We start from the raw sequence: 115,343 nt of genomic DNA, 5'->3' as shown, positions 1-115,343 counted from the left end.
CCATCGTGCCGCGGAGCAGCAGGTCATCGATCGGCTTGTACTCGAGCGCGAACTTGAAGTTGTTCGTGCTACCGAACGGACCCACCTTGGAGTAACGGTCGCCGATGGTCAGGTTCAGCGACTGAATGCCCGTGATACCGGCAAGGATCGGGATGAACGTTTCGGCGTAGTAGTCCTTGTTGGTATAACCGCCCTGGAAGCCCGACAGACACTGGCTACCCAGTGCACAGGTACCGGTCTTCGGATCGACGACCAGCGAGGTGTCCGGATTGGCACGGTTGTATTCCTTGCGCCACTCGTAACCCACGGCCAGCTGCACGGCACCGGCCGGCAGGCTGAACACTTCGCCGCTCAGACCAGCGTGCCAGGTCTTCTCGATCAGGTACTGGTTGCTCGACGCGGTAACCAGGGCACCCTGCGTGGCAGCCTTGTTAGCCGGCGCATTGATGTTGAACGGATTGAACTGACAGGCGGCTGCGGAGACGCTACCCGGGCAGGTCGCCGTGCCATCGGCATTCAGCACCGACGGACCGGTGTACAGCTTGGTCTGATTGACCAGGCCCGAGGTCGTGGTGGCGATGCTCTCGTGGCCATAGTTCAGGCCGACATCCCAGTTCCAGTTCTTTTCCCAAACCGTGAAGTCACCCTTGAAACCGGTGTTCACCTGGACGTCCGTGCGGCCGGTGAAGGCCTGGCGGAAGCCAGCCGAGGTCAGACGGGTACGGAACGACGAGTTGCTCGAGGTGAGCGTCGTGCCAGTCGGGTTAAACGCGTTGTTGGCATTGATCGACGCACCCGTCGAATCCGTGCCGTAGACCGCCGGCGCCAACTGGAAGTTGGACGAGGTCTTCTGGTACATGGCATCCATGTACGCGGTGACGTGATCGGTGAGGTGATAGTCACCAAAGATGAAGCCGCCCGTACGCTCCTGCGGGGTCATGATCAGGTTGACCGCAGCGTAGTTGTACTTATCGGCCTGCGTGAAGCAGTGATAGTTGGACGGGTTGAGCTGCGTGCTGTTGCCACCCGGGGTGAGCGCGACGGTGTTGGCGAACGAGCCGGTGCTGCAGTTGTTGTTCGGGAACGCCGGACCCGTGTAGTTACCCGCAAGACCCTGGAAGCCCGGCAGCACGAGGAAGGTGTGGTCCGTCGACGTAGAACCGCCGACGACTACGCCGTGCGGCGTCAGCGTCAGCGCGCTCTTGGAGACGTCGCGCTTGGCCGATTCAACACCGTCCTGCTTCTGGTAGTTGATGCCGGCCATGATGCTGCCCTTGTCGGACGTCTGGCCGAAGGTGAACGTGTAGCCGCTCTGCTCACCGTCGTTGCGGTCGGACTGACCCACATTGGCGGAGAAGGTAGCACCCTGGTAGTTCTTACGCAGGATGAAGTTCACGACGCCGCCGATAGCGTCCGAACCGTAGGTTGCCGAAGCGCCGGTCGGCAGCACTTCGATGCGCTCGATGGCCTCAACCGGGATGGCGTTCGGATCCTTGCTGAGCAGGCGCTGGCCGTCCACGAGGATCAGCGTGCGCTTCGAACCCAGACCACGCAGGTTGATGGACGACGTACCCGTGCCACCACCGTTGTTGATCTGCGGGTTCACGTTGCCGCCGGTCATGGCGGGCAACTGCTGGACGAGATCGCCGAGCGTCGCCTTGCCGGTGGCAAGGATCTGCGAACGATCAATGGTGACGACCGGGCTGGACGTCTCGACGTCTACACGGCGAATCAGCGAGCCGGTGACGGTCACGGTCTCGAGCGTCTTGCTCTTGGCCTGATCCGGCGGCGTCGCGGTGGACTGCTGCGCGTCCTGTGCGAAAGCTGTGGTGCCGTAGGCGCTCGCTGCGAGCATGCCCAGCGACAATGCCAGGCGAACCGACGTGCACAGTTTATTTTCCCCAAACTTCATGAGAACACCCTCCCGATATTTATTTATGACTGGGTTTGAAAGATTTCCCCGCCCCAAACCCGCGCCCTAGCCAACAAAGATGTAGGGGTAGACCGGCGGCCTACAGCGCAGCGCATTTATCACGCTTTACTTACAGATAGTCAATAAATTCTATACGGCAAGAAATTGCTATTCTCGAGCATTAACGTAGTTTCTTACGTATTATCTCGTTAATGAACGGCTCGTTCCCTATCTCCGGCGGTTGCTGCGATGCAGTGACGATCGTTGCTGGCCGGTGAAGCCATGGTGAAAGCGGCCTGGCCCTGGCTGGAGTGCCAAGGCCAGACCGCTGATTTGGCAAGAGTTCAATCCGCCAGGGTGTCGTCTTCAAAACGCAGGTGCTTAACGCTGCGGCCCTTGCGGCGCACAAGCTTGAGCGCTTCTATACCAATGCGTATGTGGCGTTCAACAAATTGCGTCGTCACATGCTTATCACTTAATTCCGTCTTAACGCCCTCCGGAATCATGGGCTGGTCGGACACCAGCAAGAGGGCGCCGCACGGAATCTTGTTGGCGAAGCCGGCAGCGAAGATGGTTGCCGTCTCCATATCTATAGCCATACAGCGGGTGCGGCGCAGGTAATCCTTGAATTGCTCGTCGTGTTCCCAGACCCGGCGGTTGGTGGTGTACACCGTGCCGGTCCAGTAGTCGTAGCCCAGGTCGCGAATCATGGTGGAGACACCACGCTGCAGCTCGAACGCCGGCAGTGCCGGCACTTCGGGCAACAGATAGTCGTTGGACGTGCCTTCGCCGCGGATGGCCGCTATCGGCAACACCAGGTCGCCGATGGCATTCTTCTTCTTCAAGCCACCGCACTTGCCCAGAAACAACGCAGCCTTGGGCTGGATGGCGCTGAGCAGATCCATCACGGTCGCGGCATTGGGGCTGCCCATGCCGAAGTTGATCAAGGTGATGCCGTCAGCGGTGGCATTGGGCATGGGCTTGTCGCGCCCCTGCACTTCCACACCGTGCCATTGCGCGAACAGATCAACGTAATGGCCGAAATTGGTCAGCAAAATGTGCTGACCGAACTGCTCCAGTGGCGTGCCGGTATAGCGCGGCAGCCAGTTGGAGACGATCTCCTGCTTGTCCTTCATTAAGACCCCATGAGGTCGGCACAACGGTGGTTCCGCTGCGCGTTACCGGCGACGCCACGCCGGCAAGATGCCAAATCAGTGCGCGCATTTTAGCGATTGCAGGCCATGGCCGATACCCAGACACCTGGCTTTTTCGTTCACGCCATCGTTTCGTTCCTGGGACGGGAACCAGCGCCATGGAATGCGCCGTGCCGATCGTGAGGACCGACGGCAAGCGCCCATCGCGCCTGTGCCGTGGAAAGCCGTGTCGGCCACTCCTTATATATGGACTGCTATTTGTCGTGGCATTAGTTGCACCTGTAAGTAGCCGCCTGACCATGCCTTCGAGGGCACACTGACCGGACACATGCCCAAGGGGGGCGGACTCGGCAGCCGAGGGGGTGCGTGATATGTTGACTGCGTCACTGAATTGGGAGTTACACGATGCGGATGGGACTGGCCATCGATGCGTCCTGCGATGTGTCGCAGGCGTTTTTGCAGAAACACAACGTGGCGGTCATGCCGATCACCGTCCGCATCGACGACGAAATCTTCCTGGACAACCGCAACCAGGTCGAGCTGCACCGGTTTCTTGACCGGAACCTGGGCAGCCGCAGCCACTCCGCCGAAACCATACCGTGCTCCGTCGAAGAGGTGCAGAAGCTCTTTCTCGACAAGCTGGTGCTGGAGGAGGACTGCGTGTTCTGCCTCACCATCACCGCCACTCGCAGCGGCATCAACGAGAACGTGGTCAAGGCGAGCTTCTCGGTACTGAAGAACTACCGGGGTGTACGCGAGAGGAATGGCATGAGCGGCCCGTTCCTGATGCGTGTGATCGATACGCGCAGCCTGTTTGCTGGCTCGGGCCCCGCCATCGTTGAGGCCGCCCGGCTGATCGACGCCGGTGAAGCCCCGGCGGCGATCCGCGAGCGCCTCACGTATATCGCCAACAATTCCTACGGCTACATGCTGCCGCGCGACCTCTACTATCTGCGCGCACGCGCCAAGAAGAAGGGCGACCGCAGCGTGGGCCTGGTCAGCGCCATGCTTGGCTCGGCTCTCGATATCAAGCCTTTGCTGCGAGGCTATCGCGGTGAAACCGGCCCCGTCGGCAAAGTGCGCGGCTTCGAGCATGGCGCCGAAACGCTGTTCAGCTATGTCGCCAAGCGCGTACAAGCCGGCCTGCTGGTCCCTGCCGTCTGTGTGAGCTATGGCGGCGACCTTGCCGAATTGTCCAAGCTGCCCGGCTACGACAGCCTGCGATCGGCATGCGAGGAAAGTGGTGTGGAGCTCATGGAGGCGCCCATGAGCATCACCGGCATGGTCAATGTGGGCGAAGGCGCCGTGACCCTTGGCTTCGCTGCCGAGGAACACGTTGCCGAGTTCTGAGCGGCCTGGTATTCACGGGAGGCTTCGCATGATCCGCCTGTGTTTTCTCGCCTTGCTTTGCTTCGTCATCGCACCGGCATCTGCGGGCGCGGCCTACCAGTGCACTGCAGCCAACGGCCGCGTGACCTATCAGGACAAACCCTGCCCGGCAAACCAGCACCAACAAGTGCTCCAGCTGGATGAGTCAGAGCCGGTTGCGCCAACTCCCCAGCCCCCTACCGCGGCAGCACCGGTGCCTCAACAGCCGCACCCGCCCCAGCCAGCCAGGCCAGCTGTGCCAGTGCCGGTCATGTATGCCTGCGTCCGCGCAACCGATGGCAAAACCTACCTCAGCGACAACGGCGAACCCGCGCCTTATCAGGTGCCATTCGGCATGCTTGGGGTGGGATCGCCGTCGCTGGCGCAGGCTTACGGAGCGCCTAACGGTGCCGGTGCTTCCGCGCCGGAACTCAATCGCGGCCGTGTTTCGCCAGCGCTCGTCGGCAACTACTTTGTGTGGGTGCAGGACGAATGTCACCAGCTCACGCGCAGTGAAACCTGTCATGCGCTGCGCGACGCGTACGATGACAACGCCAGCAAACTTCGGCGAGCCTTCAAGAGCGACCAGCCGCCACTGGAGCAGCGCGAACGGGAATTGCTGGCCCAAATGCAAGGTTGCTGAACCACGGGGCCATAACCAGACCCGCCCCTTCCTCAGTTCTTGGCCCCGAGGCACCATCGGTCGCTAAAACCTCCTGCCCAGCACCTGGGTTCGACTTAGCCATGCTCCTTGAGTCGATCTACCAGGGCCCCAACGGTTTCCAAATGATTGACGATGACGTCGCGACGTCGCGCAGGCGCGGCATCGGAGTCCGCCTCACCCAGAGGGAGACCGCCGAGGAGTCGCAATGAACCCAGCAGACGATGCAATAGCTCCCGCTGCTGCGGGACATCGCCGCTCTGCAACGCCCTGTCCAGCTGCTGCACGTCGGCACGACTGCTCTCGAGCAACTCGGTCAGCATGACCCGCACTTTTTCCCTGCTTCCAAACACATCCGCGAGAAAGGCAAGCAATTCGTCATCGGCGACCTTCTCAGCCTCGACCTGTCGTGCCGGGTAAGTGGCGCCGAGAAGAGACTCGATCTTGACCCTGAGATCATCCAGCTGCATGGGCTTGGCAAGAAAATCATCCATGCCCGCTTCATGGCACTGATGTACATGCTCAGGCATGGCGCTGGCCGAGATGGCAATGATGGGTAAGTGCGCGCCACCACCGTGCGCCTCCGACGCCCTGACGCGACGCGCCAGTGCGTAGCCGTCGAGGACGGGCATATGGCAGTCGGTGATCAGCAGATCATAGTGCGACGAAGCCAATGCATCCCAGGCCTTCTGGCCGTTATCGACGATGGTGTAGGCAAAGCCGAGACGATCGAGCTGCCGCTCAATCACCGCCTGATTGATCGGGTGGTCTTCGGCAACGAGTACGCGCGCGCCGCTGACGGGAGCTTTCGGCGCCAACTCGACCTTCTTCGCTTCCGTCCGGATACCCAGCGCCGTACAACAGGCGTCCACAACCGCGCGCCAAAGAAGCGGACTGCCGCACAACATGATGCTTCCATCATCGATGTACATGCCTTGGTGATCGCACACCGGTACCACACGTACGGCTGCGACCTGCGCAGGCACCAGCCCTCGCAGCGCAAGGTCAGCGTCGACCACGTAGATGTCCGCAGTGCTTCCCGCGGACTCGGCCATGTCTTCGACATCCACCTCGGTAACGTTGAAGCCCATGGCGGATATCGCATTGGACAGCTCGCGCTCAAGCATCGCATCACGCGTGCACACAAGCGCCTTCTTGCCGCTGACTTCCGGGATGGGCATAAGCTCCCGCACCGCCGGCAAGGTGACTTCGAAATTGGCCTGTGTGCCCAGCCCCACCTTGCTATTGAGCTGAATGTTGCCACCCATCATCTCGGCGAGGCGCCGACAAATGCTCAGACCGAGCCCTGTCCCACCGAAACGACGCGTGGTGGATGCTTCCGCCTGAGTGAATGGCTGGAACAAGCGGGTCAGCTGATCAATCGATATGCCGATGCCCGAGTCGGCCACGGAGATCCGCAGACGCTGCCCTTCATGGGTTTCGCCAAGCCGATCGATACGCAAGGCGACGTAGCCCTGTTGCGTGAACTTCAAAGCATTGCTGAGCAGGTTGTTGATGATCTGGCGAATACGCGTCGCATCACCCAGGTATTCCGCTGCGAGCCGCCAATCGATACTCAGATGAAGCCGGACGCCCTTGTCCCGTGCGCGCGCAGCAAAAATGCCCATCACGCTATCGCCCAATGCACGCAGGTCAAACGGCACGGGCTCCAGCTCCAGACGCTCGGCCTCAATGCGCGAGAAATCCAGGATGTCGTCCAGGATCTGCAGCAAGGATTCTGCCGAATCCTGCACCATGGCCACCATGCGCGCCTGTTCACCATCAAGTGGCATCTTGGTGAGCAGCTCGATAAGCCCGAGCACGCCAGCCATGGGCGTGCGGATCTCATGGCTCATCATGGCCAGGAATGCACCCTTGGCTCTTACTGCCGCCTCAGCCGCCGTCTTGGCATCGGCCAACGCTTGCGCTTGCACCTTCTCATCGGTGGCGTCTTTGCAATAGGCGCTCCAGGTGAGGCCACCGTCGGAGGTTGGCCGTGGCTCACCACCCAGCGCGCGGATCCAACGGGTCTTGCCGTCGATGACCATGCGAAATTCGACCGACTCCGAGACCTTCTCATCAATGCACTTTGCAATAACGGCCTGCACCGCGGGAAGATCTTCGTCGACAGCCATATCGAGCGGGCTCGCACGACCTGAAAGAATGTCTTCTCGCGGCACACCAAACAATTTGAATGCCTGCCCGCTGATGTGGTCGTAAGTTCGCGAACCATCGGGGGCAACGTGCAGCGTAAGGATGACCCCAGGCAAGCTATCGTTGATATCAATGAGCCGCCGCTCGGATGCGCGAGCGCGCGCCTCTGCATTGCGCAGGCGCCGGTAGGCAAGGCTGATGCCAGCAACCACCAAGGTGCTGATCGCCAGCCCGCCAAAGACCCATTGCCAGGGCACGCCGTATTGATATTCGGCGCGTAGCCAACGACTACGGATTGCCTGCCGCTGGTCGTCCTTGACGTTAACCAGCACCTTGTCGATCAGCGTCGCCAGCCGCGCACGATCCTGAATCACTCCAAAGGCAATGTCCTGGTCCATACCGACCGATGCAATGACGCGAAGACTGCCCGCATAACGCTCCCGGATGAGGGTATCTATGGCGGGCAAGGTGCCGACATAGGCCGCCACTTCTCCCGATTCGACTTTCTCGAGCCCGGCGTAATTGCTCTTGACGGGAACCAGCACGCTGCGGGGCAGCAGCATGCGTAGCGTGCTCACCAATCCGGCCTCGTCTCGCAAGGCCACTTTCTTACCTGCCAGATCGTCGGTACCCGCGATGATCGGACCGTTGGTCCTTGTCACGATGACTTCGGGGAAATGTTCATAAGGCCGGGTGAAGGTCATATGCGTCGAGTCAAAATCGGTGGGCATGACTGCCGCGACCAGATCGACCTCCTTTGCACCCACCTGCCGCTGCAGCTCATCCCAGTCGTGCGCTGGCACCAGCTGAATCTTCAGCCCAAGATCCTTCTTCAGTACTTTGACGTAGTCCGCCGCAATACCGTCGAGCTCACCATCCTTATTCATGAAGCTGTAGGGAAGCCGATCCGTTTCGTAGCCCAGGCGCACCGTACCCAATGTCGAAAGCCACCGTCGGTCATCCGCGGTCAATTCCCGAATGTGCGGCACGGGAGCATTGGCTTCGGGTCGAATCCACCAACGGGTGCGCAGGCTACTCAACTCATCGGGTGTTACCGTCGCCTCGGCCTTACGCAGCACTTCCGCGAGCATGGCCCGATCCTTGGGAACGGCAAGTGCCACCTGCGCGGGCGTCACGCCGGATATGGTCGACAACAGACTCAGATCATCGCTTTCGCGCTCAGACAACAGCCAGCGCGTGCGTGACGACATTCCGATATAGGCATCCGCGACGCCGGAGGCGACAAGATCAAGGGTCTGGCGCCCGTCATCACCATAAACAAACGTCGCATCGGGGAAGCGCGCCCTGAAAGCCAAGGCCACCCATCGAAAGCCACGCTCCACGGCGATACGCGCATGCGGAAGATCGTTTTCGTCGCGAATCTGCTGATCTCCCTTGCGCGCGACGAGCACGTATTCGACCGTGGTGTATGGGTGAAGATAAACGTATCGGCTACTACCATCGAAGCGTTGTGCCACCAGCAGGTCGAATGGCACCGGCTTGCTGTCGTCGCCAAAGGTGACGCCGTCCCAATCGGTGAACGGACGAAACTGCAGCCTCAGCCCAGCACGGGTGGCCAGCAACTTGGCGTACTCCACGCCCATGCCTTCCGGCGCGCCCGCGATCCACGCCTCACCGGGAAGATGATTGCCGACGTAGATGCCAACCTGCACTACAGGATGGGCAGCCACCCAGCTTTGCTCTTCCTTGCTGAGTGTTACTTGCGGTTGGAGGCCACCTTGGGCAATGCAAGGCCCTGACAGGATCAACAGCAGAACGGCCAAAAGGCCCAGAACACGTGCAAGATAGCCTTCGCCCTGCGGCACCGCACCGTGCTGACTCGAGGATGAGACCTGGGTAGTGGCATGGATGGTCATGAATGAATTCCAGAACCACGTCAAAAGTAGGAAGCAAACTCTAAGAAAGCGCCGGGTGCCTCTTCCATAAGAAACGTCTGAGTTTCTATCGTTACATCGCTTTCTACCGCCACGCGGCACGGTCAGGTCGCATCACCAAGCCCGAGGAGCGCGCCACAATTGGCGACGTCCCGACATCCCATGCTTCCAATCTATCGCGAGTCGCGTGGCCTCAAGCGACCGCTCCTTGCACCCTCGCCAGTTAAATCTCGCCAATGCGTGCGAACGAAACGTGAAGCAACGGAACTTCGCCCGTCGCTCGCCGGCTTAGAGGGACCACAGGGCTGCTCACCTATCGGGCCATGAACAACGCAGGGAAGCTACGGCGCGATTCAGACCCGTTGGCAGATCAAAAACCGTAATTGAGGAAACCGCCATCAACGGCCAGCACCTGGCCGGTGATATAGCTAGCCGCCGGCAGGCAAAGAAAGGCAATGGCAGCAGCCACCTCTTCCGGCTCGCCGATGCGGCGCAGCGGCGTGCGGTCGAGTACTTCGTCGAGATACTCGTCATTGGCCAGGGCCGGCTCCGAACGCTGCGTCCGGATGTACCACGGCGCCACCGCGTTGACCCGAATGCCATCCGCCGCCCATTCCACCGCTAGGTTGCGCGTGAGTTGGTGCAACGCAGCCTTGGCCATGCCATAGGGCGAACCGGTACGCACATGGGTCACGCCAGACACGGACCCAACGTTCACGATGGCCGCATTCGCATGCTGCACCAGCTGCGGGTGCGCCAGCCGGCACATTTCGAACGCAGAGAATAGGTTCTGCTCGAAAATCGCACGGTACTCGTCCTCGTGATAATTCAACGTCGGCGCTGGCTGGTTGCCGCCCGCGTTGTTGATCAACAGCGAGAGCGGCGCGCCGAGATCGGCAATCCAATCGAAAACCGCCAAACGATCTTCCTGGTCGCTGAGGTCGGCGCCAAACGCCAGCACATCGATGCCCGGGAAGTCGTCCAGCAACTCCACTCGCACCTGTTCAAGGTAGTCGGCGTCGCGAGCCACCAGCAGCAGATTGGAACCCAGGCCGGCCAGCTCGCGCGCTGCGGCGTAGCCTATGCCCTTGCTGGCTCCGGTGATCAATGCGGTGTGGCCTTGCAGCTGCCAGGCGTCGATGCGTGCGTTCATGTGGCGAGCTTAGAACCAGTGCGCCATTCGAGCCAAGCTTGCAAGGTACGATACTGGCGGGAACCCGGACGACACCTCACGAGGATGGCCCATGAAATGGCATGTCCTGCTGCTGTGCCTATGCACCTTGACCGCCTGCTCCGGCAAGCCACCCGCGCCGACGACGGCACCGGCGGCCGCCAGCACCGCTCGCTTGGCCACACCTTGGGACGACCTGAAGAAGGATGAACAGCGCGCCCGAGATGTGCAGAAGACGGTTGACGAGCAGGCCGAGAAGCAAAGGCAGCAGATTGACGCCGCAGAGCGTTGATGGAATAAGCCCGGGCTGGGCTGGCACTTGGCAAACGGACGTCTGAATGGGCATCTTGTCCAGCATGAATGCCTCATGCCAAGCACTGTCTGCCGCCCCTCTGCTGGAGATAGACGACGCCCGCGTGATGCGCGGCGATCGGTTGATTCTCGATCACTTCAGCCTGCGTATAAGCACGGGCGAGCACACCGCCATTCTTGGTGCGAATGGTGCGGGCAAATCGACCTTGGTGCGGCTAATTACGCGTGAGCTCTACCCGCTGGCGCGCGACGACGGTCGCGCATCCATGCATGTATTTGGCCGCGATCGCTGGCATGTCTCGGAATTACGAAGCCTGCTCGGCATCGTTTCGCCATCACTGCAGGATGACTGCACCGGCGACCCGACGCTTGAAGTCTCCGAGGCGGTGCTGTCCAGCTTCTTTGCGGCGCGGCGACTTGGCCTGGACCACCGTATCACCGCACCGATGCGGGAACGTGCTGAGGAAGCGTTGGCACACTCGGGTGCCACGCATCTGCTGGGGCGAACCATGGCAAGCCTTTCCACTGGTGAGGCTCGCCGCGTGCTGATTGCCCGCGCACTGGTCCATCGCCCACGCGCCTTGCTGCTGGACGAACCCTGTGCAGGCTTGGATATGGCGAGCCGTCGCCGTTTTCTGGAGAACCTGCGCACTCTGGCGCACAGCGGCACCACACTGCTGCTGGTGACTCACCATATCGAGGAAATACTTCCGGAGATCGACCGGGTAGTGCTGCTGCGCGAAGGTCGCTTGCTACGACACGGCGACAAGGCCGAAGTGCTTACGGGTGTGGCGTTATCCGATGCGTTCGGTATGCCAGTACGCGTTCAAGAGCATGGTGGGTACTACAGCGCTTCGATTGAGGAGTGAGTGAAGAGAAGTGAGAGAGAGCCGACCACGAGCTCTTCTCTCACCCCCCGTTTCTCACTTCTATCTCAACGCGGCGAACAGAAGCAGTACGCGTAGATGTTGGGGCGACCCGACTGTGCGCTACGCAGCAACTTCAGCTCCGGCGCCATGCTGTCGATACGCGCCACCCATGCAGGCAGACGCAAGCCATAGGCCTGGCCCAGCTGCACAATGGCGTTATCGTTGAGGCCCATCAGGAACTGTTCGAGGCCACCCAGCGGCTCTTCCACATAGCGCACGGGATAGTCCTTGGCCAGCTTCGCGCGCTTGGCGGCGTCGGCCACGGCGTCACCAAGGCCACCGACCTGATCGATCAGCCCGCGCTCGAGGGCCTGCTGCCCCGTCCACACGCGACCCTGTGCGATGGTGTCGATGGCGTCGTAGGGCTTGCCGCGCGCCTTGGCCACCTGCCCCACAAAATCGCGGTAACCCTTCTCGATCGTGGCCTGGATCACCGTGCCCACCTTGGGGTCGAGCGGCCGCGTGATGTCGTAGGCGCCGGCCAAAGGACTCGTGCTTACGCCGTCGCTCCTGACGCCCAACTTGTCCAGCGTGCCCGGCACGGTGAGCACCATGCCGAAGATACCGATGGAGCCTGTGATGGTGTTGGGTTGGGCGTAGATGCGATCGGCGTTCATCGAGATCCAGTAGCCGCCGCTAGCCGCCACATTGCCCATGGACACCACAACCGGAATACCCGCTTCGCGCGTCAGCGCGACTTCGCGACGAATCTGCTCCGCTGCGTAAACTTCACCACCCGGTGAGTTAACGCGCAGCACCAGCGCCTTGGTGCGCTTATCCACGCGGGCAGCACGGATCAGCGCTGCGGTGGATTCGCCACCCACCTCACCTTGCGGCTGCTTGCCGCCGGAAATCTCACCTTCGGCCACCACGATCGAGACACCCGGCGCCAGCGAACCGGAGTCGTCGGGCAGATTGGCGTCATAACGTTCGAACCCTACCTGGCGGAAACCCTCACCCTTCTTGCCGGCGGGCACGCCTTCCTTGCGCATCATCGCTTCCAGCTCAGCCGGCGTCGCCACGCCGTCGACAAGGTGTTGCTCCAGTGAGAGCTGACCAAGGTCACCGCGAGCGCTAGCGATCTTCTCCGGCAGCGTATTGATGTTGGTACGCAGCGTCGCCGGGTCGAGCTTGCGCAGTTTCGCTACTTCATCAATGTACGTATCCCACAGGCCACCCATCCAGAAGCTGTCGGCTTCCTTCGCCTCGGGCGAAGCATGGTCGAGGATGTAAGGCTCAGCCGCGCTCTTGAACTGACCGACGCGGAACAGGTGTACGTCCACGCCGAGCTTGTCGAGCAGATCCTTGTAGAACAGACGGTAGTTGGCGAGGCCCGTGAGCATCACCCCGCCCTGCGGATCGACCAGGATGCGATCGGCATGCGCGGCGAGGTAGTACTGCCCCTGATCCAGTTCGGGTGCCCACACAATCACCGGCTTGCCGGCCGCGCGGAAGCGATCGAGCGCCGCACCCACTTCGCGGAGGGCCGCGAAACCACCACCGTGCAACTCACCCGGCTCGAGCAGGATGCGCGTGATGCGCGTGTCCTTGGCGGCGGCATCGATGGTCGCCACCAGGTCACGCAGCTGCACTTGCTTGGGCGGGTTCCCCGCCAGCTGGGCCAGCGCACGCTGGAAGGCGTCGATGCTGTACTGCTCGACCAGATCGCCCTTGGGCTTGATCACCAGCACGCTGTCGTTCTGGATCATGCGCTGCGCACGAGCGCCCAGGTAGCCACCCAGCGCCAGCAACAGAAAGATAAGGAGGAACAGGAAGAAGATCAGGTTGATGATGACCAGCCTGACCACGTTGATGCCGCGTCCAAATGCGCAGAGAAATGCCCAGAAACCGGTGGGGCGGGGCTGCGTCATGCGAGAGTTCCTCAGATGGTCCGTGACAGCGTAGCGTTTCGCGCGGCGAACGTCATGGGGCAGAAGTGTGAGGTAAGGACGCAGGCAGTCTCATCGCGGGCCTATGGGAAAACCCTGGTCCAGGCATCGCCACGCGAGATGTGAAACCGGGGCTTGGCGGCATGCCGGCCCTGCCCCTTACTTCGGCCGCCACGACTCCCGCCAGGCCGTGCGCCAGAAGCGCGCGAACAGCAGCACTGCCGCCATGCTCAGGCCGGCGATCAGCCCCATCCACATGCCGCGTGCGCCCAGGCCATGCGGGAAGGCCAGCCACCACCCTACCGGCATGCCGACTCCCCAATACGCGAACAGCGTGATGACCATGGGAACCCGGGTGTCCTTGAGGCCGCGCAATGCGCCGTTGGAAGTGACCTGGATACCGTCAGAGAATTGAAAGAACCCCGCCAGCATCATCAGCTGTGCAGCCAGCGCGATCACCGCCGCGTCATTCGTGTAAAAGCGGGCGATCAGGTGGGGGATGCTCAGCATCACGCCGGACGAGAGGGTCTGCATGCACAGCGCCAACGCCACACCGCAGAATCCCGCGTAGCGCACGCCTCGCGCGTCGCCACGGCCCACCGCGTTGCCTACACGCACGGTGATGGCCATCGACATGCCCAGCGGAATCATGAAGGCGATGGTGGCTACGCTCAGCGCTACCTGGTGGCTCGCCACCACCGTCTCTCCCAGCGTTGCGATGACCAGCGCAACAGCGACGAACAAGCCACCTTCGGCCAGCAGGGTGACCGACATGGGGCCACCGACCTTCAGCAGCTCAAGCAACATCTTTGGCTTGGGCCACGCCATGCCTTCGCGCAGACCAAGGTCGCGGTAGGCGGGATGCTTGGCGACGTAGAGCGCGAAGCCGGCCATCTCCAGCCACAACACCGTGGCGGTAGCGATGCCGCTGCCCAGCGAACCCAACGCCGGCAGGCCGAACTTGCCGTACATGAGCACGTAACCCAGCGGCGCCAGTATGAGCAGACCGCCAAAGCTGAAATACATCGAAGGCCGTGTCATCGACAGGCCCTCGGATAAACCGCGCAGCGCGAAGTAGCTGGTCAGCGCCGGGGCGGCCCAGCTGATGGCATGCAGGAAATGCGTGACGTCGGTACGCAAGGTCGGCACCACGCCGATCCAGTCGAGCAACGGGCTGGCATGCCGTATCAGGAACCACATGACGATGCCCATGCCCCAGGCCAGCCACAGCGCCTGCACGAACACCGCGCCCACCTCGTGACGCCGGCCGGCGCCATCGAGCTGCGCCACCGATGGCGGTACCGCCATCATCATGCCGAGCCCGGCCACCAGGGCCAGCGCCCAGATACTCACCGCTGTGGTGACCGCCGCCTGCACGTGTGCGCTGAGGTGCCCAGCCAACACGGCATCGACAAAGTTCGGGCCCACTGCGGCCAACTGCGCGGCAATAAGAGGAAGAGCAAGGCGCACGACGGCGCCAACCTCGTGCGCCACCCTGGCGCGATCGGGGCGGAAATACTGCATAAATGAACTCCTATGTGCAGCATTCTAACCCAGCCGCGCCGGCACCCCTGTACCCGGCATATCACCATTCGCCGACAGCAGCTGCCGGCGTCACCTGCTTGTGCCAAGATCGCGGGCTTGCCATGAGGGTTGGACATGAAGAAGGAACTGGTGTCGTTCGAGGGCGTGCATTGCGCCAACTGCAGCACGTCGATGCAGGGAGAGTTCTGCCACGACTGCGGGCAGTCCATCCACACTGTGCTCCGCCCCATGCATCACATGATGGAAGACACGCTCGACATGGTGCTGCATGTGGACGGTCGTGTGGTCCACACGATCCCGCCGCTGTTCCTGCGCCCCGGTTTCCTCACCATGGAGTATTTCGCAGGCCGCCGCCAGCGCTACGTGGCGCCGTTCCGCCTGATGTTCGTGCTTTCGCTGCTGGCGTTCTTCATGTGCCACCTGGCAGTGAATAACATGGACATCCTGCAGATCCGCACCGAAGCCAGCGCTGGCACCGGCGACTACGCCAACGACCTCACGCCGCAGATCGTGCGCACCCATTTCGAGCAGAAGCGGCAGGACATGCTGAAGGCTGCCGGGCAAACCGCGGTGGGCACCAAAAAATTCAACAAGGTCGTGAATATTGAGCGCGACCACGCCAACCACCGCCTGATGCAACTTGGCGCCCCATCGATAGCTCCAACCGCTGACGAACTCAGCAGCTTTCAGGGGGAGTCCACCCCGGTGCACGTGAGCTGGCTCCCGGACGCTCTTAACGACAGCATCAACCGTTCCATCGCCCGGGCAGCGTCCAATGCCAGCGCGATGACGATGGGCGGCGAGCAAGGCGCCGAGGCAAAGGAACGTGTGCTGGCCTCGGTATTCCACGTGCTGCCCCAAACCATGTTTGTGCTGATGCCGCTGTTCGCCTTGCTGCTGAAGTTCACCTACCTCTTCAAGCGCCGGCTATACATGGAGCACCTCATCGTGGCGGTGCACAGCCACGCTTTTCTGTTCCTTTCGCTGCTGCTCGGCATGGTGCTGTACATGCTGCACGGCTGGGCGGCGCCCCACGTGGTCTGGCTGGCCAAATCGATCACCTTGCTGGGTTGGGCGCTGGGCATCTGGGCCCTGGCCTACCTGCTGCTGATGCAGAAGCGCGTGTATCGGCAAGGCTGGTTCATGACCACCATGAAGTACCTGTTCGTGGGCTGGGTCTACACCATCATGGCCACCTTCGCGATCACGTTTGCGGCGCTGCTGGGTCTCACCAACTGATCGACACAGCCGACACCATTTTGTGATGCAAATCACACACAAACCGCACAGCCGCGCCGTTTCGCGGCGTTCGTTCCGTGTCCCAGTTTGAGGTTTTGCACAGCGTCACCAGACTGTCAAGGCAAGTCCCATGCCTATGGCAATTGTATGAACACGAGGCGCGCAAGAAAATCAAGTCACTGATTTTCAAGTCTTTTTCTTCGTGGCTAAAACTTGAACAGCACGTACTGAACGCCGTATTCATGGGCTTTAGGGGCCTCCCTCAACCCAACATCCACAGACTTATCCACAGATGCTGTGGATAACCGCAAAAGCCCCCTGCCATTAGTCACTTAGACCCCATTCTTAGAGGTAGAGGGCAGCAAGCCTTCGCAAGCTGGCGTTGGGAGGCCATTCGCCCCGGCATGGCCACCGGCTAGCGAACTGAAACGACCCCGTTACACTGCGCGCTGAAGAGGTTAGAGCCTGTCCTCATGGTCCAACGACGCCGCGCCGGGAGCTGTTTGCTCGCAGGGCAAGGAAGAGAGAGGGAGTGTATGTCGATACACGACCGAGCGATGACGCCGCCCTGCGGGCAAACAGACCCGGCCCTTCGGGTTGTCCAGCAATGGGCGCCAGACGGCAGCCCGTGGCTTGCCCATGCAACCAGCATGGGCTACGCCACGGTCTACCCCCTGGCGCCCATTGCTGGACAACGCGGCATCGCTGGACCATGAGGACAGGCTCTTACATGCCCGCCGTCCTACGCGTCGCCCTCCCGGTGCCCCTGCCGACCCTGTTCGACTACCTGCCCCCGGCAACGGGTCAGGCGGACGTGGGCAGCCGAGTGCTGGTGCCGTTCGGCAAGGGCAAGGCCGTGGGGGTGGTGGTCGAGACCGGCGTCGACGCCGCGGTCGGCAAGGCGCGCCTCAAGCAGGTCGCGCGTGTGCTCGACGATGCTCCTTTACTGGATAGCGAACTCATGGCCACCCTGGCCCGGGCCGCCGACTACTGGCTCGGCGCACCCGGCGAGGCGTACGCCAATGCCCTGCCGCTAGCCTTGCGCGAAGACCGCCCCCTGCCCGATCTGCATGCGGAGGCCTGGACGCTTACCGCGGCCGGTCGCAGCGCGCTGGATGCCGGCAGCCGTCGCGGTGGTAGCCGTACCTTGCTGGAAGCGCTGGCTCGCGGCCCGCAGACCGCCGAGCTACTGCACGAGATGCTGCCCGGCTGGCGCGACGCGGCTCGGCGGCTCGATCAAGCGGGCCTGATTGAACGCACCCAAGCGGAAACGGTGGCTCCGCCTGCCGTCACGTCCGCCCCGTCTTTGAGCGACGAGCAGCAACAGGCGGTGGCCAGCATCGGTGAGGCGCTGGGCCGCTTCCAGCCCTTTCTGCTCGATGGCGTCACCGGCAGCGGCAAGACCGAGGTCTATCTCGCGCTCATCGAACAGGTGATAGCGCAGGGCAAGCAGGCCTTGCTGCTGGTGCCTGAAATCGGCCTGGCCCCGCAGACCGTGCGCCGCCTGCGCGACCGCCTTGGCGTCGCCGTGCAGGTGTTGCACTCCAATCTTGCTGAGGGCGATCGCGCGCGCGCATGGCTGCGCGCCCGCTCAGGCGAGGCGAAGGTGATCCTCGGCACGCGCTCCGCCATCTTCACGCCACTGCCGCATGCAGGACTGATCGTGGTCGATGAAGAACACGACAGCGCCTACAAGCAACAAGAGGGTTTCCGCTATCACGCCCGCGATCTGGCGCTGCTGCGCGCGCGTGCGTTGAATGTGCCAGTGGTACTGGGCTCTGCCACACCCTCATTGGAATCACTCGCCAACGTGCAGGCCGGTCGTTATCGCGCGCTGCATTTGCGTGCGCGACCCGGCGCCATCCGCCCGCCGCAGGTACAGATCGTAGACATGCGCGCGCAGCGGCTGGAACACGGCCTTTCGCCCACCCTGATCGCCGCTGTCGCCGATACCGTGGCACGCGGCGAACAAGCGCTGGTGTTCCGCAACCGACGCGGTTACGCCCCGGTGTTGTTGTGCTACAGCTGCGGATGGCACGCCGAATGTCCGCGCTGCGAGCATCCGATGACGCTGCATGCCGGCCGGCGCCAGCTGATCTGCCATCACTGCGATTACACCTCGCGCATTCCGCCGCAATGCCCAGCCTGCGGCGCGCCCGATCTCAAACCGCAGGGCCAGGGTACGGAACGCCTGGAAGAGGCGCTGGCTGCGCAATTCCCCGATGTGCCCGTATTGCGCATCGATCGCGAGACCACACGGCGACGCGATGCCTTCGAGCAACTACTGGAAGGTCTGCATCAGGATCGCCCGGCCATCCTCGTGGGCACGCAAATGCTGGCCAAGGGCCACGATCTGCCCAACCTCACGCTGGTCGCCATCGTCGGTGTCGACGAAGGGCTGCACAGTGTGGATTTCCGCGCCAACGAACGACTGGCCCAACTGGTGGTGCAGGTCGCGGGACGCGCGGGGCGTGCCAGCAAACCCGGGCGCGTGCTGCTGCAGACGCATCACCCCGAACACCCACTGTTGCGCCAATTGCTCGCACAGGGCTACGCCGCCGCGGCAAACACACTGCTCGACGAACGGCGCAGCGTGCAGCTACCTCCTTATGGGCATCAGGTGTTGCTGCGCGCGGATGCACACCAGCGAGAGCACGTCGACGGCTTTCTCGCCGAGGCCGCCGCGGCACTCGGCGGCGCGCCGCTGCAAATCGCCGGTCCGATGCCAGCACCCATGCCGCTGCGTGCAGGCCGCCATCGCGGTCAACTGCTGATCGAGGCTAACACCCGCAGCGCCTTGCACACCGCACTCCGACCTTGGTATCGCATGCTATCGACGCTGCCTTCAGCGCGTCGCGTGCGCTGGTCACTCGACGTCGATCCCATCGATCTCTACTGACCACGGGACGACGCAGCGAGACCTCCAATGATTTCCTACTTTGAAAAAGGCATCACATGGAAGGCAACGCATCGTCCGACCCACGTCCTCATGTCGTCATCCTCGGCGGCGGCTTCGGCGGCCTCGCGGTCGCGCGCGGGCTGGCCCACAGCCACGTCCGTATCACCCTGATCGACCGACGCAACCATCACCTGTTCCAACCACTGCTCTACCAGGTCGCCACTGCCGGCTTGTCCGCCCCATCGATTGCAGCACCGCTGCGGCAGATCCTGCGTGAGCAGACCAACGTCACCGTGCTGCTCGACGAGGCAAAGAACATCGATGTCGCGCATCGACACGTCACGCTCGCCAACGGCGACCTCACGTACGACGCCCTCATCGTCGCCACTGGCGCCACCCACGCCTACTTCGGTCACGACGACTGGGCACGCTACGCACCCGGACTCAAGACGCTGGATGATGCATTCACCATCCGTCGTCGCGTGCTGCTCGCATTCGAGCGCGCCGAGCGCGAAGACGATGCCGTGCAGCGGCAGGCCTGCCTCAATTTCGTGATCGTCGGTGGTGGCGCCACCGGCGTGGAGTTGGCCGGCACGCTGGCCGAAATTGCACGCCACACCCTGCCGCGCGAATTCCGCCGAGCTGATCCACGCAAGGCCAACGTGTTGCTGGTGGAAGCAGGGCCACGGTTGCTGCCTGCCTTCGCACCGGAGCTTTCCGACAAGGCGCGCCGTCAGCTGGAAAAACTGGGGGTTGAAGTGCGGCTAGATACCGCCGTCACTGCCATCGACAGCGATGGCGTCATGCTCGGTGACTCGCGCTACCCCGCGCGCACCGTACTCTGGGCCGCCGGCGTCGCTGCCTCGCCACTGGGCCGCGGCCTCGACGCCCCACTGGATCGCGCAGGACGCGTGCAGGTCGAGCCCGACCTGACGCTACCGGGACATCCCGAGGTGTTCGTCATTGGCGATCTCGCCAGCGTGACACAAGCCGACGGCAAGCCCGTGCCGGGTGTCGCGCCCGCCGCCAAACAGATGGGCCGCTATGTTGCCGAGACATTGAAGGCTCGTTGGCGCGGTGCCGCGCCACCACCGCCCTTCCGCTACCGCGACGACGGCACCCTGGCCACCATCGGACGCATGGCAGCTGTCGCCCAGTTTGGCCGTCTGAAACTCTCCGGCCTGCTCGCCTGGTGGGTCTGGCTCATCGCGCACATCGCCTTCCTCATCGGCTTCCGCAACCGTCTCGTGGTCATGCTGGACTGGGCCTGGGCGTACTGGACCTACGCACGCCACGCCCGCATCGTCACCGGCAGCGACGAACCCACCCGCCCTGCACCGCCCTCGCCCACCGGCCAATAGCTTAAAATCAGCCCTTTCCTTGATCGGATATGCCCGTGTCTACCCAACTTGAACTGCTGCGCCAGTACACCACCGTGGTCGCCGACACCGGCGATATCGAAGCCATCGCCCGCTGGCGTCCGGTGGATGCCACCACCAACCCGTCGCTGCTGCTCAAGGCCATCGAGAATCCGACCTTCGCGCCGGTGATCGACGAATCCGTAGCGTGGGCCAAGGGCAAGAGCAACTCGCGCGAACAGCAGCTGGTGGACGCGAGCGACCACCTCGCCGTGGCCGTCGGCCGCAAGATCGTCGAGCTGGTGCCGGGCCGCGTGTCCACCGAAGTGGACGCTCGCCTTTCATTCGACGTGGACGCTTCGATCGCCAAGGCCGAGCGCCTGGTTCAGTTGTATGACGATGCTGGGGTGACGCGTGATCGCATCCTGATCAAGCTGGCATCGACGTGGGAAGGCATTCGCGCTGCAGAACAGCTGGAGAAGCGCGGCATCAACTGCAACCTCACCTTGCTGTTCTCGTTTGAGCAGGCTGTGGCGTGCGCCGAAGCTGGCGTGTTCCTGATCTCGCCGTTCGTCGGCCGCATCATGGACTGGTACGTCGCCAACACCTCCACCAAGACCTATGCACCGGACGAAGATCCGGGCGTGCAGTCGGTGCGCCGCATCTACGCCTGGTACAAGGAACATGGTTTCCCGACCGTGGTGATGGGCGCCAGCTTCCGCAACATCGGCCAGATCCAGGCGCTGGCTGGTTGTGATCGTCTGACAATCAGTCCGGATCTGCTGGAGAAGCTCGATCAGGACAACTCGCCGCTGCCGCGCGTGCTCAATGACACAGGTGCGACCCAGGGCAAGCCCGCGCCGATCACCGAGGCGGCGTTCCGTTGGGGGCATAACGAGGACGCGATGGCGACTGACAAGCTTGCTGATGGTATTCGCAAGTTTGCGGTTGATCAGCGGAAGTTGGAAGCGTTGCTGGTGGCGAAGCTGTAAGCACGCGGGCATGGGGCCAGTCGCGAGATTGGCCCCAAGTCGTAGGCGTATGATTTTTGCGTCGCTCGATGGATAGGGTGACGCGATCGGGCTCGCTGCGACGCGAAGCTAGTCCCTGTGGGACGGCGGGCTTCCGAACCGCTGCCGCGATCCGGGTCACTTTTCTTTGCTTGCTCAAAGTCCCACAGGGATTAGCTTCGCGTCAAAAGTAACCAAAAGAAAAGGCACCCCCTCACCGCCGCACAGGGGGCCCGACGATCAAGAGCAAAAGGCCAAGCGCCAACGCCGCCTTGTAGGAGCGCGCTGGCGCGCGACCGCAGAGTGTTGTCGTTGCCTCACCGATTGGCTTTCGCGCGTCCGAACCTTCGCGCTGGAACCTCACGTTGCGGTCGCGCACAAGTGCGCTCCTACAGAAAAGCCGGGACACCATGTCGCAACTTCAGCCGCAGCTTTAAGCCCTCTTGGTATCGGCGCGTTGCGGGGTAGCCGCTGTGTGGCGGCGCTGCGCCTGTCGCCATCCGGGCTCCGGAACCTTCAGTGCTTGGATTCCACGCCATGCAGAGCACCTCTGCGCCGTGGCGCGTTGCGGTTTAGCCGTACCGTGTGTCGGATGGATCGTGCGGTGCCGATGACCGAGGCCTTCAAGGCTTGTATTCCACACGACGCTACCGGTGCTCTAAAGGCCATTTTCTTTGGGTTACTTTTCTTTTGGGCCAGCAAAAGAAAAGTGACTCGAGCGTCCCACGGGGACTAGCTTTGCATCGTCGGCAGGGGATCGAAACGCCCGCCGCGTAGGCGGCACGCTGGCGGTATCACTCAACGAGAGCCAAGAGCAAAGTCACTGGATGACCAGCTTCGCTGTTGTAAAGCGCATCCCGCTTGACCAGCCTTCGGCTGTTGAAGAGCGCCTCGCGGGGATGACGCTGAGGGGAACAATCGTTCCCGCGAGCACCCGCCCCTCACCACCGTGAAGGTGGCAATGCCCCAGTCCCTGGGGGGAGAGGGAGAAGTGGCGTACAACAACACACACGTAAAGCTTAGAGGTAACGCCCCCAAGCATCACTTCATACCAACAGCCTTCGCCTCATCCGCCAACCGCTGCGGCGCAATATCATCCACTGCCCAACCACCACCCAACGCCCTCACCAACTGCACGCTCGCCCGCAGCTGATTCGTCTGCAGCGACAGCAGCCCAAGATGGGCATTCAACGAATCCACCTGCGCCGTCACTACGTCCAGGTAGCTATTCGCTCCTTGCTTGTACAACGCCAACGCTATTTTCAGCGTGCGATCCGACGCCGTGGTCGCGTCCTGCTGGTCCACCAACGCATTACCGTAATTGCTTAGCAGTGACTGGTTGTCTTCCACCTGCTGAAACGCCGTGAGCACCGTGCCGCGATAACGCGCACTCGCCTCATCGAACGCCGCATGCGCGGAAGCCACCTGCGCACGACGACGGCCGCCATCAAACACATTCATCAGCAAACTCGGACCCAACGCCCACATCGCGCTGGGTGCCGTCAACAAATTGCCCCACTTGCCACTCTCAAAGCCGCCGCCAGCACTCAGCGTGAGCGATGGAAAGAACGCGGAACGGGCCACGCCGATCTGCGCATTGGCTTCCGCCGTACGACGTTCGGCCGCTGCAATGTCGGGGCGACGCTCAAGCAGGGTTGATGGCAAGCCCACCGGGATCAACGGCAGGTTGGGTAAATCGACTTTCGGGTCCAGTGTGAAGCTGGACGCCGGCTCGCCAACCAGCACAGCGATACCATGCAACAGCAAATCGCGCTGCGCCTTGGTCTGTGACAACTGGGAACGCGTGGCAGACAACTGCGTTTGCGCACGATCCACATCAAGGCCGGACACCGCGCCACCTTGGTGCAAGGTCTTGGTGAGCTGCAGTGCACGCTGATACGCATCGACCGTCTTCTGCAGCAGATCGATCTGGCGATCGACACCCAGCAGTTGCAGGTAGCTGTCCGCCAGCGAAGCTTCCAGGCTCAGCCGCACCGATGCCAGATCCGCCGCAGACGCCTGCATCGAAGCGCGGCCTGCGGCCACGTTGTCGTGCACGCGACCCCACAGATCCACTTCGTACGAGGCCAGACCCGTGACCGAGTACTGGTTGTAGTACTCCGGCGAGGTGCCGCCATGGAGCGGCGCGTTCAAGGACTGACGCGTTCGCGCTGCACCCGCACTGGCCGACACCTGCGGAAACAGGTCCGCTCGCACCTGCGCCAGAAAATCACGCGACTGCTCATAGCTCGCGAACGCCGCAGCGAGGTCGGCGTTGTGGTCGATCAATTGCTGCTCGAGGTTATTCAGTCGCTCGTCCCCATACAGCTTCCACCAGCCTTCGCGCGGCAACTGATCGGAGGGCTGCGCGGTGGTCCATGGACCGGCAGGCTGATAGTGCTCAGCCACCGGCGCCTCCGGCGGCTTGTACGCAGGCGCCAGTGAGCAAGCGCTCAGCAACGAAGCAGCAATGAATGCGGCGAGGCTCTTAGGCTTTGTCATGGGGTTTCCCCGCCGGCTGCGGGTTCTTTGCAATACGCACCTCGTCGCCGTTGGCCAGACCATCGGGTGGATTGATGATCACGCGATCGCTGGGGGCGAGGCCTGAGCCGACTTCAATCGACTTGCCGTAGTCGCGACGGATGGTGACGGTCTTGAAGTGGACGCGATCACCCGTGTCCAGCGTGGCGACATGTAGCCCCTTGTCATCAAAGATCAGCGCCTCGGCCGGAACGCGCATGCCGAGCGATTCCGACGCGATATTGAAGCTGATGCTGGCATAGCTGCTCGGCAGCAATCGCCCATCGGGGTTATCGACAATCAGCTGCACCAGCGTTGTGCCGGAGGTCGGCGAGATGGCGCGTGCATCGGCTTCCACCTTCGCGGTGAACGTCTTGCCCGGGTACTCAGGCACCGTCAACGTCGCTGTATCACCACGATGGATGCTCGGCGCATACACCTGCGGCACCTGCACATAGGCGCGCAACTTGCTGGTGTCGGACACGGTGAACATGGGTGCCCCCGTGCCGTTGCTGTCGGCGGTGACAAGCGCGCCCACGTCGGTGTTGCGTGCAGTCACGCGACCATCGAAAGGCACCACGATGCGTGCATACGACTTGAGTGCTTTCAGGCGCTCCACATTCGCCTCGGCCGCGTTGGCCTGTGCCTGCTTGGCGGCGTAGTCGCCGTTGTACTGATCCACCGACTGCTGCGACACCGAGTCGGGGTCAGTCTGGTGCAGTACCTGCCAGCGCTTGGCGGTGGTCGCGGCCAGCGCTGCATTGGCCTTGGCGCTGGCCGCATCGGCTTGCGCCTGCAGCAGTTGCTGGTCCAGATCCGGCGTGTCGATGACAGCAAGCAGATCGCCCGCCTTCACTGGCGCGCCGATGTCCTTATTCCATGACTTCAGGTAGCCGCTGGTGCGCGCATAGATCGGTGCGTTGGTGAACGCGTCCAACTGTGCGGGCAACTCCAGCGGCGCCTTGCCGTCGGCGGACTCCGGTTCGGAAATGACCACCGTGGGAATGGCTTGTTCATCGGTCCATTGCCGGAGGCTGCGCGCCTCAGACACACGGATGGCGATACCGGCGACAACGACCGCGCCAGCCACCACTGCAGCGATGACGGCGGCCAGACGCAGGCGGCGTGGTGACGGCGTCGATTCGGGAAGTACAGTCAGGTGCTCAGACATGGGCAAGTTCTCCGGCATGGCCAGCCGAATCAGGCGCGTGCTTGTGCCGCGCATGCATGATGGAAAAGACGACGGGAACGAAGATTAACGTGGCCGTGGTGGCAAACAACAAGCCACCGATAACGGCGCGACCGAGCGGCGCGTTCTGCTCGCCGCCATCACCAAGGCCCAGCGCCATCGGCACCATGCCGATAATCATGGCCAACGCAGTCATCAATACCGGGCGGAAGCGTACGAAGCCCCCTTCACGCGCCGCCAGCACCGGGTCGCCGTGGAACGCCAGGCGCTCGCGGCAGAAGCTCACCACCAGCACCGAGTTGGCCGTGGCCACACCCATACACATGATGGCCCCTGTCAGTGCCGGCACTGATAGCGAGGTGTGCGTGACAAACAACATCCACACAATGCCTGCTAGCGCAGCGGGCAAGGCAGTGATGATCACGAACGGATCGGTCCACGACTGGAAGTTCACCACGATCAGCAGGTAAACGAGCACGCCCGAGCCAATCAGGCCGAACAGCAGACCGAAATAGGCATCGTGCATGGTCTGCACCTGACCCAACAGCGCCACCGTGGCGCCCTTTGGCTTGTCCTTCTCGGTATCGCTGAGGATCTGACGGATATCGTTCGCCACGGCACCGAGGTCACGACCCTGTGTAGTCGCAAAAATCTCCACCATCGACTGGATGTTGTACTGGCTGACGATGGTGTTGCGATGCGTACGCGTCAGGCCAGCGAGCGCACCCAGCACCTGCGCATTGCCACCGCTCTTGGAAGTGATCGGCAAGTTACTCAGCTGCGCCAGCGTTTCGAGCCGGTATTGCGGCACCTGCGCTGATATCGGATATGTCACGTTGTTGTCAGGATTGAGCCAATAGGTCGGCGCGACCTGAGCCGTACCCGAAAGGTCGGCAATAAGGCTGCTTGTCACGTCGCCCTCGGTCAGACCCAGCAACTGCGCGCGCGTGCGATCGACGTCGATACGAAACGCGGGTTGCGCCTGCGACTGCTGAAGTCGCGCATCGACCACCCCAGGAATCTGCCGGATCTTATTCAGCAGTTTGTTGGCGTACTCGAAGTTCTGATCGAGATGGAAGCCACGCACTTGCAGGTCGATCGGCGCCGGCGAACCGAAGTTCAGGATCTGGCTGACGATGTCCGCCGGCGGGAACGAGAATGTGGAACCCGGAAACTGGCGCGGCAGCTTTTCGCGCAGCGCTTTCACATAGTCAGCGCTGGCGTGGTGGCCTTCCTTGAGCGAGATCTGGATGTCGCCATCCTGCTCACCCACTTCGCCGGTGTTGTTGTAGATGGTGTTGATCGAGCTGGCATATTGACCAATGTTGTCGACCACCGCCTCCAGTTCATGCGGCGGAATCACCTGACGAATGGCCTTCTCGATATCAGCAAACTCCGCCGCCGTCACTTCGACGCGCGTGCCCACTGGTGCGCGAACGTGCACCAGGATCTGGCCGCCATCCACATCCGGGAAAAAGTTGCGCCCCAAGGCCGGCAACAGCAGGAACGACAGCACCACGAAGCTGAGGAAGCCCAGGACAAACACCTTGCGATGGTCCAGCGCCAGCTTCAGCAGGCCACTGTAGCCCGCTCGGAAGACTTCAAAGCGATCCACAAAGCCACGCTGAAAACGTCCCAGCGCGGACCTGGGCGGCGGCAGCGGAAGGTGCTGCCCATGCGCATCGACGGTCGGCGGGTGCTCACGTAGCAAGTACTTCGCCATCGTCAGCACGAGCGTACGCGACAGGATGAAGGAGAAGATCATTGCGAAGATCACCGCCTCCGCCATCGGCACGAACAGATAGCGCGCCACGCCCGGCAGGAAGAACATCGGCACGAACACGATGCAGATGCAGCACAGCGACACAAAGGCCGGCACGATGATCTGCGCCGAGCCGTCGACGATCGCGGTAATGACATCCTTGCCCTGCTCAAGATGCCAGTTGATGTTTTCGATGGTCACCGTGGCTTCGTCCACCAGGATGCCCACGGCAAGCGCCAGGCCGCCCAACGTCATGATGTTGAGCGTCTGCCCGATGGCCGACAGCGTAAACACTGAGCCCAACACGGCCAGCGGAATCGACGTGGTAATAATCAGGGTTGAACGCCAGCTCCCAAGGAACAGCAGGATCATCAAGCTGGTGAGTGCGGCAGCAATGATGCCTTCGCGTACCACGCCATCAATGGATGAGCGCACGAACAGCGATTGGTCACCGATGGGCGTCACCGTCAGGTTGTCCGGCAGCGCATCCTTCATCTGGGCGAGCTTGTCGCGCGCTCCGGCCACAATGGCCAGCGTCGAGGTGGAACCGTTCTTGAGGATGGACAGCAACGTGGAGCGCACGCCATCGACATGCACGATGTTGGTCTGCGGAGGGCTACCGTCGCGCACATGGGCCACATCGCGCACATAGATGGTGGTGCCATTGGCCATTTTCACCGGCAGGTCTTCCAGCTCCTGCACGCGAGTCGCGGCGTTGTTCAACTCCATCACGTATTCGTACTTGCCGATCTTCTGCGTGCCGATCGGGCTGATCTGCTGCTGATTGGCCAGCGCGTTGGCCACGTCCTGTGTGGACAGACCGCGCGCCTGCAGCGCCGCCGGATCCACATCCAGTTGGATCTGTCGCGTCTTGCCGCCGAACGGATAAGGAATGGCTGCACCCGGAACGGTCACCAGCTGCGGACGCAACAGGTTGAGGCCAAGGTCACCCAGCTGCTGCTCGCTCAGGCCCTTGCCCGAGAGCGCCAGCTGCAGAATGGGCACCGTGGATGCGTTGTAGTTGACGATCAACGGTGGCGTGGCGCCCGCAGGCATCTGCTTGAGCAGCGTCTGCGCCACCGCGGTTACCTGGGCGTTGGCCACGGCGATGTTCACGCCCGGCTGGAAGAAGATCTTGGTGATGCCCATGCCATTGATCGACTCCGACTCGATGTGCTCGATGTCGTTGACGGTCGTGGTGAGCACGCGCTCGAACGGCGTGTTCATGCGTCCGGCCATCTGGTCGGGCGTCATGCCGGTGAACTGCCAGGACACCGCGATCACCGGAATATTGATCTCCGGAAAAATGTCGGTGGGCGTGCGTACTGCAGCCATCACGCCAAAAATGAAAATGGCGAGGGCGAGGACAATAAAGGTGTAGGGCCGCGTGAGCGCGATCCGGACGATGCCAAGCATGCGGGGGATTTCCGTGCGCGAATGATGCGTCGCGGCAAATTTTCGCATGCACCCCATGCGCGCGGATCACCCGCGCGCATGAAGATAATTTCATGTTCCCGCTAACGCAGCGGTTAGACGATGGCGGGCGTGACTTCTGGCACAGAGCGCGCCAAACACGTTCCCGGTTTCTCACCCGGCGCGAGCGCATAGCAATACAGCGTGAGACGCGCGCCGCTGCTGGCTTCGCCGATATCCAGCGCGTAGCCGTGCAAGCGCACGATCGCACTGACAATGCTCAGGCCCAAACCCGAGCCGGGCGTCGTGCGACTGTTGTCGCCACGATAGAAGCGGCGTGTCACCGCCTCACGCTCATCAGCTGGGATACCCGGCCCGTTGTCGACGATGTCGATGCGCGGCCCGCGCTTGTCCATGCTGGCGCGCAAGCTCACTGTGCCACCGGCCGGGGTGAACTTGATGGCATTGCCGACCAGATTGGCCAACGCCTCGAACAACAGATGCGCATCGGCACGAACGGGTGACAACGGCTGGACGTCCAGTTCAAACGGCTGGTCGCGATCTTCCGCCACCGGCGCGTAAAAATCGTGCACTTGACGCAGGATCTGGCCGACATCCACTTCATCGAAACAGGCAGCGCGATTGCGGTCTTCCAACTCGGACACGCGCAGCAAAGCGCGGAAGCGCGTGAGCACTTCATCGATATCGATCAGGCAGGACTCGACCAAGGCCTCTTCGGGCTGGCCTTCCAATTGGTGTTGCGTGCGATATAGGCGTGCGCGCAGGCGGGTGAGCGGTGTACGCAGGTCGTGGGCGATGTTGTCGCTCACGCCTTTTACCTCATTCATCAGGCGCTCGATCTCGCCCAACATCGTGTTCACGATGCCGGCCAGCTGATCGACCTCGTCACCACGTCGGCTTACCGGCAGACGCTTGGAAAGATCACCCTGACGAATCGGCTCGGTAGCCAGCTGCAGTTCGCGAAGCCGCTTTTCCGGTCCACGACGCAACAAGAAGCCGCCTAGCAAACCAGGAATGATGGTGAGCGAAATACCCCATAGCAATGCGCGACGGATGATGGCGCCAATACCATCGACGGTGCTGATGTCCTTGGCGATCACCAAGATGTCGCCATTGGGAAGCTTCGTCGCCAGGCCACGCGCACGCACGCGCTCGGCGTCACGATCCGGACGCGGCAGGCCGTGCTGTAGCAAATGCACCTGGCCATCCTGCGGCAACGACATCGGCAGGCGGTCGATATTGCCTGCCACCGGCCGATGTTGCGGATCGAACAGACCTACCGACATGATCCCATGCGGATCGATGGCCGCCGCTGCCTCCACGGTTGCCGTCAGGCGCTCCGCGTCGGTCGACGCTATGTAGTGCATGCGCTGCTGCAATATCTGATCAATGACTTTGTTGAGGTAATGCGTGGTTTCCCACTGGATCACCCCAACCAGTACCGAACCCCAAAGCGTGAACAGCGCACCATAGATCAGGATCAGGCGCGATGCCGCCGAGTGCCAGGCGTTTGGACGTCCGTTCATGACACCACCGCCACTGTTTCTCGGTCGGCCGCGAGCATGTAGCCGGTACCGCGCACGGTGTGAATAAGCACCACCTGGCCACCGCCATCGATCTTGCGGCGCAGACGCGCGATATGCACATCGATCACATTGGTACCGGGATCGAAGTGAAAGCCCCACACGGTCTCGAAAATCATGCTGCGCGTCAGTACCTGGCCGGAGTTGCGCATCAGGAATTCGAGCAGTCGGTATTCCGTGGGCAACAGGGTAAGTGGCTGGCCATTGCGATAGGCGACGTGGCTCACCAGATCCAGTTCCAGATCGGCCACGCGCAAGCGCTGCGCGCCTTGCGGTTGGCGGCGGCGCAACAGCACTTCTGCGCGCGCGGCCATTTCATCGGGTGCAAACGGTTTGGTCAGGTAGTCATCGCCCCCGGCGCGCAGGCCGCGCACGCGTTCATCCACATCGCTCAAGGCGCTGATCATCAGCACGGGCGTGTCGATGCTGGCACGGCGCATTTCCGCAACCACGTCGATGCCGTCCATACCGGGCAGCATGCGGTCCAGCGTCACCAGGTCGTAGTCGCGCTGTGTTGCGTGGGCGAGACCTTCTCGACCGTTGGCGACCCAGTCGGCCACCATGCCGTGCACGCTCAACTCGGCGACAATTTCTCGCGCCGTGGTTTCGTCGTCTTCGATGACCAGCACTCGGGGCATAGCGGTAGGCTGTGTAAATCCGGTCCAATGGGTACGGAAGCTGCCCTGTCTCCGCATAGCCAAACGGCCCCGGAAGGGGCCGTTGGCATGTTACGCCGATCGTAAAGCTTACGCGGCGAAGAGGCTGCGCATCTTCTTCATGGCGTTGGCTTCGACCTGACGGATGCGCTCGGCGGAGACGCCGTATTCATCGGCCAGGTCCTGCAGCGTGGCCTTTTCTTCGTTCAGCCAGCGGCGCTGGATGATGTCGCGCGAGCGCTCGTCCAACTTCTGCAGCGCGGTCGAAAGCGTATCGAGCTGGTTGTCTGCCTGGTCGGCGTCGGCCACGTTGTCGTACGGGTCCGCGCCGTCGTCGATCAGGAACGCTTCCGGTGCCGGCTTGGCATCTTCATCGGCATCCGCCGGGGCTTCGAAGCCGATGTCACGGCCCGACAGGCGCGATTCCATCTCGCGCACGGTCGCTTCCGGCACACCCAGATCCTTCGCCACGGTGCGCACTTCCTCGGCATTCATCCAACCCAGGCGCTTCTTGCTCTTGCGCAGGTTGAAGAACAGCTTGCGCTGCGCCTTGGTAGTGGCAACCTTGACGATGCGCCAGTTACGCAGGATGAACTCGTGCATCTCGGCACGGATCCAATGCACCGCGAAGCTGACCAGACGCACGCCCTGGTCCGGATCGAAGCGCTTCACGGCCTTCATCAGGCCAATGTTGCCTTCCTGGATCAGGTCAGCCATCTGCAGGCCGTAGCCGCTGTAACCGCGTGCCACGTGCACCACGAAACGCAGGTGAGACATCACCAGCTGGCGGGCCGATTCCAGGTCTTCCTTTTCGTTGTAGCGGCGCGACAGCGCCTGCTCTTCGTCCTGGCTGAGCACCGGGATCCGATGGACCGCCGAAATATAGGCATCCAGACTGCCGACGACACTCGGCACCGGCAGGTTGGCGGTCACCAAAGCTTGAGACATGGATGGAACCTCCTGAATAGGGGATCAGCTTAGCACTCGGGTATGGAGAGTGCTAAAGGCCCCGAAAGGTTCCGGGACCTTTGATGAACTGAATAGTACAGGAAATTGGGACGCCCGTCCAGTGGGGCATCCCAGGGGAGGCCTCACTATGCCGGCCAGGCGGTTCAGGGGCCGTGAAAAGCCCGTTCAGCCAGCTCGGCGCGCATCGGCAGTGACCAGTCGATGGGGGCCACTCCGCGGCCTTCCAGGTATTGATTGGCCGCCGAGAAGTGCCCGCAGCCGATAAAACCCCGGTGCGCTGATAGAGGAGATGGGTGCACGGACCGCAGAACGCAATGGCGTTGACTGTCGATCAGTTGGCCCTTCTTCTGGGCGTATGAGCCCCAGAGCATGAAGACCAGCCCCTCCCGCTCCCGGTTGAGCGCGTCGATGGCGGCATCAGTGAAACCTTCCCAACCCTTGCCCTGATGCGAGGCCGCCATGCTTTGCTGCACGGTCAGCACAGCATTGAGCAGCAGCACACCCCGGTCGGCCCAGGGAGTCAGGCAACCGTGGTCCGGCGCCCGGAATCCGAGGTCCCTGTGGATTTCCTTGAAGATGTTCTGCAACGACGGCGGCGTTTGAACGCCTGGCCGTACCGAGAAGCACAAGCCGTGGGCTTGATTGGGCCCGTGATACGGGTCTTGGCCAAGGATCACCACGCGCACCGCATCGAACGGGGTGTGATCAAAAGCGGCGAAGATCTCCGGCCCAGGTGGATAGATCACCTTGCCCGCCTGTTTCTCATGCCGCAGGAACTCGCCTAACGTTTGCATGTCGGGTCGCGCCAGGTAATCACCCATACGCGCCTTCCATGAAGGCTCGAGTTTCACTCGATCTTCGGTCATGCCGCCTCGTCGTGTACACGCTGATGCTGCGACACACGCAACTGGAACAGCAGCTTGGTCATCAGCAGTTTTTCCTCAATGGGTTTTTCGACCAGGTCGTTGGCGCCGGCGCGCAACAGTGCAGCCTGGTTGACCGGATTCTCATCGCCCGTCATCACCAGCACGGGTAAGCGGCCCTTGCCGTAGTCGTATTCACGGCGAATGCGCTCCAGCAGGTCACCGCCGGTGAGCTCGCCTTTCAGGCTGACGTCGGTAAGGACGATGTCCGCACCGACCTTGCCCTCGTCCTTCGCCTTGTCCAGCAGCACGAGCGCGTCCTCGACGCTGACCACGTGATGCACGGTAAGGCCGTGCTTTTCCAGAATGCGGCGAGTGGCCAGCGCCACCACGCGGCTGTCTTCCACGTAAAGCACTTCCCCTTCGGCCGATTCCGCCGGGCGCACATAGCCACGGATGAATTCCGCCAACGCCTGAAAACCCAGCGACTTGTCGAAATAGTCGGTGACGTGTTCGCCCAGCGTACGGCTGTGCAGGCGACCATCCACGTCGCCCGACACCACCACGATGGGCACGTACGCCTGCGCAGCCGATTCACGCACATGGCGCGCCAGCTCCAGCCCATCCATGTCGGGCAGGCGCAATGCAATGGTGATGAAGTCGAACGCGCCGGTATCGAGCAGCTCCTTCGCTTCCTCACCGCTGCCCGCTCCCACGGGCTCGGCGTCCGGCAGCTCGGCCTTCAGCACCCGCGTAATCAGCTGGCGCACCACCTTGGAGCCGTCCACCACCAGCACTCTGGGTGCTGTTCCTACCGCTCGACTGCTGAAACTCGCACTCATCCCCTGGTCACTCACGTGTTGGCCGGCATTCCGTTCCGGCGGCGTATCCGGTGCAACCTCCCCGCACCGTGTTTCCATTGGCCGGCAGCATGCACCAGCTACCCCACCCTCTCATGACACCTACGCCCGGGGCGTGAGCCGGCGCACGGTTCACGCCGCCTTGCGCAGCTGCCAGGCACTGACCAGGCGCGCGCCCAGCCAACCCAGGAAAGCCGCTGCTACCGGCACCGAGGCCAGCAGCCAGGGGGGAAGCACCTCAATCTGCAACTTGCCGGCATAGGCCTGGCCCAGCTTGGCCACCGGCTCGGCCAGCGCCAGCTCCACCAATACCGCAAAGCCCGCCGCCAGCACACCAGCGAACAAGCCGTACCAGATGCCGGCATAAAGATAAGGGCGACGCACGAAGGCGCGGCTGGCGCCCACCAGCATCAGCACGCCAATTTCTTCGCTACGGCTGGCGATATCCACTCGCACGGTGTTACCCACCACCAGCAGCACGGCAACGGCGAGCAGTGCGGCCAGAATCAGCACAGCACGCTGGCCCACGCCAAGCAACGCTTCCAGGCGCTGACGCCAGGTGCCGCTGTCCTGCACCTGATCTACGCCCTGGACGCCGCGCATGTCGGCCACCAAGCGCTCGACGCCGTCGGCATTCACTTCGGACTTGGGCAGCACTTCGAGCACATAAGGCAGCGGGTTGGTGTCCAGCGTGTGCAGCGCACCGGAAAAGCCCTGCATCTTGGCAAGCTCATCCATGCCTTGATCCGGACTCTTCACCTTCACCGATGCGACATCGGTGCGATCGCGCAGCTTCTTCGCCATCAGATCGGCCGATGATCCGCTCTGTCCCGGCTGCAGAAAAACGCTGACCGTCTGGTTCTGACCCAGCGCCTCGCCCATCTTCTGCACATTGCCCAGCAACAGATAAAAGGTGAGCGGCAGCGCCAGTGCGATAGCCATGACGGCCACGGTGAGCAGCGTGCCAATGGGGCGAGACATCAGGCGGCGCAGACTCGCGGCAGCGCTCCAGCCGTGGTGTTCGCGCCAGCTGGCCACCGGCCGGGCACGCGTACGGACACCACGCGACTGATCGGAAAGCAGCGGGCTTTCCATCGGGAACTCGGGTTGCGTACTCACAGCACCTCCTGCGCCGCCACGTCAGCCACCAGGCGGCCATGGTCGAGCACGACGACTCGCTTCTTCATGCGCTTGATCAACGGCAGGTCGTGGCTGGCGATGAGCACCGTGGTGCCTACCTGCTGGAATTCGGCAAACAAGCTCATGATCTCCACGGCAAGCGTGGGGTCGAGATTGCCGGTCGGCTCATCGGCGATCAGCAGCGTTGGCTTGGCCACGATGGCGCGGGCGATACCCACGCGCTGCTGCTCACCGGCAGACAGGGTGGCGGGCAGTTGCCGCTCATAGGCGAGCAGGCCGACTTTCTCCAGCGCTGCGCGCACCCGTTTGCTACGTTCGTTGGGCGCCATGCCGCCGATCATCAGCGGCAGCTCGACATTGGCGAACACGGTGCGATCCATCAGCAGGCGATGATCCTGGAACACCATGCCGAGCCGGCGACGCAATTTGGGGATGCCACCGCGGCCGATCTTGGCCATGTTCTGGCCATCAAGCGTGATCACGCCATGCGACGGCCGCTCGATCAGACCGAGCAGCTTGAGCAAGGTGCTCTTGCCGGCACCGGAGTGCCCCGTGATAAAGGCCATCTCGCCCGCAGCCACTTCAAAAGAGAGCTGCGACAAGGCCTCATGACCACCTTCATAGCGCTTGCTGACTTGGTCGAAGCGGATCACCACATGTCCCCTGGAGCTGATGCCGCCAAGGATAAGGGAACCGCGCGTGAAGGTCAGGCGCTTTGTGTCGTCAGGCTGCCGTGGGTTCAGCCCACGACAGCCTAAGGTAAGTACGAACGGCTCAGCGGCCGGTGAAGAAGCGACTCAGTCGGCGGAAGAAACCCACCTTCTGTGGTGCGGCCTGCTCGGCCGGCTTGCCCGAGGTAATCGCCACATGGCGAGACGGACGCGAGTGATTGTTCTCCGCACCACCCCGCTCACGCGACGGGCGATGATCCCCACGCGGCGCCCGGTTGGCATCGCCATTGCCGTTTGCAGCGGTGTCCATGGCCGGCGCATCACCTTCGCGGCGGCGGTTGCGGCCACCGCGCCGGCGCCGACGCTTGCGCGCCACGCCTTCCGCGGATTCGCTCGACTCCGGCGCAGTGGCCGGCGCAGCAACCGCCGATACGGCAGCACTTTCTTCGGCGCCACCCTCGACGCGCGGCTTGCGCGGTTCACGCGGCTTGTCGCTACGCGAACGCTCGCCATCGCGGCCACGGCTGCGGGAACCGCTACGCGGACCGCTGCGCGAAGAGCCCTCGCGCTCGCGCGACTCGACCTTGTCGCCGAACGCGGCGCTGTCGGCAGCGGCATCGGCGATGTACTGAGCATCCTGCTCGCGCGGCTGCGGCATCACCAGCATGTCCGGCTCAATGCTCGCCACCGGGATGCGCTGGCCGATATACGTTTCGATATCCGGCAAGGACATCGCATAGAGGTCGCAGGCGAAGCTGATCGCGTCGCCTTCGGCGCCCAGGCGCGCGGTACGACCGATGCGGTGCACGTAGTCTTCGGCGTCCTGCGGCAGGTCGTAGTTGAACACGTGGCTCACGGCCGGGATGTGCAGACCGCGAGCAGCCACGTCGGTGCACACCAGCATGTCGAGCTGGCCTTCCTGGAAACGCTGCAACAGCTTCTGGCGCTTCAGCTGCGGCACGTCGCCCGACAGCGCGCCCACACGGTAGCCCTGACGCTTCACGCGATCGGTGATGCGCTCGGCAGCTGCCTTGGTGTTGACGAAGATGATGCTGCGCGTCGGCTTGGTGCGCTCAAGCAGGTTGAGCAGCAGCGGCATCTTCTCTTCCTTGGCCGGGAAGTAGACCACCTGGCGCACGCGGTCGGCGGTGACGTTCTCCGTCTCCACTTCCAGCTTTTCGGCGTTGTGCATGTGCTCGTAGGCGAGCTCCAGCACGCGATGGCTCAGCGTGGCGGAGAACAGCAGCACCTGGCGCTGCTCGCGCGCTGGCAGGCGGCGGAAGATGAAGCGCACGTCCTTGATGAAGCCGAGGTCGAACATGCGGTCCGCCTCGTCGATCACCATCACTTCGACGGCGTCCAGGCTGAACACGTGCTGCTTGAAGTAGTCCAGCAGGCGGCCCGGCGTGGCGATGATGATGTCGCAGCCGTCCTTGAGCTGCTGGCGCTGCTTGTCGTAATCGACGCCACCGTAGATCAGCGCGGTGCGCAGGCCGGTGTGGCGACCGATGGACTTGGCGTCCTTCTCGATCTGGATGGCCAGCTCGCGGGTCGGTGCGATCACCAGCGCGCGCGGGTCGCTGTCCTTGCGCTCAGCCACGGCCGGCGTGGTCAGCAGGCGATTCATCATCGCCACCAGGAAGGCGCACGTCTTTCCGGTGCCGGTCTGGGCCTGGCCAGCGACGTCGCGACCCGTCAGCGCGACCGGCAGGGTCAGCGCCTGGATCGGCGTGCATCGCGTGAAGCCGGCCTCGTCGAGACCTTTCTGCAGCAGCGGGTGGAGATCGAAGTTGGTGAAAAAAGTATCAGTGAGTACGGTTTGTGACATTGCTTATATGAGAACGCTGGTCAGGCGGCGCCCAGAGGCGACCGCCTGGCTCCTTGCCGATGAGACGCTACAAGGAACAGGTGGATAGTCGACGCGACCGGAGCGCGTGGCGACAGGCGGAATCCTCTAACGGGATCTCGCGTGCCTGCGACACGTGCTGTGGCTGGCGCCGGAGGGAGCGGCGGTGTCCGACAGCTCCGCTGGCATAGGTAAAAGGACTATGGGTGCTAACACCCTGTTCCTCAAGGAAAACCCTTTTACCTATGTCAACGGAACCGTGCGTGGCCGCCCTTGAATCGCTTGAATCGTGCCCCGAGTTACGTTGGAATGGAGGCCTGCCGCAACGGCACCAGCCATCCTTATCCGGTACGACCCCGCGCTTCATGGGCGCCCCAGTGTAGCCGATGCTGGGCGCGCGGTCGTGAAACCCTTTACCCGCCTACCTTCGGAGACCCCGGTGAGCGATCTGATTACCCATGTGAGCGATGACGCCTTCGAACAGGAAGTGCTGAACTCCGATACCCCGGTGCTGCTGGACTTCTGGGCTGAATGGTGTGGCCCGTGCAAGGCCATCGCCCCGATCCTCGACGAGCTGGCCCAGCAGTATCACGGCAAGCTGCGCATCGCCAAGATCAATATCGACCACAATCAGAAGACGCCGCGTACCTACGGCGTGCGTGGCATCCCCACGCTGATGGTGTTCAAGAACGGCAAGGTCGAAGCGACCCAGATCGGCGCCGTGAGCAAGGGCCAGCTAGCCCAGATGATCGACAAGGCCATCTAAGTTTTTTATGCATTTTGCCCACTGCGGCGCTTTACGGCGCCGCAGATCGGGTGCTAGATTTCAGTTGTCCGTCGGGACTGTCCTGTCCCCCGCGCCGTCCGCGCAACACACCTTCCCTCCTGTTTCTCAACGGCGCCCCGCAGAGGTTTGCCCGTGTCTGATATCGAAAGCAAAGAAACCAACGACGCCAAGAGCGCCGACGCCAAACCTGTGGCTGAAACCCGCACTCGCGCACCACGCCGATCTTCTGCCGCTGCTGCTGCAGCCGCCGAGGCCAAGGCTGAGAAGCAGGCGCAGTTCGACATGCCGCCGCTGCCTCCTGTCGAGCGTGCTGAGCGCACCGAACGTGCCGAACGTGCAGAGCGCGTCGCACCTCCGGCTGAGCCACCCGCACCTGCTCCCGCACCTTCCGCCGATGCCGCCCCACAGGGTGACGGTGGTCAGCGTCCGCAGCAGGAGGCCCGCGAGGGTGGCCAACAAGGTGGCGGCAACCAGGGTCAGGGCGGCTTCAACCGCAATGACCGCAATGATCGTGACGGCCGCGGCCGTCGCCGCCGCCATGAGCGCAATCAGCAGCGTGGTCAAGGTGGTGGTGGTCAGCAGCACCCGCGCAACAACAATGGCCTGCCTGTAGACGACGAATACGCCGATGCCGGCAGCAACGATCGCCTGATCAATCTCACCGAGCTCAAGCGCAAGAACGCGATCCAGCTGGTGGAGTTCGCCGAGTCGCTCGGCATCCAGGAAGGCGTCGCCCGGGCCCGCAAGCAGGACGTGATCTTCTCGATCCTGAAGGCGCATGCCCGCTCTGGCGGTGGCATCTGGGCCGAGGGCGTGCTGGAAATCCTGCAGGATGGCTTCGGCTTCCTGCGCTCGGCTGACGAGTCCTACCTGGCCGGCCCGGACGACATCTACGTCTCGCCCAGCCAGATCCGCCGCTTCAATCTGCGCACCGGCGACTACATCACCGGGCGCGTGCGCCATCCGAAGGAAGGCGAGCGTTACTTCGCGATGCTCAAGGTCGACGACATCAACGGCGATCCGCCGGAGGCGTCGAAGAACAAGATGCTGTTCGAGAACCTGACGCCGCTGTTCCCGCGCAAGGCGTTCAAGCTCGAGCGTGGCAACGGCTCCACCGAAGACATCACCGGTCGCATCCTGGACCTGGTGGCACCGGTGGGTCGCGGCCAGCGTGGCCTTATCGTCTCCCAGCCGAAGTCCGGTAAGACGATGATGCTGCAGAACGTGGCGCAGGCGATCCAGTACAACCATCCGGACGTCCATCTGATCATGCTGTTGATCGATGAGCGCCCGGAAGAAGTGACGGAAATCGCCCGCACCGTGCGTGCGGAAGTGATCTCCTCGACCTTCGACGAGCCGGCCGTGCGCCACGTGCAGGTGGCCGAAATGGTGATCGAGCGCGCCAAGCGCCTGGTCGAGCACAAGAAGGACGTGGTGATCCTGCTCGACTCCATCACCCGCCTCGCTCGTGCCTACAACACCGTGGTGCCGAGCTCCGGCAAAGTGCTCACCGGTGGTGTGGATGCCAACGCGCTGCAGCGTCCGAAGCGTTTCTTCGGTGCGGCACGTAACGTGGAAGAAGGCGGCAGCCTGACCATCATCGCCACCGCGCTGACCGACACCGGCAGCAAGATGGACGAGGTGATCTACGAAGAGTTCAAGGGCACCGGCAACATGGAAGTGCACCTGTCCCGCCGCATCTCCGAGAAGCGCGTGTACCCGGCCATCGACATCAATCGCTCCGGCACCCGCCGCGAGGACCTGCTGATCGAGCCGGACCTGCTCTCCAAGATCTGGATCCTGCGCAAGCTGCTGCATCCGATGGACGAGCTCGCCGCGATGGAGTTCATGCTCGACAAGATGAAGAACACCAAGTCGAACGACGAGTTCTTCAACTCGATGAAGCGCTGATAGAAAGGGCCGGTCATACCGGCCCTTTTCATATGTCCGTCCTTATCCTGGCCAGCGGCAAGAGGTTTGCTTGAAATCCCCACAGGGACGTTTATCGATAGCGACGGACGCCTCGCCACCGTCCGGTAAGCACAGCAACAACTACGATGGATTGCGCCTTGTAGCAGCCCTGATGGTGTTGATCTCCCATCAGTTCGTGTTGCTCTCCATGCCTGAGCCCGCGCTCGGCGGATTGACGCTCGGCAGCATCGCGGTGGCCATGTTCTTTGTGATGAGCGGCTACCTGGTGACGGCAAGCTGGTATCACGACCCGCATCTCATGCGTTTCGCCATGCGTCGCTTTCTGCGCATCTGGCCTGCGTTGGCAGTTGCCACGCTGTTCTTTGCGTTAGCCAGCGCCGCCATCACCTCATGGACCCTGCACGACTATTTGGGTCACGGCATACGCAGGTTCATTACCTTCAACCTGCAATTGCGGCCTATTTACTCATTGCCGGGTGTATTCACTAGCGCCTCGCCTGATCCTGCCCTTTCCGCCGTCAATGGCAGCTGGTGGACCATTCCCGTTGAAGCCAAATGCTATGCCTACGTCGCTGTGCTTGGCGCCATCGGCATGCGGCGGCGAGTGTTCTCTCTGCTTGCGCTAATAGCTGTTGCCGTCATGTACACACGGACGTTGCCAGGTCATCCGATGGCCAACGGCTTCGACAACTTTTGCTACTTCTACAGTGCATTTTTCTTTATCGGCGTGTGCGCTCGGCAGTTCCCCTCGGAAATCCGCCGTTTTCGCTGGCCACTGCTCGGCGCCGGCGTGGCTTGCGTCATCATCGGCGTGCTGACGCGGCAGGCTCCACTGATCGCCTGGGCCATCATGTCGCCGCTCACGCTGTGGCTTGGTGCCAAAAGCACACCGGGTCTCCGCTCAGCGGCCCGGTTCGGCGACCTTTCCTACGGCATTTATCTGTATGCCTTCTTTGTGCAGCAGCTGAGCGTACGCTTTTGGCCAGCCGTCCCGACCTACAGCACGACAACCGCTGTCGCGCTCATCGGCACGGTGCTGCTTGCCTGGGTTTCCTGGCATACCGTGGAGGCACCGGCACTGGCGCTCAAGAGCCGTCTCCGTCATTGGTTTCCGGATGCCACGCCCTGATGATCGATACAGGGCCTTTGCGCTATGAAGCGCTGACGACCCGAAACGCTTTCGCCAAGGCCGCCCTCGGGCGGCCTTGGTCGTTCATGGGCGCGGCGGATGGATGCACACCGTATTGCGTCCCGCCGCTTTTGCCGCGTACAGCGCGCGATCGGCGTAATCCAGCAGAGTGTCGCACCGTTCGGCGATATGCCCGCCGGCATCTTCCAGCGTGGCCACGCCGATACTGAGCGTCACGCGGCTGTACGGGCTGGAAGGATGGCTGATCGCCAGTGCACGGATGTCCTCCAACACGCCCTGCGCCACATGGTAGGCGCCCGCACTGTCCGTACCGGGCAGAATCGCGATGAACTCCTCGCCACCATAGCGCCCGACCAGGTCACCGTGCCGCTGCATGCGTGTCTGCAGTGCCGCCGCAATGGCACGCAGACAGTCGTCACCACCTTGATGCCCGACGCAATCGTTGTACCGCTTGAAGTAGTCCACATCCATCATGAGTACGGACAGCGGCGAGCCCATGCGCTGGCTGCGGCTCGCCTCTGAGGTGATCACATCGTCCAGCTGCCGGCGATTGGGCAACCCGGTCAGATGGTCGTGACTGGCGTGAAACTGCCAATGACGACGCGCCTTCTCCAACGCCTGCTCCATGTGCTTTCGCGCCGTGATATCGATGAGTACCGAGGTGACGCCCTGCACGTCGCCCTGCTCGTCGCGCACGGGTTGTAGTGCGGCAAGGTAATGACATCCATGACAGGACACTTCGCGCTCGATACTGGCGATACCCGAATCGAAACGGAGGAAATCCTCCTGCAACTGGGCGCTGGCGTCAGGTAGGTAGTCGGCAAGCGCACGCCCCACAATGTCACTGGGCGTGGCGTCGTGGATCGCTGCGTAGGCTGTATTGGCCGCGAGATATTGACCATCACGCCCGATCACACCGAGCGCCACCGGAATCGCGTCATAGAGTTGCTGCAGCGACGCGGCAAGCGGGCCAATCAGCACGCTCGCGTCGATAGTCGAATGTCTCGCACCATGGCTCGCGCGACGCATATCAGGGCCCATCGACCCGCGCTCGATACCTTCGCCACCGATCACTACGGCTTGACCCACACCATGACCACGGAAACGCGACGCGGGCGCTGCCGTTCGCGCGCCTTGTGGTCGGCGCCTCAGCTCTCGAAAAATTCGCTTCATGACTGCCTCCTCAAGCAAACCCCGCCCACCCGGAAGGCAACACCCAACGGGTGTGGCCGGATAAACAGGGGCGACGACGAGAGCAGGAGTGCGGCGATCAGGCCGCAGGGGATAGCTACTGGCGCAAGGAGTGTTCACGCCATCCTGTGCTGGTCGCCCAGAGAACATGTTGCTCGGGATGGCGCCTCACTTGAATCAGAAAATTCCTACCGAGGGGATAGTCGAGTGCCAGGCGTTGACGACGAGGTGGTCGCCACAGCCATCCGGCTGGGTTCCGACCTCGAAGGCCCGATGGCCATCGCCACGAAGGCCGCAGTCTGTCTATTTCGCACGGCCTGCTTCGCCGCCGAAGCTCCCCCGCACCCATTGTTTGAATACGCGAAGGGTCAGCAGCAACAGCAGCACACCAAGGGTCGTGGCGATCAGCGACATGAAGATGCCACCACCCACGCCGAGTCTGGCGAGCTGGGCGTACCGGGTGCCGACCCAGGCGCCGAGTACTGCGATGACACCACCGAGAAAGGCGCCGAACACACCGATGAACACATCGATGGAAAGGCTGTACACGGCGTCCTCCACCAGCAGCCCTGCAAGCCATCCGGCCAGCGCGCCAATGATGAGCCACGTCAGCAGCACATGCTCAACCACGCATCAACCCCTCCCGTCAGGCGTCACGACACCACCCGTGCGGCACACCGCCATAGCCACCAATCGTGACGACGACCACGGCCTGCATCGCCTGATATGCAAACCGCGGACGTCGAACGACCCTTACAAAGATCCCGACAAACTGTTCAGGGGTGGCGCAGTCTGTCGCCGGCGTGCTCACCGGCACATGCGCATCCGTGGCATGCGGGAAACCGTCTCGTGGACACCGGAACCGGCGACATCGCTGCCGCTTCGCTCCACCACGTGGTCATGGGCGCCATTGGACGATGTACCGGGCGCGGGTGGAATCAGAATATTCCTACCGAAGTCATCATGACCCGACGATGGGCTACGCCCTTCCTGCCAGCAGTACCCGGGGTTGGACTACAGCAAGCCGATCAGGCGCGCGTAGTCGTAAAGCTGCTTGTCGCTTTCCAGGTTGAGCTTGCGCATCGCATCGCGCTTCTGCTGGCTGATGGTCTTGACGCTGCGGTCCAACCGGCGCGCAATGTCCGACACGGTGAGACCTTGTGCGAGAAAGCGAATGACTTCGGTTTCCCGACGCGACACGACTGGCTCATCGCCCGAGGGGTACATACCCTCAATCTGTCGCCGCATGCGCTCGCTGAGATAGCTGCGGCCCGAGCGGATCAAGTCGATGGCCAGCATCAGTTCCTTGGCCATGGCCATCTTGTCGACCACACCACGCACACCCACGCTGATCATGCTCTGCACCAGCGCAGGATTGCGCAGCATGGTCAGCACCAGAATCGGCAGCGTGGGATATCGCTCCCGCACCTGCTGAAGCAACAGGAGTCCATCGAAACTTTCCCCATCAGCCGGCATAGAAAAGTCGGTAATGAGCAGGTCGCAGGGAGTGCGCGCGAGCACATCAAGCAGATCCTGGCCGTTGTTCGCCTCGCCGACCACTTCAAGCCCGTTACCGTACTCGCGAAGGGACGTTTTCAAACCGATCAATACGACCGGATGATCATCGGAGATTATGACCCTCACATGTCCCCCTGCCCTACCTGCCTCTGCACGCCATGCACGCTGAAATCGCGCCCGGCAACTGACTTCACTCACCACACCGTTTGTGACGGCGACATGGCAAAGGTAGCATGAAGCGCCAACCCTCCTGTTTTTGACCTCTTTTTGCCGAACCTGGCCTGCGCGATGCGTATCGTCGTTCCCTCACACTGCTCCGCTGGTCCAGCCCTTCGGATGCCGCCACCCATGGTCGCGCTGAGCGCGCTCGCGCTGCCGTGGTTCGATAACGAGGCCGCGCCGCTTTCGCCGATCACCCTGATCGTGGCCGCCGTTCTGATGATCACGGCCATGCTCGCGTTCGTGCTGACATGGTTGCTGCAGGCACAAATACGAAAGAACAGGTCATTGCAGCGGCAGCTGCAGGCGCAACAGTCTTTGCAACGGGCCACGCTGGATGCCTTGCCGTTTCCGGTGGTGCTGCACGCGCTGGATGGCCAGCCCGTCGAGGGAAACCGCTCAAGCAGGGAGCAGCCCGATAGCGTGGAAACGGCCACGGGCATGATCCAGGCTGCACCCTTCGGTGAACAGACAAGCTCGCTATGGCAGGGCGCTACGCTTCGCCAAGAGGTCGATTACACGACGAACGAAGGCGCAACCCATGCCGCGCAGCTTTGGGTGCGCGCCTTGCTCGACGACAGGCAACAGGCACGCGGCTACGCCAGCACGCTGCTCGACATCACCGAGTTCCGCGATGCCGAACAGGATGCCCGGCAAACGGAGCAACGCCTCGGCGATATCGCACAACGTCTGCCGGTCGTGGTGCTGGCCACGCGCATCGACGGCGACAACATCGCGCATCTCACATTCGCCACGGGCAACACCAGGACGCTGTTCAACACGGAGATCTGCGCACTGCGTGATGTCCAAGGGCTTCTGCACGTCGACGCCTTGCAGGAGCGGGTCCATCCGGATGACCTGCCCGCCTTTACACAGCTGATGTCGGCGCCGGCGAATGACACGCCAGTTCGCACACTGGATTTTCGCGCCTATGGCGCCGATGGCCTGCGCTGGATCCATGCCACGCAGGCCACCGTACGCATGCCGGATGGCCAGCTCGGCACCATGGGCTATTTCATCGATACCACGGAGCAGAACCTGCGCAATGAAGCCTTGCGCATTGCACGCGACGTTGCCGAGCGCGCTTCCAAGGCCAAGGCCGATTTCCTTGCCACCATGAGTCATGAGATCCGCACACCGATGAACGGCGTAATCGGCATGCTGGAGCTATTGGGACGCACATCAATCAACGCGGAGCAGCGAGAGCTGCTGCACGCCGTCGAAGATTCGGCCGGTACGCTGCTGCAGATCCTCAACGACATCCTGGATTTCTCCAAGCTCGAAGCGGGCGACCTGCGACTCGACCCGGCGGCGTTCGACCCACGCCTGTGGCTGGACCACGCGGCCAGCACCATGGTCGCAGCCGCGCACAAGAAAGGCCTGGCACTCCATATGTCCACGGATGCCGACGTTGCCGGGCAACTGCGTGGCGATGGTCTTCGCCTGCGTCAGGTTCTGATCAACCTGCTCAACAATGCCATCAAGTTCACCGATCGAGGCAACGTCACCGCACGCCTGGCCGTGTTGGGCGACTCCGGCTCGCAGCAGTATCTCGCCTTGAGTGTTACCGATACCGGCATCGGTATCGAAAAGGCGAAACAGGCAGCGTTGTTCAAGCCCTTCGCGCAGGCAGAGACGTGGACCAGCCGCCGTTACGGCGGCACCGGCCTGGGCCTGGCCATCTGCAACCAACTGGTGCAGCTGATGGATGGCAGCATCGAGTTGAACAGTGACGTCGATGTCGGCACGACAGTGACGGTGAAACTGCGGCTGCCTATCGTTGAGCGAAACACCGATGCGCCGTCCGAGCTGCGTGGCCGTCATGCGGTCGTGCGGCTCGCATCCTCTGCCAGCGCAAGCGCGCTTGATAACTATCTGCGTGCTGCGGGCATGACCACTGAGTGTGTCGCCCCCACGGAGGCCATGCGAGAAGGCATGGCGGCAAGTCTGCTGTTTGTCGACGGCACGGACCAGGAAAGCGCCAACCAGATCAGTGCGCACGTCGTCACTGTCGTCGACGCGCCTCTACAGCCGGCTGGCCATGGCGACGGGCCGGTCGCGCTCAACGCCGCGCCCATGAAATGGCGCTCCGTTCTCGGTGCATGCATGCGTGCACTGGAACTGGATGCGGCAAATCGATGGCAAGAACCAGTCACGGAGCCTCCAACGGCGCTGCCACACATGACCCAGGCGCCAACTCCCTCCAGCAACGACGATCTGCCGACCTTTCGCGGCCATATTCTGGTGGCAGAGGATCACCCAGTTAGCCAGCGCCTGATCGCGCGTCAGCTATCTCTGCTTGGGCTCGCCTACGACATTGTCGACAACGGACACGACGCGTACGAAGCGCTTACCTCCGACAGCTACGCCCTGCTGCTGACCGACTGCAACATGCCCCAGATGAGTGGCTACGAACTCGCGCGTGCCTGGCGCCAGCACGAGGCCGCCACCGGGTCCACCCAGCGCTTGCCCATCCTGGCGATGACGGCCAACGCCCTCAGCAGCGAAACCGCTCGGGCGAAAGACGCCGGCATGGATGACGTGCTCAGCAAGCCGCTTCAGCTCGCCGCCCTGAGCCACATGCTCGGGCAGTGGCTCGGCGCACCCGCGACAATGGCCAACGTGACGGACGGCGAATCCTCCACTGACCTGCGCCATCTCTTCACCCAGGCGAGCGCCGACGATCTGCGTGAACTGCAGCGCCACGCCAACCGGCAGGATGTCCATGCGGCCACCCAAGTGATGCACCGGTTGCTGGGCGTGCTGCCTTTGTTTGCCGACGATACGTTGCTGGGCGAGGGGGAGCGCCTGTTTGAAGCTCTGCATGGGCCCGACGGCCAACGTGCGCTGCCCGAACTGACAACCTTTGCCCGCCGCCTGGATCACCTGCTTGTGGCATTACGCCGCACTTAGCTGATTTTGTGACACGGTTGGCATTTCACGGCTTGTCCACGACAATGGCGCTGCCGCAAGTCACTGCGTCACCTCGGGAAAACGGATAGCCGAGGAAGACGCCGAAGGAGCGGGCTGCGGTACAGGGGCGCCAAAGGAATATCGAGGTTTTCATGTCACACCGAAATTTCGGTCGCGGCCAGCTACGGCGCTGGCCACGCACGGCTTTGCTGCTCGCTGTTTTGCTTTCCTGTTTTTCCCTGCACGTTTCCGCAGCGCCCGCTGATTGGAACTACCGCGTACGCCCCGGCGACAACCTGTGGGATCTCGCGGCGCGCTATCTGAAGCCCGACGTGCCCTGGAGGAAGCTGCAGGAGTACAACCAGGTCGCCGACCCGCTGCACCTGCCACCCGGCGGCACCATGCACTTCCCGGTAGCCTGGCTGCGAGAGGCACCCGCGCCTGCCAAGGTGGTCGCCATCATCGGCAACGCCACTGCCAAGGGGCAGGGTGATGCACAACCGGTGGCTGTTACCCAGGGCATGTCGGTCAGCTACGGCACCGAACTGGTCACCCAGCCGGATGCCAGCCTCACCCTCGAACTTGCTGACGGCTCGCGCGTGCTACTGCAGAGCGACAGCGAGCTCGTACTCGACCGATTGAGTGAGTACGGCCGCACCGGCATGGTCGACACGCGCATCCGCCTCAAGCGCGGACGCGTGAACAGTGACGTGGTGCCGCTGACCGGCAGCGCCGCACGCTTCACCGTATCCACCCCCAACACCATTTCCAGCGTGCGCGGCACGCACTTCCGCGTCGCGGCCGATACCAATGATGGCGACGCACGCACGGAGGTCGTTTCCGGGCGCGTGGATGTGGGCAACGACGCGCGCCACGTGATGGTGAACACCGGCCGCGGCGTCGCCACCGCCGGCGGCGGCAAGCCCGGCCAACCGCAGGAACTGCTGCTGGCACCCGACTTGAACTGCCCCAGTCAGCCGCTTGGCCAGTTGCCGGCCGAGATTCGCTGGAAGCCGCTCAATCAAGCCGCCCGCTACCGCATCCAGGTCGCACCCACCGCGCGCTTCGAAGCACTGGTGGTGGATCAGGTGGTCGACGGCCCCCACGCCATGCTGCCCAGCCTTCCCGATGGCGTGCATGCATTCCGCGTGCGCGGCATCGGCAACGACGGTCTCGAAGGCCTGGACGCCAGCTGCGCCTTCACGGTCGCAGCGCATCCGCAGCCGCCGCTGATCATCGATCCGCAACCGGGTTCGAAGGCGCGCGCCACTCGCCCGTCGTTCCGCTGGACCGAGAACGAGGAGGCGGTGAGCTATGCCTGGCAGCTATCCAGCGACGGTCGCTTCGTGCAGCCGCTGGCCACCGACATGGCCGTGCGCGGCAGCCAGACGCGTGCTCCGCAGGCCCTGCCCTATGGTCACTATTTCTGGCGCATCGCCAGTCGCGACAAGGACGGCAAACTCGGGCCCTACACCGACGCTATGCCCTTCGATCTGGTGCCTGAACCGCCAGCTCCCGAACCCGGCGCACCCAAGCGCCATAGCGGCGACCTCGTGTTGAGCTGGCCGGGCGGCACGGCGGGGCAGCGTTACCACGTCCAGCTATCTCGCAAGCCGGATTTCAGCGAGCTGGCCGTGGACGACACGCTCGACGTACCCGAGCTCAATCTGCGCAAGCTGTCTTCAGGCAAGTGGTACGTGCGGGTGCAGACCATCGACACAGATGGCTACGCCGGGCCATGGGGCGCCGTGCAGCGCACGCGCGTACCCTGTACGGCCTGCCGATGGGCCACGGCCGGCGGCGGTGTCGTGCTGCTCTGGCTCGTGCTTTGATGATGACTTCCCTGGGGAGATCGCAACACCGGTGATGATCGCGGCACTGCCCCTGCTCAAGCGTGCCATGACCTGGGTCGCGGGCTTCGCCGCATCCGTTCTTCTGCTTGCCAGCGGCGTCATACAGCCGCTGGACAACGCGCTCTACGACAAGCACATGCGTCACTGGTCCTACCCCACCAGCGACCAGGTGGTGATTGTCGCCATCGATCCGCAAAGCCTCGCCAAACTCGGCAACTGGCCGTGGCCCCGGGCCACCCATGCGCAACTCATCCACCGGCTTACCGAAGCGGGGGTGCGTGGCGTCGGCATGGACGTGACCATGGCCGAAGCTGATGTCGGCCACCCCGAGAACGATCGAGCTTACGCCGAGGCGGCTCAGCACAACGGCCGCGTCGTGATGCCGGTGTTCGCCGAAGCCGCTGAACTTGGTGGCGTGCTCGAGGAAGTGCTGCCCACTCCCGACATCGCCGGCGCCGCCGCTGCGTTCGGTCATGTCGACGCATCCAAGGATCCCGATGGCGTCACACGCGGCGTCTATCTCAAGGCCGGCCTGGGCCACCCGCAGTGGCGCGCGCTGGCGCTCGCGCTCTACGACATCGGTCAGCCCAAGCCGCTGCAGACGTTGCCCGGCTTGCATCGTCCGGTCAGCTCGCCTTCTTCCGTCTACCAATGGATACGCGACGATTACGTGCTGATCCGCTTCGCCGGCAACGCGGGAGCGTTCAACCAGGTCTCCTACATCGACGTGCTGCAGGGGCGCGTACCCCATGCATTGCTCGAGGGCCGCTGGATATTGATTGGCGCCACGGCCGCAGGGCTTGGCGATCAGCTGGTCACCTCGGCCTCGGGCCCCAATGACCCCATGCCGGGCGTGGAGTATCAGGCGAACATCCTGGAATCGCTGCACGATGGTCGCCTCATCACGCCGCTTAATCTGCCCGCGCAGTGGCTGCTCGGCTCCTTGTTGCTCGCCTTGCCGCTGATTCTGCATGGATGGCGAGGCTTTCAACGCACCTGGTTGTTCGCCATCCCGATGCTCCTGGCCATCCCGCTGACCAGCCTGTTGCTGTTGCGCGCCGCCAACCTGTGGTGGGCACCGGGCTGCTGGATGGTAGTCACGGCCATCGGCTTCGCCGCGCACGCGGCCATCTCCCGACTGGAACGCCGGCGTGAACGTCGCGCCGCGGGCAGGCAGCTCGCCCCTAACGCCTGGTGGCTGGACAGCGGTAGCTGACTAACCCGTTTGGCGTATTCCCAGCCACTCGCCAAGCATCCACATTCGCCATACCGCCCGGTGTTAACCAGCACAGGCCTGCTCCAGCGCCGCAGATGTGTCCGCAGCGTTGCTTGCGCCGCCTGATTCGTCGACGACCGGAGCGGAACATGTCACGCGTCTCTCAACCCAGCCCGCCGGCATACCTATGCTTTGCGGGCGACGCGCGCCTGCAATCTCCCGCTTTGCACCCTCGGCCACGACGCGCGCGCCGTCCCTTCGCGTGCGCACCACTCCATGCCAAGCGGAGCCATGCTCCGAAGGAGATGCCATGAAAATTTCGACTCTCTACCTCGCCGTAGCGTTGGTGTTGTCGTGTGCAGGCACAGCGGTCGCCGCCGACGCCGGCAAAGTCACCGTCATACGTGACTACACCGATATCGTGGCACCGTCTGATCAGGCTGCGTACGAAGCGGGCATCAAGAGCTTCAACCAATGCCTCAGCCAACACGGCTTCAAGTACAACTGGCACGCATGGACGCACGAAACGGGCGACACCTACGCCTACTCCTATGTCACCGACCCTCTGCCATGGGCGGCGTTCGACGACATGCGCGCTGCCGGCAAAGCGTGTGACGCTTCCATTCACAAGGACATCAACCCGCACCTGAAGAGCGAAACCAGCGCGTTCTTCAAGGCACTTCCCGAGCTTAGCCACCTGGCCAAGGGCACGACCCTCAATCAGCCCTACATCGAAGTCATCTATTTCAAGCTCAAGCCCGGCCACGAGCCCCACGAAGCATTCCTCGACGTCGCCAAGAAAATTACGGCCGGCGCAGAGAAAACCAAATGGCCAAATAACTTTGCAGTAGGCGAGGTCCTCAACGCAGGCGAAGGAGCACCGGACTTCATCGTGCTGCTTCCGGCCAAATCCTGGGCTGACCTTGGCAAGGACCCCGACACGCCGCTTTGGACCATGATGGAAAGCGCCTATGGCAAGCAAGACGCACAGGCCATGCGCAAATCGCTCAATGACGCGATTCAGGAACAGAGCTCGCACATCGACAGCTACAGCACCGAGCTGACCTACAAAGCCAGCAGCAAATAGTGACCGGCCCGCACGGAACGAAGAGGGCGCCTTACGGCGCCCTCTGTCGTTTCAGTCATTGCCAGCGTCAGCCACGCGCCCTCAGGTGCTGCCTGCAAAGTCCGTCACCAGCGATACGCGACGATTGGGCTGCCCCTTGTCGCCATGCGCACCAGGTATCACCTGGCGATTTTTCGCCTCGCCATAACTCACAGCGCGCACCTGATTGGCATTGAGGCCGCCGTTGTGAATCAGATAGTCACGCACCGCCTGTGCACGCCTCAAGCCAAGACGCTTGTTGTGATCTGCACCGCCCGAAGGATCCGCGAATCCTTCGGCAGTAATCACGGCATCCACATGGTGCTCACGCAAAACCTTGGCGTAATCGTCAAGGCGCTTCTTGTCTTCATCACGCAACGTGGATTGGTCGGTATCGAAGTGCGCGATCGTGTCGACCCGGATACGTCCAGCCATTGCACTGATCTGCGTATCGTACTGCGCAAACCGCTGATGCATTTCCTGCGTGATCGCATCGATCTCCTGTTGCTGCCGCTGATCGTTGTTGCGCAACTCCGTGATAGCCGCATCAAAGTCGCTCTGCTTGACGTAACCGGTGCAGCCTCCGAGTGCTACGACCAGCACACCGACGAACCCATAACCGATGGGGGAGCTCACCCTTGCCATGACCTGTCTCCTCTCGTGGGCGGTGCGCACACATGCCGCCTACGATGGCAAGCGCGCACGCAAGAAAGGAGTATCCATGTCAAATGTCAAACCAACGCATATTTGACGCTAGTGATTTGCGACGATTGGACGTCCAATTCCAACGCTAACGCAGCCCGACACAGCAGCGAAACTCAAGGGCCGCAACGCATAGGCCATGCGCTGCGAAAACAAAACGTCACATGAACACGTCGACCCGCTATCTGAACGAGTCGATCAATGACGAGCGGCCACCTTGCGAAAGCGTCGTTCCTGAACAAGCCACATGGCGATGCCATAACCCGCACCTGCCAGCAACCAAAGCCACGCCGACTGCGCCGTGGTCAGGCGAGGATGTGGGATCAGATAGGTCATGATGAGAAACATCGGCAGGCCGTAGCACACCACGCCGCTGAACAAGACATACCTGAGCATGCCCTGCCCTCGCGTTCTCGCCCAACGATCAAACTCCTTCGCCTGCATGCGTGCCCCCGATCTGCCCGCTTTCCGAATGACGTATCCCACATGGAACGCGCGAGCGCCCCATGCGTTGAATGCCATCGACCATGGGCCTCAGAACTCAGTCCAGGCATCGCCGGCAGTCACCAGCTCCGCCGATGACCGGTGGCGCGGAGCCACGGGCGCTCCTGTTGGCGTGGACCTTTTCACGGACTCCCCCACGAGGTCGGACGTTGTCGCGGTCTTGCTGGGCATGACTTCGCCTTGCAGAGTGAAGTAGGACACCTGCTTCATCAGCACCTGCGAAAGATCCAGCGTGTTGCGGCTGGCAGCACTGGCCTCTTCCACCAGAGCTGCGTTCTGCTGAGTCACCTCATCCAGCGTAACCACCGCGTTGTTGACCTGACCAATGCCGGCCGACTGCTCTTCGGAGGCCGCGGCAATCACCTCGATGATGGTGCTCACCTCGCGCACATCGCCGGCGATGTCGTTAAGGGCACTACCTGTGCGCTGCACCAGCTGCGCTCCTTCGGACACCTTGTCGGTGGTGTCCTTGATCAGCGACTTGATCTCCTTGGCCGCCACACCGCTGCGCTGGGCCAGATTGCGCACTTCGGTAGCCACCACCGCAAAACCGCGACCCTGTTCTCCCGCGCGCGCAGCCTCCACCGCCGCGTTGAGTGCCAGCAGGTTGGTCTGGAAGGCGATCTCGTCGATCATGCTCACGATCTCGGCCACCTGTTTACTGGCATCGGTGATCGCCTGCATGGCACCCACGGCGGAGCCAGCAATGTCGCGACCCTCCTCCGCGCGCTTGCGCATGCGCAGCGCCATTTCACGCGCCTGGCCAGCACCCTCGGCGTTCTGCTTTACGGTGGCCGACAGCTCCTCCATGGAAGCGGCCGTTTCCTCAAGCGAGCTGGCCTGCTCCTGCGTGCGCTGCGAGAGATCGTCATTGCCTTGCGACAGATCGCGAGCAGCTGCCGTCACCTGCTCCGCCACATCGCGCACCTGCGTGACGATGCTGCTGAGCTGACGATCCATATCATCGAGTGAGCGCAGCGTGTCGCTGAATTCATCGTTGCCGGTGATGTCCGTGGCGTTGTTGAGCTTGCCTTCCTGGATCGCGCTTGCCAGCGCGCGGGCCTTGTTCAGTGGGCGAGTGACTACGCGAATCAGCGCTACCGCCACCGCAAACAGCACCAGCACGCCTAGCATCAGCACCGCCATCGCCAGCTTCCAGGTATGGGCATAGCGAAGCGCGGCGTCTCCCGCCGAAGCCTCCGCCTGTTTCTCATTGATAGCGATCAGCTGGTCGATCGCCTTCGTCTCGCTGGTCATGCCATCGGCGGTTTTTCCGATGTGCAGGTCGCGTCCTTCCTGGGTCTTGCCGGCATCGAGCAGGGCGGCTTCCTGCATCACCAGCGGCTCGGCCTTCTTGCGGATCTCGTCGAATTGCTGAGCCAGCGAGCGCTCCGCGTCCGAGGAGATCATGTTCGGGTAATAGCGCTGCCATGCCGCATCCATGCGCGCGTTGTCGTCCGTGATTTTCTTGACCGCCGTCCGTTGGCTCGGGTCGATGATGGAACGGTTCAAGGCCAGCCGGTCATCGATGATGGCCGAGCGAACATCGCTCACCGCCACAATGGCCTGCACATTGGTGCGATACATGTCATCGACCAGCAGGTACGTGGTGCGCACGCCAAGCAAACCGACCAACCCGACGACAACGGCGATGATGAGGGCAACGCCCATGGCCACGACAATTTTCAGACGAACAGTAAAACGCATGATGACAATACCCCGAGAGATGGGAAGAACACCCCCGGCTGAGGTATCGGCGCTCAGTTGGCTTCCTTGATGCGCTAGTAGCTACACATCATGTGATGTAGCCCACAGCTTTCACCGTCGCGAACCCGTTGAGATGGAGGGGCGCACGCATGCCTCAAGACTTTGCCTGGACGGCCGACATCACGGAACGTGTTCCATGCCCTCGGGCAGGTGCACCCACGGATGCATGCATTCCTCGAACACGGAAATGGATGGCGACGGAAAATCGGCATTGGCAAACGCCCCCACCGGCACGCCAAGCAAACCATCTACCGAGTCCAGCCGGTAATAGACGGTAGCGCCGCACACCGGGCAGAAATAGAACGTGCCCGTGCCGCCCGACTCACCCACGCGGGAATACGACGTAGCGTTACCGCGTATCACCACGCTGTCTTCGCGAAACCGCGCTTGAACGCCAAATGCGCTTCCGGTGCGTCGCTGGCAAGCATGACAGTGGCAGATCGAAACACGCAGCGGCTCTTCGGTCGCTCGCAACATCAATTGCCTGCAACTGCAGGTAGCGACGCGCTGAGTCATGTTGTGCTCTCCCAAGTACCGCCAGGCAGTGCAAGGCTGAACCCGAACACCGGCAACGTACCTTGCATGAAGTCCAGGTCAATCGCTCGCTGAAAACCCAGACGCTCATACATGTCCCATGCCACGCGCATGGCCTCCGTGGTGTGCAGCACCACCCGCTCATGCCGCTGATCTTTCGCCAACGCAATGCACGCCTTGGTCAACGCCTTGCCAACACCCATACCACGTGCGGATGGGTGGACTCCCAACAGGCGAATGCCAGAGGCATTCGTCACTGATGTCGCCGTGCCGCCAGAACCATAGTGCGCCATGTCACCGAAGTAGACCACGCCGCCAAGTAGCCGATCCTCGCTATCCAGCGCCACCAGCACGCGCGTCGCCGGCTTGCTGGTGAAGTCGCCAATATTCGCCAACATCCCGTAGTAGCGCGGCTGCTCGGTGAGCGACGGGAACCCCGCCAGCCCGCTATACACCTCGACCATCAGCTGGCCGAGGGCGCGAAGCTCTTCGGGACGACCATCGCGCACGACCAGCGGCTCACTCATGGGCATTTCCCGAGGCTGACGCGGGCACTATAGGAAACTTCGGCGAACCCGTCATGCGCTCGATACAACACGCCTGCCGAGCCGCGGCGTCCGGCCCAAAACCGCCCACGCTACAACCGCAAGCCCCGCCAAGAAAGCTCAGAAGACATCCAACGCTTCGGTATCGCGAAACACCTCTGCGGGATTCGGCTCGACGTCAGCCAAACAAAGCTCGCGCATTCCTGGCGTATCAATCACCCAGGCGCCAGAGGCAGTGGGAAGCATCTCACGCGTCGTGGTGACACGTTGCTCCGCCGCATCACCAAGGCGAAGCACATCGCGACGCCGCTGAGCCCCACCCACCAAGCGGTTGATCAAGGTGGATTTCCCAACGCCTGGGGGCCCAATGAAGGCCACGGTTACCCCAGGCACCAGCCATGGAGATAGCTGCGACGTGACATGGCCTGAAAGGGCGCTGACGGCTACGACCGGAAGCGTCGGCATCAAACCGGCTGCCTGAGCCACGTGATCATTGACGCTGGCGCACAGATCGGCCTTGGTAAGCACCATCACCGGCATGACGCCAGCATCCAGCGCGAGCGTGACGTAGCTGGCCAACTGCGACAGGTCAAAGTCAGCATGGCAAGACGAGACGATGAACAGCGTGTCGAGATTTGCCGCTAACACCTCAGGTCGGCAATCACTTCCTGCCGCCGTCCGCGCTAACAATGAGCAACGCTCCACCAACCGCAATACGCGTTGCGCGTCATGCTCGACCAACACCCAGTCACCCACAGCCACTTCCACATCGATAAGGTGACCGGGAAGCACCACCGCGCCATAACCGCGCGAGGAAACCACCGAAAGCCCGTGACGATGTACGGCCATGACGCGCGCCGGATAGCCCGACTCGAACTCGACCAAGGTCAGATGTTGCGCGTACTCAGATCGCCAGCCGAGCTCGTGCAGCGAAAACGCCTGAAAAAACATGAATTGGAATCGCCCTGAAAGCATGGGAATACGAAGGCCCTCCAAAGCGGAGGCCTAACAAGTCGCCAGGGTGCGAAAGCAGAGAGGTGAAGCGTGTCAGCCAATAGTTGGCGAGACGATCAGACGCGCGTCGACCCGGCGGAGGATGCTGCTACAACAAATCATTGTTCGATTCCTCCTTTGGGCTGGGTTGACGGGATGCGCAGAGTAGCTACGCCCCGATGCTCGTGCAAGTGCTTATTTTCGTTAGGCGTGACGGATGAAACATCACGTGGCGGCCTTACCGTGCTTGAGCCAGTCGGCGTTACTCACCAGCGTCGAGCGATAGACATTCAGATGAGAGCATCCATCGATGCTCTTGATCATCGACTTGATGCAATCGACCAGCGACGGATGGAGCCAGGGGCTGAGCGTAATGCGCCTGATCGCCGCAAGATCAATCGGCACAGGCAAGGCATGTCGCTCCTCAGTCGCCGACTCCCACAGCATCCTCACCTCACTCTCCGGTTGAAAGGGATACCGCTTTAAAAACGGCAACTCTTTCCGCCTGAGCTCGCCGGAACGGATCTCGTCCATCTTCAAATAGGTCACCGGTTTCAGCTGAAGCTCCGGCACACGTGCTACCGCTTCGCGCAGCGACGTTTCACCAAAGCGTATGCACACGCCCGACGAGCTTGGCGCAAAGATACGCCAGTGGTGATACGTCTCCGATGCCTGCGAAAAGCAAAGCGCCAACACTGACTTCAAACGACACTTCTCGCGATAGAGCGTGATGAAGTTCGAGTCGTTCTTGTCGTCCCATGACATGGGATCGAGCAAAGTCAGCTCCCGATTGGTAAGGATGTGAATAAGCGACGGGAGATCGGTATAGCGGGAGAACGACAACTCAGCCATGTAGCCCAGCCTCCTGTGTCCGAATGAAAGTGCGATGCCCGAAGCGCTCCACCTACATCGTCGCCAACGCTATGAAGACCGGTTTTAGCAGCACTGATGTGACTGCTGCATGAGAGCTCGCACGCCAATGAAATCTGGCTTTGCGCGACCCAGGCTCCACCACTGACCTCGCCGGAACCGCCCAGTAGAATGAGCAGTCTGGATGAAACACCTCAAGCATACGGATCCATCGTACGAATGCACCGCTTGCGCCCCGAATGGAGCCTGTCACCCAGGAAGGCGTGGGCTTCATTCGAGCAAGTCGTTTGCCTCTCCGCTATGGCAAAAAGGCCGCATAAGCGGCCTTCTATCAAGCTCCGGCGCCCCTTTCATAGCCCCAAACTACTGATAGGCAAGCGTGATAGTCGCCGCACTATTAGCCACACCGGCAGAAATGACGCTACCGGTCTGGTAATAGCGAGCGTTCAACGGAATCGTATAGGTGGTCGTGCCCTTGCCCGCAACCAAACTCGTCGCCATAGCGACCGGTTTCGAGGAGCCGTCCAGCAATTGCACGCCTACGCCTGAAGCCGCACCCGCTGCAGCGGTCAACTTCATCACGGCTTGGGATTGGACGTCATAACCATTGGCCGCATCCAGCGTATAACTTACCGTCATGCCACTGGGGCAATTGTTCAAGGTAACGTTGAAACTTTTAGCACTCGTGTAGGTTCCTACACCGCGAAACTCCCCCGCGCCGTGCGTCCCTAGAGGTACATTGGGAGCGTTGACCGTGCAAGCGACCAAATTAATCGTGAAGGACGAAAGGTTGAACGAAAATACGGTAGTGCCGTCGTCCAGCACTATCCTGCCGTAGAGACCTGCACGAGTACGACCACCAACTGCCGGAACATTAGTGCGCACGATTGCGAAGCTAAAATAGGAATAGTTGAACTTAAGCGTGGCGGGGCCAGCAATGACTACGGTGGAGGGCCAGACGATGGGCGGCCCTCCATTATCTGCACGAGACAGGCGAACACCAAAGCCGGGTACACCAATGTCATAGACGTCGGTATATCCTGGCACCAAGGGCTGTGAGCCGACGTACTTGACGGTTCCGCCACTGTTGTCGCAAGTGGCGTATTCTTGACCACTTAAACTGTAGCCCCCCGTGTAAACCACCGTGCCTTCGGGTATGGCGCCTGCCGTGGTGACGTTGCTCAGAAACGGAGAATAATCGTAGGAATATCCCGTACTGACGCATGCTGCGAACGAATCGCACCCCACCATCAACATCAGGAATCCGACTACCCATCGAACGATTCCGTGGCGATAGCACGCCGTAGGTGCCTTACATTTATTCATATCAACCATCTCGTTGCACCCATTCTCAAGTGCTTTCATTCGATAATCGGCAATCACCGACACAGCGCATCCGCGGTCTCGATGCTCGTGCGGCCCAAACCCGTGGATCGCGCCGGCAACTGGTAGCTGACATGGCACTGCTCATGGGCCGCCTCGCCCCACTTCACAAGTAGCGAGCCGCCATCTTCCGTTCCACGCACAAACATCTGTCCGCCTTGGCCCACCGTGCCTACGTTGTTACCGTTGGCATCCAGCACTTCTGCACCAAACGGCAACACATTCCCGGCGGATTGCGTGGCCCGAATCAACACTGCTCGACCACTGACCGTGCTGAATGTCAGCGGCACCACTGCACCGGCACGCGGAGCCGTTTGCACGCGGGTGGTCTGTAACTCCACATCCATCGACATGCTGGTCGGGTCCAGCGTCAAGTCGTTCATGCGATAGGGCATCAGGCTCGTTGCCACCGCGTAACCGCGACGGTCGATGGTGGTCTGGCCGCTGCTGGACACTCGCGCACCCTTGGCATCCGGTGCCTTGATGATGGCGATGGGGCTGTTAAGGTCGATCTGCGGGGCAAGCGTGATGCCGCCGCCGTGCACAACCAGGCCGCCCGCGCCACTCACCGAACCCTGCTGGAAATGGTTGGAGTACGAATAACCTGCGTTGTAGCTGCCGTACGCCGCCTGCCAGCCCAGGCTGCCACTGACGTTAGTGTGGCTGGAGTCGCCGTCGATATAGTTGGCGTTGGCGTTGTAGTTGTACTGGCTGCGATCGCCGAAGGTGCCGTTGACGCCAACGCGATCGTTGTTGCCCATGGCATCGTCGTGCAGCAACGAAGCTGAAAGCATGGGGGTGTTCTTTGACGACGGGCCGCCAAGCGGGATGGAAAGATTGAGGCCAAATTGGTTGTCGAAACGGCTGCCACGGAACATGGGGCTGGACATATAGGTGCGGCTGGCCGTCACGCCGAAGTTCACACTGCGATACGCGTTGTTGTAGCCCAGCTGAAAGGTGGATGCGTTGGGCATGCCGTTCCAGTAGGTATTGCGGGCACCTGTGAAATAGAGCTGGCCATACTTGCCACCGAAATCCTGATTGAGCGTGACTTGCAGGCGTTGTTTGGAACGCAGCAACATGGGAACAGCAGTCGTGTTGGTGTCAGGCAAAGCAATGAGCCGATCCTGCGTCTGTACCGCGTCGGTCAATGACAGGTAGTTGCTGTTGGAGTAGCGGTAGGAAGCTACCGCGAGCGTGGTGCCCGACGTCGGGATCGCCTTGGAGTACGACAGGCGTGTGCTGTACCCGGACAGCGAACCGTCCGCACCCTTGAAGGTGGTGTGCGAGTTGGTCACGTCCAGAGCAAAAGCACCGACCGGCGTATTGACCGCCGCACCACCCAGGAAGGAGTGATACAGGTTGCGATAGGTGGACTGCACACCCGCATATAGCGTCAACCAGTTATTGATGCCTCGCTGGTAGGTACCTTCGACGAAATACGGCATGCCATTACTCAGCGACGTGTCGCGCACCTGACCGTCCGTAATGGCCCAACGGCTAACGCCCGGGCGCAGCAGCATGGGCACGGCTGAGTACGGCACTGTGAAGGTGCGCGTGCTGCCGTCAGCCTCGAACAGGGTGACCTGGAGGTCACCACCGTAACCGGTGGAATACAGGTCATTGATGGTGAACGGCCCCGGCGCCACGGTGGTTTCGTACAGCAGGTTGCCGTTCTGGCGCACCTCCACACGCGCCTGTGTGTTGGCCGTACCTCGCACCACGGGCGCAAAGCCCTGCTGCGAATCGGGCAGCATGCGGTCATCGCTATACATGGTGACGCCGCGGAACGGCGTGGAGTCAAACACGATGCCCTGGGTGTAGCTGTCACCCAAGGTGAGTTGGGCCTTCCACGCGGTGATGTCGTGCGTGGCGGTGGTGTTGAAGTTGTGCCAGGTGGTGCGGCCGGTTTTCTGGTCCCACTGCGCGGTTTCCACACTGCGAATGCGCCAGCCGGCGACGTTCAGACCCAGGTTAAGGCCAAGGTAGGCGTTGACGTCGTTGGCGCGGTAACCGCTACTCGTTGCCGCCGAGTAGCTGCCGATCTGCACCGGCACATAGGTACCGTTGTCGCTGAGCATGTACTTGCCGGTGCCACTTGGCGTGTAGGTGCCATTGCCAGCGGGCGCGTAGTACGCGCTGTTCTGCACCTGCACCTGCACCAGGCTGCCATCGGTACCGATGGCGGTACCGGCACTGGTACGCGGCCCGCTGTAGCTCTGATTGATGGAGTACGCGTTGAAGTTATAGCCAAGCAGCAAGGCGGTTTCGCCCTGATCCCACAGCTCGGGGCTGACATAGTTACGCGGCCGCCTCAGAAGAGAGGCCTGCGGAATGGAGACGTCCAACCGCAGATTGCCCACATCCATGTTGGCCGTAGCATCCGGGCTGACATCGCGGATGGCGATGCACATATTCTGCGGATTGACCATGCTTGGATCGAGCTTGCTCATATCCACGCCGATCTGCTGAAGATCGGCATAGGTGAAGCACGGTTGCGCGTTCTGCATGCCGTCGACCGCACGGAACTGCATATCCACTCCCGCAAAGCGGGCTTCGTTGACGAACATGTCAACACGGTAATTGCCAGGGGGCACGACGACACCCCGCTCAAAGCGGGATACATCGACCGATGACTGATCGGTGCCGGTAAACGCACGGCTGAATTCCACGACGCCAGGATCGGCAGAAGCGTCCCCTGCCGAAGCGGCGGCGGGCGCCAGTGGATCAGCCAAGGCGGGCGAGGATCCGAGGGCCGCCATGATGAACCACAGAAGGCCACGAATACGCAGACCATGGTGGGTGCTGGCTCTCGCGTGACGAGAGATGTGGCTACGCGTGGGCATAGGGTTACCGTTCGTTGTGCTGTCGAGGCTCAGGTCACTTACGGGCGCCTTGAGCCGACGTCGGGCAAAAAGCCCCCAACGTGCCGCCCAAAAGGGCGACATCGACATGTGATTTGAAAGGCCTTGGATAACGTACGGGCTCGTGCTGCTACCCGACTTGCGCATTTTCCGTAGGCGATAAGGCGAAAAACATCGGACGTTTCTGAAAACGCTGTAGAAACGCCTCAAATCATGCTTTATGGCTCCAGCTGTAGGCAGGGACCACTTGCACTTTCCACGCCCGTTAACGCCATTGGCGCGGCATTAGCGGCTATAGCTGACATCGTGTTCATTGAAGCCGCCGAAATCGTTGATGACAGTGACGACGAGTTTGTTGCTTGCATCCGGCGTGCCGGTTACCGGAGCAATGACCTTGCCCTTGGCGGGGCACATGCCACCTTTGCTGACCGACTGCTGAGATGCCGAGTTCTTGAACGTGACATCGCTGAAGGAAACGTTGAAAGGCGTGTTGTTGGTGCATTCCGCCGAGTAACCGTTGCCATCCTGTGTGATGCGCCAGCTCGTCTGATCGATGGCTTCATCGGGCGTGCCCTGCAAACCTTTAGGGCGGTAGAACAGCTTCATGCGCGAACGCACGGCAAGTTGCATGTAGTTTTCCGCCACATCAGAACCGGCTTTCGGTTTCGGCGGAATTTCAAGGATGTTGAGCCAGAACACCGTTTCGCGGTCCTGCGGCAGTCCCGCGCCCGTGTACATGATTCGCAGTGTCTGGCCCTTGCCTGGATCGACACGCGCCATGGCCGGTGAAATCAAGAAGGGCGTTTTACTGCTTTCCGGACGCTCACTGGCATCGCCAGAATCGACCCACGCCTGGATAAGGCGTGTTTCTTTTCCGTCATTGACCATGCTCAACGCGACGTCGCGCTGATCGGCCGGATAAATTACGCGCGTGCCGTTGATGGTGACGCCGGCATGCGCGGAACCCAGACCAGTCAAGGCCAAGGTCATTGCGCAGATGGCGCGGCTGAAGCGGTTCATGGGTTTGTTCTCAACGTTGAGATGGTTTGATACATACGCATGAGACGTCGGCAAAGCCGGTGGCCCGGCTTTGCCGCTGATCCCTCAGCGAGCCATCAGTTGTATTGCATCGAGTAGGTCAGGTAGGTGTTGACCGCACCGGACGTCGCCGCGCCGCCCTTGGCCAGATACTGGCCGACGTAGTTCAAGGTGGCGGTTTTGCCGGTAATGGCGGCAGACGGCTGGTTGTTGGCGGCGATCACGGTGGCGCCGTTCGTGCCGACAGCGTTGATACCGAGGTTGATCGGCTGGTTGTTGGCCGGATTGACCATGCGGACCTGGACGTTGGTCGCACCGCCGGAAGCCATGTTCTTCAGGGCGCCCGTCGCGGTATCGAGCGCCGGCGTGGCGCCCGTTTCGATCCACAGGGCGGCTGTCTTGCCGTCGGTGCAGTTGGTGCCGCTGAGAATCAGCGAGAAAGGCGTATTGCCAGCGGTCTGGCCATCCGCAGCCAGGGCCGTTGCACTGACCGTCGGCAGGGTCACGGTGATGTTATTGCCCGAGGTCGTGGTAGTACCGCCGCCGCCCGTGATGGTGCAGCTGACGGTGGTGATCGTCCCATTGAAGGTGATCGTGCCATCAGCGGCGTGCGCCGGAGCCAGCGCGACCAAACCAAAGGTTGCGGCCAGCACTGCGGAGAGAATGGTCTTGTGCATGATGAGTCCCTAATTCTGCTATTGCTTTCCAGGGATCGACTGGAGTGGAGTTTGAGGTTCTTGCCCAGTGATCCTGTGGTGCTCAGAGGTAGGCAAGTTGCCGAACTGGGCGATTCCCTTATCGGCAGCACGTATTCTTGTGCCCTCTCTTGCTCCCTAACATCAGAGAATTCTCAAAAAGCTCAGATATTTGGGGCCGATACGTGAAGACCAGATCTCTTCGACCTTGAGCTGCGCGCACTGCCTAAGTGGCTGCCGTCGAGGCACCCCGTGGCTTGTGCGTCTTTTGATGCGTGCGGTTGCACGCGCTGACATGTCATCGAGCCGCGCGCCGAAAGGCGCTTATGCCAGCCTTCTGCCTACGGAACCCTGGAAGCCACGCGCGACAAGAGGGTTGATGGCAACACGTTGCCGTGATGTATCGCGACGATTCGCCCGAGGGAGGCTCGACGAGAGTCCAGGGTGATGTACGAAAAGGGGCGCGATTGCCCCACGACATGTCTCGATGCGTCGTGCACCTGAGGTGGCTGCGAGCACTTGGGGTGAACCCGGATTCCGCCGCTGGCGTCATCCGGGCTACTTGCTACTACGGAAGCGGAAGGCACTCCATCACTTCCACCGACTCGCCCGGGAACAACGTGAAATGCGGGTGCCCCTCAAACAGCTTGGCCGCCGCTTCGTGTGATTCGGCCCGCACCACGGTAAAGCCGGCCAAACCATTCCGGGTTTTCTCAACACCGTGCCTGGATGTGCGCAGCGTCGTGCCAAGGGGCGAACCGATGGTCACGATGGCTTCCTTGTGGTCTTCCACCCATTTTTGCCACGCTTTCACGCCGGCTTTTTCTTTTTCCTGCCGCGCTGCCTCACTCAAGTCAGCCCAGCCAGACGCCTTGATGGTCGCCTCGGAACCCATATAGACCGCGAGATAGTTCTTCATGATGTCCTCCGTGGTGGTGTCACGCTTGCGAGTGTCAGCTCTGATTCTGCGGCCAATAGTGGTGCGGCGTGCGCACTTGCCGGATGGCTAGGCCACAGCTGACATGAATTCCTTTCCGGTACTGACGGGCCACGGATCGGCCCAGGCAGGCACGCGCGCAAGGCCATCCAGCCAGCGCACGATATGTGGATAAGTCTCCAGCGGCATCTCGCTTTCACGCCAATCACACGCCATGGACGCCAACTGGAAATCGGCGATGGTCAGCCTTCCGCAAGCCACAAAATCACGGTCTTGCAGATGTCCGTCCAGTATGGCCGCAAGCGTCTGCACCCCAGGAACCAAGGAGGTCAATTGCGAGCGATCAGGTTCACCGATATGAAACCTCGCCTTGATCACATGCTCGAAATAGAACGGCCCCACCGCTCGCGCCCAGTGATTGTCGTTCCATGACAACCATTGAAGGATGCTTATCTGTTCAGCGGGATGATGTGCGGGCCACATATCCGAGCCTGTCTTGATGCAGAGATACGCCATGATGGCGGACGACTCCCACAAGACCGTGTCGCCATCCACCAGGGTTGGCGCCTTGCAGTTGGGGTTGAGCGCTGCGTAATCCGGGGATTTCAAGCCACCTGGCTGCAGGTTCACCTCGATGAAATCCGTGTCAATGTGAAGGTACTTGGCCAGTGCAAGAACCCGACGCGGTGCCTGAGCCTTGATCCAGTAGATCTTCATGTCTGTGCTCCGGAGTGGTTTGACTACCGGTCACTCACCATACCCTTCGGCAGAATATGTTAAAGAACATATTTTGAGGTTCTGCTATACCGACAAGCGGAGGGCACTCCCATGCCATATAGCCCGGAACACAAGGTTCAAACACGCGCGCGCATTGTCGAATCGGCGCGCTGTCTGTTCAACCGCTACGGTTTTGAACAAGTCACTATCGACCAGATCATGGCCTCTGCCGGACTGACACGCGGCGCGTTCTATCACCACTTCGATAGCAAGGACGACCTTTACGCCGCGTCGGTCGCAAGTTTCGCTACCTGCAATCCTTTCGCCGCCAAGATGGCCAACGCAGCGCCGGCCCTGATTGACCCGCAGCGGCTCGCGCGCATGCTGGTCGACCTCTATCTCAGCGATGAAGTGTTGGAGAACATCGATCTGCATTGCCCGCTCTACGCACTGCCAGCCGATGTTGCGCGCGCCGGCCTCGAGCCGCAGAAAGCCTATACCGACCTTATCCGCAGCATGAGCAACGTCTATCGCGCTGCGCTCAGGGGCGTGCGCGACGCTGACCGTCGCGCGGAAACCGTAGTGTCATTGTGCGTCGGCGGCATGGTGCTGGCGCGCACCACCAATGACCCTGGATTGCGCCAGTCGCTGAGGGCTTCAGCAAGGCATCAGGCACTGGCCCTGCTCCAAGCCGATTGAAGAGAGACAGCGCTCAGCCCACTTCGCTGCCCAGGCGCAGCTGGACACCAAGCTCGGTCGCGAGCTCTCGCAGGGTTTCGGTATGGCGAGAAAGCGTCATCCAGCCGGCGACGGTATGGTCGTCCGTCTCCAGTGACCACAAGGTGTATCCGTGCGGAGCCAGGTTGTCGTACGCCGTGGCGAACAGCTCCGCAGCATCGATGTCGGCATGAAACTCATCGTCGTCGGGATCACCATTCCAATCGATGGACAAGTTCCACCGCGAGGCGAGTTCGTCGATGGCCTGCACCAGTGCACGCGTATCGTCGGCGTCCACCCGGAAAGCCGATCGCCAGTCAGCGACCTGACCCACCACTTGCGCGACATCGATCTCGTCCTCTTCCGTATCGCTGACTGCGTCGCGGTAGGCGGAAAATTGCTGGAACGCGGCATCGTCATCGCCCGGATTGATCAACAGCAGGAGTCGCCACACCTTGGCGTCCAACGAGTCCTCGTCGTCATCGAAGTGGTGATCGGTTTCGTAATCGTCGTCAAAGTTGCTCATGGCGGCTGGCCGGCGTGGTTTTGCGTAGGGCGTTAGCATAACGGAGCCCGCCAGCATGTCGACGATAACAAGCAGCACCCTGGGCGGCGGCCCCGGGAAGTCGCGAACGAAAACACGCCATCCTCATCACCCATGCACTAAAGATCTACGATCCCGCCTCGCCACAGGCCGTGAACGCGACACCCCTTCGCTGACGGAGCGCTGCCATGCACGACTACCCCATCGCAGAGGCCGACAAGACGGCCGTTCGCGTTGCGCTATGGCGAGCCATGCATGTTCAGCTCGATCAGCCGCCACATGTCATCGAGGATGTGGTCGGGCTGCAATTGGCAGCGCCCGACGATAGCTGGCGGCAGCGTCCGGATATGGATCCCGAAGGGACCCGTGGTTTCCGTGCGGGCGTAGTGGCGCGGGCGCGCTTCATCGAAGATCTGGTGGTAGAACAGGCAGAGCACGGCGTGACCCAATACGTGTTGCTTGGCGCGGGCCTGGATACCTTTGCTCAGCGACGGCCCGATGTCGCCTCGCGCTTGCGCGTGTTCGAGGTCGATCAACCGGGTCCGCAACTGTGGAAACGGGAACGCCTGGTGGAACTTGGCCTGGGCGTACCCACATGGCTGCGCTTTGTGCCGGTGGATTTCGAAGCCGGGCAATCGTGGTGGGAACAGCTGGTTGCCGCCGGCTTCGACACCCGACAGCCCGCCGTGGTGGCATCGACGGGTGTATCGATGTACCTCAGCCGCCAGGCAAACCTAAGCTTGCTGCGTCAGGTCGACACGCTCGCTCGCGGCTCCACGCTGGCGCTGACCTTTTTGCTGCCGCTGCATCTGATCGACCCGGAAGAGCGCCCGTTTCACCAGATGCTGCATGAACGGGCCCGTGCTTCAGGTACCCCCTTCATCAGCTTCTTCAGCCCGGACGAAATGATAGCGCTGGCTCTCAATGCGGGCTTTCGCGAAGCCAGGCATGTCTCCACCGCCGACTTCAATGCTCGCTACTTCAGCGGGCGGGCGGATGGCCTGCAGGCGCCCAAGGGTGAGTCGATTCTTGTCGCAACGGTTTAGGCTTTTCCCTGGAACGCGCGATCATCGCGTTTTGGTGCGCTTGGCCGGTTTATCCGCCTTTCCCGCACTCATCGCCCCCGATGCTGCGATTTTAAGAATGCGGCGAAAGGTCCGGCATTCCATATGACTTGGCGCCGGGCAGGCAGCAGCGTGACGCAGGCCATCGCGCATGGCACTCAGCTTGCGGATGCTCTGGTCCAGCTCATCAGCCTTCGCGGTAAGCATCTGGCGGTTGATGCGTGGCTTGCCATCCTTGGTAAACATCAACGCGATGTCGTCGAGCGAGAAGCCCGCGGCGCGACCAAGTGCAATCAATGCCAGCTGCTCCAGCACGCCAACACCAAACAAGCGGCGCAACCCTCGCCTGCCCGCCGAGACAATCAACCCCTTCTCTTCGTAATAACGCAGGGTCGACGCCGGCAAGCCGGACTGTTCTGCCACTTCGGCAATGTCCAGGAGTTTCACCCTCTTGACCTCAAGTCGACTTGAAGTGGCAGAGTTTAGCTCCCGCTTCTTCCCAACAAACAAGGGAGACATGCATGCCCACCACCAAGCAACCCGAGACTCAGCAGGCCGCGCTGTGGAATGGCCCTTCCGGGCACGCATGGGTCGAGGCGCAGCAGGTGCTCGATCAGATGTTCAGGCCGATGGAGGCCGCGCTCGTAGAGGCGGTACGGGCCAACCAAGCGACCCGCGTGCTCGATGTGGGCTGCGGCACGGGCACCACCGCGCTCGCCGTGGCGCAACTGCTCGGAGCACGGGGCCACTGCGTGGGCGTGGACCTTTCCGCACCGATGATCGCCAAGGCGCGCGCACGAGCCGAACAAAGCGGCTCATCCGCAGAATTCATCTGCGCAGATGCACAGAACCATGTCTTTGCGCCGGCCAGCTTCGACATGCTGATATCGCGCTTCGGTGTGATGTTCTTCGATCAGCCCGAGCAGGCCTTTGCAAACCTGCGGCGCGCCATGCAGGCCCACGCCTCTTTGTGTCTGATCGCCTGGCGTAGCCCTGCGGAGAATCCTTTCATGACCGCCGCGGAACGCGCTGCCGCACCATTGCTTGAGCTACCCGCCCGCCAACCCGGCGCCCCGGGGCAGTTCGCTTTTGCGGATCGGCAGCGCGTTGCCACCATCCTCGAGGAAAGTGGATGGAGCGACGTAAGCATTGAGCCCGTCGACATCGACTGCGCCTTTCCCGAAAGCGAGATGGTTGGTTACTTCACCCGCCTGGGCCCCGTGGGTCTCGCGCTGCAGCAAGCCGATGAACACACACGCTTGCGGGTCATCCAAGCGGTGCGCCCCGCCTACGACAGCTTTGTGCATGGAACCATGGTTCAGTACACCGCTGCGTGCTGGATCATCCGAGCTCACTCATCGTCGGCACCGAAGTGAATGGCGTCTACGATGAGCACCCTGATACTCACGTTGTTGATAGGCATAGGCGCCACTCTCGTCATGGATGTTTGGGCAGCCATCCGAAAGCGTGCTTTCGGCATCCCATCACTCGACTACGCCTTGGTCGGCCGGTGGCTTGCTTATCTACCTAGTGGACGCTTCTTCCATCGCCCTATCACCGCCACGCCGGCCGCATCAGGTGAACGCGCGATAGGCTGGATCGCGCATTACGGCATGGGTGTGACGTTCGCAGCCATGCTCGTCGAAATCTGGGGTGCAGGGTGGGTTTGCCATCCGACACTCGGCCCTGCCCTTCTTGTAGGTATTGGCAGCGTCGTGGCGCCATTCTTTGTCATACAGCCCGCGTTTGGCGCCGGCATTGCTGCTAGTCGCACGCCGCACCCGACCATGGCACGACTTCATAGCCTTGTGACTCATGCGGTGTTTGGTCTGGGGCTTTATCTGTCAGGTCACATCGCAAACGCGCCAAGCGTCCTTGTGGGATTCGGCAACTGCTTGAAGTGAATCCACACCCGCTTCGCTTTAAAAGCGAACAAGGCGGACAACATCTTTCCTCTGAGTTCATCCGAACGCGCCCAACTTCGGACGGGAAGGAATCCCGCTAACGAAGGGAATCGACGCCCGAGATTCCACCTGACTGGATAGATCTCACGCCGCTGTGGCGCCCGGAAAGGCGCTCCATCGATTGATTGTGCTAAGTTGCCGTTGAGGGCCGGTCGGAATGATGATTGGGCGGCTAAACGCTGCACAAGGCTGTTTGCCAGTGGGGTGCAAGTCATCCCGGTAAGGGGGACGCCATCAACAAAACATGGCTACGCTTTTTTTGTCACGCTTAGCCATGCACAGTGCATTGCATCGCCCGTTTTCGAATGATTGAAACATCGCCCACCACCGGCCGACGTAGCCATTAGCCATCTTCGATAGTGCAGAAGTCACCACCTGTGAACCCAGACAGCCCAGGGTGAATAGTCAACTTATTTCAGGGATGCATTCATGGCTTCGATCAGTGCTCCAGCAAAGTGCGCCATGCCAAGCCGCCGAGAGACCGCCATGCCGGCGCTCGTCATCGCCGTGCTCTTCGGCGTGGCCCACATGCTTACCAACGGGCAATACGGCTTTCACCGGGACGAGTGGCAATTCCTGAGTGATGCGCAGCAGCTGGATTGGGGCTTTGTACCTTACCCGCCCTTGACCGCCGCACTGGAGCACCTGGGCCTCAAGATGTTTGGCCTGTCACTCATCGGTCTTCGACTCTTCTCAGTGCTTGCGCAAGTCGCGGTCATTTTTGTTAGTGGCCTGATGGCTCGCGATCTCGGTGGTGGACGGTTGGCTCAATCGTTCACTGCCATTGCCGTAGCACTATCGCCATTGCCCATGTTCCAGGCGACGGAATTTCAGTACTCCTCGTTTGACCTGTTGTGGTGGGTGCTAATCGCCTGGTGCGTGATTCGCCTGTTGCGTGACGATGAGCCGCGCTGGTGGGTGGCCATTGGCATCGTCGCTGGCCTTGGCCTGCAGACCAAGTATTCGATCGTATTCGAGCTTGCTGGTGTATTGGTGGGTGTGCTCCTCACCGATGCCCGGCGCTATGTCAGGACGCCGTGGTTCTGGGCCGGCGGCGCCATCGCGCTACTGATATTTTTGCCCAACCTGGTCTGGCTCATTCGCCATGACTTCATTTCTTATCACTTCCTGCAGGGAATTCACGCGCGAGATGTTCGCCTTGGGCGAGCGGATGGGTTTCTCGGCGGGCAGTTTCTTTTGAATGCCAACCTGTTTGCAGCACCGGTCTGGCTCGCAGGCCTTTTCGCCTGCTTCAAGGATCGCCGCTACCGCATGCTTGGCTGGATGTATGTGGTGCCGCTGCTGCTCTTCCTGTTTGCGAAGGGGCGCCCCTATTACACGTGCGGCGCCTATCCCATGCTTCTGGCCATGGGATCCGTTGTGGGCGAGCGGTGGCTGCGCACGCTTCGGCCTGGATGGCGGGCAGGCATATCAACCGTCATGTTTGCCGGCGTCCTGGCCATTGGCGTCTATGTGACGCTTCGCATCGTACCCATCGCAACCAGTGGCCCGCTGCGGGACTTTGCACTGCAAAACAACGGCGATCTTCGTGAAGAGATCGGTTGGGAGGAGCTGGTGGCCAAGGTGGCCGCGATTCGTGACGCCTTGCCCCCCGAGCAACAAGCGAATCTCGGCATTGCCGTGGGCAACTACGGCGAATACGGCGCCATAGCGCTGATGGGTCCGCGCTATCACCTGCCGCTACCCTTAACCACGATCAATTCCGGCTGGCTGCGCGGATATCCCGAGCCGCCGCCCACCACCTTTATCGTGCTTGGAAGCTCACCCAAGCGCGCCGATGAGCTTTTTATCGATTGCCGCGTTGCTGGCCACAACAACAACACCATGGGCGTCATCAACGAGGAAAGTGGGAATCACCCCGATATCCTCGTATGCGGCCCTACACGCAAGCCATTGAGCGAACTTTGGAAGCTCGGGCCGGAATTTGGGTGAGTGGTTCAACAACCTGCCAGCTGCCCAATCGGGTAGCCGCTTCCGGCGGCAAACCCGATGAGCCAATAGCGATCGTATTCGGATCTGCATGCATGGCCATCTCATATCCCGCAGCAACGGGCTGATGAAAAAACGCGAAGTGACTTCATCTGGCTGGGCGACCTGCTCGATTAGCGATAGCCCCATGCTCTTTTCAGCGTACTCACTGCAAGTACCTAGAACTTAGGACGTATCGTTTCGCTCCATGACAGGGTGCTAGCCTCCCGCGCTATATCTGCGCGCAGCTTTCCCACATGGCTGGAGATAAGGCATGGCAACCCTCTTCGCTTGGGTCACACCTGCTTTCATCAGCGACTCGCCCATGGACCATTCCTGGGTCACCGACTACGACAACCGGGTTGATGTCTGGGAGCACATCAAGAAAGTGAAGCACGAAGGAGCCAATTACTGGTTCTGTTGGGGCAAGTTCCATGCGCAAGGTGAAAGTTCGCAGCTGCCTGGCGGGTTCCTTGGTAGTGCCATCGGCGAATTTTCACTCGCAAACTGCCTGTGCGAATCCAACCACCCTTCGGACAGCATCAAACCGGAAGACCGGCCCAACGCTTGCGGCACCATCTACCACTACGCCATCGACGGTGTCTGCCATCAGCTAGCCAATCAGGTGCTGTGGGCCACCGGCAACGCAACCACCGCGCCGTTGACGGTGGCTCAAGCGCGGGGCTACCGTATCAGCAGCTTCATCTACGGCACGTACGGACTGCTGCATCACGACTGGAACAAAAATAAGTCGCGCTGCACGACTGCCCAACCTGCCGGATCGTCACCTGCAGCGGCCACACCCATGGACCCGAACGACGATTTCGCCCTGCATGCCAAACAGGCGCTGGACACGCTCCAGGCATCGCACAAGCTCGTGCCGCTGCTGGCGTTGCGGCAGAAGATGATGGATGAGCAACTGGCCGACAGGAAAGCCGCTATCGAAAAAGCGAGCACGCTGTCGGCGGAACTATTGAACAACCGCAACTGGAATTACCTGCAGCGCGCAGCAGCGTTGCTGAGCAGCGCCGAGTACGAAGCTGTGTTTGGATTCAAGCCGAGCCAGCGGGTGGATCTGGTGGATCCGTCGCTGTTGCAGCAACCGCCGGGTGGGCGTTCAACGGAATAAACGCTTGCATCGATTTCCGCTGCAACGAAACTCTGTCGAGTCGTCTGTCAACGGCCAGGATGGAGATCAGCGCCATCCGGGAGGCGCCGTGAAACGTAGCGGCGGAAAGCGTCAAGTGAGCCACGAGACCAACGCGCCCGCATGCGTCCCGTCTGCCCTCAAGTGGGGCCATCCACATCCTTGGGCAGGTTGCCTTTGATCCAGCCGATGATGAACTCATCGATCGGCACACGCTCTGGCACATCGAGGCCTGTATCGCGAGCAAAAGCAGCGGCCGCCTTGATCAGCGACTGACGCGCAATGCTCGTTGCCTGTCGAGCCGCTGCCTGCTTCTGCCGCAATTGCACGATCTGCGCCGATGGCCTTCCCGGCTTTGCGTACTTCTGATACTTCCGCAGCTCATCCGCCGCCAGCGTCGTGTCGAATGCGGCTTGCAGCGTCGCCTTATATGCCTTCAGTAAAGCCAACAAGGACGCCGAAGCACTCACATCGACCGGTGCGGCAACACCCGTTTGCTCCAGAGAATCGAGAAAGCCTGCGTAGGGAAACTGCATCGTCGTGGTCATAAGCATGGTGTGATACGGGGGAGAAAAAAAGGAGGCGGATCCTGGCTACGCCATTGAATCCATCAGACAGTCGTGGCGCAAGCGATGCACAAACTCGAATGCTTAGAACAGGTTCGCGAACAGGGTGAGCGAGTTGCTTTCGTCACCTTCTCGTCGATCACCGCTTTAGGCAAGTGTCTCGACGCCGAATTCTACGATTGGCTTCGGCTTGCACGGTACATAAGTGGACACCCTGTCGCGCATTATTGTCTCGCAGCCGAGATTAAGCGGAACCAAAGGTAATCCAATCAAAGATGGATGTCAGGCGCCGCGCCATCCATCGACAGCGGCGCTGGCCCGCCCCAACCACGCTGCGAAAGGACATGTCATGGCCCCTGCCCGTTACTCACCATGGGTACGTCGATTCCATTGGATCATCGCCCTGCTCATCGGTGCGGCGTTATTGCTGATCGAACTGAAAGGCTGGTTTCCCCGGGGCTCGGCAGCCAGGCAGGCCATGAAATGGGGGCACATGCAGTTCGGCATCGCGGTACTTCTGTTGATGGTGCCTCGCGTGCTGTTACGTCTGCGATCAACGGTGCCACCCATTACACCGCCGCCACCGGCATGGCAGTCGGTACTTGCCAAGCTGACGCACCTGGCACTGCTGATACTTGCCATCGGCGTGCCATTGCTCGGCGTCAGCATGATGTTCGTTGCCGGCAAACCGTGGGACCTGCTCGGCCTGTCGCTACCCGTGGTGATGGCGCCCGATGCCGCACTGGCGCATCAACTGAAGGAAGTTCACGAGACGGCTGGCAACGTGCTCTTGTGGCTCGCCATCTCGCACGTCGCCGCTGCTCTGTACCACCACTTTGTCCAGCGGGATGACACCGTTTTGCGCATGACATCCGGGAAGCGCAGGGCTTCATAGAGAAATGCGGGCTATGAAAGGAGCCAGCGTGCTCCAGCCTATGTGCCGCCGCTGACAGCCGTACCAGTGATACCGCGTATAGAAAGCATCGGCAATCACTGACAGGCAATAGCCTGCTGTTTTGCTAACGTCGTGGTGTCACTCGTGGGGGCTCTTGCAGCACTTGGGCGAGTGACCATGACCTTGGGTCATGAGGCGCGGGCCGAGAGTGTTACAAGCACTCCCGACCCGCTAACCATAACCAACTTCGACGAGTTGATGATGGCTGTCCACGATCATACGACATGCATTCGCCTGCCACTTCCCGGTGGCAGCGGTTCTTCGGCATGTGCCGGCGGCAAGCTGGCCGCTAGCCGGGCCGCGTCCCACCCTCCTTTGGGTGACCCGATCCACATGGCGTCTGCGATATGGGCCAAGGTGCGCAGGCACCGAGGCCCCCGGCGCAAACCTGGTGTGGCTTCACAGGGTCTGCTGGACCAGCCGGCGGCGCAGCTGCCTTCCGGTGACATGAAGGCCGCATTCGAGAGAGTGATTCGATGTCTCGAACACGCGGCCTCTGGGTTAAAACTCTCACCCACCGTCGCAACCTAAGCACGTCTCTGATCGCCCCCCGTGGCGCATCGGAGCTAGGTCCGGTGCGCCATCCTTCGGGCTTTATTGACGCTTGAACCTGGCATGCGCCTACACGATTCAGCGATGACGCTGAGTCGCCGCTTCGCCGTGCCCGACAGGAAAATCAGCCATGTCCAAGACCCATCCGGTCGTGCTCGTCTGCGGTGCCAGTGACTACGACAACGTACACGTGATGCACCGCGTACTCGACACCCACGCCATCTCCCTGTTGATCCTCGGCGACCGATCGGGCGCGGATAAGCTGGCGCGACGCTGGGCCGAAAGTACCGGCATGCATTACACCCAAGTGTCTGCACTCGAACGGCTAGCCGATAGCCCACGACGTTGGCGATACCTGCTGATCGGCTTGTTGCAGCCTGATCTTGTGCTCGCCTTTCGCGGCGACGACATATCTCACCTGATGGTGGATGCGGCGCTCGCCACCGGCATCCCCGTCGAGACTATCCATGACGATGACTATGGGCAGCCGATGCCTCAATAAGACCATTCGCAACAAAACGGCACCGAGGTAGTTAGACCAACTTAACTACCTCCGTCCCTTTTGCACTCATGTCTTTGTGGATGACGTGCCGTTCAATCGTCCCGGAAATGAACGGCAGCGTGTGAGCCATCGCAGAAGGGTTTGTTTTTCGACTGCCCGCATCGGCAAAGCGTGACCCGATTACGCACCTCGTATTTAAACCCGTCGGCACCAATGACAGGGATGCCGCCACGCAACCATAGCGGGCCACTACATGCCTCCCCCGGGTCTTCGACGAGGCCAATCGAAACCGGCAAGGCGTCTTCCATCGGCTCCCCTGTCGCCCTGTCCCACGCCACCAGGCGCCCGGACGGGCACTGGTTGACCTGACGGATGAACATCGCCCGCACGCGCGGGTTGTCGGTCTCGGCAACCTGGTTCCAGACCTTTCCGTTGGGATCGCAGAACCGGGCAAACGCGCAGAGGTTTTCCGCGTCGGTAAGGGCATGCAGCGGGCCGTTCAAAACCTGTGCCTGATCGCGGTAAGGCTGCCGGCTTGCCGTCTCGGTTCCATCAAAGCCAATCTTCTTATGCGAGCCATCACAAAAGGGCTTGGTCTGCGACGCACCGCAACGGCACAGAGCATAGGTCGCAGTGTGATCGATCGGCGGCCCTTCTCTCCATGTCTCCGAGCCACCTTCGCCGTCAGCGACCACGGTTTGTTTCGCGATCGCGATATCGCCAACGACCAGATAGGGACCATTCCTGGAAACGGTCACGTAAACGTTCGCCTCTACCGGAGTCATGCGATTCACTCCTCTCGCCCGGGGGTTGCCCTCAGCCGTAACCATGCGCCCATGGCCGGAGTGGCGGCGTGAACAGGTGACCGAGCCGCGTGAAGAATGGGGGTCGAATGCAGGCGTGGCATGTTCAACCTTCTAAAGAAGCGCACGCCCCCTGTTTTGAATCACACGCGACACGCGCTTACCGCGGATTGGCGACCATCTCGGCGAGCTTTGCCACCGTATTCATGTTGCGGGCCGTGCCTGTCTTGGCCACTGGAATCTTCAGCTTGGAATCGGCCATGCCATCGCCGTAATGGACATAGATCTCGCGCTTGCCAGGCTTGACCACTTCGCCATTCAGCCCGGTGATGGTATCCAGCACATCCGCTGGCGGCGCCGCATCGAGAAAGATCGCCACGACGCGATTCGGCGCTTCCTTGGGAAACGGATTGGCGGCAGCGACGGCGGCGATCTCGGCGGCGCTGCGCACATGCACGCCAACAGGCTTGCCCGCATAGGCCTGCAGGCGGCTCTCAAGAGCAGCCTTCACCTGCGCCTCTGTCTTCTTGCTGGTGAACACCACATTGCCGCTGGCGATGTAGGTGCGCACATGCTCAAACCCGGCGTCCTCACACATCGCTTTGAGATCCGTCATGGCGAGCTTGCCCGTGCCACCCACGTTTACCGCGCGCAAAAAGGCAACGAATGCGGTCATGCTTCGATCCTCACTCCATGGAGACCAGTCATCATAGTCCACAGCGGCAAGTTGACAGCTCAAGCATCTCCGCTCGAGTGAACGTTGATGCGCTCATCCACTTTTGACCAATCCAAAACTTCCCGAACTAAAGGCCACGTTCTGGATGACCTTAGAAAGCTACCGGCATCCCTGAGCACAATCAGTGAATAGCCAAGCGCGAATGCACACGCTAGAAGCGGAGCCCTTAGATAGAGCATTGCCGCAACCGAGCCTCCGCCGAAGGTCAATATGAAAACGTAGAGACGCCAGTTGAAGCGGAACAGCGCAAGGACGGACATCTCGCGATGGCGAAAGTGCGCATAGAGCCTTAACTGGCGCTTTTGTGCTCGATTCATCGTCACCGTCCGAAGTGGTGAAGGCAGCCTGGCACCGTATTGAGATGCCCCTTTAGCGACACGAACCAAAGGAGCCAGAGTGCATTTCTCCTGTTAGGGATAGCACCCCGGCCCCTTTTTCCCAGCTCTTCTTCACAGCGCAAATCAGGCCGCGATCGCAGGCTCCATATCCGTCATGATGTCGTCACCACATACATCACGCCACAGGTGATACATCACCCCGAACATCACCGCGAACATCGTCAGCAGCAGCGCGACATAGAGCGGAATGATCAGCACCAGCATCAGCCAAGAGCCAACGAGCTTGCCAATCAGGCCCAGCACGAGGACCACGAGTGCGAAGCCGATCAGCACCACAATCATGGCGAGCACGAAGCTCACGGCAAAGACGAGCAGCGGCAACAGATTCTTCAGCGCGCCAACCACGCCATCACCGATGGCGCCGAATACACTGCGCTTACCTAGCGCGACCTGGCCAAGGCTGATGGCATAGACACCCATCAAGAACAGGCCGAGCACCGTGAAAAGTGCCACGGCGGTTCCAAAGCCCTGAGGCAGCCCCGGCGATGGTTGGTGGGTGGCCTGTGCCGTCACCACCTGCATGTACCAGCTGGCAATGCCACTACCGGTCAGCGCGATAACGAGAGCGACCGAGGCGATGTAAAGCCCAAAATGCGCCAGCCCATAACCGATCAGGCGCAACCATTCACCGTGCCGATAGGGATTGAAGATGTCGCGGGCGCGGGCCGGCATTCCGCGCTCGGCCGCATCGATCACCTGCAGATAACCCGCGTAGAGCGGCACGATCAGCAGGCCGAGCAGCGCGGAGATAGCCATCATCCAGATAAACGCTGCCGGGCTCTGCGGGGTGGCGGTGGCTGTCGCGTGAAGTTGCATCGGCACCGTAACCAGCGTCGGCAACAGGCAAATCGCCATCAACAAGGCCGCCCCGCCCAGCAATGGCTTCGGGTGACGGAAGCCCACACTGAATCCATTGGCCAGCCAGCCGAAACCCGCCGACGGCCCTTTGAGTCGTATCGTCATAGTTCTCCTCCCTGTAGATCGGCGCCCCCGCGCCGAGATGGCCCAGCATAGCCGGTAGCTCCAAAGCGACCTAGACAGGGAGGCGTTTGAGGGTCGACCCATTCCAGGAGCAGCGGCGACGTTCTTGGGAAGTGCACTGCGCCTCTCTCGTCCTTAGGGCGCTGGCGCAGATCTCCGCGCAGCGATAGCCTTCAGGCATACCGCGGGCCCGGTCTCCTCGGTCGGCGGTTAATCAGGGGGATGCATGGGAAAGCGCAAGGAAAGCGGTTTCGAGGTCGTGGCGTCGATGCCTTGGCCGGCAGGCTTGGTACTGGGATTGATTGCCTTTATCGGCATCAGGTACGGCATCGGCTGGCTGTGGGGATCGAGCAGCAACCCGTTTTTGTCGAGCTTCGCCAAAGTGGCGTCGACGGGCGTCTACTCGCCTATTGCGTGGTTTGCTCTGATGGGCTGCTGCCTCGCGGCATTGGCTTCGTTCATCGGTCGACGCAAGCGTCGGCGTTTGGTGGAATCCCAGACTGGCATGGACAGTCTCCGTACCATGGACTGGCGGGCATTCGAATTACTGGTGGGCGAAGCGTTTCGGCGGCAAGGCTACACCGTGGAGGAAACCGGCCAAGGTGGCGCTGACGGCGGCATCGACCTGGTGTTACGCAAGGAGGGCCTGACCACGCTGGTTCAATGCAAACAGTGGCGTTCGCAGAACGTGAGCGTGAAGGTTGTCCGCGAAATGTTCGGTATTTTGGTAGACCGTGACGCCGCCGGCGTGAAGATCGTCGCGCTCGGCGGCTACACGCCCGATGCCGCGGCATTTGCTCGCGGCAAGCGAATCGAGTTGATCGACGGTCGCGCGTTGCTCGCCACCGTCATGGACATTCAGGCAAGGAATGAATCCGAAGGCGCTTTGGACAATCCGTTGTTCTTCGTTGGTGGCGTATTGGTCTGCGTGCTGATCGCATTCGCGCTGCCTACACAGCAGCTGGGACGCCCCACCGACATGCCAAGCGTGCCATTGGCTCCCGCACATTTGCCCATTCAGAGCGCCGACACCGTGCAGCGCGTTCCAGTGGTTCAGACAGCTTCCACGCCAACGCAGGCGGCTGCGTTGCCGGCCCGCAAGATCTACAAAGCGGACGCGCCCATGTCGAATGAAGAACTACGCGATTGGGAGAAGCGGAATCGCGAGGCGATGAAGATTTTGGAGAAGACCACGCCGGAGCTTGAAACAGCGCCGACGCATTGAGCGTCATGAGCCATCAAAACAGGGACCAAGGGGGGCATCCCTGGTTTCGCGGATGCCAATGAAACTTAGCTTGGCACCGTTTTAACCTCCACCCTATCAACGCCGACGCTTTCCGGCCCCAACGTCACTTCACTGAATCGCCTGCCGATGCTCACGCAGAAAGTCGCCCACAAATCCTGCGACAGCATCGGGCGCGTCGAGGGTCGCGAAATGGGTGGAGTCCAGTACGTGGACCTCCGCCCGTGGCGCGTCGCGCAGGTAGGCGTAGGCGCCGGGGGTCGTAAAGAACTGGTCATGGCTGCCCCATAGCACCAACACCGGCACATTCAACCGATGCAGCAGCGCCTGCCACTCGCCGTAGCGTCTGACGTTGTTGCCATAGTCAAACCAAAGATCATTGCGCGCGTCGATCACGCCTTTGCGCTGCACCGCCGCCGTCATCTGCATCACGGCGTCGGGGCCAGCGTGATCCTCGTCTTCCCAGCCGGCCGCCTGCGGATAGGGCAGCGACTGCACATAGGCGGCTCGTCGCCGATCCACCGCGGGGTTGCGGTGCTCCCAATGCTGCCTCAGCTCACCGTTGAGATTCTGGGCGGAAGGAAAACCGTCGAGATGGATGACGCCGTTCTGCACCATCACTGCCGTGATGGCCTCCGGGTGCAAGGTCATCAGCCGGAAGCCGACGGGCACGCCGTAGTCCTGCATGTAAAGGCTGTATCGCGAGATGCCGCGTTGCCTCAGAAAGTCGTCCACGGTCTGCGCCAGATGATCGAACGTGTACGCATAGGCCTGGCGCTCCGGCGCATCGGAATAGCCGAACGACGGGTAGTCCATGGCGATTACATGCAGGTGCTGCGATGCCAGCGTTTCCATCACCCTGGCGTACATCAGCGACGACAGCGGGTTGCCATGCAGAAAGACCACGGCCGGGTCCGCCGGGTTGCCGCCTTCGCGATAGAAGATGTGCATGCCGTCGACGGTCTGCCAACCTTCCCGCAGGTTTTCGGCGTGTGCAGCCTGGGCCAACCCGCAGGCGAGGAGAAATGATAAAAGGGCAAGAACTCGCATGAATGCTCCGGGCTTGTTGCCCCAACAGGACAGGCACCCAGTATTCAAGCCGGGTGCCAGGGCGTGAAGTGATACTTCTTCATGCGTCATTGAATGTGCTTCAACCTCGGGATCCGCCATGCGTTACGTTTTGCCGCCCATGCACACGCTGAGAACCTTCGAAAGCGTCGGCCGCTTGCGCAGCTTCACCGAAGCCGCCGAGGAGCTACACCTCACCGTCAGCGCCGTCAGCCACCAGATTCGCGCTATCGAATCGTTCTACGGCGTGAAGCTGCTGCAGCGAGGCCATCGCGATGTGTCGCTCACCAAAAGTGGCGAGGCACTACGCAACGTGGTGGAGACGTTTCTCGACCAGCTCACCACCATTGGCAAATCGCTGCGCAGCGGACAAACCGATCGCGTATCCCTCAGCGCCCCGCCATCGTTCGTGAGTCGCTGGCTAATGCCAAGACTGGGCGGTTTCCTCGGCGCCCATCCGGATGTCGATTTCAAACTGCACGCCACGCAGGATCTGGTGGATCTCGACGCCGAAGACGTCGACTTCGCCATCCGCTACGGCGAAGGCTCGTGGCCCGGCCTGCACGCCGAGAAGCTGTTTGACGAAGATGTCTTTCCCGTCGCATCGCCTGCTTACCTGGCGAAAACCCCTGTACACGATGCCGCCGACCTGGCAAATGCCGTGCTGCTGAGAGACACCTTTTTCAGCTGGGAAGACTGGTTCAACCAAACGGGCACGGCGCCGAGCGCCAAGGCCACCGGCCCCATCTACGGCGACTCCTCGCTGCTGCTGCAAGCGGCGGAGTCCGGCCAGGGCATCGCCCTTGGTCGCAGCGTGCTGGTCAAGGACGCCCTGACCACGGGCTCGCTGGTGAGAATCGGTTCTAACGCACTGAAGGCAAGCGGGAGCTACTACCTGGTCGGTTCGATGGCAGCGCAAAGCACGCAAGCCACCGAAGCGTTTCGCGCGTGGTTGATGCAGGTCGCGAGTGTTTGATGGGGCTCACGATGGCGACGGCGTTCAATCGTCGAAACTAGTGCTGTGTGCACTTTCCTTGCTGCTGCGCGACGACTGAGTCGAAACGCCCACTTGCAGAAAGTCGACACTGACCCGGGTTTTGCAGCGGGTATTGTTGCCGCGTGACGCAGATCGCATTCTTCATGTGCATGAGGTGCTCGACTCGACAATTGGGAATCCATGGTGATCTTGCCACCGTGGAATTTGCTGCAGATGCCCACAAAACCTCAGCAATCGAACTCCGGACACGGGAGCCAGCGACAGGCAGCTCTTTATCTCCGGATGTCGACGGACCGCCAAAAATACTCCATTGAAAATCAGAGTTGCGTGCTCTACGCGTATGCAGTCGAGCATGGGCTTGAGGTCGTCAAGAACTTCTGTGACGAAGCCAAAAGTGGCCTCACATTCAATGGTCGACCTGCCATGCGACAGCTAATCGAAGAGGTGACGTCCGGGCAATGCAGCTTCAATTACATCCTTACCTACGATGTGAGTAGGTGGGGCCGCTTTCAGAATGCAGACGAGTCGGCGTACTACGAGCACCTATGCAGGCAGGCTGGCATTCAAGTCATCTATTGCGCAGAGAGCTTTGATACATACGAGGGGCCAATCTCGTTTGTGTTGAAAAGTCTTAAGCGCACTATGGCGGCTGAATACAGTCGCGAGTTATCTCAGAAGATCACTGATGCTCGATGGCGCATGGCCAAGGCAGGGCAGCACACCGGGTCACGCCCCCGGATCGGGCTACGCCGCGCCGTAGTAAATAGAGGCGGGGAAGTCATCGGGACGGTCGAAGAAGGGGCGCGGCGTCGCGATCCTGGCGACCACCTCATGATTCGCCCGGGCCCAGAACACGAACAAGAGATTGTTCGGCGCATCTTTCGGCAGTTCGCCGAGCAACAACTTAGCATTCCTGCCATTGTTAGAGGCTTGAACAGCGATCCTGCAGCCCGACTTGAAGGGCGGCAGTGGACGTTCTTCATGGTGAGAACGTTGCTTATCGACGAACGCTACATTGGCAACGTGGTGTTCCGAAGCTTTCATCAAGATGGTCAAATCGGTAGATCAAAGACGGTCACAAAGACCATTCGGCATGAAGGCGTTTTCGACCCCATCGCTCCTGAAGAACACTTCCGAGCTGCCGCACTACGACTCAGTCAAACGTGGAAGCCATTGGACAAAGCATATCTTCTTGAAACGCTTAAGAAGGTTTACGCAGAAAATGGCCGGGTGAGCCAGCAGCTTTTGTGCAACCGATACGGCAGCCCCTGTTCAACAAGCTACTTTAAGCACTTTGGTGGGCTGATCAACGCTTACCTTGCCGCGGGTATTCGGCCCCCAAGAGACTATTCTTGGATCGAGAAGAAAGCAGCCAATCAACGTGATCGCTTGAAGTTCATGAGTGTTGTTGCGGGCCATCTTGAGGCTCAGGGTCACTACGTAAATCTAAACCAGAAGAACCATATTCTCGATGTTGATGCTGCCTGGGGTGTTCACATCAAACTGGTTCGCGCCAAACGTCTCGAAACTGGCTTCGTTTACTGGATGTTTGATCTACCTGATGCCCGTCGCACCGACCTGCTACTGCTGTTCAGGCTAGATCAAACAGGTAGAAAACTAGAGGATATGTTTCTCATTCCGACGCTGAGCATTCGACGAGCGCCAAGGCGTGTGATTCTTGCCAGGACCAATAAGCTCGGCACGGACATGTATCGAATACAGGCTATTTCCGACATCGCATCACTTGCACGACGATATCTTGCCAATGTCGAAGACTGCACGCCTCGCATTGGCCGCACCGTGCAGGATATCGAGAGGATTGGGCGCCGCGGATCATCACTCAAAGCGTTCAAAGGTGACTAAGGAAGTTAGGCCCACTTAACTACCTACATCCCTATTTGTGCACTAAAGAATTGGACTCTATTTGAAGGCAAGAAGGGGACGGAAGTAGTTATACAAACTTAACTACCTCCGACTCCTTTTCTTCCTGAGGGAAGTGAACCTGACCCCGTTCTTTCCGCCCTACGCGTGCTTACGGGTGCTGGCCTTCAAGGGGAGCTCGTTTCGACTTTTCCAGCTTCTCCAGGCTGTCCATCAGCGCCGGCTTGGTAGCGTGAAGTTGATCGAACAAGTCAAAGCAATCCGCAAGCCGCTTTTCGGCGGGTGATCCGGAGAACATTTGTGTTGCGCTCTGCCAAAGTCGCGCAAAGAAGCCGACTTCCATCGGCTCATGGATAGCCTCCACGCCCGCTTGAATCGATTGCATCTGCTCGCCATTAGGTTGCAGCAGACAGACTTTCCAGCCCTGTTCAACAATTAGACGTTCATTTGACGTCAAGCCATAGTCGTTGGGCGAAGAGTTGAGCTTCAGGAAAACCTGTGCGATGTCGCCTTCACGAAACTGCCGCTTAAGGTCCATGCCGTCTGTTTCGAAGAGCATGTGCGCGAACCCACACAGCACCACGGCAGAGGCTGCGCCTCTCGAAAGCGCACCATCCCACTTAACGAGCCCCGCAACTACCAGAGCGACGGCGAGCGCGGCGATGACTATGCCTAGACCCTGCCAGTACAGGCGGGAGAAAAAGTCCGCCACCATCCACGCCACGCCACAAAGGGCAAAAAACACGCCCAGCCACAAGGTTGTCCGGCTCATCGATCATCCTCGCTGCAAAGCCCGGTATATCGGCAGCAGTGAAGAGAACTTGAGTGAAGGGAAAAACACTCTGACCCCTTTTCCCTTTTTCGCACGTGGTTGATGCAGGTCGCGAGTGCTTGCGCTGGAAACAGCGCCGGGGCGCTGAGCATCAAGAGCAGTCTTAAGGGAAGAGATCTCGTAGACATTGTTGCTTGGACGATCATCAACCCAAAGCACGACCTTGCCATTGGTTTTCCGTAGAACGCGAGGAGTCACGGAGTCTGTAACAACCTCGGCCGCTTCCTTGGGATCACCGCTCATTTCGGCGCCGCCCCCTTGCTGCGGCCTAGAAACGGTTGCGGCGGCCAACGCAGCAGCAGCCTCAGCCTTCTGACGCTTGGCAGAGACCTCGCCTCCCGCGCCCTTCACGGTGAACTCGCTCAGGCTCGCAAAGAAATCGCCAATCGCCTTTCCATAGCGAACCAGGACCACACCAACCAAAATGGGCCACGCGAGAACGCTCACGAGCTTGGTCGTTGAATCCACAATTTTTGCCACATCATCGACCGAGACAATCACGCCATGGCCCCTTTTGCGGGTCGCAAGAAATTTACAGAAGTGGACCCAATAGATGAGTCGGGAGGGAAGGAACGGAATTAGTTACAAGGATCTGCCTATCTTCGCCCCATTTCCAACAAATGCACTCTGCTCCCTTTTTCCCCGTTCTTCGACTCTTTTCAGGCCTTCGTAGATTGATCTACGTCCTCAAGCAACCGGGGTTCAACAAGACCCAAGGCCGCGTCAGTCATAATCCGCTCGGGAAGATAGGTGGAGAAATAGGCCCCCGAAAATCTCCAAGAGAAAAAAAATCCCCCCAGAAGAAAAAGCAAGACCGACACCAAGTCCAGAAGTGATAGAGAGCGAATAAAAATCAACAAAGAGATCATTGCCATGGAGAAGGCAATTGAAGCCAATTTGAATCCGCCCCAAAGGCTAGCTTCTCTAGTCGAACGCCAGGCCCGCGCAGCCTTGAAAACAGACTTTTTGAAACTGCCTTGCCTGACCACGGTCACTGCCTTTCGGTAGACGGGAAGGATCTCTTTGCGAATTGCTGCACGCCCAACCGAAGCAAATAATCTAACCATCGCCTTACTAAGAATGGGACCACCTAGTGCCGACCCAGCTAGCGCCACGATTTCCCAGACACGTAAAGATGTGAGCAGATCCTTGAAATACCACACGTCGGCATATCGCAGGCGCAGCACTCCAAACCACCACGAATGATGATCGGCCAGAGGATGACTCAACAGCACCACACCCGCAGTAAAAGCAATGACCGAAGAAACGGGCAGCAAAAGACGAATCTCATCCAGATACTTTCCAGCGAGGTCGTCTATGGCACTCATTAGTCATTCCGGCAGATGAAATACATATCTCCGGCGTCGGTATCAAACACGCCATACTCAAGTACCGGACAAGCAATGATGCTTATTTCCGGCCTGTTATTCACCCGCATAAATGGAACGAGTGAGTCAAAGTCGGCCTCAGATTTGAAGTGCAAAATGAAGGACTTGTTGTTGTCCTTTCGTATCGCCTTTCCCGACAATCCTGACGAGTTACTCCCCCCATCCATCGCGCGCAGCGTTATCGTCAGAGCCACTGGGTCTCCAAGCGTTCGCTCGGCGACAACTTGATGGAATTTGCTTGCATTAATTGCGTTGAACGAATAAACAGGATTTGCGGATTCACCCGAAAATTGCAGCTCAAGCGTCGATCCACCATAACGATCTGCGCGAATCTGCGTAAGCACCTGATCAATTTCTCGGTTGATGGCCCGATCCGCGTACCTGACACGCTGAACATTACTTGGGATACGGGCCACAAAGTCTGCAATCGCGGTCGGTTTCTGGGCGCCAGCGCTTACGGCACCAGAGCGATGCTCTGCTTGGTTGACCAGACCCTCAGTGAAAGAGATCGCGTCGGAAGATGTGCGCCTAAACGCTTCCGCAACTGATGCGTTGATCCGGTCAGCGATTCGCAATCGACCGGAATTAATCAGGTCGAGTATGTACCCACCGTCTCTCGGTCGACCAACTATGAAATCAGTCAACGGATAGTCTTGCGTCTTTAGGCGCCCAAATTTCTCCACAGAGCCATAGTTAAGCTCCATGAACGCCTTATCGATCGCACTCTGAATATGGACTAACGTCTGACCTAGAGTACGAACGGTTACCTCGTGCCGCTCGGCGATGGGTCCGTCATAGTGAAAGTAGATTAGATTCCGTGCCATACAACGCTCCCCCTGAGCAGATCTCTCCAGCCTATCGGCAAGGTCTCTATCTACTTAACCACACTTGCTATACCCACAATTCAAACAAGTCTGACACCCATCCATCAGCACCAGCGCCTGCGTATTGCACTTGGCGCAGAGGGTGGCGCCGGGCGGGAAGCCGTTGGCGTTGGAGGGCTCGGCGTTTGCGTCGGCAGCAGCCTTCTTGCCGTTAGCTGCGTTCTCATAAGCAGCACGCTTTTCGGCGATGAGCTTGCGGGTGGATTCGTCCATCTCCGGGTCGTGAATGAGGCCGATCATCTTCATGTGCTGTTCGATCACCGCGCCGATTTCGGCGACGATGCTGGGCATGTAGATGCCGCCAGCCTTGAAGTAGCCGCCGCGCGGGTCGAATACGGCCTTCATTTCTTCCACCAGGAAGGTGACGTCGCCGCCCTTGCGGAAGACGGCGGAGATGATGCGGGTGAGCGCCACGATCCACTGGAAGTGGTCCATGTTCTTCGAGTTGATGAAGATTTCGAAGGGGCGGCGCTGTTCGTACTGGGTGCCGGCGTTGAGCACGATGTCGTTGACGGTGACGTACAACGCATGCTCGAACAGCGGTGATTTGATCTTGTAGGTGGAGCCGATGAGCGTTTCAGGGCGCTCCAGGCTCTCGTGCATCTGGATGACTTCGGCCTTGGGCGCTTCTTTGGGAGCTGCCGGGGCGGGTGCTGCGGCGGACGCGGCCTTGTCTTCGGGCTTGACGACGTTGTAGCCCTTGATCTTTTTTTCGATCTTGATCGCCATGGTGTGTGGTTCTCTTTTAGTGACTGGCGGCGCGCGGCAGCTTGAAGTGGCTGGTAGTACCGGGGTCTCAGTGGAGACTCGTGGTCCAGAGCCTTAGAGGCGCTGGATGACCAGCCTTCGGCTGTTTTACGGCTCTTCCCGCCTTCGCGGGAATGACGGGACTACGGGGTCCGGTCTTGGGGCAACTTCGGGACAGCTCGGTACGGCTTGGAACGGTTTTGGACGACTTGGAACGGTTTTGAACCGCTTGAACGGTCCGGCCCGGCGTTTGCACGCCGGGCCGGATCGAGTGCTACTTACTTACGGCGCGCGGCTTTCTTGGCGACCTTGCGGACGGCCTTCTTCACGCTCGCCTTCTTGCTGGCAGTGGACCTCTTGACCGCCTTGGCGGCCTTCTTACCGGCGGCCTTGCGGACCGTCTTCTTGACTGCGACCTTCTTGGCCGTCTTCTTGCTGACCTTGCGTGCAACCTTCTTGGCGACGGCCTTGCGCACGGCCTTCTTGACGGCCTTGCGTGCGACCTTCTTCACGCCCTTCTTGGCGGCTGCCTTCTTGGCGACCTTCTTCACGGCCTTCTTGGCCACCTTCTTGGCAACCTTCTTGACGGCTGCCTTCTTGACCGCCTTCTTCACGGTCTTTTTGGCAGCTGCCTTCTTGACGGCCTTCTTGGCGGTCTTCTTGACGGCGGCCTTCTTCACCGCCTTCTTCGCTGCCTTCTTGGCCGGAGCAGCCTTTTTGGCTGCGGCCACCTTCTTCTTGGCGCGAGCCTTCTTGGGGGCAGCGGCAGCCGGCATTACTTCGACTGCGGCAACCTCGACCGGCGCGTCAACGACCAGTGCGGTTTCATCTTTCATATCAAATTCGGTATCGATGGACATGCGGGTATTCCCCTCCGACGTGGATTTTGGAACTTGTAGTGAGCCTTGCTCTTAGGTATCCGGTGTTGCTCTTGCAAGCATGCCGGCACCTGATGAACAGGCACCGGCCGCTAGTTTAGAACTTTCCGTAATACCCTTCCTTCAAGGCATCGAACAGGTTGGCGGCCGTGTGCATTTCGCCGTCGTACTCCACTTCTTCGTTGCCTTTCAGTTCCACAACACTACCGTCCTCCAATTCGAAGCGGTAGAGGGTGTTCTCAAGATCAGCTTCTTTTACCAGCACGCCCTGGAAGGCGGCGGGGTTGAAACGGAAGGTGGTGCAGCCCTTCAAGCCTTGTTTATAGGCGTAGAAGTAGATGTCTTTGAAGTCTTCGTACGGGTAGTCGGTGGGCACGTTGGCCGTTTTGGAGATGGACGAATCCACCCACAATTGCGAGGCCGCCTGGATGTCGACGTGCTCTTTGGGCGAGATGTCGTCGGCCGCCACGAAGTATTCGGGCAGCTTGAACTTGGGGTCGTCGCTGAACGGCAGGGCCTCGGCGTTGATCAGCGCGCGGTAGGCCAGCAGCTCGTAGCTGTAGACCTCGACCTTTTCCTTGGTCTTGCGGCCTTCGCGGATGACGTTGCGCGAGTAGTGGTGCGCAAAGCTCGGCTCGATGCCGTTGCTGGCGTTGTTGGCCAGCGACAGGGAGATGGTGCCGGTGGGCGCGATGGAGCTGTGGTGGGTGAAGCGCGCACCCGTCTCGGCCAGCTGGGCCACGAGGTTGGGCGCCACTGAGGCCACGCGCTGCATGTAGCGGCTGTACTTGGCGTGCAGCACGCGGCCCGGGATGGTGTCGCCGGCCTTGTAGCCGTCGGTGGCCATTTCAGGGCGCTTGCGCAGCATGTCGCCGGTGACGGTGTAGTCACGCGCCAGCACGGGGGCCGGGCCCTTTTCTTTGGCGAGGTCGAGCGCGACTTCCCAGCCGGCCACGGCCATTTCGCGGGAGACGTCTTCGGTGAAGGCGACGGACTCGGCGGTGCCGTAGCGCATTTTGAGCATGGTGAGGGTGGAACCCAGACCCAGGAAGCCCATGCCGTGACGGCGCTTGGAGAGGATCTCGTTGCGCTGCTGCTCCAGCGGCAGGCCGTTGATCTCCACCACGTTGTCGAGCATGCGGGTGAACACCTTGACCACTTCGCGATATTCGTCCCAGTCGAAGCGGGCCTTGGGGCCGAAGGGGTCGCGCACGAAGGTGGTGAGGTTGATCGAGCCCAGCAGGCACGAGCCGTACGGCGGCAGCGGCTGCTCGCCACACGGGTTGGTGGCGCGGATGTGCTCGCACCACCAGTTGTTGTTCATCTCGTTGACCTTGTCGATCAGGATGAAACCCGGCTCGGCAAAGTCATAGGTGGACACCATGATCATGTCCCACAGGTGCCGCGCGCGGATGTGGCCGTAGATCTTGCAGGCGACCAGGCCGTCTTCGCGTTCCACGTAGTTTTCGTGGGTGGCCCACTCACGCCACACGACCTTGGCGGGGTCGTTTAGGTCGATCTCGGTCTGTTCCTTGACGTGCACGGGGAACACCAGCGGCCAGTCCAGGTCGTGCTCCACCGCCTGCATGAAGCCGTCGGTGATGAGCAGCGAGAGGTTGAACTGGCGCAGGCGACCGTCTTCGCGCTTGGCGCGAATGAATTCCTTCACGTCGGGATGGCTGACGTCGAACGTGCCCATCTGTGCGCCGCGGCGACCGCCGGCGGACGACACGGTGAAGCACATCTTGTCGTAGATATCCATGAAGGACAGCGGGCCGGAGGTGTAGGCGCCCGCGCCGGACACGTACGCGCCGCGCGGACGCAGCGTGCTGAACTCGTAGCCGATGCCGCAACCGGCCTTCAGGGTGAGGCCGGCCTCGTGCACCTTCTCCAGGATGTCGTCCATGGAGTCACGGATGGTGCCCGAGACGGTGCAGTTGATAGTGGAGGTGGCGGGCTTGTGTTCCAGCGCGCCTGCGTTGGACGTGATGCGGCCAGCGGGAATGGCCCCGCGGCGCAGCGCCCAGAGGAAACGCTCGAACCAGTGCTCGCGCAGCTCCGGCGTGGCTTCCACTTCGGAAAGCGCACGGGCGACGCGCTGATAGGTTTCGTCGACATTGCCGTCGACCGGTGCGCCTGACTTGTCTTTCAGGCGGTACTTCTTGTCCCAGATGTCGTACGACGCGGGTTGCAGCGGAATGGCTGTGGTATCGCGATTTACGGCTGGTGCACGCATCGTGCTCATCGGCTTCCTGACCTCCCGGTGATGCCTTTCGGCCCCGTTAGTTGTTCTGTTCGGCTATACCGCCCGCGTAAGGCACAGCACTGGAAAAACGAAGCCAGCGCTACGCCCGACCTGACGTTCCTTGCCCGACCTTCGACAACTCCCCCCGAGTATGTCGTGTGACACCAGCTCTTGGGTGGAGGCCCGGCGGTGTCACACAAGATGTTGTGGTCGCGAACGGATGTGAACGTTACCCCCGGTATGCATCGTTGTAAAGTAGTTTTGTCAGCGTTCGACCCGTGGAACCCGTGGCGGCGCGCCGAGTCGAACGACGGTCGATTTGCGAGTGAAAAAGGAGCTTCCATGTTTGCCCGTCTTGTTCGCCGGCTGGCTGCTGCGGCCCTGGTTCTGATTGCCGCCACACCGCTTGCCAGCCATGCCGCGCTGCCGCCGGTGGTGGATGGCCAGCCGCTGCCTTCGCTGGCGCCGATGCTGGAGAAGGTGACGCCCGCGGTGGTGAACATTTCCACCAAAACACGCGTGCAGGTGCGCAACCCGTTCTTTGACGATCCGATGTTTCGCCAGTTCTTTGGCATGCAGGGCGGGTCGCGCTCGCGCATCGAGCAGAGCCTGGGTTCGGGCGTGATCGTGGACGCCGCCAAGGGTTATGTGCTGACCAACAACCACGTGGTGGGCGGCGCCGACGACATCACGGTGACGCTGCAGGATGGCCGCGACCTCAAGGGCAGGCTGGTGGGCACCGACCCGGATACGGACCTCGCGGTGGTGCAGATTCAGGGCACGGGCCTACAGGCATTGCCGATGGCTGACTCCACCAAGCTGCGCGTGGGTGACTTTGTGGTGGCAGTGGGCGACCCGTTTGGCCTGGGGCAGACGGTGACCTCGGGCATCGTGTCGGCGCTGAGCCGCTCGGGCCTGGGTGGCAGCGGCTACCAGAACTTCATCCAGACGGATGCATCGATCAACCCGGGCAACTCGGGTGGCGCGCTGGTGAACCTGCGCGGCGAGCTGGTGGGCATCAACACCATGATTCTGTCGCCCTCGGGTGGCAACGTGGGTATTGGCTTTGCCATCCCCACCAGCCTGGCCAGCGAAGTGATGCAGCAGCTGATCGCCAACGGCAAGGTGAATCGCGGCAACCTGGGCGTAGAAACGCAGGACATCACCCCGCGCATTGCCGCCGTGCTGAACCTCAAGGACACCAATGGCGCGGTGGTGACGCGCGTCAACATGGGCTCGGCAGCGGAGAGCGCCGATATCCAGACCGGTGATGTGATTACCGCCATCAACGGCAAGCCACTGCGCAACGCGCAGGAGCTGCGCAATGCCGAGGGTCTGTTGCCGATTGGCAGCACGGTGAAGCTGAGCGTGCTGCGCAACGGCACCACGCGCGAGGTCACCGCCAAGCTGACGCCGGAGAAGCTGGCCACGGTGGATGGCGCCAAGCTGGATGCGCGCCTGGCGGGCGTGACGTTCAGCGAGCTCTCGCAGAACCAGCGTGGTCAGGGCGTGGGCGGCGTCGGCGTGAGCGCGGTGCGCAACGGCAGCCGCGCGGCGGTGGCCGGGCTGCAGACCAGCGACATCGTGATCGGTGTGGGCAATTTGCGTGTGCCGGATCTGCGCACGCTGCAGCGTCTGGCAGGTGTGAATCCGCGCCAGCTGGTGCTGGTGGTGTCGAACGATGACGGTGTGCGGTATGTGGAGATTCGTTGAGTAGGGCGAGAGGCGTTTTGGTGTCGTCATCGCGGCTTTGTCGTCATCCCAGCGAAAGCTGGAAGAGCTTCACAACAGCGAAGCTGGTCATCCAGTGTCTTTGGAGTTCAAGAGCGAAAGGCACTGGATCCCCGCCTTCGCGGGGATGACGGTGAGGGAGAGTTGATTGGGTGCTCCACACGTCCCACCTCATGTGTCGCACTTCACATGCGACGGCGCAGACTTGCTGAGATGAAATAACGGCTGATGAACGGCATCACGCGAGCGTGCTCGCCATCGCGTTTTCACTAACGGATGGCCCCGAATTTAGCTTGATGTTTGGCCCGGAGCTGGCTGAAATACCCGGGTTCCAACTTTTTCCTGCACGCGCGCCCGCTCAGGCGGCCTGCGAACACCAACATCACACTTCGGGGTTCCTCACCGCCATGTCACTACGACTTTCCCGCCTGCTTATCGTCACGCTGCTCACGGCATGCGCCGCCTCTGGCGCGATGGCCGCCGGCAAGACCACCAAATCCACCAAGAAGGCCGCCGCACCTGCTGTGCCGGCATTGATCTGGAAGGGCGACTACGCCACCGCGCGCGCCGTGGTGGAAGACGTGGGCAGGGCTTGGGAGAAGAGCGGCAAGGGTCGCCTCGAAATCGAGCCGTTCAACACCGCGTCGGGCCTGGATGCGGTATCGCGTGGCATGGCGGATATCGCCGGCAGTGCGCGCGCCAGCGCCGGTGGCACCGAGAGCGACCTGGTGTTCACCCCGGTGGCGTTCGATGCGCTGGTGATGATTACGCATCCGTCGAACAGCATTCCGAACCTGACGCCCAAGCAGCTGCATGACATCTATGTCGGCAAGATCACCAACTGGCGCGATGTGGGCGGCAAGGATGCGCCGATTGACCTGTACGCCGTGGCCAGCCCCGGTGACGGTGTGGAATACAGCCTGCGTCGCCTGCTGTACGGTCGCGGCAACCAGCCGGTGGCTGCGCCGCGCCTGTATGTAAACACGGCCAAGCTGGAAGAAGCGGTGACGCTGGACCCGAACTCCCTGGGCGTGACCACGCTGTCTGCGGTGGCTGCCAACAGCAAGGTGCGCATGATCAGCGTTGATGGCGTGCGCCCGAGCGTGGCCACCGTTACCGACGGCAGCTATGCGCTTTACACCCCGCTTTTCCTGGTTACCAACCGCACCAGCCCGAAGGCTGCGCAGATTGAAGCCTTCATGGAATTCCTGCGTACGGACCAGGTGAAGGCACTTGGCCGTGCGCACCAGCTGGTGCCGTACAGCGATGCGCCGCAGCTGGCCCAGAACGACAAGGCCCGTCGCCAGAAGCTGCTGGCTGAGACCGGCGTCAAGATGGAGGCAGAAGGCGACCCGATCCCGACCGCTGCGCCGGTGACCGCTCCGGTGGCGACCGCTGCCTCTGAGGCTGCTGCTGCCCCGGCCGCTGGGAAGGCCGCTGCTGCTGGCGAAACCTACACGGTGGCCAAGGGCGACGCGCTGTCCGCCATCGCCAAGAAGTTCTCGGTGTCGGTGTCGCAGCTGCGCAACTGGAACCATCTGTCGAGCGACAACGTGAAGGTGGGTCAGGTGCTGCAGGTGAGCGGCAACTGAGTTTGTCTCGCATGCAGGTACGCGCCCTCACGCTGGATCTGGACGACACCCTGTGGCCGGTACTGCCGGCCCTGGAGCGTGCCGACCGTGACCTGGACGCGTACCTGCGCCTGCACTTTCCCGACGTAGCGCGCGCATGGCCCATTCCCGCCATGCGCGCGTTGCGTGCGGAAGTCGCCGCTGAGCGTACTGACCTCGCACACGACTTCACTGCGCAGCGCTACATCACCATGCAGCGCGCGTTTGCGACCTGCGGCATCGAGCAGGCGCCGCTGGATACGCTGTGGGAAATCTACTTTTCGGCGCGCAACAGCGTCGAACTCTATCCCGACAGCCTGCCTGCACTTGAACGCATCCGAGGCCACTGGCCCATCGCCAGCCTCACCAACGGCAACGCCGATCTGGAACGCATTGGCATTCGTGCGCACTTCGTGCATCACGTGTGTGCCCGCGACACGGGCGTGGCCAAGCCCGACCCGCGCATTTTCGTGCTTGCAGCCGAGCGGCTGGGCCTGGCGCCGGGCGACATCCTGCATGTAGGTGATGATCCGGAGCTGGATATCGTGGGCGCGCGCGATGCGGGCCTGCGTACGGCGTGGATCAACCGCGCTGGCCATCCCTGGCCGGGTGCCTTAGGCACGGCGCCGGATCTCGATGTGCGTGATATGGGGGCGTTGGCGGATTGGTTGGAGGCGCAGGGCGGGTAGCGCCTTGTGTGCGGCTGTATCGCCGGCTCGCCTCATACTCACCTACTTCGTCATTCCGGCGCAGGCCGGAATCCAGTAACGGTAGTGGTCGGTTTTGGCGACTGGGCTCACGAATCGTTCTGGCTGATCGGTCTCGCGACAACCCAGCACTGTCGTTACTGGATTCCGGCCTACGCCGGAATGACGAGCAAAGAGCGTGGCCATCGCACAGGTACGCTCCACGAAAATCCCACTACGCGCTCGCCCGCCGCGCCAAAAGCGCGCATCATTGCCCCATCCCTGATTGTGATGGCGGCCCATGAGTGCGCCGCGTAAGGAAATTCATGTCTGTCCTGATCGAACGCAAGACCGGCGAGCGCCAGAGCATCGCCATCGAGACCACCGACCCTTCCCGTTTTGCCGCCACCCGACGTCGCCTTACCGCGACGCAGCGCCAGTGGCTGGCCTCGGTCGGCTTTGAAGCAGCGCCGGGCACCTTCGCGCTGCTGCAGGACGAAGCCGGCAAGCTGGCGCGTGTGCTGGTGGGTGTCGATGCCGACGATGCACTGAGCGCACTGGGCGCGCTGCCGCGCACGCTGCCGGAAGCCACATACCATCTCGCCAGTGAGGGCGTGTTCAAGGACACACTGCAGGTGGCGATGGGTTGGGCGCTGGGTGCGTACGAGTTCACCCGTTATCGCAAGGCGCGCCGCGCGCCGGCGAAGCTGGCCATCGCTGCCGCCGAGTTGAAAGTGCTGGCACCGCTGGTGGAAGCCACCACGCAGGTGCGCGACCTGGTCAACACGCCGACCGAAGACATGGGCCCCAAGCAGCTTTCCGAAGCGGTGAAGCAGCTGGGTAAGGCGCATAAGGCCAAGGTCAACGAGTGGGCGGGCGACGAACTGCTCAAAGCCAACTTTCCCACCATTCATGCGGTGGGCCGCGGCAGCCATCGTGCACCGCGCCTGATCGAACTGACCTGGGGCAAGGCCAGCGATCCGAAGATTGCCGTGGTCGGCAAGGGCGTGTGCTTTGACACGGGCGGCCTCGACCTGAAGCCTGCCGACGGCATGCGCTGGATGAAGAAGGACATGGGCGGTGCGGCACATGCGATCGCGCTGGCCGGCCTGATCATGCAGGCGAAGCTGCCAGTGCGTCTGCAGCTGCTGATCCCTGCGGTGGAGAATGCTGTCTCCGGTGAGTCGATGCGCCCGGGTGAGGTAATCACCACGCGCGCAGGCATCAGCGTGGAAGTGGACAACACCGACGCCGAAGGTCGCCTAGTGCTGTGTGATGCACTCACCTATGCCTGCGAGCAGAAGCCGGAGCTGATTATCGATTTCGCCACGCTCACCGGCGCTGCGCGCATTGCGCTGGGCCCGGATCTGCCGGCCTTGTTCGCCAACAACGATGACCTGGCCGAGCGTGTGCTTGCTGCGGGTCGTGCGGTGAACGATCCGCTGTGGCGCCTGCCGTTGTGGCGTCCGTACCGCAAGATGCTCGAGTCGTATCTAGCTGATTTGGCCAACTCGGGTACGTCGCGTCACGCAGGTGCGATTACTGCCGCGCTGTATCTGGAGCGCTTCGTGCCCGAGACCACGCCGTGGCTGCATCTGGATACGTATGCGTGGAATGACGCGGACCGCCCTGCCCGCCCGCGGGGTGGTGAGGCGCTGGGTCTGCGCGCGTTCTTTGCGTTTTTGCAGCAGCGCTATAAGCACTGAGTACTCGATACGGCTTAAAGAGAAAAGGCGGCCCACGGGTCGCCTTTTTTATCGCAGGCAGGCCTTCTGTAGGAGCGCACTTGTGCGCGACCGCAGCGTTTCGTTGTATCTCGTCGCCAACCTATTTCGGGTAGACCTAACGGCGAAACCAAATACCTGAGGTGCCGTCCGGGTGACGGTCGCGCACAAGTGCGCTCCTACAGAGGGAGGCGGCGATGAGGTTACGTGCTGGGTGAAGCCGCTTTGACGCCACGCAACCGGCGCGCCAGCGTGCGTAGACCGCGCAGAATCTTGGGCACCAGCCACAGCAGCATCAACACGAACAAGCCAAGCAACACCAGAAACGCCACCGGGTGTTGCCACATCAAGTACAGGCCACCCAGCCACGAGATGTCTTCGCCGATGCTGGCGCCCCAATTGCTGAAGGGTTCGGGCGAGGTGTTGATCAGTGCCCTCCCACCCGTTTTGGCGAGATGCGTGCCGGAGGCCAACGCGCCACCCAGCAACCCCGCTGCGAACTGCGCGCCGGGCCCGGCATCGCGAAACACGCCCCATGCCAGCAAGGCGCCAGCGGGCACACGAATGAACGTGTTGATGGCGTCCCACACGCTGTCGAAAGCAGGAACTTTGTCGGCCAGGAATTCGCCCAGGCCCATCACACCCGCCGTCACCAGCACCCAGGTATCGGTGAGCAGGCGCAGCCCTTCCGGCAAGTGCACGACGCCCAGTCGCCCCAGCAAGCCAGCGACGAAAACGGTGGCGTAAAGTCGAAAGCCGCTAGCCCAGGAGAGGCCTCCCGCCAGCGCCAGGTTTTGCACCGCGTCCATAAACATCCCCTCGGTCATGGGGTGATGTGGCTGCACTCAAGCATGCGCGTGGGGTGGGGTTGATCACAAGCGCGGCCATGACTTTCGGCGATGCCGCCGGCGCGCAGGGGCTGTCATCCTGCGGGTTTGCTCGATACCGTGCTGCTTATGACGACACTCCACCCTTGCCTGCTCTCCCTGGCCCTGTGTGCCGCGCTTATCGGTAGCGCCCATGCGGAAGACGCCACGCCTTCCACGCAACCGCCGCTCAGCGAGCAGACGGTGCGATCTGGCGGCACCATGCCGGCGGAACAGCAGCGCCTGCACTTCGAGCATGCCGAACTGCATTTCAGCGTGGATGCCGCACAGCAAAGTCTGGATGCCACCGCGCTGCTCACCTTCAGCGCGCGCGAGGCGACGGATGTCCTGCTGCTGGATCTGGACCATAACCTCGCCATCAGCAAAATCACTGTTGACGGCAAGGCGCTGGCCGCGAACCAGTGGAGCAACCCGGACGGCCATCTGCGTATCTCGCCGCCCAAACCCTTGGTCAAAGGCGGCAAGACCACGGTGGACATCCGCTATGGCGGCAAACCCCACGTGGCGCAGAAAGCGCCGTGGGATGGCGGCTTTGTATGGAGCCACACCGAAGACGGCCTGCCGTGGATCGCCACCGCCGTGGAAGGTGAAGGCTGCGACCTGTTCTGGCCGTGCATCGACCATCCGGAGGGCAAGCCGGATCTGGTCGACACCTATATCACCGTACCGAAGTCGCTTGCCGCGCCCGGCAACGGCGTGCTCGTGGATATCAAGGAGCATGGCGATACGCACACGTATCACTGGCGCGCGAAGCACCCGACCACGTATGCGATTTCGCTGAACATCGGCCCATTCGAATTGCTGAAGGGCGATTACCGTAGCCGCTACGGCAACACGATCCCGATGCAGATGTGGTACCTGCGTGGGCACGAAGCGCAGGCCAAGCAGCTCTTCAGCGAATTCCCGCGCATGCTCGATTTTTTTGAGCGGCAAATCGGCCCCTACCCGTTCGGTGACGAAAAGATGGGTGTGGTGGAGACGCCGCATCTGGGCATGGAACACCAGACCATCAACGCCTATGGCAACGGTTACCCGCGCAGCGAGTTCGGCTTCGACTGGCTGCTGCAGCACGAGTTTTCCCACGAGTGGTTCGGCAATCAGGTGACCAATGCCGACTGGGACGACATGTGGATCCACGAGAGCTTCGGAACCTACATGCAGCCGTTGTACGGCCAATACGTGTATGGCGACATGCCGTACTTCGCGATGCTGCAGAACGAACGCAGCATGGTGAAGAACGCGTTCCCCATCGTGGCTGGCCGCAGCCAGTTCGAGCATGAGGTGTACGACGCCGAACATGGGCCCGGCAACGATATCTATTACAAGGGCTCGCTGATGCTGCATACGCTGCGGCAGCTAATCGGCGACCAGGCGTTCTTCGAGAGCGTGCGCCGGCTGGTGTATGGCCGTCCGGATCCGAAGCCCGGCAACTTCGCGCCACGTTTCGCTACCACGCGCGACTACATCGACATCGTGAACCAGGTGAGCGGGCGTGACCTGCACTGGTTCTTTGACGTGTACCTCTACGAGGCGGCGCTGCCGAAGCTGGAGACGCGCCAGCAAGGCAATACGCTGTATCTCCACTGGCAGGTGCCGCAGAACAAGCCATTTCCAATGCCGGTCGAGGTGCAGATGGGCGACAAGGTCGTCACGGTGCCGATGGCTGGTGGTGATGCGTCGATTCCTGTGCCGGCTGGTTCGCTGGTGATCGTGGATCCGCGCAGCAAGGTGCTGCGGGAGATGCCGCATTTTGCGGAGTATCAGCAGTGGAAGAAGGAACAGGCGGAGAAGAGGGCGAAGGCGGCGAAGTAGTTTCGCGGTGGCCCTGGCGGCGAGCTCTCTGTAGGAGCGCACTTGTGCGCGACAAGCCTACAGAGAGGCAAGCCTCAAACTCTGCGGTCGCGCACAAGTGCGCTCCTACAGAAAAGCGCGCAAAGAAAAAGGCGGCACTTAGTGCCGCCTTTTTCTTGCATCGCGAGAGCCGCTGATTAGTGCGCGGCAGCTGGACTCGGCTGCGGCGGCTTGTCGCCCGTTGCGGCCGTCGTGGCCATGTTCGAGAAGCGACCGCCGTACGGCAGCACAGCCGCCGCCAGCTTGGAGTCGCCCTTGATCAGGCCCACTGCGTCGAACAGGATGTGCGCGGTCTCGTCGAGTTGCGGATCGGCCGCCTTCTTGGCGTCCTTCTCCTGCTTCAGCTCGCTCTTGAGACTGCGCTCGTTGGCGTTGAGGCCGTCGTCCGCTGCCACATCGTCTTCGCCATTCGTGTCGCCATCGATGGCTTTGTGACGGGCGCGGAAATCTGCCTGCATCGCATCCAGCTCCTTACGCTCGGCCTGGCGCTGTGCGAAGTTGAGCGAGATGGTGGTCTTGTCACGCATCTTGCGGTACTGCGCCAGCTCATCAAGCATCAGCTTCCACGCTGGCGACTTGACCGTGCGGGCGTCGTGCTTGGCCTGCAGCTGGCCCAGGTAGGCCTTCAGATCAGCCACCGGCTTGTAGTCGGCCGGCGCAATCTGCGTCCACGGCAGCGCGTTGTCGTAGGTGGATTCGCCGAAATCCTTCTCGTCGCCGTTCTTCGGATACTGGATATCCGGCGTCACGCCCTTGAGCTGGGTGGAGCCACCGGTGATGCGGAAGAATTCCTGGATGGTCATCTTCAGCTCGCCGTACTGCGGCTTTTCCTTGGTGCTGTGCGTGAAGCGGTCGAGGTCGACCAGGTTCTGCACGGTGCCCTTGCCGAACGTCGGCTGGCCGATGATCAGGCCACGGCCGTAGTCCTGGATGGCAGCAGCAAAGATTTCCGACGCCGAGGCGGAACCGCGATTGACCATCACGGCCAGCGGACCACTCCAGGACATGCCCGGATCGTCATCGCCCTGCACCTGCACTTCGCCGCGTGCGTCACGCACCTGCACCACCGGACCCTGGTCGATGAACAGACCAGTGAGTTCGTTGGCTTCGGCCAGCGAGCCGCCGCCGTTGTTGCGCAGATCCATCACCACGCCTTCCACGCCTTCGGCCTTCAGCTCGCCGAGCAGCTTGGCCACGTCGCGGGTGGCGCTCTTGAAGTTCTTGTCGCCTTCGCGACGCGCACCGAAATCAGAGTAGAAGCTCGGCAGGTCGATCACGCCGATCTTGCGGGTGACGCCGGCGTCCTTGATCTCGATGACTTTCTTCTTGGCCGCCTGTTCTTCGATGCTTACCTTCTGGCGCACCAGCGAGATGAGCTCGTGCTTGCCGTCCACGCCCGCGTCAGCCGGGAGGATTTCCAGGCGAACGGTGGTGTCCTTCTTGCCGCGGATGTGCTTGACCACGTCGTCGAGACGCCAGCCGATCACATCCACCATCGGGCCACTGGTGCCTTCGCCGATGGCCACGATGCGATCGCCCACGTGCACCTTGCCAGACTTGGCAGCCGGGCCGGCGGGCACGATTTCGCGGATGGCGGTGTACTCGTCGCGTGCCTGCAGCACGGCGCCGATGCCTTCCAGCGACAGCTTCATGGAGATGTCGAAGTTCTCCGCCGCGCGGGGGCCGAGGTAGTCGGTATGCGGATCGGTGGATTCGGCGTAGGCGTTCATGAAGGACTGGAACGCGTCTTCACCGTCGAGCTGGCGCACGCGATCGATGTAGCCGGCGTAACGCTTGTCCAGCGTCTTGCGGATGTCGTCGTCGCTCTTGCCGGCGAGCTTGAGGCGCAGCCAGTCGTTCATGGTACGCAGGCGCCACAACGTATCGAGCTCAGCCTGATCCTTCGGCCAGTCGGCCTTCTTGCGATCGTAGTTGTAGCTTTCGTTGGTGTTGAAGTCGAAGCCCTGCTTGAGCAGGCCGCGCGCATAGTTCATGCGGTCGATGGCGCGCGTGACGTAGAAGTTGAACATCGAGAACGGGCCAGACAGCTCCTGATTCCAGATGGCGTCGTCCATCTGCGTCTTCAGCGGCGCGAACTTGGCCAGGTCGGCCTGGGTGAAGAACACCTTTTCGCCGTCGAGGCTGTCGAGATAAGCCTTGTAGATCTTCTGCGACATCGCATCGTCGAGCGGCTGCGCGTCGTAGTGGAAGCGCGTGAGGAAACGCGCGGAAAGCTGCGCCGCCTGCGCCTGATTGATGGTGGGCTTCAGCGGCAGCGTGGAAAACTTGCGCGGCGCACTGTCGTCGGTGAGATCGGCGGCAGACTGCGCGTGGACACCGACTCCGGTGACGGCAAGGGCAAGCAACAGGGCTAGCGAGGGGCGCAGTTTCATAAGGTCTCGGTGGCGTGCCAGTTCGGTTAGGCGTGCTCAGTGACGCCTGCAGCGTGAGCCTGCAGGTCGGCGTGGTAGGACGAACGCACCAGCGGGCCGGAAGCGACGTGATGGAAACCCATCGCTTCGCCGGCTTCGCGCAGTGTTTCAAATTCTTCCGGGGTCCAGTAGCGGATCACCGGATGGTGGTGCGGTGTGGGTTGCAGGTACTGGCCGATGGTGATCATTTCCACGTCATGCGCGCGCAGGTCGCGCATGGTTTCCAGCACCTGCTCCATGGTTTCGCCGAGGCCCAGCATGATGCCGGACTTGGTCGGCACGTCCGGATGCTGCGCCTTGAAGCGCTTGAGCAGGTCCAGCGACCACTGGTAGTCGGCGCCCGGTCGCACTTCGCGATAGAGGTGCGGCACGGTTTCCAGGTTGTGGTTGAACACGTCCGGCGGGAAGTCCTTGAGCACTTCCAGCGCACGCTCCATGCGGCCCTTGCCGCGGAAGTCGGGCGTGAGGATTTCGATCTTGATGTTCGGGCTGGCGTGACGCGTCGCGCGGATGCATGCGGCGAAATGCTCGGCGCCGCCGTCGCGCAGGTCGTCACGATCCACCGAGGTGATCACCACGTACTTCAGGCGCATGTCGTGAATGGTCTCGGCCAGGCGCGCCGGTTCCAGTGGATCGGGCGCAGCCGGTTTGCCATGGGCCACATCGCAGAACGAGCAACGACGCGTGCACACTTCGCCCAGGATCATGAAGGTGGCGGTGCCATGGCTGAAGCACTCGTGGATGTTCGGGCACGAGGCTTCCTCGCACACGGTCACCAGCGAGTTTTCGCGCAGGCGCGCCTTCAGCTGCTGCACGGCGTTGCCCTGCGGCAGGCGCACACGGATCCAGCTGGGTTTGCGCAGCGTCGGCACGTTCGTGTCGAAGCCCGCGCGGTTCAAGCCGATCTTGTCATTGCCCAACTGCTTCTCGACGGGTGCGCCGCCAACAACACTGATCGGGATGACCTTGGAAGTAGACATTTCGCTCATGTAGGCAGACTCAGACCGCTACGCGAGCGGGTAGTTCAGGGAGGATGGGGGCGGCTGGTTCAGCGACGAATCCAAACTGGCGGCAGAACTCTTCGACCAGGGCGTCTTCGACGTCCGACAGGCGCGACGGACCGCCCAAGTCTAGCACCTGCGTGACCGCCAAGCCCTTGTAACCGCAGGGGTTGATGCGGTGAAACGGCTCAAGGTCCATGTTCACGTTGAAGGCCAGACCATGAAAGCTGCAGCCGCGACGCACGCGCAGGCCCAGCGCGGCCACCTTGGCACCAGCCACGTAGACGCCGGGGGCGCCCTCCAGGCGTTCGGCACCGATGTTCCAGTGCTCCAGCGTGTCGATGAGGGACTGTTCGATCTTGTTGACCAGCTCGCGCACGCCAACGCCGACGCGGCGCAGGTCGATCAGCGGGTAGCCCACGATCTGGCCGGGGCCGTGATAGGTCACCTGGCCGCCGCGATCCACATGCACCACCGGAATGTCACCCGGCGCCAGCACGTGCTCGGTCTTGCCGGCCTGACCCAGGGTGAATACCGGGTCGTGTTCCAGCAGCCACAGCTCGTCAGGCGTATCGGGGCCCCGGTTATTGGTGAATTGGCTCATGGCCTCCCAGGTCGCGGCATAGGGCTGGCGACCGAGGAGACGGACTTTGAGCGGCAAAGACATGGGGACTGGCCTGGGGATTGGAGCTAAGTATCTGCGGCCCTGAGAGGGCCCTTGCAAGGGCTGGAAGTCATCGGTGGCGAGGCGGGCACGGCCAGCCCGCCACGTCAGAGCGCATCAGAGCGTGTAGCGGATATCCGGATCGGCCCGCAGCACCGAATGCGCCAGGTCGTACTGTTCGCGCGTATCGCAACGGAAGCTGACGGTGACCGAGAGAAAATTGCCCTCTCGCGAGTGGCGGTGCTTCACCGTCTCATGCAGCACGTGCAGACCAATGCCCTCCAGGATCTGCGGCACGCGTGCCTTCAGATCGGCGCTGGCATTGCCCATCGCGGTGATTTCGAACTCACCGGGAAACTGGAAGCCCTGACCTTCCTGCTGGGCCTGGATGGAGTCGATATCGCGCATCAGTGCACCTCCGGTACTTAAGCTTCGGACTTCTTGTCACTGTGGAACCACAGCATGATGCTGTCCCACAGACGACCGAAGAAGCCGGCCTGCGGCGCATCGCCCAGGGCGACCAGCGGCACGTTCTGCACCGGCTGACCGTCCAGCGTGATACGCAGCGTACCCACCTGCTGGCCCTTGGTGAACGGAGCAACCAGCGTGGCCGGGATGTCCATAGTGGCCTTGAGCTTGTCGTAGTCACCGCGCTTGACGGTAACCAGCACGTTGTCGCTCACGCCCAGCGGCAGATCGTTGGCCTGGCCCTTCCACAGCTTCGGCGTAGCCAGCGGCTTGCTGCCGTCGTACAGCTTGTGGGTCTCGTAGAAGCGGAAACCGTAGTTCATGAGCGCCAGCGCGGCATCGGCGCGGCTCTTCTCATTGGTGGAGCCCATGACAATGGCGATCATGCGCGAGTCGCCCTGCTTCGCTGACGCAGCCAAGCAGAAGCCCGCAGCGGCGGTGTGGCCGGTCTTGATGCCGTCAACGGTGTTGTCGCGCCACAACAGCAGGTTGCGGTTGTGCTGCTTGATGCCGTTCCACTCGAAATCCTTGACCGCCGAGATCGCATAGTCCTCGGGGAAGTCATGGATCAGCGCGCGCGAAAGGATGGCAATGTCGCGTGCGGTCGAGTAATGGTTGGCGATCGGGTAACCCGAGGCGTTCTCGAAGTTGGAATTGGTCATGCCAATCTGCTTGGCATACGCATTCATCAGATTGGCGAACGCGGACTCATTGCCGGCGGTGTGCTCAGCCAGCGCGATGGCGGCGTCATTGCCGGACTGGATGATCATGCCGTACAGCAGATCCTTCAGCGGCACCTGGCTGTTGAGCTTGAGGAAGCTGGTGGAACCATCGGTGCCCGCACCGCCGCTGCGCCATGCGTTCTCGCTGATGGTGACCGGGTCGGTCATGTGGACCTTGCCGTTGGCGACCTCGGCGGACACCACGTAGTCGGTCATCACCTTGGTAATGGAGGCAGGCTCCACGCGCAGATCCGGCTCCTTCGACGCCAGCACCTGGCCGGTGGCGTAATCCATCAGCACCCAGCTCTTGCCGTCCACATCCGGCGGCGGTGGCACGGGGGCCTCCGGCGTCACCGGGCGCGGCACCGGCGCGGGCTTCGGCGGCGTCTGCTGAGCGACGGCAGTGCCGACGACCAAGGCGGCGACGGCGAGCGAAGAAAGGGTGCGGCGAATCAGGTTCATCTTTCAGTTCAATCCAATGGCTGTATAGCGGCGAGCGAGACGCTTCCGCTGGAAAAACAATGCATCAGTCTACCGCGACCTGCGGTCGAGGCAGCCCCATGTTGGTAATTCGGGAGGTTACGTCGTCGGCCTGATCGACGCTGGAGAGCGGCCCCACCCGGACTCGCCGCACGCTACGACCGTTGATTTGCGCATCCACCACCTGTACCGGCGCAAAATTGGCGGCTCGCAGCTGCTGCGCGACACGCTCCGCGTTGCTCATATCAGAGAATGCCCCGACCTGAAGGTAGATACCTGGCCCCGGTGTGGCGGGTTTGGGCGGCGGCGGTGGCGGCGGCAGGGTCTGGGCCGTCAACGGCTGGCTGGGATCGATGGCGCGCACTTCCACCAGACCGGTGCCCTTGGGCCATACGCCGATCTTCACGGCCGCGGCGTAGGACAGGTCGATCAGGCGGTTTTCGTGGAACGGGCCGCGATCGTTAATGCGCACGATCACGCTCTTGCCGTTCTCCAGATTGGTCACGCGCGCATAGCTGGGCAGCGGCAGCGTTTTGTGCGCGGCGGTGAACTGGTACATGTCGTAGTCCTCGAGACTCGACGTTTTGTACCCGTGGAATTTGTTGCCGTAGAACGAAGCCACGCCCCGCTCCACGTAGCCGCTGGGGGTGGCCATCACGTTGTAGGTCTGGCCAAGCACCGTGTACGGCGACTTGTTGCCGTAGAGCGCACGCGGCTCCAGCTTCGGCACCGGTTCCGGCAAACTGTTGATGAACTCGGGCGGCGCGCCATCGGGCACGCTGTCGGCGTTGTCGCGATAGCGGCTGCTCTGCGAACGGCTGGTGTCATCGTTGACGCCGCCACGGGCGTAGCTGCCGCCGCTGCTGCTCGACGACGAACTGCTGCGCGACGACGAACCACCATGACCGGTGGAGGGTCGGGTCTTGCCGCCGCTACAACCTGCCAGCAGCGCGATCAGCAGGAGTGGCAGCGCTAGCCGCCACCTCATTGCGTGGCTTCCATCTCGCCTGCCCCTGCGGCAATCGCCTGCGCCAGCTGATGCACGGCCAATGCGTACAGCGGGCTGCGGTTGTAGGTGGTGATTACGTAGAAATTCTGGAAGGTGAACCAGTACTCCATGCCATCGGCGCCCTGCAGCGACTGCAGGCTCGACCGCAAGGCCGGACTGAACGGCTGCACGGGCGCATAGCCCCAGGCTTCGAGCTGCTCGAGCGGCCATTGCGGCTTGGAATCCTTCACGGTGATGGGTTTGGCTGCGGCATCGGCCTGGGCCCGTGCGGCGACCGGGCCGCCGGTCTGCCAGCCGTGCTTGGCGAAGTAATTGGCGACACTGGCAAAGATGTCGGGCAGCGAATTTTTCAGATCGATATGGCCGTCGCCGTCCGCATCCACGCCGAAATCGCGGATGCTCGACGGCATGAACTGGCCCCAGCCCTGCGCACCTGCGTACGAACCGGTGAGGGTGTCGATGGGGCCGGCAAGCTGGGTGTCGGGCAGTTCCAGCAGGGTCTTCAACTGCTCGCGGAAGAAAGTGGCACGCGGCGGGTAGTAGAGGCCCAGTGTCACCAGCGCATCGAGCACCTTGTACTTGCCGGTGATGCGGCCATAGGAGGTTTCCACGCCGATGATCGCCACGATGTACTCGGGCGCCACGCCGTATTGCTTGCCGATGCGCTCCAGCAACTCGCGATGCTGACGGTAGAACGCAATGCCGTCATTGATGCGCTGGGGCGTGATGAAGATCGGCCGGTAGTCCTTCCACGGCTTGGCTTCCGCCGGGCGGCTGATGGCGTCGAGGATGCCTTGCTGCTTCTTGGCGCCATCCAGCAAGGTGTTGAGCGCCTGAGGATCCTTGCCGGTGTCCTTGGCAACTTCACTGACCAATTGGTCCTGGCCGGGATGGGTTTCTGCGAGGGCCGGCATGCATGCCGTGGCGAACAGAAGGCCAAGCGTGGCAACGAGGCGACGAGTCGGGAGCGACGCGGGAATCGAGAGCATGAAAGACTTCGCTGTCGTGAACGGCTTCACACCAAGCCTAGCATGCAAGCCGGCAAAAACCGGCCTTTTGTGCTTACTTTCTCGCTGTAGGGCTCGGCCCTTAGTTGTGGGTCTTGCGGTTGGCGTGAATCGACATCAACACACCGAAGCCGGTGAGCAGCGACACCGCCGAGGTACCGCCATAGCTCACCAGCGGCATCGGCACACCCACCACCGGCAACATGCCCGAGACCATGCCGCCATTGACGAACACATAGACGAAGAAACTCATGCCAATGGCGCCGGCCAAGAGGCGCGAGTAGGTATCGCGCGCTTCCATGGCGATCCACAGGCAGCGTCCGATGATGAAGGCGTAGAGCAACATCAGGGCGATCACGCCAACCAGGCCGAACTCTTCGGAAAACACGGCAAAGATGAAGTCGGTAGTGTGCTCGGGCAGGAAGTCCAGCCGTGATTGCGTACCGTGCTGCCAGCCCTTGCCGAACAAGCCGCCGGAACCCACTGCGATCTGGGACTGGATGATGTGCCAGCCCTTGCCTAGTGGATCGGACTCCGGGTCGAGCAAGGTCAGCACGCGATTGCGCTGGTAGTCGTGCAGGAAGTGCCAGGCCACCGGGACCATGGCGCCCACGGCGGCCAGCAGGCTGCCGATCTTCCACCACGCCATGCCCGACAGGAACAACGCGAACGCGCCGGCGGCCGACACCAACAACGCGGTACCCAGGTCGGGCTGCTCGGCGATGAGGCCGGCGGGAATACCGATGAGGACGCCGACCATGATGATGTCTTTCCATCGCGGCGGCAGTTGGCGCGGGTGCAGATACCAGGCCACCATCATCGGCATGGTGAGCTTGAGCAACTCGGACGGCTGAAACGACATCACGCCCAGGTTCAACCAGCGCTTGGAACCACTGCGCACTTCGCCGAAGGCCGCCACCATCAGCAGCAGGAAGACGCTGCCGGCGAACAGCCATGGCGTCCAGCTGCGCAGCACCGGCGGGGGAATGCGCGAGATCAGCAGCACCAGCATGCCGCCCATCACGAAGCGCGTGGCCTGGCCACCGATCATGGCCATGTTGCCGCCACTGGCGCTGTACAGCGTCGCCAGGCCCACCAGGGCAAGCAGGAACAGGCCAAATGCCAGCGGCAAGTCGATGCGCGGCCGCGTCATCACGCGGCGCACGAAGCGAAACAGGCGCGCCTGGAGGGCGTCGATCATGGATTGCCTCCGTCATCGGGTGCGGGCGTGCTGGCGGACTCAGCCGGCAATGCGGTCATGTCGGCCGGTGTCGCCACGGGCGTGTCCTCGGGAACTTCCTGGATAGTGGGTTCGGTGGCTGCCGGGCTCGGCGCGGATTCCGGCGAGTTCGTCGGCGGCACCGGGCCACCATTCGAGGCAATCCACGCTTCCATGATCTTTCGCACGATGGGGCCTGCGTCGGACGCGCCCCAGGCACCGGATTCCAACATGGCGGTCACGGCAATGCGCGGCGCTTCCACCGGCGTATAGGCGATGAACCAGGCGCGGTGGCGTGTCGCAAGATACGCAGTGTTCTTGTTGGTGTCGTAGTCATTGCTGCGGCGAGAGAAGCGTTCCGCCGTACCGCTCTTGCCGGCGACGACATACGGGAAGCCGATGAATTGAGTCCTGGCGGTACCGCCCGCACCGGAAACCACGGCCTCCATACCCTGATTCACCACATCCCAGTCGTGTGGCTTGCGGATCAGAGACGGTCCAGCAGGCGGATTGGGCAGCGGGACAGGACGCTCCTTCACTGCTGCCGTCGCTATCACCAGCCGCGGAGCATATGGCGTACCGTGTCCTGCGAGCGTTGCCGTGGCATGGGCAAGCTGCAAGGCGGTGACGTTCCAGTAACCCTGGCCGATGCCGGCAATGATCGTTTCACCCTGGAACCAAGGGTATTTGCTGCGCGTGGCCTTCCACTCGCGCGAAGGGAGAATGCCCTCGGCCTCGCCTAGCAAATCGATACCCGTCTTCTTGCCAAAACCCAGGCTACCCATCCAGCTCGCAAGACGATCAATGCCCATGTCGAGCGCGAGGCGATAGAAGTAAGTATTTGTCGATTTCTCGATTGCCCGGACCATGTTCACGGTGCCATCGCCCCCACGCGTGTCGTCGCGATAACAGCGCTGCTGGCCAGGGACGCAGAACTCACCCGTCGACAGCACGGTATCCTCGGGGCGGCGAACGCCCAATTCCAGGCCGCCGAGCGCCAGGAACGGCTTGACGGTCGAGCCCGGTGGATACGCACTCTTGAGCGCACGATTGAGCAGCGGCTTGTCTTCTGCCGTCGTGTACGCGGTGTAATCCGCCTTGCTGATGCCGTTGACGAACAGGTTGGGGTCGAAGCTCGGTACGCTGACCATCGCCATGACCTGACCGTTGCGCGGATCGATCGCCACGGCTGAGCCGGGACGACCCTGGAATGCATCCATCGCGGCCTTCTGCACGCGCACGTCAATGCCAAGATAAAGATTCTTGCCCGGTATGGGCGCGTGGGTTTCCAGTACGCGCTGCACGCGGCCATCGACATTCACCTCGACCAGCTCGTAGCCGGGCTCGCCGTGCAGCATGTCTTCGTAGGAGCGCTCCAGGCCACTGCGGCCCACATGACTGGTGCCCTTGTAGCGGTCAGCATCGAGCCGCGCCGTGTCGTCGGCGTCGATGCGGCTCACATAGCCCACCACATGCGCGAACAATGAACCGTACGGATAACGACGAGTGAGGTACGGCACCACGTCCACGCCGGGGAAACGCCAGCGATTGATCGCGAAACGAGCGATTTCGTCTTCGGTGAGATGCAGTTTCAGCGGCACGCTGTCGAAGCGGCGGTTCTGCTTGAGCTGCTTCTTGAAAGCTTCGATGTCGCCTTCGTCCAGCGGCACCACCTCGCGTATGGCAGACAACATGGTCTGCATGCACTTTGCTTGCTGCTTCCTGGAGGTATCGGCTTCAGCATCATCCTGCGACGCAGCTTCGCTGGTGGACGGCGACATGGCCTGCGTGCACTTCACCTGCTCAGGCACCACTTCCAGACGGAAGGCGGGCACGTTGTCGGCCAGCAGCACGCCATTGCGATCGAAGATCAGGCCGCGCGCCGGCGGAATGGCCCGCGGTTTCACGCGGTTGTTCTCCGAACGCAGCGCGAATTCGTCGTGGCGCTGCACCTGCAGGTACGAGTAGCGACTCACCAGCGCGCTGAGACCCACCAGGATCAGGGCAAAGCCCACCAGCGCACGCACGCGGAACAGCGCGCTTTCGCCTCGGGTGTCCTTGATGGAGCGTCGCCGCAGGGCCATGGCAGCTATTGAATGCGCAAACGCATACGCAGGTCGTCCATGAGCAGGAACAGGAACGGCCACAGCGCAGCGCCGACGAACGGCGAAATCCACCAGGTCGCCGACGGCAGCGACTCACCCGCAAACGTCCGCACGATGAGCAATAGCACGCGATCGTTGAGCAGCAAGGCGAGCACCGCCAGGGTCTGCTGCCACATGGGGAAGAAGCGCAGGCGCGAACGGAAGCGCAAGGCGATGAACACCAGCGCACACAGGCGCATGGCCTGCTCGCCCAGCAGCACGCCATCGAGCAGGTCGGCGCTCAGACCCACGACGAAGGCCAGCCCCAGCGTCACGCGATCGCCCGATTCCAGCGACCAGTAGAGCAGGAACAGCGCCGGCCAGTACGGCTTGAACGGCTGCAGCGGCGCCGGCAACGGCACCAACATGGAGAGTACCGCAAACACCAGCGAGCCCACGAACAACATCAGGCTGATACGTGGTTTGCTCATGGTTGCACCGTGGGCGCCAGGGCGGTCGGCGCTGCTGCCGAGGTGGCGTCAGCAGGGCGCGATGGTGTTGAACTGGAGCTCGTGGCCGCAGGCGCCAGATCAGTCGGCGGCCCGGCAGGCGCCACCGGCTCCGGCGGACCGACCGGCTCGGCCAGATCGTGCAGCAGCAGCACGTCTTCGCTGCGGTCGAGATCGGCGGTGGGGCTCGCACGCCCCTCAAGGAACAGGCCGGAACCCGCAGGCTCTACGCTACGGATCTCGCCCACCGGGAAGCCCGGCGGAAAGCGGCCACCCAGGCCAGAAGTCAGCAGTTTGTCGCCGGGGTGCACGTCGGCCGCCATGGAAATATTGGGCAGGCTGAGCAGGCCGCCATCACGCGAGCCATAAGCCACTGTGCGCAAACCGGTGCGCTCGATCACCACGGGAATGGCGTGGTCGGGGTCGGTCACCAGCATGACCAGCGAGGTGCGCTGCATGACTTCCACCACCTGCCCGATGACGCCGTGCGCATCGATCACCACCTGGCCGGCCTTCACTCCATCGCGAGCGCCAACGTTGAGCATCATGCGGTGGCGCGCCGTGCCCAGGTCCACGTCGATGACGCGGGCCAGCTGCACGTTCAATTCGAGGCTGTGCTGCGTATCGAGCAGCTCTTTCAGGCGCTGATTCTGCTCGGCCACGGCCGCCATGCGGTTGAGCTTGGCATTGGCCAGCAGTAGATCCTCGCGCAGGCGCTGATTCTGCTCGGTGAGCAGCTTGCGGTCAGAGAAGGCCACGCTGAGTGCACGCATGCCATTGGCCGGCATGCTGGCCAGCCGATAGACCGGCTCAACCAGCACCGAGGTGGTGTAGCGCAAGCGCCAGATCCAGCCATTGCGATGGTCGAGCACCATCAGCACCATGGCCAGCGCAAGATAGAAAATGAGCCTGAGTGTGCCGGCGACCGTGCCGGCAAACAGGGGCGAGGAGTCCTCGCGCGAGAGCGCCATGCCCTAGCCCCGTCGTTGTCTTATTCGGGAGCGAAGAAGTCGCTGCCGTGCTGATCAATCAGCTCCAGCGCCTTGCCACCGCCACGGGCCACACAGGTCAGCGGCTCGTCGGCCACCTGCACGTGCAGGCCGGTTTCCTCGGAGATCAGGCGATCCAGGTCGCGCAGCAACGCGCCACCACCGGTGAGCACGATGCCGCGCTCGGCCACGTCGGAACACAGTTCCGGCGGGGTCTGCTCCAGTGCCGACTTCACCGCCGCCACGATGCCCGACAGCGGCTCGTGCAGGGCTTCCAGCACCTCGTTGGAGTTGATGGTGAACATGCGCGGCACGCCCTCGGCCAGGTTACGGCCGGAGATCTCGATCTCCTTGACGTGCGTCTGCGGGAACGCGCAGCCAATTTCCAGCTTGATGCGCTCGGCGGTCGACTCACCGATCAGGGTGCCGTGGTTGCGGCGCACGTAGTTGATGATGGCCTCGTCGAAGCGGTCGCCGCCCACGCGCACGGACTGCGAGTAGACGATGCCGTTCAGCGAGATCACGGCCACCTCGGAGGTGCCGCCGCCGATGTCCAGCACCATCGAGCCACGCGCCTCATGCACCGGGATACCGGCACCGATCGCTGCGGCCATCGGCTCTTCGATCAGGAACACGTCACGGGCGCCGGCGCCTTCGGCCGATTCCTTGATGGCGCGACGCTCCACCTGGGTGGAGCCGCAGGGCACACAGACCAGCACGCGCGGGCTGGGACGCAGCATGCGCGACTTGTGCACCTGCTTGATAAAGTGCTGCAGCATCGCCTCGGTCATGGAGAAGTTGGCGATCACGCCATCCTTCATCGGGCGCACCGTAGCAATGTTGCCGGGCGTGCGGCCCAGCATCTTCTTTGCATCGCTACCCACGGCAGCCACGGCACGCGGGCCACCTGGGCCGCGGTCCTGGCGGATGGCCACCACCGACGGTTCGTTCAGCACAATGCCCTGTCCCCTCACATAAATGAGGGTATTGGCCGTGCCAAGGTCGATCGAAATATCGTTGGAGAAAAATCCGCGAAACTTCTTGAACATGGGTCCGCCGCGCGTCGGCAATGGCTAAAAAGTAAGCGGGCCAGTCTAGTCAGCTAACCCCCGGATCGCAAGGACAATCTCGTTAAGAAAGCCTTTATATACGCGGTGATATCCGCGTTTTTGAGATCGCGCACATTCCCAGGCGACCGCAAGAAAAGTCGCAGGCGGCACCGGATCCAAGTATGATCTGGAACTTTGGGCCAGGCAGGTCAAGTCGCTGCCCGGTTGTCCGTTCAACTGCCAGGGAAAACACCTCGCATCATGTCTGCCGTCATCTGCGGATCGCTTGCCTACGACACCATCATGGTGTTCCAGGATCAGTTCAAAAACCACATCCTGCCCGATCAGGTGCACATCCTGAACGTGTCGTTTCTGGTGCCGCGGATGCGTCGCGAGTTTGGTGGTTGCGCCGGCAATATCGCCTACAACCTGAAGTTGCTGGGCGGCGACCCGCTGCCGGTCGCTACGGTGGGCCAGGACTTCGGTCCGTACCGCGCGCATATGGAGAAGTGCGGCATTCGCCTGGATTTCGTGCGCGAGTTCGACGATCAGTTCACGCCCCAGTGCTTCATCACCACCGACCTGGACAATAACCAGATCACCGCCTTCCACCCCGGTGCGATGCTGAGCGCCCACAGCAATCATGTGCGCGACATCCCGCAGATCAGCTTCGCCATTGTGGCGCCGGATGGCCGCGATGCCATGCTGCAGCACGTGGACGAGTTCGCAGCGCGCGGCGTGCCCTTCATCTTCGATCCGGGTCAGGCCATGCCGTTGTTCGACGGTGCCGAGTTCCGCTCGATGATCGAGAAGGCCACCTATGTCATCGTCAACGACTACGAGTCGCAGTTGCTGCAGCAGCGCACGGGTTGGAGCGCGCAGGACATCGCTTCGCGCGTGAAGGCGTACATCGTGACCCTTGGGCCACGCGGCTCGCAGATCCACACCGACGGCACCACACACGAGATTCCCGCTGCGCGTGAGCGCCAGGTGGTCGATCCGACCGGCTGTGGCGATGCTTATCGCGCCGGCCTGATCTTCGGCATCATGCGTGGCAAAGATTGGCCAACCATCGGCCGCATGGCATCGCTGATGGGCGCACTGAAGGTTGAGCACCCCGGCACGCAGAATCAGCACTTTGACTACGCGCAGTTCGCTGCCGAGTTCAAGGAACAGTTCGGCTACGCGCTCGACTGAGCATGGTTGGTTCGCTGACGATACAAGGCCTCCTTACGGAGGCCTTGTTCGTTTCAGCCGACGCGAAAGCCCATGGTGGCTTTCACCGCGTCCTGCCAACCGCGATACAGGCGATCTCTTTCTGCAACGTGCATCTGCGGTTCGAAACGGCGATCCACTTGCCACAGGCCGGCGATCTCTTGGCAGTCCTTCCAGAAACCGACCGCCAATCCGGCAAGATACGCCGCGCCCAGTGCGGTGGTTTCCTGCACGCGGGGCCGCAATACGGGCACATCGAGCATATCGCTCTGGAACTGCGCCATGAAGTCGTTACCGATCGCACCACCGTCGGCCCGTAGCTCTTTCAGCGCAATGCCCGCATCGCCTTCCATGGCGGTCAAAACGTCGCGAGATTGATAAGCCATCGACTCCAGCGCCGCACGCACGAAATGCTCCTTGCTGGTGCCACGACTGAGGCCGAAGATCGCGCCACGCACGTCGCTCTGCCAATAGGGCGCGCCGAGTCCGACAAAGGCCGGCACCATATACACGCCTTCACTGGACGCGATGCGTTCTGCATACGCCTGCGAGTCAGCCGCCTTGTCCAGCATGCGCAGGCCATCGCGCAGCCATTGAATGACGGAGCCGGCAACGAAAATGCTGCCTTCCAGCGCATAGTCGACCCGATCTCCTAGCTGCCAGGCAATGGTGGTGAGCAGGCCATGCTTCGACGGCACGGCCTGTTCACCGGTATGCATCAACATGAAGCAGCCGGTGCCGTAGGTGTTCTTGGCCATGCCGGGTGTGAAACATGCCTGCCCGAACAAGGCAGCCTGCTGGTCGCCTGCCACGCCGGCAATCGGCACGCTCGCACCAAAGAACTGTGCGGGCGCGGTGTGCGCATACACCTCGCTGCTGGAGCGGACCTCGGGCAGCATGGCTCGGGGTATCCGCAACATGTTGAGCAGGTCGTCGTCCCAACGGCGACGATGGATGTCAAACAGCAAGGTGCGCGCAGCATTGCTTACGTCGGTGACATGCGCGGCACCGCCGCTGAGGTTCCAGATTAGCCAGCTATCGATCGTGCCGAACAGCAGCTCGCCGCGCTCAGCGCGTTGCTGCGCACCTTCGACATAATCGAGAATCCAACGCAGCTTGGTCGCCGAAAAGTAGGCGTCAATCAGTAGTCCGGTGCGTTCGCGCACGAGCGGCTCGTAACCGTCGCGCTGCAGTTGCTCGCAGATCTCCAGACTTTGCCGCGATTGCCACACGATGGCGTTATGGATGGGCAGCCCGGTGGCGCGATCCCACACCACGGTGGTTTCACGCTGGTTGGTGATGCCAATGGCAGCAATGTCTGAGAGCTCAACTCGAGCGTTGGCGAGCAGCTCGGTGACCGTCACCAGCACACTTGTGAGAATGTCGTGCGGGTTGTGCTCCACCCACCCGGGCTTCGGGAACAGCTGCTCGAACTCGCGCTGCGCAACGCCCACCACCGAACCCGAGTGATCAAACAGGATCGCTCGCGAACTCGTCGTGCCTTGGTCAAGGGCAAGGATGTAACGCTTCTCCACGCGAGGTCGCTCCGTCGCTGCAATGGGCCAAGCGCAAGCGTAGCAACAACCCGGGCGGTGCATTCACCACCCGGGTCTGGCATCCATTAGTGATGCGCAGGCTTTTCCGCCGGCTGCATGATGCGATCGATATAAGCGAGCGCCAATGCCGACACCACGAAAGCCAGGTGCAGCAAGACCTGCCACTTGATCGTTTCGGGACTGAGCGAACTGGCCTTGATGAAGGTGGCCAGCAGGTGGATCGAGGAAATGCCGATGATCGCCATCGCCAGCTTCACCTTGAGCACCGTGGCATTCACATGCGACAGCCACTCTGGCTGGTCAGGGTGGTTTTCCAACTTCAGGCGCGACACAAAGGTTTCGTAGCCACCGACGATCACCATCACCAACAGATTGGAGATCATCACCACATCAATCAAACCCAGCACCGTCAACATGATGGTGGTCTCGGCACTGTCAGCGCTTGCGCCTTCGGCGAAGTGGCCCAGCAACGTGGCATCCACCAGGTGCCAAAGCTCCCGCAGGAACTGCACCACATAGATCGCCTGCGCAACGATAAGCCCGAGGTACAACGGCAACTGCAGCCAGCGCGAGGAAAAGATCAGATAAGAAAGTGGACCCAAGCGGTCTTTGCTGGGAGTCGTCATACACATCACGTCGCGAGGAAAAGAAGGACTCGCGATAGTCGCAAATTCCTACGTTACCGCGAGTGAATGTCCAGACCCCAGTTCAGGGCACAGAAAACATCACACGCGATCCCCAAAGATTCGAAGGCCCTAGTGGAGCTTTTCCACGTGTGCCATCGGCGTCGAAGTCATCACGACTTGCGACAAACTGCCGGTGATCAGACGGCAAATAGCCGTCCAAACGATGCGCACATTCGATGCCACTATTTTCTCACGCGCAAAGACAAACGCCTTCCCGGATGGGAAGGCGTTTGAGGGATAAAGCCCCTGGCGGTGACCTAC

General features: G+C 61.6%; 95 protein-coding genes (1 of these 95 running past the window's edge). 32 read left to right on the top strand and 63 right to left on the bottom strand.

Annotation, left to right across the window (positions count from 1 at the left end; genetic code table 11):
- Positions 1-1,912: the 5' portion of a TonB-dependent receptor domain-containing protein gene (locus AC0GUR_RS18965; RefSeq protein ID WP_472879068.1), read on the bottom strand. It extends 1,061 nt beyond the left edge of the window; only the first 1,912 of its 2,973 coding nucleotides appear in the window; it begins with the start codon at positions 1,910-1,912; the stop codon falls past the left edge of the window.
- Between the two features lie 344 nt (positions 1,913-2,256).
- A complete protein-coding gene (locus AC0GUR_RS18960) occupies positions 2,257-3,048 on the bottom strand; it encodes an AMP nucleosidase (RefSeq protein ID WP_472879067.1) in 792 nt (263 codons plus the stop codon).
- A 423-nt stretch (positions 3,049-3,471) separates the two neighbouring features.
- Here AC0GUR_RS18960 and AC0GUR_RS18955 point away from each other — a divergent pair, with 423 nt between their 5' ends.
- Positions 3,472-4,416, top strand: coding sequence for a DegV family protein (locus AC0GUR_RS18955; protein WP_472879066.1), 945 nt, complete (start codon positions 3,472-3,474; stop codon positions 4,414-4,416).
- Positions 4,417-4,444: 28 nt separating this feature from the next.
- Positions 4,445-5,077 (top strand): DUF4124 domain-containing protein, encoded by a 633-nt coding sequence (locus AC0GUR_RS18950; RefSeq protein ID WP_472879065.1) that lies wholly within the window; start codon positions 4,445-4,447, stop codon positions 5,075-5,077.
- A gap of 95 nt (positions 5,078-5,172) precedes the next feature.
- On the opposite strand, the gene AC0GUR_RS18945 is transcribed toward AC0GUR_RS18950, so the two are convergent.
- Entirely contained in the window at positions 5,173-9,126 is a 3,954-nt protein-coding gene (locus tag AC0GUR_RS18945; protein ID WP_472879064.1) for an ATP-binding protein, read from the bottom strand.
- A gap of 388 nt (positions 9,127-9,514) precedes the next feature.
- Positions 9,515-10,297, bottom strand: coding sequence for an SDR family oxidoreductase (locus AC0GUR_RS18940; protein ID WP_472879063.1), 783 nt, complete (start codon positions 10,295-10,297; stop codon positions 9,515-9,517).
- Positions 10,298-10,388: 91 nt separating this feature from the next.
- Here AC0GUR_RS18940 and AC0GUR_RS18935 point away from each other — a divergent pair, with 91 nt between their 5' ends.
- Both AC0GUR_RS18935 and AC0GUR_RS18930 read left to right on the top strand, forming a co-directional pair.
- A complete protein-coding gene (locus AC0GUR_RS18935) occupies positions 10,389-10,607 on the top strand; it encodes a hypothetical protein (protein ID WP_472879062.1) in 219 nt (72 codons plus the stop codon).
- A gap of 46 nt (positions 10,608-10,653) precedes the next feature.
- A complete protein-coding gene (locus tag AC0GUR_RS18930) occupies positions 10,654-11,496 on the top strand; it encodes an ABC transporter ATP-binding protein (RefSeq protein WP_472879061.1) in 843 nt (280 codons plus the stop codon).
- Between the two features lie 65 nt (positions 11,497-11,561).
- On the opposite strand, the gene sppA is transcribed toward AC0GUR_RS18930, so the two are convergent.
- A complete protein-coding gene (gene sppA, locus AC0GUR_RS18925) occupies positions 11,562-13,427 on the bottom strand; it encodes a signal peptide peptidase SppA (protein ID WP_472879060.1) in 1,866 nt (621 codons plus the stop codon).
- Positions 13,428-13,604: 177 nt separating this feature from the next.
- Positions 13,605-14,969 (bottom strand): MATE family efflux transporter, encoded by a 1,365-nt coding sequence (locus tag AC0GUR_RS18920; RefSeq protein WP_472879059.1) that lies wholly within the window; start codon positions 14,967-14,969, stop codon positions 13,605-13,607.
- Between the two features lie 135 nt (positions 14,970-15,104).
- Here AC0GUR_RS18920 and AC0GUR_RS18915 point away from each other — a divergent pair, with 135 nt between their 5' ends.
- The 4 genes from AC0GUR_RS18915 (at position 15,105) to tal (ending at position 21,478) form a co-directional block, all read left to right on the top strand.
- The gene (locus AC0GUR_RS18915; RefSeq protein WP_472879058.1) at positions 15,105-16,229 is read left to right on the top strand and encodes a DUF3667 domain-containing protein; all 1,125 of its coding nucleotides are present in this window, start codon (positions 15,105-15,107) and stop codon (positions 16,227-16,229) included.
- A gap of 730 nt (positions 16,230-16,959) precedes the next feature.
- A complete protein-coding gene (locus AC0GUR_RS18910; protein ID WP_472879057.1) occupies positions 16,960-19,128 on the top strand; it encodes a primosomal protein N' in 2,169 nt (722 codons plus the stop codon).
- Positions 19,129-19,184: 56 nt separating this feature from the next.
- A complete protein-coding gene (locus AC0GUR_RS18905; RefSeq protein ID WP_472879056.1) occupies positions 19,185-20,489 on the top strand; it encodes an NAD(P)/FAD-dependent oxidoreductase in 1,305 nt (434 codons plus the stop codon).
- Positions 20,490-20,518: 29 nt separating this feature from the next.
- Positions 20,519-21,478: a transaldolase gene (tal, locus tag AC0GUR_RS18900; protein WP_472879055.1), complete on the top strand. Its 960-nt coding sequence runs from the start codon at positions 20,519-20,521 to the stop codon at positions 21,476-21,478.
- A 1,059-nt stretch (positions 21,479-22,537) separates the two neighbouring features.
- Here tal and AC0GUR_RS18895 read toward each other — a convergent pair.
- The 11 genes from AC0GUR_RS18895 to AC0GUR_RS18845 form a co-directional block, all read right to left on the bottom strand.
- Positions 22,538-23,998: an efflux transporter outer membrane subunit gene (locus tag AC0GUR_RS18895; RefSeq protein ID WP_472879054.1), complete on the bottom strand. Its 1,461-nt coding sequence runs from the start codon at positions 23,996-23,998 to the stop codon at positions 22,538-22,540.
- Positions 23,985-25,187: an efflux RND transporter periplasmic adaptor subunit gene (locus AC0GUR_RS18890; RefSeq protein WP_472879053.1), complete on the bottom strand. Its 1,203-nt coding sequence runs from the start codon at positions 25,185-25,187 to the stop codon at positions 23,985-23,987. Before AC0GUR_RS18890 ends, AC0GUR_RS18895 begins: the two co-directional genes overlap by 14 nt.
- Positions 25,180-28,383 (bottom strand): efflux RND transporter permease subunit, encoded by a 3,204-nt coding sequence (locus tag AC0GUR_RS18885; protein ID WP_472879052.1) that lies wholly within the window; start codon positions 28,381-28,383, stop codon positions 25,180-25,182. The genes AC0GUR_RS18890 and AC0GUR_RS18885 overlap by 8 nt, the downstream gene beginning before the upstream one ends.
- A gap of 113 nt (positions 28,384-28,496) precedes the next feature.
- Complete coding sequence (locus AC0GUR_RS18880) at positions 28,497-29,927, bottom strand: sensor histidine kinase (protein ID WP_472879051.1); 1,431 nt, start codon at positions 29,925-29,927, stop codon at positions 28,497-28,499.
- A complete protein-coding gene (locus tag AC0GUR_RS18875) occupies positions 29,924-30,622 on the bottom strand; it encodes a response regulator transcription factor (protein ID WP_472879050.1) in 699 nt (232 codons plus the stop codon). Before AC0GUR_RS18875 ends, AC0GUR_RS18880 begins: the two co-directional genes overlap by 4 nt.
- A gap of 108 nt (positions 30,623-30,730) precedes the next feature.
- Positions 30,731-31,588 (bottom strand): RNA polymerase sigma factor RpoH, encoded by an 858-nt coding sequence (rpoH, locus tag AC0GUR_RS18870; protein ID WP_472879049.1) that lies wholly within the window; start codon positions 31,586-31,588, stop codon positions 30,731-30,733.
- A 164-nt stretch (positions 31,589-31,752) separates the two neighbouring features.
- On the bottom strand, positions 31,753-32,475 hold the full coding sequence (gene ung, locus AC0GUR_RS18865; RefSeq protein ID WP_472879048.1) for a uracil-DNA glycosylase: 723 nt from the start codon (positions 32,473-32,475) through the stop codon (positions 31,753-31,755).
- The gene (locus tag AC0GUR_RS18860) at positions 32,472-33,314 is read right to left on the bottom strand and encodes a response regulator (protein WP_472879047.1); all 843 of its coding nucleotides are present in this window, start codon (positions 33,312-33,314) and stop codon (positions 32,472-32,474) included. The genes ung and AC0GUR_RS18860 overlap by 4 nt, the downstream gene beginning before the upstream one ends.
- Positions 33,315-33,464: 150 nt before the next feature.
- Complete coding sequence (gene ftsX, locus AC0GUR_RS18855) at positions 33,465-34,451, bottom strand: permease-like cell division protein FtsX (protein WP_472879046.1); 987 nt, start codon at positions 34,449-34,451, stop codon at positions 33,465-33,467.
- On the bottom strand, positions 34,448-35,125 hold the full coding sequence (gene ftsE / locus AC0GUR_RS18850; RefSeq protein ID WP_472879045.1) for a cell division ATP-binding protein FtsE: 678 nt from the start codon (positions 35,123-35,125) through the stop codon (positions 34,448-34,450). The genes ftsX and ftsE overlap by 4 nt, the downstream gene beginning before the upstream one ends.
- A gap of 121 nt (positions 35,126-35,246) precedes the next feature.
- Complete coding sequence (locus tag AC0GUR_RS18845) at positions 35,247-36,971, bottom strand: DEAD/DEAH box helicase (RefSeq protein ID WP_472879044.1); 1,725 nt, start codon at positions 36,969-36,971, stop codon at positions 35,247-35,249.
- A 457-nt stretch (positions 36,972-37,428) separates the two neighbouring features.
- On the opposite strand from AC0GUR_RS18845, the gene trxA reads away from it, so the two are divergent.
- The 3 genes from trxA to AC0GUR_RS18830 all read left to right on the top strand — a co-directional run bounded on the left by trxA (position 37,429) and on the right by AC0GUR_RS18830 (position 40,837).
- A complete protein-coding gene (gene trxA / locus AC0GUR_RS18840) occupies positions 37,429-37,755 on the top strand; it encodes a thioredoxin TrxA (protein WP_472879043.1) in 327 nt (108 codons plus the stop codon).
- Between the two features lie 153 nt (positions 37,756-37,908).
- Positions 37,909-39,687 (top strand): transcription termination factor Rho, encoded by a 1,779-nt coding sequence (rho, locus tag AC0GUR_RS18835; RefSeq protein ID WP_472879042.1) that lies wholly within the window; start codon positions 37,909-37,911, stop codon positions 39,685-39,687.
- A 70-nt stretch (positions 39,688-39,757) separates the two neighbouring features.
- Entirely contained in the window at positions 39,758-40,837 is a 1,080-nt protein-coding gene (locus AC0GUR_RS18830) for an acyltransferase family protein (RefSeq protein ID WP_472879041.1), read from the top strand.
- Positions 40,838-40,921: 84 nt separating this feature from the next.
- Here the strand turns inward: AC0GUR_RS18830 and AC0GUR_RS18825 are convergent, their stop codons facing one another.
- The 3 genes from AC0GUR_RS18825 to AC0GUR_RS18815 all read right to left on the bottom strand — a co-directional run bounded on the left by AC0GUR_RS18825 (position 40,922) and on the right by AC0GUR_RS18815 (position 43,693).
- The gene (locus tag AC0GUR_RS18825) at positions 40,922-42,031 is read right to left on the bottom strand and encodes a sensor domain-containing diguanylate cyclase (RefSeq protein ID WP_472879040.1); all 1,110 of its coding nucleotides are present in this window, start codon (positions 42,029-42,031) and stop codon (positions 40,922-40,924) included.
- A 321-nt stretch (positions 42,032-42,352) separates the two neighbouring features.
- The gene (locus tag AC0GUR_RS18820; RefSeq protein ID WP_472879039.1) at positions 42,353-42,679 is read right to left on the bottom strand and encodes a GlsB/YeaQ/YmgE family stress response membrane protein; all 327 of its coding nucleotides are present in this window, start codon (positions 42,677-42,679) and stop codon (positions 42,353-42,355) included.
- 384 nt (positions 42,680-43,063) lie between these two features.
- Positions 43,064-43,693, bottom strand: a complete 630-nt coding sequence (locus tag AC0GUR_RS18815; protein ID WP_472879038.1) for a response regulator — start codon at positions 43,691-43,693, stop codon at positions 43,064-43,066.
- A gap of 222 nt (positions 43,694-43,915) precedes the next feature.
- Between AC0GUR_RS18815 and AC0GUR_RS18810 the strand changes: the two genes are divergently transcribed.
- The 4 genes from AC0GUR_RS18810 (at position 43,916) to AC0GUR_RS18795 (ending at position 50,855) form a co-directional block, all read left to right on the top strand.
- Positions 43,916-46,699: an ATP-binding protein gene (locus tag AC0GUR_RS18810; RefSeq protein WP_472879037.1), complete on the top strand. Its 2,784-nt coding sequence runs from the start codon at positions 43,916-43,918 to the stop codon at positions 46,697-46,699.
- 152 nt (positions 46,700-46,851) lie between these two features.
- Positions 46,852-48,531, top strand: coding sequence for a FecR family protein (locus tag AC0GUR_RS18805; RefSeq protein ID WP_472879036.1), 1,680 nt, complete (start codon positions 46,852-46,854; stop codon positions 48,529-48,531).
- 34 nt (positions 48,532-48,565) lie between these two features.
- Positions 48,566-49,768: a CHASE2 domain-containing protein gene (locus tag AC0GUR_RS18800; protein ID WP_472879035.1), complete on the top strand. Its 1,203-nt coding sequence runs from the start codon at positions 48,566-48,568 to the stop codon at positions 49,766-49,768.
- Positions 49,769-50,078: 310 nt separating this feature from the next.
- On the top strand, positions 50,079-50,855 hold the full coding sequence (locus tag AC0GUR_RS18795; RefSeq protein WP_472879034.1) for a hypothetical protein: 777 nt from the start codon (positions 50,079-50,081) through the stop codon (positions 50,853-50,855).
- An 81-nt stretch (positions 50,856-50,936) separates the two neighbouring features.
- Here the strand turns inward: AC0GUR_RS18795 and AC0GUR_RS18790 are convergent, their stop codons facing one another.
- The 13 genes from AC0GUR_RS18790 to AC0GUR_RS18730 all read right to left on the bottom strand — a co-directional run bounded on the left by AC0GUR_RS18790 (position 50,937) and on the right by AC0GUR_RS18730 (position 64,422).
- Entirely contained in the window at positions 50,937-51,518 is a 582-nt protein-coding gene (locus AC0GUR_RS18790; protein ID WP_472879033.1) for an OmpA family protein, read from the bottom strand.
- Positions 51,519-51,773: 255 nt separating this feature from the next.
- Positions 51,774-51,971, bottom strand: a complete 198-nt coding sequence (locus AC0GUR_RS18785) for a hypothetical protein (protein WP_472879032.1) — start codon at positions 51,969-51,971, stop codon at positions 51,774-51,776.
- Positions 51,972-52,109: 138 nt separating this feature from the next.
- The gene (locus tag AC0GUR_RS18780) at positions 52,110-53,786 is read right to left on the bottom strand and encodes a methyl-accepting chemotaxis protein (RefSeq protein WP_472879031.1); all 1,677 of its coding nucleotides are present in this window, start codon (positions 53,784-53,786) and stop codon (positions 52,110-52,112) included.
- Between the two features lie 180 nt (positions 53,787-53,966).
- Positions 53,967-54,362 (bottom strand): GFA family protein, encoded by a 396-nt coding sequence (locus AC0GUR_RS18775; protein WP_472879030.1) that lies wholly within the window; start codon positions 54,360-54,362, stop codon positions 53,967-53,969.
- The gene (locus tag AC0GUR_RS18770) at positions 54,359-54,907 is read right to left on the bottom strand and encodes a GNAT family N-acetyltransferase (protein ID WP_472879029.1); all 549 of its coding nucleotides are present in this window, start codon (positions 54,905-54,907) and stop codon (positions 54,359-54,361) included. Before AC0GUR_RS18770 ends, AC0GUR_RS18775 begins: the two co-directional genes overlap by 4 nt.
- A gap of 138 nt (positions 54,908-55,045) precedes the next feature.
- The gene (gene rsgA / locus AC0GUR_RS18765; protein ID WP_472879028.1) at positions 55,046-55,876 is read right to left on the bottom strand and encodes a GTPase RsgA; all 831 of its coding nucleotides are present in this window, start codon (positions 55,874-55,876) and stop codon (positions 55,046-55,048) included.
- A gap of 267 nt (positions 55,877-56,143) precedes the next feature.
- Complete coding sequence (locus AC0GUR_RS18760; RefSeq protein WP_472879027.1) at positions 56,144-56,770, bottom strand: hypothetical protein; 627 nt, start codon at positions 56,768-56,770, stop codon at positions 56,144-56,146.
- Positions 56,771-57,151: 381 nt separating this feature from the next.
- Positions 57,152-58,177, bottom strand: a complete 1,026-nt coding sequence (locus AC0GUR_RS18755) for a fimbrial protein (protein WP_472879026.1) — start codon at positions 58,175-58,177, stop codon at positions 57,152-57,154.
- Positions 58,168-60,906, bottom strand: coding sequence for a fimbria/pilus outer membrane usher protein (locus AC0GUR_RS18750; RefSeq protein WP_472879025.1), 2,739 nt, complete (start codon positions 60,904-60,906; stop codon positions 58,168-58,170). The genes AC0GUR_RS18755 and AC0GUR_RS18750 overlap by 10 nt, the downstream gene beginning before the upstream one ends.
- A 414-nt stretch (positions 60,907-61,320) precedes the next feature.
- The gene (locus tag AC0GUR_RS18745; protein WP_472879024.1) at positions 61,321-62,055 is read right to left on the bottom strand and encodes a fimbrial biogenesis chaperone; all 735 of its coding nucleotides are present in this window, start codon (positions 62,053-62,055) and stop codon (positions 61,321-61,323) included.
- 95 nt (positions 62,056-62,150) lie between these two features.
- Positions 62,151-62,750: a fimbrial protein gene (locus tag AC0GUR_RS18740; protein ID WP_472879023.1), complete on the bottom strand. Its 600-nt coding sequence runs from the start codon at positions 62,748-62,750 to the stop codon at positions 62,151-62,153.
- 586 nt (positions 62,751-63,336) lie between these two features.
- Positions 63,337-63,687 carry a YciI family protein gene (locus AC0GUR_RS18735; protein WP_472879022.1) on the bottom strand — a complete coding sequence of 117 codons (351 nt, stop codon included), beginning with the start codon at positions 63,685-63,687 and terminating at the stop codon, positions 63,337-63,339.
- 87 nt (positions 63,688-63,774) lie between these two features.
- Positions 63,775-64,422 (bottom strand): glutathione S-transferase family protein, encoded by a 648-nt coding sequence (locus AC0GUR_RS18730; RefSeq protein ID WP_472879021.1) that lies wholly within the window; start codon positions 64,420-64,422, stop codon positions 63,775-63,777.
- Positions 64,423-64,533: 111 nt separating this feature from the next.
- On the opposite strand from AC0GUR_RS18730, the gene AC0GUR_RS18725 reads away from it, so the two are divergent.
- Positions 64,534-65,121, top strand: coding sequence for a TetR/AcrR family transcriptional regulator (locus tag AC0GUR_RS18725; protein WP_472879020.1), 588 nt, complete (start codon positions 64,534-64,536; stop codon positions 65,119-65,121).
- Positions 65,122-65,134: 13 nt separating this feature from the next.
- On the opposite strand, the gene AC0GUR_RS18720 is transcribed toward AC0GUR_RS18725, so the two are convergent.
- Positions 65,135-65,665, bottom strand: a complete 531-nt coding sequence (locus tag AC0GUR_RS18720; protein WP_472879019.1) for a DUF6630 family protein — start codon at positions 65,663-65,665, stop codon at positions 65,135-65,137.
- Positions 65,666-65,871: 206 nt separating this feature from the next.
- Here AC0GUR_RS18720 and AC0GUR_RS18715 point away from each other — a divergent pair, with 206 nt between their 5' ends.
- On the top strand, positions 65,872-66,729 hold the full coding sequence (locus AC0GUR_RS18715; RefSeq protein ID WP_472879018.1) for a class I SAM-dependent methyltransferase: 858 nt from the start codon (positions 65,872-65,874) through the stop codon (positions 66,727-66,729).
- 21 nt (positions 66,730-66,750) lie between these two features.
- Here AC0GUR_RS18715 and AC0GUR_RS18710 read toward each other — a convergent pair whose 3' ends face one another.
- On the bottom strand, positions 66,751-67,266 hold the full coding sequence (locus AC0GUR_RS18710; RefSeq protein WP_472879017.1) for a helix-turn-helix domain-containing protein: 516 nt from the start codon (positions 67,264-67,266) through the stop codon (positions 66,751-66,753).
- 2 nt (positions 67,267-67,268) lie between these two features.
- On the opposite strand from AC0GUR_RS18710, the gene AC0GUR_RS18705 reads away from it, so the two are divergent.
- The 4 genes from AC0GUR_RS18705 to AC0GUR_RS18690 all read left to right on the top strand — a co-directional run bounded on the left by AC0GUR_RS18705 (position 67,269) and on the right by AC0GUR_RS18690 (position 71,829).
- Positions 67,269-68,123: a class I SAM-dependent methyltransferase gene (locus tag AC0GUR_RS18705; RefSeq protein ID WP_472879016.1), complete on the top strand. Its 855-nt coding sequence runs from the start codon at positions 67,269-67,271 to the stop codon at positions 68,121-68,123.
- Positions 68,124-68,135: 12 nt separating this feature from the next.
- On the top strand, positions 68,136-68,651 hold the full coding sequence (locus AC0GUR_RS18700; protein ID WP_472879015.1) for a DUF2938 domain-containing protein: 516 nt from the start codon (positions 68,136-68,138) through the stop codon (positions 68,649-68,651).
- Between the two features lie 522 nt (positions 68,652-69,173).
- Positions 69,174-70,664: a glycosyltransferase family 39 protein gene (locus AC0GUR_RS18695; protein WP_472879014.1), complete on the top strand. Its 1,491-nt coding sequence runs from the start codon at positions 69,174-69,176 to the stop codon at positions 70,662-70,664.
- Positions 70,665-70,974: 310 nt separating this feature from the next.
- Positions 70,975-71,829, top strand: a complete 855-nt coding sequence (locus AC0GUR_RS18690) for a hypothetical protein (RefSeq protein WP_472879013.1) — start codon at positions 70,975-70,977, stop codon at positions 71,827-71,829.
- Positions 71,830-71,987: 158 nt separating this feature from the next.
- Here the strand turns inward: AC0GUR_RS18690 and AC0GUR_RS18685 are convergent, their stop codons facing one another.
- Positions 71,988-72,401, bottom strand: a complete 414-nt coding sequence (locus AC0GUR_RS18685) for a hypothetical protein (protein WP_472879012.1) — start codon at positions 72,399-72,401, stop codon at positions 71,988-71,990.
- A 361-nt stretch (positions 72,402-72,762) separates the two neighbouring features.
- Here AC0GUR_RS18685 and AC0GUR_RS18680 point away from each other — a divergent pair, with 361 nt between their 5' ends.
- Entirely contained in the window at positions 72,763-73,308 is a 546-nt protein-coding gene (locus tag AC0GUR_RS18680) for a cytochrome b (RefSeq protein ID WP_472879011.1), read from the top strand.
- A 742-nt stretch (positions 73,309-74,050) separates the two neighbouring features.
- Positions 74,051-74,422 carry an SLOG family protein gene (locus tag AC0GUR_RS18675; protein WP_472879010.1) on the top strand — a complete coding sequence of 124 codons (372 nt, stop codon included), beginning with the start codon at positions 74,051-74,053 and terminating at the stop codon, positions 74,420-74,422.
- Positions 74,423-74,514: 92 nt separating this feature from the next.
- Here AC0GUR_RS18675 and AC0GUR_RS18670 read toward each other — a convergent pair whose 3' ends face one another.
- The 3 genes from AC0GUR_RS18670 to AC0GUR_RS18660 all read right to left on the bottom strand — a co-directional run bounded on the left by AC0GUR_RS18670 (position 74,515) and on the right by AC0GUR_RS18660 (position 77,322).
- Positions 74,515-75,207 (bottom strand): CDGSH iron-sulfur domain-containing protein, encoded by a 693-nt coding sequence (locus AC0GUR_RS18670; RefSeq protein WP_472879009.1) that lies wholly within the window; start codon positions 75,205-75,207, stop codon positions 74,515-74,517.
- A 178-nt stretch (positions 75,208-75,385) separates the two neighbouring features.
- The gene (locus tag AC0GUR_RS18665; protein ID WP_472879008.1) at positions 75,386-75,901 is read right to left on the bottom strand and encodes a DUF1697 domain-containing protein; all 516 of its coding nucleotides are present in this window, start codon (positions 75,899-75,901) and stop codon (positions 75,386-75,388) included.
- 521 nt (positions 75,902-76,422) lie between these two features.
- On the bottom strand, positions 76,423-77,322 hold the full coding sequence (locus AC0GUR_RS18660; RefSeq protein ID WP_472879007.1) for a hypothetical protein: 900 nt from the start codon (positions 77,320-77,322) through the stop codon (positions 76,423-76,425).
- A gap of 244 nt (positions 77,323-77,566) precedes the next feature.
- On the opposite strand from AC0GUR_RS18660, the gene AC0GUR_RS18655 reads away from it, so the two are divergent.
- The gene (locus AC0GUR_RS18655) at positions 77,567-78,565 is read left to right on the top strand and encodes a restriction endonuclease (RefSeq protein ID WP_472879006.1); all 999 of its coding nucleotides are present in this window, start codon (positions 77,567-77,569) and stop codon (positions 78,563-78,565) included.
- Positions 78,566-78,694: 129 nt separating this feature from the next.
- Here the strand turns inward: AC0GUR_RS18655 and AC0GUR_RS18650 are convergent, their stop codons facing one another.
- Positions 78,695-79,633 carry an alpha/beta fold hydrolase gene (locus AC0GUR_RS18650; protein ID WP_472879005.1) on the bottom strand — a complete coding sequence of 313 codons (939 nt, stop codon included), beginning with the start codon at positions 79,631-79,633 and terminating at the stop codon, positions 78,695-78,697.
- A gap of 118 nt (positions 79,634-79,751) precedes the next feature.
- Here AC0GUR_RS18650 and gcvA point away from each other — a divergent pair, with 118 nt between their 5' ends.
- Both gcvA and AC0GUR_RS18640 read left to right on the top strand, forming a co-directional pair.
- A complete protein-coding gene (gcvA, locus tag AC0GUR_RS18645; RefSeq protein WP_472879004.1) occupies positions 79,752-80,627 on the top strand; it encodes a transcriptional regulator GcvA in 876 nt (291 codons plus the stop codon).
- Positions 80,628-80,828: 201 nt separating this feature from the next.
- Entirely contained in the window at positions 80,829-82,511 is a 1,683-nt protein-coding gene (locus tag AC0GUR_RS18640) for a recombinase family protein (protein ID WP_472879003.1), read from the top strand.
- A 169-nt stretch (positions 82,512-82,680) separates the two neighbouring features.
- Here AC0GUR_RS18640 and AC0GUR_RS18635 read toward each other — a convergent pair whose 3' ends face one another.
- From AC0GUR_RS18635 to AC0GUR_RS18605, 7 genes are all read right to left on the bottom strand, one after another.
- A complete protein-coding gene (locus AC0GUR_RS18635) occupies positions 82,681-83,301 on the bottom strand; it encodes a hypothetical protein (RefSeq protein ID WP_472879002.1) in 621 nt (206 codons plus the stop codon).
- Between the two features lie 3 nt (positions 83,302-83,304).
- Positions 83,305-83,862 (bottom strand): hypothetical protein, encoded by a 558-nt coding sequence (locus AC0GUR_RS18630; RefSeq protein ID WP_472879001.1) that lies wholly within the window; start codon positions 83,860-83,862, stop codon positions 83,305-83,307.
- 158 nt (positions 83,863-84,020) lie between these two features.
- Positions 84,021-84,689: a hypothetical protein gene (locus AC0GUR_RS18625; protein WP_472879000.1), complete on the bottom strand. Its 669-nt coding sequence runs from the start codon at positions 84,687-84,689 to the stop codon at positions 84,021-84,023.
- Positions 84,689-85,573 (bottom strand): hypothetical protein, encoded by an 885-nt coding sequence (locus AC0GUR_RS18620; RefSeq protein WP_472878999.1) that lies wholly within the window; start codon positions 85,571-85,573, stop codon positions 84,689-84,691. Before AC0GUR_RS18620 ends, AC0GUR_RS18625 begins: the two co-directional genes overlap by 1 nt.
- Positions 85,574-85,627: 54 nt before the next feature.
- Positions 85,628-86,362: a TSCPD domain-containing protein gene (locus AC0GUR_RS18615; protein ID WP_472878998.1), complete on the bottom strand. Its 735-nt coding sequence runs from the start codon at positions 86,360-86,362 to the stop codon at positions 85,628-85,630.
- Between the two features lie 296 nt (positions 86,363-86,658).
- The gene (locus AC0GUR_RS18610; RefSeq protein ID WP_472878997.1) at positions 86,659-87,240 is read right to left on the bottom strand and encodes a histidine biosynthesis protein HisIE; all 582 of its coding nucleotides are present in this window, start codon (positions 87,238-87,240) and stop codon (positions 86,659-86,661) included.
- 115 nt (positions 87,241-87,355) lie between these two features.
- Positions 87,356-89,503, bottom strand: a complete 2,148-nt coding sequence (locus tag AC0GUR_RS18605; RefSeq protein WP_472878996.1) for an adenosylcobalamin-dependent ribonucleoside-diphosphate reductase — start codon at positions 89,501-89,503, stop codon at positions 87,356-87,358.
- Between the two features lie 342 nt (positions 89,504-89,845).
- On the opposite strand from AC0GUR_RS18605, the gene AC0GUR_RS18600 reads away from it, so the two are divergent.
- The 4 genes from AC0GUR_RS18600 to AC0GUR_RS18585 all read left to right on the top strand — a co-directional run bounded on the left by AC0GUR_RS18600 (position 89,846) and on the right by AC0GUR_RS18585 (position 95,236).
- Positions 89,846-91,216, top strand: a complete 1,371-nt coding sequence (locus AC0GUR_RS18600) for a Do family serine endopeptidase (protein WP_472878995.1) — start codon at positions 89,846-89,848, stop codon at positions 91,214-91,216.
- A gap of 425 nt (positions 91,217-91,641) precedes the next feature.
- A complete protein-coding gene (locus AC0GUR_RS18595; protein WP_472878994.1) occupies positions 91,642-92,826 on the top strand; it encodes a LysM peptidoglycan-binding domain-containing protein in 1,185 nt (394 codons plus the stop codon).
- 11 nt (positions 92,827-92,837) lie between these two features.
- Positions 92,838-93,533, top strand: a complete 696-nt coding sequence (locus AC0GUR_RS18590; protein ID WP_472878993.1) for an HAD family hydrolase — start codon at positions 92,838-92,840, stop codon at positions 93,531-93,533.
- Between the two features lie 323 nt (positions 93,534-93,856).
- Positions 93,857-95,236, top strand: coding sequence for a leucyl aminopeptidase family protein (locus AC0GUR_RS18585; RefSeq protein WP_472878992.1), 1,380 nt, complete (start codon positions 93,857-93,859; stop codon positions 95,234-95,236).
- A 221-nt stretch (positions 95,237-95,457) separates the two neighbouring features.
- Here AC0GUR_RS18585 and AC0GUR_RS18580 read toward each other — a convergent pair whose 3' ends face one another.
- On the bottom strand, positions 95,458-96,063 hold the full coding sequence (locus AC0GUR_RS18580) for a DUF4126 domain-containing protein (protein WP_472878991.1): 606 nt from the start codon (positions 96,061-96,063) through the stop codon (positions 95,458-95,460).
- A 147-nt stretch (positions 96,064-96,210) separates the two neighbouring features.
- On the opposite strand from AC0GUR_RS18580, the gene AC0GUR_RS18575 reads away from it, so the two are divergent.
- Entirely contained in the window at positions 96,211-97,953 is a 1,743-nt protein-coding gene (locus AC0GUR_RS18575) for a M1 family metallopeptidase (protein WP_472878990.1), read from the top strand.
- A 176-nt stretch (positions 97,954-98,129) separates the two neighbouring features.
- On the opposite strand, the gene AC0GUR_RS18570 is transcribed toward AC0GUR_RS18575, so the two are convergent.
- The 12 genes from AC0GUR_RS18570 to AC0GUR_RS18515 all read right to left on the bottom strand — a co-directional run bounded on the left by AC0GUR_RS18570 (position 98,130) and on the right by AC0GUR_RS18515 (position 111,625).
- Complete coding sequence (locus tag AC0GUR_RS18570) at positions 98,130-100,385, bottom strand: carboxy terminal-processing peptidase (protein ID WP_472878989.1); 2,256 nt, start codon at positions 100,383-100,385, stop codon at positions 98,130-98,132.
- A gap of 26 nt (positions 100,386-100,411) precedes the next feature.
- On the bottom strand, positions 100,412-101,413 hold the full coding sequence (gene lipA / locus AC0GUR_RS18565; RefSeq protein ID WP_472878988.1) for a lipoyl synthase: 1,002 nt from the start codon (positions 101,411-101,413) through the stop codon (positions 100,412-100,414).
- Positions 101,414-101,423: 10 nt separating this feature from the next.
- Positions 101,424-102,092 carry a lipoyl(octanoyl) transferase LipB gene (lipB, locus tag AC0GUR_RS18560; protein WP_472878987.1) on the bottom strand — a complete coding sequence of 223 codons (669 nt, stop codon included), beginning with the start codon at positions 102,090-102,092 and terminating at the stop codon, positions 101,424-101,426.
- A 114-nt stretch (positions 102,093-102,206) separates the two neighbouring features.
- The gene (locus tag AC0GUR_RS18555; protein ID WP_472878986.1) at positions 102,207-102,497 is read right to left on the bottom strand and encodes a YbeD family protein; all 291 of its coding nucleotides are present in this window, start codon (positions 102,495-102,497) and stop codon (positions 102,207-102,209) included.
- 17 nt (positions 102,498-102,514) lie between these two features.
- Positions 102,515-103,741, bottom strand: coding sequence for a D-alanyl-D-alanine carboxypeptidase family protein (locus AC0GUR_RS18550; protein WP_472878985.1), 1,227 nt, complete (start codon positions 103,739-103,741; stop codon positions 102,515-102,517).
- A 64-nt stretch (positions 103,742-103,805) separates the two neighbouring features.
- Positions 103,806-104,747 carry a septal ring lytic transglycosylase RlpA family protein gene (locus AC0GUR_RS18545; RefSeq protein WP_472878984.1) on the bottom strand — a complete coding sequence of 314 codons (942 nt, stop codon included), beginning with the start codon at positions 104,745-104,747 and terminating at the stop codon, positions 103,806-103,808.
- The gene (mltB, locus tag AC0GUR_RS18540; RefSeq protein WP_472878983.1) at positions 104,744-105,757 is read right to left on the bottom strand and encodes a lytic murein transglycosylase B; all 1,014 of its coding nucleotides are present in this window, start codon (positions 105,755-105,757) and stop codon (positions 104,744-104,746) included. The genes AC0GUR_RS18545 and mltB overlap by 4 nt, the downstream gene beginning before the upstream one ends.
- A gap of 100 nt (positions 105,758-105,857) precedes the next feature.
- On the bottom strand, positions 105,858-106,976 hold the full coding sequence (gene rodA / locus AC0GUR_RS18535; protein WP_472878982.1) for a rod shape-determining protein RodA: 1,119 nt from the start codon (positions 106,974-106,976) through the stop codon (positions 105,858-105,860).
- Positions 106,973-109,078: a penicillin-binding protein 2 gene (gene mrdA / locus AC0GUR_RS18530; RefSeq protein WP_472878981.1), complete on the bottom strand. Its 2,106-nt coding sequence runs from the start codon at positions 109,076-109,078 to the stop codon at positions 106,973-106,975. Before mrdA ends, rodA begins: the two co-directional genes overlap by 4 nt.
- A 5-nt stretch (positions 109,079-109,083) precedes the next feature.
- A complete protein-coding gene (mreD, locus tag AC0GUR_RS18525) occupies positions 109,084-109,569 on the bottom strand; it encodes a rod shape-determining protein MreD (protein ID WP_472878980.1) in 486 nt (161 codons plus the stop codon).
- Positions 109,566-110,558 (bottom strand): rod shape-determining protein MreC, encoded by a 993-nt coding sequence (gene mreC / locus AC0GUR_RS18520; RefSeq protein ID WP_472878979.1) that lies wholly within the window; start codon positions 110,556-110,558, stop codon positions 109,566-109,568. The genes mreD and mreC overlap by 4 nt, the downstream gene beginning before the upstream one ends.
- Positions 110,559-110,578: 20 nt before the next feature.
- A complete protein-coding gene (locus AC0GUR_RS18515) occupies positions 110,579-111,625 on the bottom strand; it encodes a rod shape-determining protein (RefSeq protein WP_046971370.1) in 1,047 nt (348 codons plus the stop codon).
- A 261-nt stretch (positions 111,626-111,886) separates the two neighbouring features.
- Between AC0GUR_RS18515 and AC0GUR_RS18510 the strand changes: the two genes are divergently transcribed.
- Positions 111,887-112,822 carry a carbohydrate kinase family protein gene (locus AC0GUR_RS18510; RefSeq protein ID WP_472878978.1) on the top strand — a complete coding sequence of 312 codons (936 nt, stop codon included), beginning with the start codon at positions 111,887-111,889 and terminating at the stop codon, positions 112,820-112,822.
- 53 nt (positions 112,823-112,875) lie between these two features.
- On the opposite strand, the gene glpK is transcribed toward AC0GUR_RS18510, so the two are convergent.
- From glpK to AC0GUR_RS18495, 3 genes are all read right to left on the bottom strand, one after another.
- Positions 112,876-114,375, bottom strand: a complete 1,500-nt coding sequence (glpK, locus tag AC0GUR_RS18505) for a glycerol kinase GlpK (RefSeq protein WP_472878977.1) — start codon at positions 114,373-114,375, stop codon at positions 112,876-112,878.
- A gap of 86 nt (positions 114,376-114,461) precedes the next feature.
- On the bottom strand, positions 114,462-115,022 hold the full coding sequence (locus AC0GUR_RS18500) for a TIGR00645 family protein (protein ID WP_472878976.1): 561 nt from the start codon (positions 115,020-115,022) through the stop codon (positions 114,462-114,464).
- Positions 115,023-115,151: 129 nt separating this feature from the next.
- A partial coding sequence (locus tag AC0GUR_RS18495) for a hypothetical protein (RefSeq protein WP_472878975.1) occupies positions 115,152-115,343 on the bottom strand: 192 nt, incomplete at its 5' end.

This window comes from Dyella sp. PARNA 12/25 (assembly GCF_055702865.1).
This window is presented reverse-complemented; position numbering and strand designations above follow the sequence as displayed.

Coding starts and splice junctions, on each gene's coding strand:
- AC0GUR_RS18660 (WP_472879007.1), bottom strand. CDS start 77,322: ATGACGATACGACTCAAAGGGCCGTCGGCGGGTTTCGGCTGGCTGGCC.
- AC0GUR_RS18735 (WP_472879022.1), bottom strand. CDS start 63,687: ATGAAGAACTATCTCGCGGTCTATATGGGTTCCGAGGCGACCATCAAG.
- AC0GUR_RS18580 (WP_472878991.1), bottom strand. CDS start 96,063: ATGGACGCGGTGCAAAACCTGGCGCTGGCGGGAGGCCTCTCCTGGGCT.
- AC0GUR_RS18685 (WP_472879012.1), bottom strand. CDS start 72,401: ATGCTTATGACCACGACGATGCAGTTTCCCTACGCAGGCTTTCTCGAT.
- sppA (WP_472879060.1), bottom strand. CDS start 13,427: ATGACGCAGCCCCGCCCCACCGGTTTCTGGGCATTTCTCTGCGCATTT.
- AC0GUR_RS18785 (WP_472879032.1), bottom strand. CDS start 51,971: ATGCTCAGGTATGTCTTGTTCAGCGGCGTGGTGTGCTACGGCCTGCCG.
- AC0GUR_RS18605 (WP_472878996.1), bottom strand. CDS start 89,503: ATGAGCACGATGCGTGCACCAGCCGTAAATCGCGATACCACAGCCATT.
- AC0GUR_RS18910 (WP_472879057.1), top strand. CDS start 16,960: ATGCCCGCCGTCCTACGCGTCGCCCTCCCGGTGCCCCTGCCGACCCTG.
- mrdA (WP_472878981.1), bottom strand. CDS start 109,078: ATGGCCCTGCGGCGACGCTCCATCAAGGACACCCGAGGCGAAAGCGCG.
- AC0GUR_RS18665 (WP_472879008.1), bottom strand. CDS start 75,901: ATGACCGCATTCGTTGCCTTTTTGCGCGCGGTAAACGTGGGTGGCACG.
- AC0GUR_RS18800 (WP_472879035.1), top strand. CDS start 48,566: ATGATCGCGGCACTGCCCCTGCTCAAGCGTGCCATGACCTGGGTCGCG.
- ung (WP_472879048.1), bottom strand. CDS start 32,475: ATGACCGAAGATCGAGTGAAACTCGAGCCTTCATGGAAGGCGCGTATG.
- AC0GUR_RS18695 (WP_472879014.1), top strand. CDS start 69,174: ATGCCAAGCCGCCGAGAGACCGCCATGCCGGCGCTCGTCATCGCCGTG.
- AC0GUR_RS18770 (WP_472879029.1), bottom strand. CDS start 54,907: ATGAGTGAGCCGCTGGTCGTGCGCGATGGTCGTCCCGAAGAGCTTCGC.
- AC0GUR_RS18680 (WP_472879011.1), top strand. CDS start 72,763: ATGGCCCCTGCCCGTTACTCACCATGGGTACGTCGATTCCATTGGATC.
- AC0GUR_RS18655 (WP_472879006.1), top strand. CDS start 77,567: ATGGGAAAGCGCAAGGAAAGCGGTTTCGAGGTCGTGGCGTCGATGCCT.
- AC0GUR_RS18715 (WP_472879018.1), top strand. CDS start 65,872: ATGCACGACTACCCCATCGCAGAGGCCGACAAGACGGCCGTTCGCGTT.
- AC0GUR_RS18725 (WP_472879020.1), top strand. CDS start 64,534: ATGCCATATAGCCCGGAACACAAGGTTCAAACACGCGCGCGCATTGTC.
- lipB (WP_472878987.1), bottom strand. CDS start 102,092: ATGTCTTTGCCGCTCAAAGTCCGTCTCCTCGGTCGCCAGCCCTATGCC.
- AC0GUR_RS18590 (WP_472878993.1), top strand. CDS start 92,838: ATGCAGGTACGCGCCCTCACGCTGGATCTGGACGACACCCTGTGGCCG.
- AC0GUR_RS18885 (WP_472879052.1), bottom strand. CDS start 28,383: ATGCTTGGCATCGTCCGGATCGCGCTCACGCGGCCCTACACCTTTATT.
- AC0GUR_RS18890 (WP_472879053.1), bottom strand. CDS start 25,187: ATGTCTGAGCACCTGACTGTACTTCCCGAATCGACGCCGTCACCACGC.
- AC0GUR_RS18775 (WP_472879030.1), bottom strand. CDS start 54,362: ATGACTCAGCGCGTCGCTACCTGCAGTTGCAGGCAATTGATGTTGCGA.
- AC0GUR_RS18710 (WP_472879017.1), bottom strand. CDS start 67,266: ATGTCTCCCTTGTTTGTTGGGAAGAAGCGGGAGCTAAACTCTGCCACT.
- AC0GUR_RS18935 (WP_472879062.1), top strand. CDS start 10,389: ATGAAATGGCATGTCCTGCTGCTGTGCCTATGCACCTTGACCGCCTGC.
- AC0GUR_RS18945 (WP_472879064.1), bottom strand. CDS start 9,126: ATGACCATCCATGCCACTACCCAGGTCTCATCCTCGAGTCAGCACGGT.
- AC0GUR_RS18745 (WP_472879024.1), bottom strand. CDS start 62,055: ATGAACCGCTTCAGCCGCGCCATCTGCGCAATGACCTTGGCCTTGACT.
- mreC (WP_472878979.1), bottom strand. CDS start 110,558: ATGGCGCTCTCGCGCGAGGACTCCTCGCCCCTGTTTGCCGGCACGGTC.
- AC0GUR_RS18780 (WP_472879031.1), bottom strand. CDS start 53,786: ATGCGTTTTACTGTTCGTCTGAAAATTGTCGTGGCCATGGGCGTTGCC.
- AC0GUR_RS18545 (WP_472878984.1), bottom strand. CDS start 104,747: ATGAGGTGGCGGCTAGCGCTGCCACTCCTGCTGATCGCGCTGCTGGCA.
- AC0GUR_RS18700 (WP_472879015.1), top strand. CDS start 68,136: ATGAGCACCCTGATACTCACGTTGTTGATAGGCATAGGCGCCACTCTC.
- AC0GUR_RS18595 (WP_472878994.1), top strand. CDS start 91,642: ATGTCACTACGACTTTCCCGCCTGCTTATCGTCACGCTGCTCACGGCA.
- AC0GUR_RS18960 (WP_472879067.1), bottom strand. CDS start 3,048: ATGAAGGACAAGCAGGAGATCGTCTCCAACTGGCTGCCGCGCTATACC.
- tal (WP_472879055.1), top strand. CDS start 20,519: ATGCCCGTGTCTACCCAACTTGAACTGCTGCGCCAGTACACCACCGTG.
- AC0GUR_RS18500 (WP_472878976.1), bottom strand. CDS start 115,022: ATGACGACTCCCAGCAAAGACCGCTTGGGTCCACTTTCTTATCTGATC.
- AC0GUR_RS18600 (WP_472878995.1), top strand. CDS start 89,846: ATGTTTGCCCGTCTTGTTCGCCGGCTGGCTGCTGCGGCCCTGGTTCTG.
- gcvA (WP_472879004.1), top strand. CDS start 79,752: ATGCGTTACGTTTTGCCGCCCATGCACACGCTGAGAACCTTCGAAAGC.
- AC0GUR_RS18845 (WP_472879044.1), bottom strand. CDS start 36,971: ATGTCACAAACCGTACTCACTGATACTTTTTTCACCAACTTCGATCTC.
- AC0GUR_RS18920 (WP_472879059.1), bottom strand. CDS start 14,969: ATGCAGTATTTCCGCCCCGATCGCGCCAGGGTGGCGCACGAGGTTGGC.
- AC0GUR_RS18825 (WP_472879040.1), bottom strand. CDS start 42,031: ATGAAGCGAATTTTTCGAGAGCTGAGGCGCCGACCACAAGGCGCGCGA.
- AC0GUR_RS18955 (WP_472879066.1), top strand. CDS start 3,472: ATGCGGATGGGACTGGCCATCGATGCGTCCTGCGATGTGTCGCAGGCG.
- AC0GUR_RS18950 (WP_472879065.1), top strand. CDS start 4,445: ATGATCCGCCTGTGTTTTCTCGCCTTGCTTTGCTTCGTCATCGCACCG.
- AC0GUR_RS18555 (WP_472878986.1), bottom strand. CDS start 102,497: ATGCGCGATATCGACTCCATCCAGGCCCAGCAGGAAGGTCAGGGCTTC.
- AC0GUR_RS18905 (WP_472879056.1), top strand. CDS start 19,185: ATGGAAGGCAACGCATCGTCCGACCCACGTCCTCATGTCGTCATCCTC.
- lipA (WP_472878988.1), bottom strand. CDS start 101,413: ATGAGCGAAATGTCTACTTCCAAGGTCATCCCGATCAGTGTTGTTGGC.
- AC0GUR_RS18575 (WP_472878990.1), top strand. CDS start 96,211: ATGACGACACTCCACCCTTGCCTGCTCTCCCTGGCCCTGTGTGCCGCG.
- AC0GUR_RS18670 (WP_472879009.1), bottom strand. CDS start 75,207: ATGACTCCGGTAGAGGCGAACGTTTACGTGACCGTTTCCAGGAATGGT.
- AC0GUR_RS18615 (WP_472878998.1), bottom strand. CDS start 86,362: ATGGCGATCAAGATCGAAAAAAAGATCAAGGGCTACAACGTCGTCAAG.
- AC0GUR_RS18895 (WP_472879054.1), bottom strand. CDS start 23,998: ATGACAAAGCCTAAGAGCCTCGCCGCATTCATTGCTGCTTCGTTGCTG.
- AC0GUR_RS18915 (WP_472879058.1), top strand. CDS start 15,105: ATGAAGAAGGAACTGGTGTCGTTCGAGGGCGTGCATTGCGCCAACTGC.
- AC0GUR_RS18610 (WP_472878997.1), bottom strand. CDS start 87,240: ATGTCCATCGATACCGAATTTGATATGAAAGATGAAACCGCACTGGTC.
- rsgA (WP_472879028.1), bottom strand. CDS start 55,876: ATGTTTTTTCAGGCGTTTTCGCTGCACGAGCTCGGCTGGCGATCTGAG.
- AC0GUR_RS18640 (WP_472879003.1), top strand. CDS start 80,829: ATGGTGATCTTGCCACCGTGGAATTTGCTGCAGATGCCCACAAAACCT.
- AC0GUR_RS18650 (WP_472879005.1), bottom strand. CDS start 79,633: ATGCGAGTTCTTGCCCTTTTATCATTTCTCCTCGCCTGCGGGTTGGCC.
- AC0GUR_RS18635 (WP_472879002.1), bottom strand. CDS start 83,301: ATGAGCCGGACAACCTTGTGGCTGGGCGTGTTTTTTGCCCTTTGTGGC.
- AC0GUR_RS18515 (WP_046971370.1), bottom strand. CDS start 111,625: ATGTTCAAGAAGTTTCGCGGATTTTTCTCCAACGATATTTCGATCGAC.
- AC0GUR_RS18810 (WP_472879037.1), top strand. CDS start 43,916: ATGGTCGCGCTGAGCGCGCTCGCGCTGCCGTGGTTCGATAACGAGGCC.
- AC0GUR_RS18880 (WP_472879051.1), bottom strand. CDS start 29,927: ATGAACGGACGTCCAAACGCCTGGCACTCGGCGGCATCGCGCCTGATC.
- AC0GUR_RS18730 (WP_472879021.1), bottom strand. CDS start 64,422: ATGAAGATCTACTGGATCAAGGCTCAGGCACCGCGTCGGGTTCTTGCA.
- AC0GUR_RS18760 (WP_472879027.1), bottom strand. CDS start 56,770: ATGGCTGAGTTGTCGTTCTCCCGCTATACCGATCTCCCGTCGCTTATT.
- AC0GUR_RS18740 (WP_472879023.1), bottom strand. CDS start 62,750: ATGCACAAGACCATTCTCTCCGCAGTGCTGGCCGCAACCTTTGGTTTG.
- rpoH (WP_472879049.1), bottom strand. CDS start 31,588: ATGTCTCAAGCTTTGGTGACCGCCAACCTGCCGGTGCCGAGTGTCGTC.
- AC0GUR_RS18720 (WP_472879019.1), bottom strand. CDS start 65,665: ATGAGCAACTTTGACGACGATTACGAAACCGATCACCACTTCGATGAC.
- AC0GUR_RS18690 (WP_472879013.1), top strand. CDS start 70,975: ATGGCAACCCTCTTCGCTTGGGTCACACCTGCTTTCATCAGCGACTCG.
- AC0GUR_RS18795 (WP_472879034.1), top strand. CDS start 50,079: ATGAAAATTTCGACTCTCTACCTCGCCGTAGCGTTGGTGTTGTCGTGT.
- AC0GUR_RS18550 (WP_472878985.1), bottom strand. CDS start 103,741: ATGAACCTGATTCGCCGCACCCTTTCTTCGCTCGCCGTCGCCGCCTTG.
- AC0GUR_RS18805 (WP_472879036.1), top strand. CDS start 46,852: ATGTCACACCGAAATTTCGGTCGCGGCCAGCTACGGCGCTGGCCACGC.
- rodA (WP_472878982.1), bottom strand. CDS start 106,976: ATGATCGACGCCCTCCAGGCGCGCCTGTTTCGCTTCGTGCGCCGCGTG.
- AC0GUR_RS18510 (WP_472878978.1), top strand. CDS start 111,887: ATGTCTGCCGTCATCTGCGGATCGCTTGCCTACGACACCATCATGGTG.
- AC0GUR_RS18620 (WP_472878999.1), bottom strand. CDS start 85,573: ATGGCACGGAATCTAATCTACTTTCACTATGACGGACCCATCGCCGAG.
- AC0GUR_RS18940 (WP_472879063.1), bottom strand. CDS start 10,297: ATGAACGCACGCATCGACGCCTGGCAGCTGCAAGGCCACACCGCATTG.
- AC0GUR_RS18675 (WP_472879010.1), top strand. CDS start 74,051: ATGTCCAAGACCCATCCGGTCGTGCTCGTCTGCGGTGCCAGTGACTAC.
- mltB (WP_472878983.1), bottom strand. CDS start 105,757: ATGCTCTCGATTCCCGCGTCGCTCCCGACTCGTCGCCTCGTTGCCACG.
- AC0GUR_RS18705 (WP_472879016.1), top strand. CDS start 67,269: ATGCCCACCACCAAGCAACCCGAGACTCAGCAGGCCGCGCTGTGGAAT.
- AC0GUR_RS18570 (WP_472878989.1), bottom strand. CDS start 100,385: ATGAAACTGCGCCCCTCGCTAGCCCTGTTGCTTGCCCTTGCCGTCACC.
- mreD (WP_472878980.1), bottom strand. CDS start 109,569: ATGAGCAAACCACGTATCAGCCTGATGTTGTTCGTGGGCTCGCTGGTG.
- AC0GUR_RS18585 (WP_472878992.1), top strand. CDS start 93,857: ATGTCTGTCCTGATCGAACGCAAGACCGGCGAGCGCCAGAGCATCGCC.
- AC0GUR_RS18790 (WP_472879033.1), bottom strand. CDS start 51,518: ATGGCAAGGGTGAGCTCCCCCATCGGTTATGGGTTCGTCGGTGTGCTG.
- AC0GUR_RS18860 (WP_472879047.1), bottom strand. CDS start 33,314: ATGAGTGCGAGTTTCAGCAGTCGAGCGGTAGGAACAGCACCCAGAGTG.
- AC0GUR_RS18930 (WP_472879061.1), top strand. CDS start 10,654: ATGGGCATCTTGTCCAGCATGAATGCCTCATGCCAAGCACTGTCTGCC.
- AC0GUR_RS18875 (WP_472879050.1), bottom strand. CDS start 30,622: ATGCCCCGAGTGCTGGTCATCGAAGACGACGAAACCACGGCGCGAGAA.
- AC0GUR_RS18625 (WP_472879000.1), bottom strand. CDS start 84,689: ATGAGTGCCATAGACGACCTCGCTGGAAAGTATCTGGATGAGATTCGT.